At 71.6% G+C, this 109,717-nt stretch carries 111 protein-coding genes (1 of these 111 cut by a window edge); 57 read left to right on the forward strand and 54 right to left on the reverse strand.

Translation table 11 applies throughout. The features are described from left to right. Window positions 1–335: 335 nt before the first annotated feature. Window positions 336–593, forward strand: a complete 258-nt coding sequence (locus tag AB0H84_RS07545; RefSeq protein WP_357599698.1) for a UBP-type zinc finger domain-containing protein — start codon at window positions 336–338, stop codon at window positions 591–593. Here AB0H84_RS07545 and AB0H84_RS07550 read toward each other — a convergent pair. Beyond that, window positions 590–2,167 (reverse strand): Na+/H+ antiporter, encoded by a 1,578-nt coding sequence (locus AB0H84_RS07550; RefSeq protein WP_357599701.1) that lies wholly within the window; start codon window positions 2,165–2,167, stop codon window positions 590–592. The two genes, AB0H84_RS07545 and AB0H84_RS07550, sit on opposite strands and share 4 nt — an antisense overlap. Before the next feature lie 66 nt (window positions 2,168–2,233). Further along, on the reverse strand, window positions 2,234–3,274 hold the full coding sequence (locus tag AB0H84_RS07555) for a hypothetical protein (protein WP_357599703.1): 1,041 nt from the start codon (window positions 3,272–3,274) through the stop codon (window positions 2,234–2,236). 383 nt (window positions 3,275–3,657) lie between these two features. Between AB0H84_RS07555 and AB0H84_RS07560 the strand changes: the two genes are divergently transcribed. Beyond that, on the forward strand, window positions 3,658–5,658 hold the full coding sequence (locus AB0H84_RS07560) for an ATP-dependent DNA helicase (RefSeq protein WP_357599704.1): 2,001 nt from the start codon (window positions 3,658–3,660) through the stop codon (window positions 5,656–5,658). 459 nt (window positions 5,659–6,117) lie between these two features. Here AB0H84_RS07560 and AB0H84_RS07565 read toward each other — a convergent pair whose 3' ends face one another. From AB0H84_RS07565 to AB0H84_RS07610, 10 genes are all read right to left on the reverse strand, one after another. Continuing rightward, window positions 6,118–6,870, reverse strand: coding sequence for an SGNH/GDSL hydrolase family protein (locus AB0H84_RS07565; RefSeq protein WP_357599706.1), 753 nt, complete (start codon window positions 6,868–6,870; stop codon window positions 6,118–6,120). Continuing rightward, a complete protein-coding gene (aroQ, locus tag AB0H84_RS07570) occupies window positions 6,867–7,301 on the reverse strand; it encodes a type II 3-dehydroquinate dehydratase (RefSeq protein WP_357599709.1) in 435 nt (144 codons plus the stop codon). The genes AB0H84_RS07565 and aroQ overlap by 4 nt, the downstream gene beginning before the upstream one ends. After that, window positions 7,298–8,368 (reverse strand): 3-dehydroquinate synthase, encoded by a 1,071-nt coding sequence (gene aroB, locus AB0H84_RS07575; protein WP_357599712.1) that lies wholly within the window; start codon window positions 8,366–8,368, stop codon window positions 7,298–7,300. The genes aroQ and aroB overlap by 4 nt, the downstream gene beginning before the upstream one ends. Next, window positions 8,365–8,865 (reverse strand): shikimate kinase, encoded by a 501-nt coding sequence (locus AB0H84_RS07580; protein ID WP_357599714.1) that lies wholly within the window; start codon window positions 8,863–8,865, stop codon window positions 8,365–8,367. Before AB0H84_RS07580 ends, aroB begins: the two co-directional genes overlap by 4 nt. 85 nt (window positions 8,866–8,950) lie before the next feature. After that, complete coding sequence (gene aroC, locus AB0H84_RS07585) at window positions 8,951–10,132, reverse strand: chorismate synthase (RefSeq protein ID WP_357599717.1); 1,182 nt, start codon at window positions 10,130–10,132, stop codon at window positions 8,951–8,953. A gap of 43 nt (window positions 10,133–10,175) precedes the next feature. Beyond that, entirely contained in the window at window positions 10,176–10,784 is a 609-nt protein-coding gene (locus tag AB0H84_RS07590) for an A24 family peptidase (RefSeq protein WP_357599719.1), read from the reverse strand. 50 nt (window positions 10,785–10,834) lie between these two features. After that, on the reverse strand, window positions 10,835–11,368 hold the full coding sequence (locus tag AB0H84_RS07595) for an SseB family protein (RefSeq protein WP_357599722.1): 534 nt from the start codon (window positions 11,366–11,368) through the stop codon (window positions 10,835–10,837). A 10-nt stretch (window positions 11,369–11,378) separates the two neighbouring features. Beyond that, entirely contained in the window at window positions 11,379–12,362 is a 984-nt protein-coding gene (locus tag AB0H84_RS07600) for an HD domain-containing protein (protein WP_357599724.1), read from the reverse strand. After that, complete coding sequence (locus tag AB0H84_RS07605) at window positions 12,359–12,706, reverse strand: helix-turn-helix transcriptional regulator (protein ID WP_357599727.1); 348 nt, start codon at window positions 12,704–12,706, stop codon at window positions 12,359–12,361. The genes AB0H84_RS07600 and AB0H84_RS07605 overlap by 4 nt, the downstream gene beginning before the upstream one ends. An 85-nt stretch (window positions 12,707–12,791) precedes the next feature. Further along, window positions 12,792–13,883 carry a ring-opening amidohydrolase gene (locus AB0H84_RS07610; protein WP_357599730.1) on the reverse strand — a complete coding sequence of 364 codons (1,092 nt, stop codon included), beginning with the start codon at window positions 13,881–13,883 and terminating at the stop codon, window positions 12,792–12,794. A 125-nt stretch (window positions 13,884–14,008) separates the two neighbouring features. On the opposite strand from AB0H84_RS07610, the gene AB0H84_RS07615 reads away from it, so the two are divergent. The 3 genes from AB0H84_RS07615 to AB0H84_RS07625 all read left to right on the forward strand — a co-directional run bounded on the left by AB0H84_RS07615 (window position 14,009) and on the right by AB0H84_RS07625 (window position 16,995). Beyond that, the gene (locus AB0H84_RS07615) at window positions 14,009–14,677 is read left to right on the forward strand and encodes an alpha/beta hydrolase (protein ID WP_357599733.1); all 669 of its coding nucleotides are present in this window, start codon (window positions 14,009–14,011) and stop codon (window positions 14,675–14,677) included. A 104-nt stretch (window positions 14,678–14,781) separates the two neighbouring features. Further along, the gene (locus tag AB0H84_RS07620) at window positions 14,782–15,852 is read left to right on the forward strand and encodes an FUSC family protein (RefSeq protein WP_357599735.1); all 1,071 of its coding nucleotides are present in this window, start codon (window positions 14,782–14,784) and stop codon (window positions 15,850–15,852) included. Between the two features lie 45 nt (window positions 15,853–15,897). Further along, a complete protein-coding gene (locus tag AB0H84_RS07625; RefSeq protein ID WP_357599738.1) occupies window positions 15,898–16,995 on the forward strand; it encodes an FUSC family protein in 1,098 nt (365 codons plus the stop codon). Window positions 16,996–17,011: 16 nt separating this feature from the next. Here the strand turns inward: AB0H84_RS07625 and AB0H84_RS07630 are convergent, their stop codons facing one another. From AB0H84_RS07630 to AB0H84_RS07640, 3 genes are read right to left on the reverse strand one after another with little or no spacing between them, the layout of a single operon-like run. Further along, a complete protein-coding gene (locus AB0H84_RS07630) occupies window positions 17,012–18,229 on the reverse strand; it encodes a hypothetical protein (RefSeq protein ID WP_357599741.1) in 1,218 nt (405 codons plus the stop codon). 34 nt (window positions 18,230–18,263) lie between these two features. After that, on the reverse strand, window positions 18,264–18,449 hold the full coding sequence (locus AB0H84_RS07635; protein ID WP_357599744.1) for a hypothetical protein: 186 nt from the start codon (window positions 18,447–18,449) through the stop codon (window positions 18,264–18,266). Between the two features lie 13 nt (window positions 18,450–18,462). Then, entirely contained in the window at window positions 18,463–19,635 is a 1,173-nt protein-coding gene (locus tag AB0H84_RS07640; protein WP_357599747.1) for a pyridoxal phosphate-dependent aminotransferase, read from the reverse strand. Window positions 19,636–19,660: 25 nt separating this feature from the next. Here AB0H84_RS07640 and AB0H84_RS07645 point away from each other — a divergent pair, with 25 nt between their 5' ends. Genes AB0H84_RS07645 through AB0H84_RS07675 form a run of 7 tightly spaced genes read left to right on the forward strand, consistent with a single transcriptional unit; the run spans window position 19,661 to window position 26,473 of the window. Continuing rightward, complete coding sequence (locus AB0H84_RS07645; protein ID WP_357599750.1) at window positions 19,661–21,367, forward strand: alpha/beta hydrolase; 1,707 nt, start codon at window positions 19,661–19,663, stop codon at window positions 21,365–21,367. Continuing rightward, window positions 21,364–22,362 carry a DUF418 domain-containing protein gene (locus AB0H84_RS07650; protein WP_357599752.1) on the forward strand — a complete coding sequence of 333 codons (999 nt, stop codon included), beginning with the start codon at window positions 21,364–21,366 and terminating at the stop codon, window positions 22,360–22,362. Before AB0H84_RS07645 ends, AB0H84_RS07650 begins: the two co-directional genes overlap by 4 nt. Then, the gene (locus AB0H84_RS07655) at window positions 22,322–23,098 is read left to right on the forward strand and encodes a carbon-nitrogen hydrolase family protein (RefSeq protein WP_357599755.1); all 777 of its coding nucleotides are present in this window, start codon (window positions 22,322–22,324) and stop codon (window positions 23,096–23,098) included. Before AB0H84_RS07650 ends, AB0H84_RS07655 begins: the two co-directional genes overlap by 41 nt. A gap of 26 nt (window positions 23,099–23,124) precedes the next feature. Beyond that, window positions 23,125–23,571: a hypothetical protein gene (locus AB0H84_RS07660; RefSeq protein WP_357599758.1), complete on the forward strand. Its 447-nt coding sequence runs from the start codon at window positions 23,125–23,127 to the stop codon at window positions 23,569–23,571. Further along, entirely contained in the window at window positions 23,568–23,963 is a 396-nt protein-coding gene (locus AB0H84_RS07665) for a hypothetical protein (RefSeq protein WP_357599761.1), read from the forward strand. Before AB0H84_RS07660 ends, AB0H84_RS07665 begins: the two co-directional genes overlap by 4 nt. A 33-nt stretch (window positions 23,964–23,996) precedes the next feature. Next, a complete protein-coding gene (locus AB0H84_RS07670) occupies window positions 23,997–24,494 on the forward strand; it encodes a sigma-70 family RNA polymerase sigma factor (RefSeq protein WP_357599764.1) in 498 nt (165 codons plus the stop codon). Next, window positions 24,491–26,473, forward strand: coding sequence for a hypothetical protein (locus AB0H84_RS07675; protein WP_357599767.1), 1,983 nt, complete (start codon window positions 24,491–24,493; stop codon window positions 26,471–26,473). The genes AB0H84_RS07670 and AB0H84_RS07675 overlap by 4 nt, the downstream gene beginning before the upstream one ends. On the opposite strand, the gene AB0H84_RS07680 is transcribed toward AB0H84_RS07675, so the two are convergent. Together AB0H84_RS07680 and AB0H84_RS07685 are read right to left on the reverse strand one after the other, a co-directional pair. Next, entirely contained in the window at window positions 26,446–27,957 is a 1,512-nt protein-coding gene (locus tag AB0H84_RS07680; RefSeq protein WP_357599770.1) for a carboxyl transferase domain-containing protein, read from the reverse strand. The two genes, AB0H84_RS07675 and AB0H84_RS07680, sit on opposite strands and share 28 nt — an antisense overlap. A 74-nt stretch (window positions 27,958–28,031) precedes the next feature. After that, window positions 28,032–28,160 (reverse strand): hypothetical protein, encoded by a 129-nt coding sequence (locus AB0H84_RS07685; RefSeq protein ID WP_357599773.1) that lies wholly within the window; start codon window positions 28,158–28,160, stop codon window positions 28,032–28,034. A gap of 77 nt (window positions 28,161–28,237) precedes the next feature. Here AB0H84_RS07685 and AB0H84_RS07690 point away from each other — a divergent pair, with 77 nt between their 5' ends. Then, window positions 28,238–28,771: a hypothetical protein gene (locus AB0H84_RS07690; RefSeq protein WP_357599775.1), complete on the forward strand. Its 534-nt coding sequence runs from the start codon at window positions 28,238–28,240 to the stop codon at window positions 28,769–28,771. Here the strand turns inward: AB0H84_RS07690 and AB0H84_RS07695 are convergent. After that, window positions 28,768–29,427: a histidine phosphatase family protein gene (locus AB0H84_RS07695; RefSeq protein ID WP_357599778.1), complete on the reverse strand. Its 660-nt coding sequence runs from the start codon at window positions 29,425–29,427 to the stop codon at window positions 28,768–28,770. The genes AB0H84_RS07690 and AB0H84_RS07695 overlap by 4 nt on opposite strands. Before the next feature lie 450 nt (window positions 29,428–29,877). Here AB0H84_RS07695 and AB0H84_RS07700 point away from each other — a divergent pair, with 450 nt between their 5' ends. Further along, on the forward strand, window positions 29,878–30,747 hold the full coding sequence (locus AB0H84_RS07700) for an NAD(P)-dependent oxidoreductase (RefSeq protein ID WP_357599780.1): 870 nt from the start codon (window positions 29,878–29,880) through the stop codon (window positions 30,745–30,747). A 119-nt stretch (window positions 30,748–30,866) separates the two neighbouring features. Here AB0H84_RS07700 and AB0H84_RS07705 read toward each other — a convergent pair whose 3' ends face one another. Next, window positions 30,867–31,232 carry a DegT/DnrJ/EryC1/StrS family aminotransferase gene (locus AB0H84_RS07705; protein ID WP_357599782.1) on the reverse strand — a complete coding sequence of 122 codons (366 nt, stop codon included), beginning with the start codon at window positions 31,230–31,232 and terminating at the stop codon, window positions 30,867–30,869. Between the two features lie 75 nt (window positions 31,233–31,307). Here AB0H84_RS07705 and AB0H84_RS07710 point away from each other — a divergent pair, with 75 nt between their 5' ends. Further along, window positions 31,308–32,513, forward strand: coding sequence for a hypothetical protein (locus AB0H84_RS07710; RefSeq protein WP_357599785.1), 1,206 nt, complete (start codon window positions 31,308–31,310; stop codon window positions 32,511–32,513). On the opposite strand, the gene AB0H84_RS07715 is transcribed toward AB0H84_RS07710, so the two are convergent. The 3 genes from AB0H84_RS07715 to AB0H84_RS07725 are packed head-to-tail and all read right to left on the reverse strand — an operon-like array spanning window position 32,495 to window position 36,442. Continuing rightward, a complete protein-coding gene (locus AB0H84_RS07715) occupies window positions 32,495–32,626 on the reverse strand; it encodes a hypothetical protein (protein WP_357599788.1) in 132 nt (43 codons plus the stop codon). The genes AB0H84_RS07710 and AB0H84_RS07715 overlap by 19 nt on opposite strands. A 14-nt stretch (window positions 32,627–32,640) precedes the next feature. Then, window positions 32,641–34,449 (reverse strand): hydantoinase B/oxoprolinase family protein, encoded by a 1,809-nt coding sequence (locus AB0H84_RS07720; RefSeq protein WP_357599791.1) that lies wholly within the window; start codon window positions 34,447–34,449, stop codon window positions 32,641–32,643. After that, a complete protein-coding gene (locus AB0H84_RS07725) occupies window positions 34,442–36,442 on the reverse strand; it encodes a hydantoinase/oxoprolinase family protein (RefSeq protein WP_357599793.1) in 2,001 nt (666 codons plus the stop codon). Before AB0H84_RS07725 ends, AB0H84_RS07720 begins: the two co-directional genes overlap by 8 nt. 152 nt (window positions 36,443–36,594) lie before the next feature. On the opposite strand from AB0H84_RS07725, the gene AB0H84_RS07730 reads away from it, so the two are divergent. Beyond that, the gene (locus tag AB0H84_RS07730) at window positions 36,595–37,206 is read left to right on the forward strand and encodes a thymidine kinase (RefSeq protein WP_357599795.1); all 612 of its coding nucleotides are present in this window, start codon (window positions 36,595–36,597) and stop codon (window positions 37,204–37,206) included. Window positions 37,207–37,362: 156 nt separating this feature from the next. Here AB0H84_RS07730 and AB0H84_RS07735 read toward each other — a convergent pair whose 3' ends face one another. The 4 genes from AB0H84_RS07735 to AB0H84_RS07750 all read right to left on the reverse strand — a co-directional run bounded on the left by AB0H84_RS07735 (window position 37,363) and on the right by AB0H84_RS07750 (window position 40,250). Then, window positions 37,363–37,770: a MarR family transcriptional regulator gene (locus AB0H84_RS07735; protein WP_357599797.1), complete on the reverse strand. Its 408-nt coding sequence runs from the start codon at window positions 37,768–37,770 to the stop codon at window positions 37,363–37,365. A gap of 10 nt (window positions 37,771–37,780) precedes the next feature. Further along, entirely contained in the window at window positions 37,781–38,452 is a 672-nt protein-coding gene (locus AB0H84_RS07740) for a DsbA family oxidoreductase (protein ID WP_357599800.1), read from the reverse strand. A 35-nt stretch (window positions 38,453–38,487) separates the two neighbouring features. After that, on the reverse strand, window positions 38,488–39,384 hold the full coding sequence (locus tag AB0H84_RS07745; protein WP_357599802.1) for a hypothetical protein: 897 nt from the start codon (window positions 39,382–39,384) through the stop codon (window positions 38,488–38,490). A gap of 113 nt (window positions 39,385–39,497) precedes the next feature. Beyond that, complete coding sequence (locus tag AB0H84_RS07750; protein ID WP_357599804.1) at window positions 39,498–40,250, reverse strand: carbon monoxide dehydrogenase subunit G; 753 nt, start codon at window positions 40,248–40,250, stop codon at window positions 39,498–39,500. A gap of 325 nt (window positions 40,251–40,575) precedes the next feature. Here AB0H84_RS07750 and AB0H84_RS07755 point away from each other — a divergent pair, with 325 nt between their 5' ends. From AB0H84_RS07755 to cydB, 3 genes are all read left to right on the forward strand, one after another. Next, window positions 40,576–41,247, forward strand: coding sequence for a polysaccharide deacetylase family protein (locus AB0H84_RS07755; RefSeq protein WP_357599807.1), 672 nt, complete (start codon window positions 40,576–40,578; stop codon window positions 41,245–41,247). A 219-nt stretch (window positions 41,248–41,466) separates the two neighbouring features. After that, complete coding sequence (locus AB0H84_RS07760) at window positions 41,467–42,810, forward strand: cytochrome ubiquinol oxidase subunit I (protein WP_357599810.1); 1,344 nt, start codon at window positions 41,467–41,469, stop codon at window positions 42,808–42,810. Window positions 42,811–42,834: 24 nt separating this feature from the next. Further along, the gene (gene cydB, locus AB0H84_RS07765; RefSeq protein WP_357599813.1) at window positions 42,835–43,752 is read left to right on the forward strand and encodes a cytochrome d ubiquinol oxidase subunit II; all 918 of its coding nucleotides are present in this window, start codon (window positions 42,835–42,837) and stop codon (window positions 43,750–43,752) included. Between the two features lie 51 nt (window positions 43,753–43,803). Here cydB and AB0H84_RS07770 read toward each other — a convergent pair whose 3' ends face one another. From AB0H84_RS07770 to AB0H84_RS07810, 9 genes are all read right to left on the reverse strand, one after another. Further along, window positions 43,804–44,223 (reverse strand): hypothetical protein, encoded by a 420-nt coding sequence (locus AB0H84_RS07770; protein ID WP_357599816.1) that lies wholly within the window; start codon window positions 44,221–44,223, stop codon window positions 43,804–43,806. Window positions 44,224–44,273: 50 nt separating this feature from the next. After that, entirely contained in the window at window positions 44,274–44,696 is a 423-nt protein-coding gene (locus AB0H84_RS07775; protein WP_357599819.1) for a hypothetical protein, read from the reverse strand. A gap of 32 nt (window positions 44,697–44,728) precedes the next feature. Next, complete coding sequence (locus AB0H84_RS07780) at window positions 44,729–45,736, reverse strand: leucine-rich repeat domain-containing protein (protein ID WP_357599822.1); 1,008 nt, start codon at window positions 45,734–45,736, stop codon at window positions 44,729–44,731. Between the two features lie 9 nt (window positions 45,737–45,745). Continuing rightward, window positions 45,746–48,103 carry an aerobic carbon-monoxide dehydrogenase large subunit gene (gene cutA, locus AB0H84_RS07785; protein WP_357599825.1) on the reverse strand — a complete coding sequence of 786 codons (2,358 nt, stop codon included), beginning with the start codon at window positions 48,101–48,103 and terminating at the stop codon, window positions 45,746–45,748. Continuing rightward, window positions 48,100–48,576 carry a (2Fe-2S)-binding protein gene (locus AB0H84_RS07790; protein ID WP_357599828.1) on the reverse strand — a complete coding sequence of 159 codons (477 nt, stop codon included), beginning with the start codon at window positions 48,574–48,576 and terminating at the stop codon, window positions 48,100–48,102. The genes cutA and AB0H84_RS07790 overlap by 4 nt, the downstream gene beginning before the upstream one ends. Further along, the gene (locus AB0H84_RS07795; RefSeq protein ID WP_357599831.1) at window positions 48,566–49,396 is read right to left on the reverse strand and encodes an FAD binding domain-containing protein; all 831 of its coding nucleotides are present in this window, start codon (window positions 49,394–49,396) and stop codon (window positions 48,566–48,568) included. Before AB0H84_RS07795 ends, AB0H84_RS07790 begins: the two co-directional genes overlap by 11 nt. Continuing rightward, window positions 49,393–50,805 carry a solute carrier family 23 protein gene (locus AB0H84_RS07800; RefSeq protein WP_357599834.1) on the reverse strand — a complete coding sequence of 471 codons (1,413 nt, stop codon included), beginning with the start codon at window positions 50,803–50,805 and terminating at the stop codon, window positions 49,393–49,395. The genes AB0H84_RS07795 and AB0H84_RS07800 overlap by 4 nt, the downstream gene beginning before the upstream one ends. A 142-nt stretch (window positions 50,806–50,947) precedes the next feature. Then, window positions 50,948–51,157, reverse strand: coding sequence for an RNA-binding S4 domain-containing protein (locus tag AB0H84_RS07805; protein WP_357599837.1), 210 nt, complete (start codon window positions 51,155–51,157; stop codon window positions 50,948–50,950). Window positions 51,158–51,167: 10 nt separating this feature from the next. Beyond that, a complete protein-coding gene (locus AB0H84_RS07810; RefSeq protein ID WP_357599840.1) occupies window positions 51,168–52,769 on the reverse strand; it encodes a PucR family transcriptional regulator ligand-binding domain-containing protein in 1,602 nt (533 codons plus the stop codon). A gap of 131 nt (window positions 52,770–52,900) precedes the next feature. Here AB0H84_RS07810 and AB0H84_RS07815 point away from each other — a divergent pair, with 131 nt between their 5' ends. The 8 genes from AB0H84_RS07815 (at window position 52,901) to AB0H84_RS07850 (ending at window position 62,594) form a co-directional block, all read left to right on the forward strand. After that, window positions 52,901–53,764 carry a DUF2877 domain-containing protein gene (locus AB0H84_RS07815; RefSeq protein ID WP_357599843.1) on the forward strand — a complete coding sequence of 288 codons (864 nt, stop codon included), beginning with the start codon at window positions 52,901–52,903 and terminating at the stop codon, window positions 53,762–53,764. Next, on the forward strand, window positions 53,761–55,101 hold the full coding sequence (locus AB0H84_RS07820; protein ID WP_357599846.1) for an FdrA family protein: 1,341 nt from the start codon (window positions 53,761–53,763) through the stop codon (window positions 55,099–55,101). Before AB0H84_RS07815 ends, AB0H84_RS07820 begins: the two co-directional genes overlap by 4 nt. Further along, window positions 55,098–56,474: a DUF1116 domain-containing protein gene (locus AB0H84_RS07825; protein WP_357599849.1), complete on the forward strand. Its 1,377-nt coding sequence runs from the start codon at window positions 55,098–55,100 to the stop codon at window positions 56,472–56,474. The genes AB0H84_RS07820 and AB0H84_RS07825 overlap by 4 nt, the downstream gene beginning before the upstream one ends. 120 nt (window positions 56,475–56,594) lie before the next feature. Beyond that, entirely contained in the window at window positions 56,595–58,619 is a 2,025-nt protein-coding gene (locus AB0H84_RS07830; RefSeq protein ID WP_357599851.1) for a protein kinase, read from the forward strand. A 42-nt stretch (window positions 58,620–58,661) separates the two neighbouring features. After that, the gene (locus tag AB0H84_RS07835) at window positions 58,662–59,234 is read left to right on the forward strand and encodes a TetR/AcrR family transcriptional regulator (protein WP_357599854.1); all 573 of its coding nucleotides are present in this window, start codon (window positions 58,662–58,664) and stop codon (window positions 59,232–59,234) included. Between the two features lie 50 nt (window positions 59,235–59,284). Then, on the forward strand, window positions 59,285–60,466 hold the full coding sequence (locus AB0H84_RS07840) for a Cmx/CmrA family chloramphenicol efflux MFS transporter (protein ID WP_357599857.1): 1,182 nt from the start codon (window positions 59,285–59,287) through the stop codon (window positions 60,464–60,466). Continuing rightward, window positions 60,463–61,278 carry an MOSC N-terminal beta barrel domain-containing protein gene (locus tag AB0H84_RS07845; protein ID WP_357599860.1) on the forward strand — a complete coding sequence of 272 codons (816 nt, stop codon included), beginning with the start codon at window positions 60,463–60,465 and terminating at the stop codon, window positions 61,276–61,278. The genes AB0H84_RS07840 and AB0H84_RS07845 overlap by 4 nt, the downstream gene beginning before the upstream one ends. A 47-nt stretch (window positions 61,279–61,325) precedes the next feature. Continuing rightward, window positions 61,326–62,594 (forward strand): MFS transporter, encoded by a 1,269-nt coding sequence (locus AB0H84_RS07850; protein ID WP_357599863.1) that lies wholly within the window; start codon window positions 61,326–61,328, stop codon window positions 62,592–62,594. Window positions 62,595–62,608: 14 nt separating this feature from the next. On the opposite strand, the gene AB0H84_RS07855 is transcribed toward AB0H84_RS07850, so the two are convergent. Together AB0H84_RS07855 and AB0H84_RS07860 are read right to left on the reverse strand one after the other, a co-directional pair. Continuing rightward, window positions 62,609–64,177 carry a bifunctional 3'-5' exonuclease/DNA polymerase gene (locus tag AB0H84_RS07855; protein WP_357599866.1) on the reverse strand — a complete coding sequence of 523 codons (1,569 nt, stop codon included), beginning with the start codon at window positions 64,175–64,177 and terminating at the stop codon, window positions 62,609–62,611. Window positions 64,178–64,212: 35 nt separating this feature from the next. After that, window positions 64,213–65,619, reverse strand: a complete 1,407-nt coding sequence (locus AB0H84_RS07860; RefSeq protein ID WP_357600953.1) for a metallophosphoesterase — start codon at window positions 65,617–65,619, stop codon at window positions 64,213–64,215. A 211-nt stretch (window positions 65,620–65,830) separates the two neighbouring features. On the opposite strand from AB0H84_RS07860, the gene AB0H84_RS07865 reads away from it, so the two are divergent. After that, a complete protein-coding gene (locus tag AB0H84_RS07865) occupies window positions 65,831–66,244 on the forward strand; it encodes a hypothetical protein (protein WP_357599868.1) in 414 nt (137 codons plus the stop codon). A gap of 89 nt (window positions 66,245–66,333) precedes the next feature. Here AB0H84_RS07865 and AB0H84_RS07870 read toward each other — a convergent pair whose 3' ends face one another. Then, complete coding sequence (locus AB0H84_RS07870) at window positions 66,334–67,911, reverse strand: FAD-binding oxidoreductase (protein WP_357599871.1); 1,578 nt, start codon at window positions 67,909–67,911, stop codon at window positions 66,334–66,336. Between the two features lie 16 nt (window positions 67,912–67,927). On the opposite strand from AB0H84_RS07870, the gene AB0H84_RS07875 reads away from it, so the two are divergent. The 9 genes from AB0H84_RS07875 (at window position 67,928) to glyA (ending at window position 76,780) form a co-directional block, all read left to right on the forward strand. Continuing rightward, window positions 67,928–68,437, forward strand: coding sequence for a helix-turn-helix domain-containing protein (locus AB0H84_RS07875; RefSeq protein ID WP_357599873.1), 510 nt, complete (start codon window positions 67,928–67,930; stop codon window positions 68,435–68,437). 42 nt (window positions 68,438–68,479) lie between these two features. After that, on the forward strand, window positions 68,480–70,000 hold the full coding sequence (locus tag AB0H84_RS07880) for a glycerol-3-phosphate dehydrogenase/oxidase (RefSeq protein WP_357599875.1): 1,521 nt from the start codon (window positions 68,480–68,482) through the stop codon (window positions 69,998–70,000). 113 nt (window positions 70,001–70,113) lie between these two features. Further along, window positions 70,114–70,974 carry a sucrase ferredoxin gene (locus tag AB0H84_RS07885; protein ID WP_357599878.1) on the forward strand — a complete coding sequence of 287 codons (861 nt, stop codon included), beginning with the start codon at window positions 70,114–70,116 and terminating at the stop codon, window positions 70,972–70,974. Between the two features lie 100 nt (window positions 70,975–71,074). Next, window positions 71,075–71,386 (forward strand): WhiB family transcriptional regulator, encoded by a 312-nt coding sequence (locus AB0H84_RS07890; RefSeq protein WP_080036407.1) that lies wholly within the window; start codon window positions 71,075–71,077, stop codon window positions 71,384–71,386. Between the two features lie 406 nt (window positions 71,387–71,792). After that, a complete protein-coding gene (locus tag AB0H84_RS07895) occupies window positions 71,793–72,557 on the forward strand; it encodes a TIGR03084 family metal-binding protein (RefSeq protein WP_357600956.1) in 765 nt (254 codons plus the stop codon). A gap of 54 nt (window positions 72,558–72,611) precedes the next feature. Beyond that, the gene (locus tag AB0H84_RS07900) at window positions 72,612–72,986 is read left to right on the forward strand and encodes a YccF domain-containing protein (RefSeq protein ID WP_357599881.1); all 375 of its coding nucleotides are present in this window, start codon (window positions 72,612–72,614) and stop codon (window positions 72,984–72,986) included. Window positions 72,987–73,042: 56 nt separating this feature from the next. Further along, a complete protein-coding gene (locus tag AB0H84_RS07905; RefSeq protein WP_357599884.1) occupies window positions 73,043–73,975 on the forward strand; it encodes a YihY/virulence factor BrkB family protein in 933 nt (310 codons plus the stop codon). An 11-nt stretch (window positions 73,976–73,986) separates the two neighbouring features. Next, entirely contained in the window at window positions 73,987–75,372 is a 1,386-nt protein-coding gene (locus AB0H84_RS07910; protein WP_357599887.1) for a serine/threonine-protein kinase, read from the forward strand. 157 nt (window positions 75,373–75,529) lie between these two features. Beyond that, window positions 75,530–76,780 (forward strand): serine hydroxymethyltransferase, encoded by a 1,251-nt coding sequence (gene glyA / locus AB0H84_RS07915; RefSeq protein ID WP_357599889.1) that lies wholly within the window; start codon window positions 75,530–75,532, stop codon window positions 76,778–76,780. A 272-nt stretch (window positions 76,781–77,052) separates the two neighbouring features. Here the strand turns inward: glyA and AB0H84_RS07920 are convergent, their stop codons facing one another. From AB0H84_RS07920 to AB0H84_RS07930, 3 genes are all read right to left on the reverse strand, one after another. Further along, a complete protein-coding gene (locus tag AB0H84_RS07920; RefSeq protein WP_357599892.1) occupies window positions 77,053–78,336 on the reverse strand; it encodes a CHRD domain-containing protein in 1,284 nt (427 codons plus the stop codon). Window positions 78,337–78,498: 162 nt separating this feature from the next. Next, window positions 78,499–79,209 carry a zf-HC2 domain-containing protein gene (locus tag AB0H84_RS07925; RefSeq protein WP_357599895.1) on the reverse strand — a complete coding sequence of 237 codons (711 nt, stop codon included), beginning with the start codon at window positions 79,207–79,209 and terminating at the stop codon, window positions 78,499–78,501. Then, entirely contained in the window at window positions 79,206–79,769 is a 564-nt protein-coding gene (locus AB0H84_RS07930) for a sigma-70 family RNA polymerase sigma factor (RefSeq protein WP_357599898.1), read from the reverse strand. The genes AB0H84_RS07925 and AB0H84_RS07930 overlap by 4 nt, the downstream gene beginning before the upstream one ends. 284 nt (window positions 79,770–80,053) lie before the next feature. On the opposite strand from AB0H84_RS07930, the gene rsgA reads away from it, so the two are divergent. Together rsgA and AB0H84_RS07940 are read left to right on the forward strand one after the other, a co-directional pair. After that, window positions 80,054–81,151: a ribosome small subunit-dependent GTPase A gene (gene rsgA, locus AB0H84_RS07935; protein WP_357599900.1), complete on the forward strand. Its 1,098-nt coding sequence runs from the start codon at window positions 80,054–80,056 to the stop codon at window positions 81,149–81,151. Window positions 81,152–81,223: 72 nt separating this feature from the next. Then, window positions 81,224–81,856 (forward strand): phosphoribosyltransferase family protein, encoded by a 633-nt coding sequence (locus tag AB0H84_RS07940; RefSeq protein WP_357599903.1) that lies wholly within the window; start codon window positions 81,224–81,226, stop codon window positions 81,854–81,856. 25 nt (window positions 81,857–81,881) lie between these two features. Here AB0H84_RS07940 and AB0H84_RS07945 read toward each other — a convergent pair whose 3' ends face one another. Then, window positions 81,882–82,253, reverse strand: coding sequence for an ATP-binding protein (locus AB0H84_RS07945; protein WP_357599905.1), 372 nt, complete (start codon window positions 82,251–82,253; stop codon window positions 81,882–81,884). Between the two features lie 231 nt (window positions 82,254–82,484). Here AB0H84_RS07945 and AB0H84_RS07950 point away from each other — a divergent pair, with 231 nt between their 5' ends. Together AB0H84_RS07950 and AB0H84_RS07955 are read left to right on the forward strand one after the other, a co-directional pair. Further along, on the forward strand, window positions 82,485–83,366 hold the full coding sequence (locus AB0H84_RS07950) for a helix-turn-helix transcriptional regulator (RefSeq protein ID WP_357599908.1): 882 nt from the start codon (window positions 82,485–82,487) through the stop codon (window positions 83,364–83,366). A 133-nt stretch (window positions 83,367–83,499) separates the two neighbouring features. Continuing rightward, window positions 83,500–83,733 (forward strand): DUF397 domain-containing protein, encoded by a 234-nt coding sequence (locus AB0H84_RS07955; RefSeq protein WP_127935054.1) that lies wholly within the window; start codon window positions 83,500–83,502, stop codon window positions 83,731–83,733. Between the two features lie 20 nt (window positions 83,734–83,753). Here the strand turns inward: AB0H84_RS07955 and AB0H84_RS07960 are convergent, their stop codons facing one another. Beyond that, window positions 83,754–84,395, reverse strand: coding sequence for a maleylpyruvate isomerase N-terminal domain-containing protein (locus AB0H84_RS07960; RefSeq protein WP_357599911.1), 642 nt, complete (start codon window positions 84,393–84,395; stop codon window positions 83,754–83,756). 117 nt (window positions 84,396–84,512) lie between these two features. Between AB0H84_RS07960 and AB0H84_RS07965 the strand changes: the two genes are divergently transcribed. The 5 genes from AB0H84_RS07965 to AB0H84_RS07985 all read left to right on the forward strand — a co-directional run bounded on the left by AB0H84_RS07965 (window position 84,513) and on the right by AB0H84_RS07985 (window position 88,035). Next, window positions 84,513–84,599, forward strand: coding sequence for a putative leader peptide (locus tag AB0H84_RS07965; RefSeq protein WP_357600959.1), 87 nt, complete (start codon window positions 84,513–84,515; stop codon window positions 84,597–84,599). 109 nt (window positions 84,600–84,708) lie between these two features. Further along, complete coding sequence (locus tag AB0H84_RS07970) at window positions 84,709–86,397, forward strand: nitrite/sulfite reductase (protein WP_357599914.1); 1,689 nt, start codon at window positions 84,709–84,711, stop codon at window positions 86,395–86,397. Beyond that, complete coding sequence (locus tag AB0H84_RS07975; RefSeq protein ID WP_185077756.1) at window positions 86,394–86,537, forward strand: Insertion element protein; 144 nt, start codon at window positions 86,394–86,396, stop codon at window positions 86,535–86,537. Before AB0H84_RS07970 ends, AB0H84_RS07975 begins: the two co-directional genes overlap by 4 nt. Then, entirely contained in the window at window positions 86,534–87,262 is a 729-nt protein-coding gene (locus AB0H84_RS07980) for a phosphoadenylyl-sulfate reductase (protein WP_357599917.1), read from the forward strand. Before AB0H84_RS07975 ends, AB0H84_RS07980 begins: the two co-directional genes overlap by 4 nt. Before the next feature lie 59 nt (window positions 87,263–87,321). After that, window positions 87,322–88,035, forward strand: coding sequence for a sirohydrochlorin chelatase (locus tag AB0H84_RS07985; RefSeq protein ID WP_357600961.1), 714 nt, complete (start codon window positions 87,322–87,324; stop codon window positions 88,033–88,035). Between the two features lie 6 nt (window positions 88,036–88,041). On the opposite strand, the gene AB0H84_RS07990 is transcribed toward AB0H84_RS07985, so the two are convergent. After that, window positions 88,042–88,767 carry a DUF1707 domain-containing protein gene (locus AB0H84_RS07990; protein ID WP_357599919.1) on the reverse strand — a complete coding sequence of 242 codons (726 nt, stop codon included), beginning with the start codon at window positions 88,765–88,767 and terminating at the stop codon, window positions 88,042–88,044. Window positions 88,768–88,935: 168 nt separating this feature from the next. Here AB0H84_RS07990 and AB0H84_RS07995 point away from each other — a divergent pair, with 168 nt between their 5' ends. Continuing rightward, window positions 88,936–90,273 (forward strand): ankyrin repeat domain-containing protein, encoded by a 1,338-nt coding sequence (locus AB0H84_RS07995; protein WP_357599922.1) that lies wholly within the window; start codon window positions 88,936–88,938, stop codon window positions 90,271–90,273. Between the two features lie 57 nt (window positions 90,274–90,330). Here AB0H84_RS07995 and AB0H84_RS08000 read toward each other — a convergent pair whose 3' ends face one another. The 4 genes from AB0H84_RS08000 to AB0H84_RS08015 form a co-directional block, all read right to left on the reverse strand. Beyond that, the gene (locus AB0H84_RS08000) at window positions 90,331–90,933 is read right to left on the reverse strand and encodes an HD domain-containing protein (RefSeq protein WP_357599925.1); all 603 of its coding nucleotides are present in this window, start codon (window positions 90,931–90,933) and stop codon (window positions 90,331–90,333) included. A gap of 388 nt (window positions 90,934–91,321) precedes the next feature. Continuing rightward, complete coding sequence (locus tag AB0H84_RS08005) at window positions 91,322–92,524, reverse strand: serine hydrolase domain-containing protein (protein ID WP_357599928.1); 1,203 nt, start codon at window positions 92,522–92,524, stop codon at window positions 91,322–91,324. A gap of 72 nt (window positions 92,525–92,596) precedes the next feature. Continuing rightward, window positions 92,597–93,487 carry a maleylpyruvate isomerase family mycothiol-dependent enzyme gene (locus AB0H84_RS08010; RefSeq protein WP_357599931.1) on the reverse strand — a complete coding sequence of 297 codons (891 nt, stop codon included), beginning with the start codon at window positions 93,485–93,487 and terminating at the stop codon, window positions 92,597–92,599. Beyond that, window positions 93,487–94,044 (reverse strand): sigma-70 family RNA polymerase sigma factor, encoded by a 558-nt coding sequence (locus AB0H84_RS08015; protein WP_357599934.1) that lies wholly within the window; start codon window positions 94,042–94,044, stop codon window positions 93,487–93,489. The genes AB0H84_RS08010 and AB0H84_RS08015 overlap by 1 nt, the downstream gene beginning before the upstream one ends. A gap of 151 nt (window positions 94,045–94,195) precedes the next feature. Between AB0H84_RS08015 and AB0H84_RS08020 the strand changes: the two genes are divergently transcribed. Both AB0H84_RS08020 and glgX read left to right on the forward strand, forming a co-directional pair. Beyond that, window positions 94,196–94,621 carry an OsmC family protein gene (locus AB0H84_RS08020; protein WP_357599936.1) on the forward strand — a complete coding sequence of 142 codons (426 nt, stop codon included), beginning with the start codon at window positions 94,196–94,198 and terminating at the stop codon, window positions 94,619–94,621. 125 nt (window positions 94,622–94,746) lie between these two features. Next, window positions 94,747–96,882, forward strand: coding sequence for a glycogen debranching protein GlgX (gene glgX, locus AB0H84_RS08025; RefSeq protein WP_357599939.1), 2,136 nt, complete (start codon window positions 94,747–94,749; stop codon window positions 96,880–96,882). A gap of 16 nt (window positions 96,883–96,898) precedes the next feature. On the opposite strand, the gene AB0H84_RS08030 is transcribed toward glgX, so the two are convergent. Beyond that, window positions 96,899–97,294 (reverse strand): hypothetical protein, encoded by a 396-nt coding sequence (locus AB0H84_RS08030; protein ID WP_357599942.1) that lies wholly within the window; start codon window positions 97,292–97,294, stop codon window positions 96,899–96,901. 105 nt (window positions 97,295–97,399) lie between these two features. After that, complete coding sequence (locus tag AB0H84_RS08035; protein WP_357599945.1) at window positions 97,400–97,786, reverse strand: helix-turn-helix domain-containing protein; 387 nt, start codon at window positions 97,784–97,786, stop codon at window positions 97,400–97,402. A 64-nt stretch (window positions 97,787–97,850) separates the two neighbouring features. Here AB0H84_RS08035 and AB0H84_RS08040 point away from each other — a divergent pair, with 64 nt between their 5' ends. The 3 genes from AB0H84_RS08040 (at window position 97,851) to AB0H84_RS08050 (ending at window position 100,315) form a co-directional block, all read left to right on the forward strand. Continuing rightward, entirely contained in the window at window positions 97,851–98,240 is a 390-nt protein-coding gene (locus AB0H84_RS08040; protein ID WP_357599948.1) for a DUF4440 domain-containing protein, read from the forward strand. 157 nt (window positions 98,241–98,397) lie between these two features. Next, window positions 98,398–99,132, forward strand: a complete 735-nt coding sequence (locus tag AB0H84_RS08045; RefSeq protein ID WP_357599951.1) for a pyrimidine reductase family protein — start codon at window positions 98,398–98,400, stop codon at window positions 99,130–99,132. Further along, window positions 99,116–100,315, forward strand: a complete 1,200-nt coding sequence (locus AB0H84_RS08050) for an ATP-dependent DNA ligase (RefSeq protein ID WP_357599953.1) — start codon at window positions 99,116–99,118, stop codon at window positions 100,313–100,315. The genes AB0H84_RS08045 and AB0H84_RS08050 overlap by 17 nt, the downstream gene beginning before the upstream one ends. A 77-nt stretch (window positions 100,316–100,392) precedes the next feature. Here the strand turns inward: AB0H84_RS08050 and pgeF are convergent, their stop codons facing one another. After that, a complete protein-coding gene (gene pgeF, locus AB0H84_RS08055; protein ID WP_357599956.1) occupies window positions 100,393–101,100 on the reverse strand; it encodes a peptidoglycan editing factor PgeF in 708 nt (235 codons plus the stop codon). A 130-nt stretch (window positions 101,101–101,230) separates the two neighbouring features. Between pgeF and AB0H84_RS08060 the strand changes: the two genes are divergently transcribed. Together AB0H84_RS08060 and AB0H84_RS08065 are read left to right on the forward strand one after the other, a co-directional pair. Next, the gene (locus tag AB0H84_RS08060; RefSeq protein WP_357599959.1) at window positions 101,231–102,058 is read left to right on the forward strand and encodes an oxidoreductase; all 828 of its coding nucleotides are present in this window, start codon (window positions 101,231–101,233) and stop codon (window positions 102,056–102,058) included. A 96-nt stretch (window positions 102,059–102,154) separates the two neighbouring features. Then, on the forward strand, window positions 102,155–103,090 hold the full coding sequence (locus AB0H84_RS08065) for a hypothetical protein (protein WP_357599962.1): 936 nt from the start codon (window positions 102,155–102,157) through the stop codon (window positions 103,088–103,090). Here the strand turns inward: AB0H84_RS08065 and AB0H84_RS08070 are convergent. Beyond that, the gene (locus tag AB0H84_RS08070; RefSeq protein WP_357599964.1) at window positions 103,087–104,157 is read right to left on the reverse strand and encodes a class I SAM-dependent methyltransferase; all 1,071 of its coding nucleotides are present in this window, start codon (window positions 104,155–104,157) and stop codon (window positions 103,087–103,089) included. The two genes, AB0H84_RS08065 and AB0H84_RS08070, sit on opposite strands and share 4 nt — an antisense overlap. A gap of 104 nt (window positions 104,158–104,261) precedes the next feature. Between AB0H84_RS08070 and AB0H84_RS08075 the strand changes: the two genes are divergently transcribed. The 3 genes from AB0H84_RS08075 (at window position 104,262) to AB0H84_RS08085 (ending at window position 107,620) form a co-directional block, all read left to right on the forward strand. Further along, window positions 104,262–105,701: an aldehyde dehydrogenase family protein gene (locus AB0H84_RS08075; protein WP_357599967.1), complete on the forward strand. Its 1,440-nt coding sequence runs from the start codon at window positions 104,262–104,264 to the stop codon at window positions 105,699–105,701. Between the two features lie 19 nt (window positions 105,702–105,720). Continuing rightward, window positions 105,721–106,596: a tetratricopeptide repeat protein gene (locus AB0H84_RS08080; protein ID WP_357599970.1), complete on the forward strand. Its 876-nt coding sequence runs from the start codon at window positions 105,721–105,723 to the stop codon at window positions 106,594–106,596. Between the two features lie 70 nt (window positions 106,597–106,666). Beyond that, entirely contained in the window at window positions 106,667–107,620 is a 954-nt protein-coding gene (locus AB0H84_RS08085; RefSeq protein ID WP_357599972.1) for a hypothetical protein, read from the forward strand. Between the two features lie 123 nt (window positions 107,621–107,743). Here AB0H84_RS08085 and AB0H84_RS08090 read toward each other — a convergent pair whose 3' ends face one another. Continuing rightward, complete coding sequence (locus AB0H84_RS08090) at window positions 107,744–108,937, reverse strand: cytochrome P450 (RefSeq protein ID WP_357599974.1); 1,194 nt, start codon at window positions 108,935–108,937, stop codon at window positions 107,744–107,746. A 73-nt stretch (window positions 108,938–109,010) separates the two neighbouring features. Then, window positions 109,011–109,717: the 3' portion of an ABC transporter permease gene (locus tag AB0H84_RS08095; RefSeq protein WP_357599977.1), read on the reverse strand. It continues 55 nt past the right edge of the window; only the last 707 of its 762 coding nucleotides appear in the window; its start codon lies beyond the right edge, outside the window; it ends in the stop codon at window positions 109,011–109,013.

Raw genomic sequence — 109,717 nt, forward strand, 5'->3', positions numbered from 1 at the left:
GCCGGGCTGCGCATCACCGACATCTGATCCGGAAAGTCACAGCCAGCCCGCGTCCTCGGCGATGCGGATGGCGTCGATCTTGTTGCGGGCTCCCGCGCATGAGCAGCCCGTCGGGGACGGCCCGCCCGCCCGTTGTGGGACAGACCGGCCTCGGTGATGAGCTTGCCGGCCAAAAAGCTCTTCGGCGATGCGGGTGATGGTGGGCCAGGTCAGGCCGGTGAGCGTGGCGAGCTCGGTGCGGGAGATGGGACCCGCGCACAAATAGGGAGACGCCTCTGGCCGCCCCGGCGAGGGGCCGCCACGACCGCCGTGGCTCTGGTCCTAGGATTTCTGGTATGGCAATTTGCGAACATCTTTCCGAGACGGGCGACCCGGCGCCGAAGACGCCAGAGGGCTGCGAGGAGTGCCTGGCGATCGGCGGCCGCTGGGTGCACCTGCGGCGCTGCCTGGAGTGCGGCCACATCGGCTGCTGCGACTCCTCGCCGGGCAAGCACGCCACCAAGCACTTCCACGACACGAGCCACCCGGTGGTCCAGTCGTACGAACGCGGCGAGGACTGGCGGTGGTGCTTCGTCGACAGCCAGATGGGCTAACGCTCCAGGATCGCCTCTTCGAAGTCGAGCTCGCTCATCACGTCGCGGAGCACCTCGTCGTCGAGGCGGCGCTCGTCGCGCAGGCGCACGAACACCTGCCGCTCCGCCTGGAGCATGTCACGGCGCAGGCGGCGGTAGAGCGCGCTGGGGGTCTCCGCGCCGCCCGGCCCGCTACCGCCGCCCAGGCGCTCCCAGGCGGTCAGCGAGCGGCGCCATGACTTCTCCCTGAGCTGGTCGATGACCTGCTTCTGGATTTCGTCGGGCTCGCCTGCCTCGCGCACCAGCCGGTCCAGCTCCGCGAGGCCCGCCTCCAGCGCGGCCTGCTGGGCCGCCGCCTCGGCCAGGCGGTCCTCGTACTGCTCCCGCGCGCTCGACACGCCCAGCCGCCTGATCAGCGGGGGGAACGTGGTGCCCTGGATGAGCAGGGTGCCGATCACGGTCGTGAACGTCAGGAAGAGCAGCATCGCGCGGTCCTGCTCGGCGACCCTCGGATCGATGGCGAACGCCGCCGCCAGCGACACCACGCCCCGCATGCCGGCCCAGCCGAGAATCACCGTCTGCTGCGCGGTCGGCTGCGCATGGCCCTTGCGCACCAGCTTGATCAGGTACGTCACCGCGAACACCCAGACGAACCTGCTGGCGATCGTCACCGCCAGCACGACGGCCGCGTACCCGGCGACGGCCCACGGGCTGTAGCCGGAGATGCCCTGGACCACGGTCGCGAGCTGCAGCCCGATCAGGGCGAAGACGATCGTCTCGAGGAAGAAGTCGGTGACCTTCCACACCGCGTCGGACACCAGCCGCGTCCCGAACCCCTGCAGGTGCATGCGGTTGCCCAGGTAGAGGCCCACGATCACCACGGCGATCACACCGGAGGCGTGCACCGACTCCGCCGCGAGGTAGGCGGCGAACGGGATGAGCAGCATCAGCGTGTTCTCGACCAGCGAGTCGCGCGTGTGCCGGAAGAGCCAGGCCAGCACGAACGCCAGCACCAGCCCGATCGCCACGCCGACCGCCGCGGAGTACAGGAACTGGCCGACGCTGTGCCACAGGTCCACGGTCCCGCCGACGGCGGCCCCGATGGCCACCCGGTACGCCGTCAGCGCCGTGGCGTCGTTGAACAGGCTCTCCCCCACCAGGATCGTCAGCGTCCTGCGCGGCAGGCCCAGCCGCCGGCCGACCGCGACGGCGGCCACGGCGTCGGGCGGCGCGATGATGGCGCCCAGCGCGAACGCCAGCGCCAGCGGCAGGGCGGGGAGCATCAGGTGGACGACCATCCCGACGACGGCCGTGGTGAACAGCACGAGCCCGATCGACAGCAGCCCCACGGCCCGCTTGACCTCGCGCAGGCTCAGGTAGGAGCTGTCGAGCGCGGCGGAGTAGAGCAGCGGGGGCAGGAAGACGTACAGCACCAGCTCCGGCTGCAGCGGCACCGACGGCACCAGCGGCGAGACCAGCAGCCCCGCCGCCACCAGCAGCAACGGGGCCGGCCAGCCCTTGCGCCGCGCCACCGCCGCGACGCCGATGGCGCCACCGGCCAGCAGCAGCAGTTGCAGGCCCATGCTCGGATTCACCGGCGCTCCTTCTGCCTCGGCCCGATCGCCTCGCCAGGAGCGTACCTGCCGGTGCTCAGGAGTGTGTCACCACTCCCTGCGGTCGCTCCGCTCGTGGTAGTCCGGCTGCTGCTCGGGACGCAGGCGCTCGCCCGTGGAGAACATGGGGTCCCCGACGTAGGGGCGGGACAGCGGGTCGCCCTGCGAGGGCTCCGGCCGCCCCATGGCGAGCAGCGGGTCCACGGGGTTCGGCTGGCTCTGCTGCTGGTAGGAGGCGTAGTCGTCGCGGACGGGCTGCGGCGCGGAGCGGCGCCTGCCCGCGCCGGGGATGCCGTGCATGGGGGTGCCCAGTCCCGCGGCGCCCGGGACCTGCTGCGGCTGCTGGTACGCCTCGGGCCGCCGGGCGTAGGGGTCGGAGGGGTACGGGTCGTTCGCGAACGGGTCGGCGCGGTGCTGGGCCGCCTGGTGGGGAGCGGCGGCCTGGGAGGGGAAGCCGAGCGGGTCGGTGCTCAGCGGCGACGGGCCGCGCTGCTCGCCGGGCATCTGGTAGACGGGGCCGGTGTCGGAGTACTGCGGGCCGGCGAAGGGCTCGGGCTGGGCGGCGTACTGGGGCGGGTCGGCGGTGTACTGCGGGCCGCTGAACGGATCGCCGGTGTACTGGGGACCGCTGAAGGGGTCGCCGGTGTACCGCTGCTGGGGGCCGGTGCTGTCGACGTACTGGGGCCCGGTGAAGGGGTTGCGCTCGCCGTAGGCCGGATTCTCCCGGGAGGGCTCGCCGTAGGCCGGAGCCGCCTCCCTGGGCGGTTCGCCGTACGCCGGGGGCATGCTGTCCCGGGGCGCCGTGGTCTCGCTGTACGAGGCCACCAGCTTGTCCTGGTGGGCGGAGGGAGCGCCCCTGGCCACGAGGACGTCGTTGGGCGAAAGAGCGGCCGTGGGCCGGTCGTCGGGCTGGTGCTGCGGCTGGTGCTGCTGCGGCGGCGGCGAGGCCTGCTGGGGCGGCCGGTGGTACTGGCCGGTGCCCGGGATGACCTCGGTGCCCGGGTCGTGCGCGGGCACGGCGGGCTGCTCGCCCGTGGCCTCCGCGAACCCCTCGTCGAGCGTGTCGAGCAGGCGGCCGACGTCCTCCATCGGCATACGGAAGCTCGCTGTGCACATCTCGCCGCGCCAGAGGCTGAGAACCAGCGTGCCCTCATGCCACGTGACACGGAGACACCGCTCCTGACCTCGTGCATCGAAGAACACTTCGCCGAACGACGGCAACGGGACAACTTCCGACATGGCAGACATACTGCTTTAACCAGCCTTTATCCGTCCACTCAACCCCGGAAAACCCTCTGGAAACCGGCCTTCCCTTCTACACCGGGAACCCCACTGGTCACAGACCGTGAAGAACTTTCTTCACCCAGCCGGAGTCCCGGTCGCCCAGTGTGCCATGGGAGCCGCCGGGAACGTCCGGGGAACGCCGGGATGCGTCTGGCCGATCACAGCGCGTTCGGCACGGCGACCCCGGAATGCGGGTAGCGTTTACTGCCGTGCCGGACTCCCATCTCCCGTCAGTGGACGAACTGCTCAAGGTCGCGGTAAACGCTCTCGGAGGGAGCGAACGGCAGGGCCAGCTCACCATGGTCCACGCCGTCCAGCAGGCCATCGACGACGAGAAGCACCTGGCGGTCCAGGCCGGCACGGGCACCGGGAAGTCGCTGGCCTACCTGGTGCCGTCGATCCGCCACGCGATGGAGAGCGACTCCCCCGTCGTGGTCTCCACGGCCACGATCGCGCTGCAGCGCCAGCTCGTCGACCGCGACCTGCCCCGGCTGGCCGAGACGCTGGGCAAGGAGCTGCCGCACGAGCCGACGTTCGCCATCCTCAAGGGCCGGCGCAACTACCTGTGCCGCTACAAGGCCACGGCGGGCTGGCCCGAGGAGGACGAGCAGGACCAGCTCTTCGACCCGCGCGAGGTGAGCGCGACCGGCCGCATGGTGCAGCGCATCCAGGAGTGGGCCGAGGAGACCGAGACCGGCGACCGCGACGAGCTGGTGCCGGGGGTGAGCGAGCAGGCCTGGCGGCAGTTCTCGGTGAGCGCGCAGGAGTGCCTGGGCGCCCAGCGCTGCCCGAGCGGCGCCGAGTGCTTCGCCGAGCTGGCCCGCGCCCGCGCGGGCGAGGTGGACGTCGTGGTGACCAACCACGCGCTGCTGGCCATCGACGCCATGGGCGACCTGCCGGTGCTGCCCGAGCACGAGGTCGTGGTCGTGGACGAGGCCCACGAGCTGGTCGACCGGGTGACGTCGGTGGTGACCGGCGAGCTGTCGGATCTCACCGTGTCGCTGGCGGTGCGCCGGGTGGGGCGGCTGATCGAGCAGGCGATCGCCGACCAGCTCCAGGAGGCGGGCGAGGACCTCAAGGCGCTGCTGGCCGCCGCGCCACCCGGGCGCATCGACGACCTGCCGCAGGTGCTCGCTCTCACGCTGGCCCTCGTACGCGACACCGCCTGGCGCTGCATCACGGCCCTGGGGCCGCGCGGCGCCGACAAGGACGACCCCGACAAGGCGGGGCAGCGCAAGGCCGCGTTCTCGACCCTGGACGAGGTGCACGACACGGCCGTGCGCATGCTGGAGGCGTACGGCCACGACTCGGAGGCCGACCGGGCCGAGGTGGTCTGGCTCGACGCCGGCACCGACCGTCGCCCGCCCACGCTGCGGGTCGCGCCCCTGACGGTCAGCGGGATGCTGCGCGACAAGCTGTTCGGCGAGCGCACGGTGATCCTCACCTCCGCCACGCTGGCCCTGGGCGGCACGTTCGACGGCCTCGCCGCGCAGTGGGGGCTGGGCGAGGGCAAGGGCTGGCAGGGCATCGACGTGGGCTCGCCGTTCGACCACCCGCGCGCGGGCATCCTGTACGTCGCCAAGCACCTGCCCCAGCCCGGCCGCGACGGACTTCCCGAGCAGTACCTGGACGAGATCGTCGAGCTGATCGAGGCGGCCGGCGGGCGCACGCTGGGCCTCTTCTCGTCGATGCGCGCGGCCAAGGCGGCCACGGAGGCGCTGCGCGAGCGGCTGGACGTGCCACTGCTGTGCCAGGGGGACGACTCGACGATGCTGCTGGTCAAGCAGTTCGCCGAGGACGAGCCGACGTGCCTGTTCGGCACGCTGTCGCTCTGGCAGGGCGTGGACGTGCCGGGGCCCTCGCTGCGCCTGGTCATCATCGACCGGGTGCCGTTCCCCCGCCCCGACGACCCGCTCACCTCGGCCCGTCAGCGCCACGTGGCGGCCAGGGGCGGCAACGGCTTCATGGCGGTCGCCGCCAACCACGCCGCCCTCCTCCTGGCCCAGGGGGCGGGGCGGCTGCTGCGGGCACAGAACGACAAGGGCGTCATCGCCGTCCTGGACCCCCGGCTCGCCACGGCCCGCTACAGCGGCTTCCTCCTGGGCTCCCTCCCCCCGTTCTGGCGCACCACGGACCCGGCCATCCCCAGGGCCGCCTTGAAGCGCCTGGCGGCAGAGTCGGCAGACTGACCTCACCCACCGCTCGGCATCGAGGGGCGGGATCACCGCGCTTCGGGGGCGCGTTGCGACGCGGGCCCGCCTCAAGGGCAGGCGGGGTGCGGCTCGCGCACGCCTCAAGGGCAGGCGGGGTGCGGCTCGCATCGAAGGCAGTGGCGAGCGCCTCACAGCGGAAACGTCGGTGGTGCGGGCGCGTCGCTGTGCGCCGTCGCTGTGCGGGCGCGTCACGAACGCGGGGTTCCCGGGCGCCGGTGCGGTGAGGAGGTGTGCGGTGGAGCTCGGCGCAACGCGTGCGGCGGGCAAGCCGGACGCACCACCCAGCCGGTCAAGAAGGCGCTCCGTAACGGCGCTGAGCCGGTGAAGGGTCAGAGGCCGTTTCCTGGAGGGCCATCAGCCGAAGTACGGCGGGTGGCCTGCCCGTGCGCAGCCGTACAAGATGAAAGGCGGCAACCCCGCACGAAGCCGCAGAGATCAGAACGGATTAAGGTCGGGGCGCTTGGGAGAGAGACCATCGCCCGAGGAGACGCCGCGGAGTCGGCGGGACATCCACGGCACCAGGTGCTCGCGGATCCACTGGGCGTCCTCGCGCCGCCGAGCCCGGGGATCCACGGCCTGCGGCGGCCAGTCCATGCGCCAGTCCTCGAACGGCACCCCCAGCACATCCAGCACCCGCGCCGCCACCAGCCGGTGCCCGTCCGCGTTCATGTGCAGCCGGTCCGCGCTCCACGCGCGCCAGTCGCGCAGCCCCTGCATCGACCACTGGTCCACCAGCCGGCACCCGTACAGGTCGGCGATGGAGCGGATGTGCAGGTAGAAGATTGCGAAGCGGCCGCGCAGCCGGCGCATCAGCGGCGTGTCGCGCGGGTCCACCCCCGTGAACAGCACCACGTCGGCGCCGCCGGCCCGCAGGTCGCGGACGGCGCGCGCGAGCTTCTTGGCCATCTCGTCGGGGTCGCTGCCCGGCCTGAGCAGGTCGTTGCCCCCGGCGCAGAAGCTGACCAGATCGGGCGCCATCTCGACCGCCAGCGGCACCTGCTCGGTGACGATCTGGTCGAGCAGCTTGCCGCGCACGGCCAGGTTGGCGTAGCGGAAGCCGGGCTCGTCGGCGGCGAGCCGTTCGGCCACCCGGTCCGCCCAGCCACGGTAGTGACCGTTCTGGCCGGGATCGTTCAGTCCTTCCGTGAAGCTGTCGCCGACGGCGACGAAGGACTTGTAGTGCCTCATGAGGTGGTGTTCATCTCCGCGATAGCGTGCAGCGCAAGAACGTATGACTGTAGTCCGAAGCCCGCGATCGTGCCCGTCGCCACCCCGGCGACGACCGAGTTATGGCGGAATTCTTCCCTGGCGGCGGGGTTGCTGATGTGCACCTCGACGAGCGGGGCCGTGCGCTGCTTGATGGCGTCGCGCAGGGCGTAGGAGTAGTGGGTGAACGCGGCCGGGTTGAGCACCACGGGGATGCGGCCGTCGGCCGCCTCGTGGATCCAGCCGATCAGCTCGGCCTCGTCGTCGGTCTGGCGCACCTCGACGTGCTCGCCGAGCTTCCTGCCCGTCTCGCGGCAGAGGGCGGCGAGGTCGTCGAACGTCTCCGCCCCGTACACGTCGGGCTCGCGGGTGCCGAGCCGGCGCAGGTTGGGCCCGTTGAGCACCAGGATCATGCCGAGATCTCCTTGTAGGCGGCTTCGAGCAGCTCTTCCGCGGGGCCTTCGAGCCGGCCCGGCCTGGCCAGGCCGTCGAGCACGACGAACCGCTGCTTGGCGCCGCGGTTCTTCTTGTCCAGCCGCATGTGGTCGCGCAGGGACCGCCAGGCGCCGGCGCGGTAGGTGATGGGCAGGCCGACGCCGGTGAGGATGGACCGGGTGCGCTCGACGAGGTCGGCGCGGCCGGAGAGCCTGGAGAGCTCGGCGGCGTAGACCATGCCGATGGCGACGGCCTCGCCGTGGCGGATGGCGTAGTGCTCCTCGCGTTCGATGGCGTGAGCGAGGGTGTGGCCGTAGTTGAGGATCTCGCGCAGGCCCGCCTCGCGCAGGTCGGCGCCCACGACGTCGGCCTTGACCTGGATCTTGCGCTCGATCAGCTCGCGGGTGTGCGGGCCGTCGGGCCTGGTGGCCGCCTCCGGGTCGGACTCGATCAGGCGGAGAATCTCCGGGTCGGCGATGAAGCCGCCCTTGATGATCTCGGCCAGGCCGGCCACGTAGTCGCGCTTCGGCATGCTCGCCAGCGTGGACAGCTCGCACAGCACCCCGGCGGGCGGCAGGAACGTGCCCACGAGGTTCTTGCCCTCGGGGGTGTCGATGCCGTTCTTGCCGCCGACCGCCGCGTCGACCATGGCCAGCAGCGTCGTCGGCACGAGCACGACCTGCACGCCGCGCAGCCACGTGCCCGCCACGAACCCGGCCAGGTCGGTCGTCGCGCCCCCGCCCACGCCCACCACGGCGTCGGAGCGGGTCACGCCGTGGCGGCCGAGTGCCGACCAGAGCCCGGCGGCCACCTCGACGGTCTTGGCCTGCTCGCCGTCGGGCACGGGCAGCTCGACCACCTCGTAGCCGGCCTCGCGCAGCGCCGCGAGGACCGGGCCGGAGATCTCCGGCAGGGTCTCGGGACGGATGACGGCGACGGTGCGCACGCCGGGCTTGAGCAGCGTGGTCAGCTCGGCCTGCACGCCGGTGCCGACCACCACGTCGTACGGGCTGTCACCGCGTACGGTGATCCGCGTGGCACTCATGACGGCAGCCCCTTGATGATCTCGTCGGCGAGCTCCTCGGGCTCACGCTTGTCGGTCACCACGGTGACCGCCGCCAGCCGCTCGTAGACCGGCCGCCGCTCCTCCATCAGCTTCTTCAGCTGGCTGCGCGGGTTGAGCACGAGCAGCGGCCTGGCGGAGGCGAGGCCGACCCGCTGGACCGCGTCCGAGAGCCCCACCTGCAGGTAGACCACGTGGTGGCCGTCGAGCAGGGCCTGCGTCTCCTCGTTGAGCACGGCGCCGCCGCCGAGCGAGAGGATGCCGTCGTGCTCGGCCAGCGCCCGGCGCACGGCCTCGTGCTCCAGCTCGCGGAAGCGGGCCTCGCCGTCCTCGACGAAGATGTCGGAGACGGGCTTGCCCGCCACGGCCTCCACGTCGGCGTCGGTGTCGCGGAACCCGACCCCGAGCCGCTCGGCGAGCAGCTGCCCGACTGTGGTCTTACCGGACCCAGGGGGACCGATCAGCACGGCCCTGCTCATTGTCGCTCACCACTCCTCATTCGCTCCGCGGAGTCCCTCCTTCGTGGGGCCTCCACTCCGCTCACTGCGTCGGGTTCGCTCCCGGTCATTTGATCACCATCGAAGACAGGTAGCCGGACAGGTTGCGGGCGACCTCCTCGACGGAGTCGCCGCCGAACTTCTCGAGCGCCGTGTCGGCCAGCACCAGCGCGACCATGGCCTCGGCCACGATGCCGGCGGCCGGGACGGCGCACACGTCGGAGCGCTCGTGGTGGGCCTTGGCCGCCTCACCGGTCTTGACGTCGATGGTGGCCAGCGCCCTGGGGACGGTGGAGATCGGCTTCATGGCGGCGCTGACGCGCAGGATCTCGCCGTTGGTCATGCCGCCCTCGACGCCGCCCGCGCGGTTGGTGATGCGTCGTACGCCGTCTTCCGTGGTGTACTCGATCTCGTCGTGAGCCTGGGAGCCGGGCCTGCGCGCGGTCTCGAAGCCGTCGCCGACCGCGACGCCCTTGATCGCCTGGATGCCCATGAGGGCGCCGGCGAGGCGGGAGTCGAGCCTGCGGTCCCAGTGCGTGTAGCTGCCCAGGCCGGGCGGGAGGCCGTATGCGAGGACCTCGACGACGCCGCCGAGCGTGTCGCCGTCCTTGTGGGCCTTGTCGATCACGGCGACCATCGCGGCGCTGCCGTCGGGGTCGGAGCACCGCACCGGGTCCTCGTCGATCCTGGCCAGGTCGCCGGGCCCCGGCAGCGTCTCGGACGGGCTCTTCGCGCCGCCGATCTCGGTGACGTGGCTGACGATGTCGACGCCCAGCGCCTGCTTGAGGAAGCGCCTGGCGACCTCGCCGAGCGCGACCCGGGCGGCCGTCTCGCGGGCACTGGCCCGGTCGAGCACCTGCCTGGCGTCGTCGAACCCGTACTTCTGCATGCCCGCCAGGTCGGCGTGGCCCGGGCGCGGGCGGGACCTGGGCGCGTTGCGCGCGAGGCCCTCCAGCTCGGCCGGGTCGACCGGGTCGGCCGCCATGACCTTCTCCCACTTGGGCCACTCGGTGTTGCCGATGCGGATGGCGACGGGGCTGCCCATCGTGCGGCCGTGGCGGACGCCGCCCACGATCGTGACCTCGTCCTGCTCGAACTTCATCCGCGCGCCTCGGCCGTAACCGAGCCTCCGGCGGCGCAGGGCCTCGTCGATGGCGGCCGTGGTCACCTCCACCCCGGCCGGGAGGCCTTCGAGGATGGCGACGAGTTCGGGGCCGTGGGACTCTCCGGCGGTCAACCAGCGCAACATGCGTACAAGTCTTCCACGTGCTGCCTAGTGAGATGTCCCGCGTTCACCAGCCGAGACAGAGTGTGGTGAACGCGCCCAGCAGCATGAAGGGCCCGAAGGGGAACTGGGTGTGCCTGGTGCCGCGCCTGGTCAGGAGGATCGCCAGGCCGTAGAGGGCGCCGAGCAGCTGCCCGCAGAAGGCCGCCACGATCCACGCCTGCCAGCCGAGCGCCCCGGCGGCCAGGCCGATGAGCCCGGCCAGCTTGACGTCCCCCAGCCCCATCGCCTCCGGCCTGATGAACCAGAGCACCCCGTACACCGCCGTCAGGGCCGCCGCGCCGGCCAGCGCCCTGGGCAGCTCTCCCGTCGGCGCCAGCGACAGGGCCATGACGGGGTACGCCGGGAGCGTGATCGCGTCGGGCAGCAGGAAGGTACGCCAGTCGATGACCGCCAGGGCGACGCCGATGAGGGCTCCCGTCACGTACGGCAGCCCGAACCGCCAGGCGACGAGCGCGGTCACGGCGGCGGTCACCACCTCCACGCCAGGAAACCACCCGGACAGGCGCGCCGGACCGTGGTCGTCGTAGTGGAGCGGGCTGTCGTCGTAGGAGTCGGCCAGCGCCCGAATGTAGCGTCCGCAGATCAGCCCGGCGAGCGCCATGAGTGCGACCACGAGCCGACCTTAATGCGCCGCTCCCGCGACCGGCGGCCGTATGGGAAGAGTCAGCGGGCCTTCTTGGAGAACCACCGGCGGCGCGGGGCGGGCTCGACCCGGGCCACGGTCACGCCGTCGAGCCGGTCGACGGTCCCCGACTCGACGGCCGCCAGCGCCTCCAGCACCGCTCCCTCGATCACGAACTGCACCGGCCCCGCCACGTCCACCACGACCGCCGCCGCCTGCTCCTGCACGGCCGCCTGGCACACCTGCAGCGCCGTGGCCTGGATCGGCCGGGCGTCGGGCCGCCACCTGGCCAGCGCGTCCGCGCCGGTGAAGGCGAGCACCGCCTGCCTGCCGTCCGCCCCGACGAGCTTGGGCAGCGCCATCTCGCTCTCCTTCTCCTGCCGCAGCCCGTGCGCGCCGACCTCGCTCTCGGTCAGCAACGCCACCACGGGCACCAGCAGCCTGGCCCCGCTGAGGGCGGTCAGCACGTCGGCGGCGTCGGCCGTGCCCGCCTGGTAGGAGGCGAGCGCGGCCGCGACGGCGGGCGCGGCGCTGCCGTCGTCGCTGGGATCGAGAGGTCGCGGGATGCTCGGCACGGCCCCGAGACTACCCGCGCCCGTCGCGGTCTCGGAGCCAGGCCCGGAGCGCCCGCACCCCCGCGGCGAGCACCGGAGGCACGGTGATCAGGATGGTCACCGCGTCACCGAGCCGCTCCCCCGCCGTGTCGAGCACCAGCCAGGCGACCAGCGGCATGAGCAGGCTCCAGGTCCGCACGTCGGACGCCAGCACCCATCGCAGGCAACGGAGGCCGGCTCGCCGCCCACCGCCCGCACCTGGCCGGTGGCGGCCGTCCGGCCGCCGCAGGGTCATCGCCAGCCGCGGCATCCCGCTGACCAGCTGCACGGCGAACCGTATCCTGGGCCACCTGCCCGGCAGCGTGTGCAGCTCTCCGAGCCACTCCTCCAGCCAGCGGGCCCGCCATTCGCGCGGCAGCAGGACGGCGCCCGCGGAGATGACGCCGAAGGAGGCCTGCATGCCGTCCCCGCCGGGGAGGTTGGCGATGGCCAGCCGTTCCAGCTCCTGTTCGAGCTGGCCCAGACCGAGCCGGCCGGCGACCGGCGCGAGAGTCTCCAGCGTCTGCCGGGCCGCGCGCCGGCGCTTCGGCTCGGGCAGCCAGCGCGCCGTCCGCAGGTTGTGCAGCCGGTCCGCCAGTTTGAGCATCAGGGCGCGCTCGCCCGTCTCGCTCGCCCAGATCACGGGCACCTGCCGGGGATCCCGCAACGCGGACATATCGCGTACCAGGCGCACGACGGGCTCGCCGAATTCACGCACCAGCTCCTGCTCCGGGCAGTCGGTGTCCTCCAGCACGTCGTGCAGCAGGGCCGCGCAGAGCACCTCGTGATCCATGCCCAGCTCGGCCAGGATCGCGGCGACGGCGACCGGGTGGGTGATGTAGGGCTCGCCGCTGCGCCGCCGCTGCCCGCGATGCCAGCGGGCGGCCGTCAGGTAGGCCCGCTCGACCATGCGCAGCCGCTCGCCGGTCAGCGTGTCGCCGGCGGCCTCCAGCAGCGGCTGGAGCGAGCCGTTCACAGCCGGCCCCCGGCCGGGTCCGGACGGTTCAGCCAGCCGGGCGCCTGCTGCCTGCGCGAGCGGTACGCCCGCGCGACGGCGTCACGCGCCTGCTCGGCCCCGTCCGCGGTGATGCGGTAGTAGCGACGGCGCGGACGTCCTTCCGCCACGTGCGTCTCCGGATCCTCCCACCGGCTCTCCACCCAGCCGACCTGCTCCAGTCGGGCCAGGATCGGGTAGACCGTCCCGCTCGGCAGCCCGGCCAGCTCGCACACCTCGAGCCCGTAGCGATCGTGCCCGGGGTCGTGGAGCAGGGCCCGCAGGACGGCCTGCGTCGGCATGGTCATCCGCAGGCTTCTCTTCATGTCTCGTACTCTACATAGCTAGGACAAGCCGAGTCCCTTGCGCTTCGGCGACATGCCCGTAGCCCGCTGATGCTGCCGGACCCGGCTATCCCAGGTCGGAGATGGCCGCCACCGGGCCGCCGCCCGAGGGGCCCTGGTGGACGGCGGCCACCGAGACGAAGACCGCCGGATCGCCCGTGACCGAGGCCGCCACCCCGCCGACCGCGGCCTTGATCTGCCGGTGCCAGTGCACGTCGGAGTCGTCCAGCATGATGTTGCGCCGTCCGCGTACCCGTCCTGACGGGTCGGCCTCGCACTTCATGAACACGTTCACCAGCCGCCCCCCGAGGTCCGAGGGGTGCGGGCGCTCCGGCAGCGGCAGGCCGGAGTCCCTGATGGCCGCCCAGATGCCGTCGGCGTCGAGGGCGTCCTTCATGACGCTGTGGCCGATCCGGTAGCGGCCGCCGATGCCGCGTACGTTGCCCACCAGCACGATCTGCGCCCGGTCCAGCTCCACCCCCGACGAGCACGAGGCCACGGACGAGTACAGCGACAGGTCCTTGTGGATCTGGTCGGCGCGCGGCATGTCGATCTCGCCCAGGGCGACGGCGATGCCGAGGGCGGTGGTCGAGTTGGACAGGTCCATGGAGGGGCCGGTCTCCTCGATGGCGGTGTCCTGGCCGCGGCTCCTGGCGTCGGTGATGGTGGCCAGGGTGAGCAGCGGCGTCTTGGTCTGTACGTAGTGGACGTCGCGCGGGTCGTCGATGCCCGCGATCTTCATGGCCTCGCGTACGCCTGCCGCGACCTTCTCCACCATGGCGGGCCTGCCGATGTCCTCGGGCAGGATCACCTCGCTCATCGCCACGCCCACCGACAGCCGCGGCTCGTCGGAGGCGGGAGCGTCGGCCGTGGTGGCGAAGACGGTGGCGTGCGGGCTGAGGATGCCGTCGGTGCCGCCGGACCACACCAGGGGCACGCTCTCCGGGGACGGATGTCCGTGCTCGGCCAGCACCTCGCGGAAGGCGCGGTCGGCGAGGATGCGGGTGTAGTCGTTCACGCCGCCGTTGCCCTCGGTCTTGCCGATGACGGCGAGCACCCGGTGCGCCTCGATCACCCCGTCGGCGATGAGCCGTGACAGGCCGGAGGCGTCGGTGACGCTCTCGATCGGCACCTTGCGCACTTCGATCGGGTCCGGCATGTGACGCCCCCTTCTCCGCTACCCGTCCCGCTGGGCGACGCTAGCCGAGGTGGCCGGCGGGACACATGGTCAATGTCTGCCCACGAACGCCGCCGACGATGTCAAGGGGGGCTATGGTCCTGTTTGTGATTCGCGAAGCACACGTCAACGGGATCAAGCTCGTATATCGCGAGGAAGGCGACCCCACCTCTCCCCCACTCCTTCTGATCCACGGCCGGACCGCCGATCACAACGACTGGAACGGCATCACCCAGCACTTCGCGGCCCGCTACCGCGTGCTCGCCCTCGACCTGCGCGGGCACGGAGCGAGCGACCATCCCGGTTCGTACGAGCTGGCCGAGATGGCGGCGGACGTCGTCGCGCTCCTCGACCACCTGGGCCTCGAGCGGGCCACGGTGATCGGGCACTCGCTGGGCGGCGTGGTGGCCTACCGGATGGCGATGGACCATCCGGAGCGCGTCGAGCGGCTGGTGCTCGAGGACGCGCCGCCGCCGCTGCCGTTCAAGAACCGCCCGCCGATCGTGGAGGACGACTCCGCCGGGTTCGACTGGCGCATGATGCACCAGACCGAGCGGCAGCTGGTCGACCCCGACCCCGCCGTACTGGAGAGGCTCGGGCAGATCACGGTGCCCACACTGGTGCTGTCGGGCGGGAAGCTGAGCCACGTCGGCACGGAGGCGGTGGCGGAACGGATCCCGGGGGCGCGGCTGGTCACGATCGAGGTCGGCCACCTCATCCACGTGAGCGCCCGGGCGCCGTTCCTGGAGGCCGTGGACGCCTTCCTGAACGGCTGAGCCGCCCTGTCTCATCGGGCCGTAACCCCGGTGTCACGTTCCTGGGCCAGGGTAGAGGCGTGGTTGACATGCACGTACACCAGCGCCTCAGCAGGCTGAGGCTGATGACCCCCTCCATCGCCCAGTGCGCCGTCGGCGCCGCGATCGCCTGGCTGGTGGCCAAGGATCTGCTCGGTCACAGCCGCCCGTTCTTCGCGCCCATCGCCGTCGTCGTCTGCATCGGCGTGGGGCTGGGCCAGCGGCTGCGGCGGGTGGTGGAGCTGGTCGCCGGGGTCAGCGTCGGCATCGGCGTCGGCGACCTGCTGGTGTCGTGGATCGGCTCGGGCGCGTGGCAGATCGCACTCGTGGTGGCGATCGCGATGGCCACGGCGGTGCTGCTGGACCGCGGCTCGGTGATCGTCCTGCAGGCGGGCTCCTCGGCCGTGCTCGTCGCGACGCTCCTGCCGCCGAGCGGCGCCGGCGGGTTCGCCAGGATGGTCGACGCGCTGGTCGGCGGCCTCGTGGGGCTCGCGGCGGTGGCCCTGCTGCCCGCCAGCCCGTCCGCGCTCGCCAGGCGGCACGCGAAGGGGATGTTCAGCACACTGGCCGACTCGCTCCGGCAGATCGCCGAGGCCATCGAGCAGCGCGACGTGCGCCTGGCCGGCGAGGCGCTGGAGGAGGCGCGGAGCAGCCAGGCGAAGGTGGAGGAGTTCCTGCAGGCGCTGGAGACGAGCAAGGAGATCGCCACCATCTCGCCGCTGCACCGCCACCGCCGCCCCAGCCTCGAGGGGTACGAGAAAGCGGCCGTGCCGCTCGATCACGCGCTCAGGAACACCAGGGTGCTGGCCAGGCGGGCCATCGTGGCACTCGACGGCGGCAGCCCGCTCCCGCCGTGGCTGCCCGGCGCGCTCCGCGATCTGGCGGACGCCGGTCTCATGCTGCGGGACGAGCTGGCCGCCGAACGCTCGCCGGACCAGGTCACCAAGGCGATCCTGAAGGTGGCCTCCCGCCAGGGATCGGAGCGGTGGGGCTTCTCGGCGGACGTGATGATCGCCCAGCTCCGGTCCATCATCGTGGACCTGCTCCAGGCGACGGGGACCGAGCGCGAGGAGGCGCTGGCGGCCCTGCCGCCGCTCGACGTCCACGAGATGGACGGGTCGCGTGACGGGGAAGAGACGCCAAAAGGCCCTAGATAGGGCGAACGTGACCTCAATGTCATAAAGATCCGCCAAGGTAGAAGGGTGCGAACCAGGCTCAGCGATCATGTGAAGGAACGACTGGGCACGTTCGGCCTCATGGCACCCTCCATCGCGCAGTGCGCGATCGGCGCCGCACTGGCCTGGATCATCGCCATCGAGCTGCTCGGCCACCCACGCCCGCTCTTCGCCCCGATCTCCGTGCTGATCTGCGTGGGGGTCGGGCTCGGACAGCGGCTGCGCAGGGTGGCCGAACTGGTGGTCGGCGTCAGCCTCGGGGTGGGCATCGGCGACCTGCTGGTGTCGTGGATCGGCTCGGGAGCGTGGCAGCTCGCGCTCGTGGTGGCGCTGGCGATGACCGTGGCGGTGCTGCTGAACAGCGGGGCGCTGTTCGTCGCGCAGGCCGGGTCGTCGGCCGTGCTGGTGGCCACCCTGGTGCCCGGCGACGGGGCCGGGGGCCTGGACCGGATGGTCGACGCGCTCACCGGGGGCGTCATCGGGATCCTGGCGGTGGCCCTGCTGCCCGCCAGCCCGTTCACGATCGCGGCCAAACACCTGTCGGGAGTGCTCGACGCGCTCTCCACGGTGCTCGAGCGGGCCGCGGAGGCGATCGAGAAGCGGGACGTGGACCTGGCGGCCGAGGCACTGGAGGAGGCGCGCAGCACGCAGGACGCGGTCCACGAGTACGAGCAGGCCCTGGAGACCGCCAAGGAGATCACGCTGATCTCGCCGCTGCACTGGCACCGCAAGGCCAGCCTGGCACGTTACGAGACCGCGGCCGTGCCGGTGGACCTGGCGATGCGGAACGCGCGGGTCCTGTCCAGGCGCACCCTCGCGGCGCTCGGCGAGGCCAGCCCGCCGCCGCCCGCCCTGGCGGAGGCGCTGCGCGAGGTCTCGGAGGCGGCGCTGCTGCTGCAACTCGAGCTCGGGGCGGGCCGCGAACCGACGCTGGCCCGGCAGGCGCTGCTCGCCGTCGCGGCCCGGGAACGGCCGGAAGGGCTCGGCTTCTCGGCGCACGTGATCATCGCGCAGCTGCGTTCGGTGGTCGTGGACCTGCTGCAGGCGACGGGGATGGAGCACGAGGCCGCCACGGACACGCTGACACCGCTGGACGAGGCGACCAACGAGGGCTCCCGCAGCTGAGGTGCGCGCTTACCCGCTACTTTCCGTTGGTGTTGAACTCGGCGATGGCGGCCCGGGACCAGGCGCGTGCGCTCAGCCTGCCGACCGCGAGGACCGTGGAGGTGCCGGGGATGCGGGTCATGGCCTCGATGGACCCGTACTGCTTGCGTGACGCCTTCGGATCCACCTTCATCCGCGGCAGGCGGGTCGCGGCGCCGTCGGGGGCCAGGCGCCAGGTGTTGCCGAGGCCAGGACCGCTCGAGCCGAGCAGGACGCCGCCGGAGCCGTCCGGGGCGAGTTTCGGGCAGCAGATCGGCGGGGTGGGGACCGGATGGCGGCTCCAGGTGGAGCCGTTCCAGCGCAGCACGATCGGCGGCGGGTCGGCGGGGTCGGGGCCGCCCTCCCCGTGGTTGAACGTGTGCTCGCCCACCGCCCACGCCTCCTTCGCCGACAGGGCCACGACGCCGGTGAGGAAGGCGTCCTCCTCGGGCGGCGCGGGGTCGGGGAAGCGGTAGGCCGGGGTGGGGACCAGGCGCCAGGCGCGGCCGTTCCAGTGCATGGCGGCCGGCTGGGTGAGCGGCCCCGGCGTCGCGCTCGATGCCCGGTGACCGACCGCCCACATGTCGTCCGGCGCGGCGGCGTCCAGGGCGCCGGCCTGGGCGGGGAGCGTGACGGTCCGCCAGCGGGCGCCGTCCCAGTGGCCCGCCCTGCGCTCCTCGGCGATGACCCAGACGTCGTCGGGCGCGAACACCTGCGCGTCGCCCACGTGCCACTGGTACGGCGGCAGCCGCCGCCAGCCCGTGCCGTCCCGGCGGAACACGCGCGTGCCCTGGTCGTCCGACCGGAACAACCACAGGCCGCCCTGACCGGACGCGCCAAGGCGGAGATCCCCGATCACCTCGATGTCGCCGAGCCCGTCGGGCAGCGGGGCCGGTCGCCAGGCGCTGCCGTCGTAGCCGAGCAGGAACGCCTTGCCGTCCCGCACCCCGACCGCCCAGGCCTCGCGGGGGCCGGTGGCGACGACGTCCCAGAACTCGCCGCCGAGCTCCTCGCCGACGTAGACGTAACGCCAGCCGCCGGGCGCCGGGGGCGGGACGGCGGGGCTCTCCCCGGTCGCGGGCGTGGGGGCGGCCTGGGTGGTGGTCGGTACGGCCGGCGGCTGGGGCCCGTGGTCGCGCGCCGGGGCCTGGCAGGCGGCGGCGAGCCCGAGCAGGAGGGCCATCGCGACATGCCGGCGCTTCACCCAGCCAGACATACCACGATTCAACGGGCAGCACTCGTGCGCCTGCTCAGCGCGGGACGAGATGGAAGAACGACCCGTCCATCGGCCCGAGCCCGACACGCGAGATCCCGTCCAGCCTGACCACCGCCTCCTCGGACGGTGCGGCGCCGAGCCCGGCCGCAACCTCGACCAGTCCTGCGGCGATGTCCAGGTCGCCGGGTGCATGGCGCCCTGGGTGGCCGGCACGACCCACTCGCGCCTGCCCTTCAGCGCGCGGTCGAGAGGTGTTTGAGCCGAGTCACCGCCTCGTCGATGACCTCGTCCTTCTTGCAGAAGGCGAACCGGACGAAGTGGCGGCCGCGTTCGGCGTGGTCGTAGAAGACCTGGGTCGGGATGGCCACCACCCCGGCGAGCTCGGGGAGGCGGCGCGTGAGCTCGAGGCCGTCCGAGAAGCCCAGGGGGCGGATGTCCGTCTGGACGAAGTACGTGCCGGAGGGCCGCAGGACGGAGAAGCCGGCGGCCGCCAGGCCCTCCATGAGGCGGTCGCGCTTGTCCTGCAGGCCCGCGCGCAGGGCGGAGACCCACTCCAGCTCGTTACGCAGCCCGTACGCCACCGCCAGCTGCCACGGCGCGCTCGCCGTGAACGTGAGGAACTGCTTGACCGTCTGCACCGCCGTGACCAGGGCGGGAGGGGCGCAGACCCAGCCGGTCTTCCAGCCGGTGACCGAGAACGTCTTGCCCGCGGAGGAGATCATCACCGTGCGCTCGCGCATGCCGGGCAGCGTGGCCAGCGGGATGTGCTCGACCCCGTCGAACGTCAGGTGCTCGTACACCTCGTCCGTCACCGCGACCAGGTCGCGTTCCTGGCAGAGCGTGGCGATGACCTCCAGCTCGGCCCGGGTGAACACGGTCCCCGTGGGGTTGTGCGGCGAGTTGACGAGGATGGCGCGGGTGCGGGGCGTGACCGCGGCGCGCAGCTCGTCCGGGTCGAACGTGAAGCGGCCCTCCACCGGCCGCATCGTCACCGCCACCAGGCGCGCCTGGGCGAGCGCGATCGACGCCGCGTAGGAGTCGTAGTACGGCTCGAAGGCGATCACCTCGTCCCCCGGCTCGCACAGGGCGAGCACGGCCGCCGCGATGGCCTCCGTGGCCCCCACCGTGATCAGGATCTCGCCCGCCGGATCGTAGGAGAGGCCGTAGTGGGCGGCGCGGTGCTCCGAGACGGCCCGGCGCAGCTCCGGCGTGCCCGGCCCCGGCGGGTACTGGTTCGCACCCGAGGTGATCGCCTGGACCGCGCGGTCGAGCATCGCCGCGGGCCCGTCGGTGTCGGGGAAGCCCTGACCGAGGTTGATCGATCCGGTCTCGACGGCGAGCGCGCTCATCTCCGCGAAAATCGTCGTGCCGAAGGCACGCATCCTGGCAACAAGTGGTTCGGTCACGAGGCCACACTATTAGTCTCATCCCATGATCACTCGGGTCATGCTCGCCCTCGCCCTGACCGCTCCCCCTGTCATGGCCCCCAGCGACGTCGGCGCGCCCCCTTGTCCGGTCGCCGTCCCGGCGCGGACGACCTGCGGTTTCCTCGAGGTCCCCGAGCGCAGGGACGCGCCCGGACGGACGATCAAGGTGGGGTACGCGGTCCACACCTCGACCGCCAAGGAGCGCAGACCGGACCCCGTCGTGTACATGAGCGGCGGGCCGGGCTCGGCGTCCATGCAGCTCACCGGGTTCCTGAGCCAGATGTTCCCCGACCGCGACGTGGTGACGGTCGAGCAGCGCGGCAGCAGGTACTCCCAGCCGGTCCTGGGCTGTGCCGAGACGGCCGAGGCGCTGCTCGGGCAGCTCAGGCGGCCGCCCGCCGACGCCGCGGCGGCCGCCGGCCGGTGCCGGGCAAGGCTGCAGGAGCAGGGCATCGACCTGCGGGGATACAACACGAAGGAGATCGCGGCCGACGTAGTCGCGTTACGCCGGAAGCTCGGGTACGAGTCCTGGAACCTGTTCGGCGTCAGCTACTCCACCAGGGTCATGATTGACGTGGCCGCCGCCGACCCCGAGGGGGTGCGCTCGGTGGTGCTGGACTCGTACCTGCCGGAGAGCGTCCCCTGGTACGACGACGCCGCCACGAACCTGGCGGACGCGGCCACCAGGCTCGGCATGAAGGACGCGTTCGACGCCGCGACCGCCCGGCTGAACGCGGCACCCGCCCGGGTGACCACCACCGACCCGATCCTCGGCAGGGCGTTCCAGGCCCGGATCAGCGGCGACGACCTGGCCACGATCATGGCCGAGGCGCTGCACGAGGCGGACGTCGCGGCCATCGCGCCCGCGATGATCGGCGCGCTCGCCGAGGGCCACGACGAGCTGCTGCAGCCGCTGGCCGACGCCGTGGGCGGGGGGCTGGTGTCGCACGAGTTCGGGCTGTATCACGCGGTGCAGTGCCAGGACGAGGTGCCGTTCAACACCTTCGCCGCAAAGCCACGGCTTTTCACCGTAAATGTGGATAAGGCGGTGTGCGATGCCTGGCAGCTCCCCAAGGCCAAGCCCGTCAACGCCACCACCAAGGCCCCGGTGTACGTGGTGGGCGGGCAGTACGACCCCACCACCCCGACCAGAACCAGCAAGCCCGCCGCGGCGGCCCTCCCCGGCGCCCGCTTCGAGGAGTTCCCCAGCGCCTCCCACGCCGTCTTCCTGACCAGCGCCTGCGCCCGGCGCAAGATCCTCGAGTTCGTGACCGACCCGGCCGTGCGCACGGCCTCCCCCTGCCGGGACGGCGACACCGCCGTGCGGCCGGGTGACCTGCACGTGACCGCGGCCCCGTACCAGATCACGAAGACCCCGTGGCTGGCCGCGCCCTTCGCCCTGTTCGCGCTCGTCTCCCTGATCCAGCTGGTCGCGGGCGCGCTCAAGGGCAGGGCGCTGAGCGCCTTCGGCGGGCTGTCCGGCGTGGCGTTCGCCGGGCTGGTCGGCCAGTCCGTCTACGCCCTGGCCGGCCGGAACGAGACCGCGCTCGCCGTCGGCGTGCCCGACACGGTCCTCGCCTGCACCTGGATCGCCGCCGCCTCGGCCGTGCTGACCGCCGCGGCGCTCCTTCGCCACCGCCGGTGGCCGCAGATCGCGGCGGCCGTCATCGGCGCCGGATTCCTCGTATGGTGGTTCACCTGGTTCCTGTGACGCGCATCCGTGAGCTCGACGCCCTACGCGGCTTCGCGGTGGGCGGGATCATGCTGGTCAACACCTGGCAGCACACCGACAAGGGCGCGCGCAACGCGGTCGACTGGACCGTCGACGCCCTGTTCCAGAGCCGGTTCTACCCGATCTTCTCGCTGCTGTTCGGCATCAGCTTCGTGCTGTTCCTGCGCGGCAACAGCCGCTGGGCGCTGCTGAGCAGGCTGTTCTGGCTGTTCTGCCTCGGGATGGCGCAGCACCTGTTCTACGAGGGCGAGGTGCTGACCGACTACGCCGTCTGCGGGGCGGCGGTGCTGCTGCCCGCCTCCTTCCTGTCCGGCGGTCTGCCGGTGCTGCTGCTGGGGCTGGCGGCGATGGTCTGGGGGCTGCAGGTGGGCGCCGGGCCGTACCTGATCCCCGGCCTGTTCCTGGTCGGCATGGGGCTGTGCCGGCTGCGTCCGCCCAGGTGGCTGCTGCTGCCCTCGTTCGCGGTGACGGCGCTGGCCACCGTGCTGCTGACGGCCGCCTGGGCGAGCGTGCGCGGCCAGGCGGGCGGGCACGCGAGCGCGCTGGCCTGGACGCTCTACAGCGTGGCCGCGCTGGCGGGCGCGGCGGCGTACTCGCTGGGGCTGCTGCTCGTCCTGCGGCCCCAGCTGTCGGCACGGCTGCCGGCACGGCTGTCGACACGGCTGTCGGCATGGCTGTCGGCGGTGCTGGAGCCGCTGGGCAGGATGGCGCTGACCAACTACGTCTCGGGCACCGCGGTGATCGTCCTGGCCCTGCCGCTGCTGAACGCCGACCCGACCCGCTGGTCGGTGGTGGCGCTGGCGGTGCTGACGGTGGCCGCGCAGGTGCTGTTCAGCAGGTGGTGGCTGAGCAGGTTCAGGTACGGCCCCCTCGAATGGATCTGGCGCTGCCTGACCTGGTTTCGACCGGTGCCCAACCGGCTAGAGTCGGTCCGTGACCACAATCGCCCTCTGCCAGATCCCGGTCTCACCTGATCCCGCCACCAACCTCATGCGTGCCACAGAGGCGCTCGCCCGGGCCGAGGGGGCCGACTTGGCGATCTTCCCCGAGGCCACGCTCACCCGCTACGGCCGGCGCATCACGGACCTGGCCGAGCCGCTGGACGGCCCGTTCGTGTCGGGGCTGGCCCAGGCCGCCAAGGAGCACGGGCTCTCGGTGATCGCCGGGGTCTTCGAGCCGGGCGAGGGCCGGGTCCACAACACGGCCGTGGCCATCGACGCCCAGGGCGCGGTGCGGGCGGCGTACCGGAAGATCCACCTGTTCGACTCGTTCGGCGCGAAGGAGTCCGACCTGGTCGCGCCCGGCGCGGAGCCGACCGTGGTCGAGCTCGCCGGGCTCAAGGTCGGCATCGTCACCTGCTACGACGTGCGCTTCCCAGAGCTGACGAGGGCACTGGTGGACAAGGGCGCCGAGCTGTTCGCGGTGATCGCCGCCTGGGGCTCGGGGCCGCTCAAGGAGGACCACTGGGTCACCCTGGTCAGGGCCCGGGCGCTGGAGAACACCATGTGGACCGCGGCCGTCGGCCAGGCGCCCAACCCGGCCGAGTCGTCCGACGGCTACGGCGTGGGCCGCAGCATGCTGGTCGATCCGCTGGGCGTGGTCCGCGCCGATCTGGGCACCGCACCGGGCGTCCAGGTCGTACGGGTGGATCACGAATGGACGTCCACCGCCAGAACAACGCTGCCGTGCCTCGAACACCGGGTCCTCTGACGTTCAACCGATCGTAAAGTAGTACCGTGAGCGGAACGCAGATGCAGAAGGTTGTCCCGCCGCGTCTGCTCGTGCCATACCTGTCGGGCAAGCGCACCGTCATCTCGGGTTACGTCTACCGCGTGCAGGACTGCGTCAGGCTGACCACGCCCGAGTCGCTCTATTTCGGGCTCGACCTGTCGTTCGATGGGTCTGAGCTGTTCGCCGAGGTGCCCGAGCTCTACGTCATGCGCTGGTACGCGCGCGACGTCGACACGTACGCGGTGCCGTACGGGCCGCACATGGGTGGCGACTGGAGCGACGCGCCGCCGTTCGCGGGCAACGGGTTCACGACGTCGTCGGATCACGTGGTGCCGCAGTTCCACACCGTCCCGATGCCGATCCCGGCCGGGGCGGAGATCGTGCACGTCACCGCCGACGGCGAACGGCCCTTCGCCGAGTACGACGGCCTGACCTGGCGGCGGGCCTCATGAGTGAGACGATTGCGCCGGTGGCTTCCGGCTTCGTGGCCCGCTTCGGCGATCGCACGCTGCCCGCCGCCCTGGGCCCCGACAGCGACCAGGTGGTGCTGTTCAGCGAGACCGAGCTGGAGGGGTTCGAGCCGGCGTCGGGCTACTGGCGGCGGGTGGTGGCCAGGTCGCAGGTCGAGTGGCTGGTGCTGATCCGCACGGTGGGGGCGTTCGGCGGCGAGCCCTGCATCGTGCTGGACGAGGACGAGGACGGGCTGCACATCGCCTATACGGGCCACAGCGGGATGAAGGCGGAGGCCCTGGGCTACTGGATGGTCGACCACGGCGCCTACGAGGTCGTGGTGCCCCGCGAGGAGGTCTTCTCGATCCGCGTCGAACGGATTCCGGTCCCGTAGTCAACCGGCCGCCGTTCCGGGTGTCTCTATGGCGTGACCGAAACAGCGACCATGGCGCAGCCGTCGTTCGCCGACCTGTTCGCGGCCCAGTACCAGTCCCTGGTACGCCTGGCCGGGCTGCTCGGCGCGGACGACCCCGAGGACATCGCCCAGGAGGCGTTCGCCCGGCTGCACACCAGGCGCCTGCGCGACGACGGGGCCGCCCTGTCCTACCTGCGCGCGACCGTCTGCAACCTCACCCGTAACCGCCTGCGGCATCTCAGGCTCGTACGACTGCGCCGCCCCGACCCGCCCGAACCGGCCCGCAGCAGCGAACACGCGGTCATCCTCTCCGAGGAGCACCGCGAACTGCTGGCCGCCGTGGACCGCCTGCCGCGCCGCCAGCGGGAGGCCCTCGTCCTGCGTTACTGGCTGGACCTGTCGGAACGCGAGATCGCCGAGGCCATGGGCGTGTCGCCCGGCTCGGTGAAGACCCACGCGAGCAGAGGGCTGGCGGCCCTGGGCAGGGCGCTGAAGGAGGAGGACGCGTGAACGACCTGGAAGAGCACCTGCGATCCGCGCTCGACGCCCGCGCCCGGACCTTCGAGGCCAGTCCGCACGCCTGGGCCCGCGTCATGGAGCGCACCCCGCGCCGTCCCCGGGCACGGTGGCTGCTGGCCGCGCTGCCGGCGGCGCTGCTGGCCGCGTTCGTTCCCGTCCTGCTCAACGGGGGCCTGGGCAGGAACACCGCGACCGATCCCGACGAGGTCTACCGGCAGCTCATGCGCGACAGGACGCCCGCCGGCGAGCAGGTGACGGTGGACGACCCGGCCGAGGGCAGGCCGCTGCGGCTCTGGTTCGCCAAGGGCGGCATGGGCCAGCCCGAGCTGTGCTACATCACCGAACGTGCGGACGCGAATCCGTACGGGTCCTGCGGCGGGATGCTGAGCGCGAGCATCTCGCGGGGAGGCTGGTTCGAGGGCAGCACGGCGAAGGACGGCGCGGCCAGGGCCATGGACTACGGCGTGGCCCGCCAGGACGTCACGGCCGTCGGCGCGGTGACCAAGAGCGGCGCGAAGATCCCGGCCACGCTGCTGCGCCCTGAGGGTGCGCCGTTCCAGATCTGGACGGTCACGTACGCCGCCCAGGACCCCGTCTCCAAGGTGGTGTTCAGCAAGCCGGGCCGCGCGGACTACGAGATGCCGCGCTCGGCCCTGACCCACGGGCGGCTCGACGCCGATCAGCAGGAAGGCAAGGCCGTCGAGCTGGAAGGCGGCATCACCGTCGCGCCCTACAAGACCAAGACCGGCCGGCAGCTGGTCTGGCTGCGCCAGGGAGAGACCATCTCCAGGACGAGCTTGGAGCCCAAGTATCTGTTCCAGAACGGGCCGGTGACCTATTCCGGCACGGACGACCTGTTCGCGGGCGTCGCGAGAAAGGACGTCGCCAAGCTGCGGATGGTGGTCTCCGGGCAGAGCGAGGTCACCGTGGACACCAGACCCGACCCGTGGAACCTCGGCCTCAGGCTGTTCACCATCAGCACGCGAAAGAGCGCGGACACGGCTTACACCCTGGTCGCTTACGACGCGGCGGGGAAGGAGATCTGGCGCACGGAAGGGACACCGCGAGCCGATGAGCCGAATTACGGGGATAAGGTCGGCGGCACGATCGTCCTTCCCGGCACGGAGGACTTCGGCTACGGCCCTGTCCGCTTCTGGTTCGTCAGGTCGAAGGGCGAGCCGGCCGGACAGTTCATGCTCTGCCACTCCGGCGGGGTCAACTACGACGGGCGCAGGGGCGGCGGCTGCGGCAGCGCCTCCTTCAACGACCCGAACAGCTTCAGCCACAGTTCCGTGGACAGTTTCCGGCCCGAACCGGGGGCGACCGTCTCCTACGGCACGGCCCCGCCCGACTGGGAGTCGGTCGACGCGGTGCTCAGGGACGGGCGGCGCATTCACGGCGGCTTCGTGTCCGCCCCCGGCGCCCCCGCCCGGGTCTGGTACGTCAAGTACCCGTACGGCACCGACGTCGCCGCCCACGTCGTCAAGGTCAAGGGCAGGCAGCTGGAAAGCGTCTACCTCACCTCGCACGACTGCTGGGAGGCCAAGGCTCCGCAAGGGCGCGGCCACCCCCTGACCAGGGGCATCACCGCCGCGCTCGTCATGGACAACTGCGTCCGGTTCTGGAAGGGGGCCAAGGAGCTGCCCGGCGCGTACGAGCCCATCCCCGGCGGGAAGCTGAGCTCCATGCTCGCGCCGGAGCGGCCGCTGCAGTGGGGCCAGGAGAAGACCGACTGGTACGGCTTCACGCTCCCCGGCACGGCCAAGGTCACCGTCACGCTGAAGGGCGGCGGCACCGCCACCGCCGAGACCGTCCCGGACCCGTGGGGGCAGGGCGTGATGCTGTTCAGCGGGGCCGTCCCCGAGAAGGCGGGCAGGCCTGGGATCACCTGGCCGGGCATGCGGTTCACCGGGTACGACGCCGGCGGCCGCGTGGTGTGGACCTACCGGCCGGGGCCGTCCCCCTTCTGAGCGCCGAGGTTGCGGAAGCGGACCTGGCGGGCCGCGAAACGGTCCGCCGGGCCCGCCTCCAGCAGCCGCGCGGTCTCGTACTCCAGCGCCCGCCCCACCCGCTCGCAGAACTGCCTCGGCTCGTAGGCGGCATCGGGCAGCTCCGGGACGACCCGGTCCACGATGCCGTCCTGCCGCAGGTCGGTGGCGCGGATGCGCTGGGCCTGGGCGATTTCGGGCGCGAAGTCCACCGAGCGGTAGAGGATGGCCGAGGCGCCCTCCGGCGGCAGCGGCGACAGCCAGGCGTGCTGCGCGCAGAGCACCCGGTCGGCGGGCAGCAGCGCCAGGGCCGCGCCGCCGGCGCCCTCACCGAGCAGCAGGCACACGGTGGGCGCGTCGAGCATGACCAGCTCCGCCAGGCAGCGGGCGATCTCGGCGGCCAGCCCGCCCTCCTCGGCCGCCTTCGACAGGTCGGCGCCGGCCGTGTCGATCACCGTGATGAGCGGCAGGCCCAGCTCGGCCGCCAGCCGCATGCCGCGCCTGGCCACCCTGAGCCCGGCCGGGCCGAGCGGCGAGTTGGCCCGCTGGACCCGCCGGTCCTGGCCGAGCACCACCGCCGGCACCGTGCCGAACCTGGCCAGCGCCAGCAGCAGCCCCGGCTCGTTCTCGCCCTCCCCGCTGCCGCTGAGCGGGGTCACGTCGGTGGCGGCGAGCTTGAGCAGCGCGCGCACGCCGGGCCGGTCGTCGCGGCGGGAGCGGGTGATCGCCTCCCATGCCTCGACGGGCCGCAGATCCTCCTCCGGAGGGTTCCCGGCCACGACGCCCGACCTGTCGTCGGCGAGCACGCCGAGCGCCTTGATCGCGATCTGCCGCGCCTCCTCGGCCGGCACCACCGCGTCGAGCAGCCCCTTGCGGTGCAGGTTCTCGGCGACCTGCACGCCCTCCGGGAACGGGTAGCCGTGCAGCGACTCGAACACCCGCGGCCCCAGGAACCCGATCAGCGCGCCCGGCTCGGCCAGCGTGACGTGCCCGAGCGAGCCCCACGACGCGAACACCCCGCCCGTCGTCGGATGCCGCAGGTAGACCAGGTAGGGCAGGCCCTCGGCCCGGTGCGCCTGGATCGCGGCGGCGATCTTCACCATCTGGACGAACGCGAGCGCGCCCTCCTGCATGCGGGTGCCGCCCGACGCAGGCGCGGCCAGCAGCGGCAGCCGCTCGCGGGTGGCCCGCTCGATCGCCGCCGTGAGCCGCTCGGCCGCCGCCACCCCGATCGAGCCCGCCATGAACGAGAACTCGCAGGCCGCGATGGCCACCCTGCGGCCGCCGAGCAGCCCTTCGCCGGTGATGACCGCCTCGTCGTAGCCGGACTTGGCGCGGGCCGCGGCCAGCTCGTCGGCATAGGAGGAGCCGGGTTGCGCCGGGTCGGCGGGCGGCGCGTCCCACGATTTCCACGACCCCCGGTCGAGGATCGTTTCGATCAGTGTGCGCGCGTCCGGACGGCTCACTATCGCTCCCTAGATGTCAGCCAACGTTGCAATGTTGACGCATGAAAGCGCCGTCCGGTGCCGCCGAATGCGGATCATCGTTCGCGCTCTTCCAGCCGGGCGAGCACCGCGTCGCCGTCCTGGCCGAGCGCGGGGGGCGCGGGGGGCGCGGCGTGCGGCCCGGACAGGCCGGGCACGACGATGTCGCCGAGGGGTCCGAGCACAGTCAACCTCCCGCTCGCGTTCGGGGCGAAAGAACATTCTCTCAGTTGCGGGTACCCGATGGCCTACCCTGGGTCCGGTGAATCACCTGGCCGAGCGCATCATGAGCCGGCGCCCTTCGTGCGGCCCCGTGCGGCTGGTGGCGGTGGACGGGCCGGCGGGGGCGGGCAAGACGACGTTCGCCCTCCGGCTGGGGGCGGCGCTGGGCTGCCAGGTGATCCACAGCGACGACTTCCCGGTGCCGTGGGAGGAGGGCCCCGGCGGCTGGTTCCACGCGCTGGAGTCGCAGGTGCTCGACCCGCTGCGGGACGGCCTGCCGGGAGGTTTTCGCAGGTACGACTGGGTGCTTGGCGAATACGCCGAGCACGTTCCCGTCCCGGTCGCGCCGGCTCTGGTCATCGAGGGCGTCGGCACGGCCCGCGCCTCCATCGCCCGTTCGCTGGCGTTCACCGTCTGGCTGGAGGCTCCTCGGGAGCTGCGGTTCGCCCGGGTCATGGAGCGGGACGGGGCCGGGCTGGAGCCGCGGTGGCGGGAGTGGTTCGCGGCGGAGGAGGAGTGGTTCGCCGATGACCGGACCCGGGAGCGGGCCGACGTGGTCGTCTCCACCGCCTAGAGGTGCGCGACGTCGTTGAAGCGGACGAGCCCGGAGCGGTCCCAGACGGACACGGAGCCGTTCAGCACCGGCGCGTGGTCCAGCACGGCGGCCAGCTCCGCGTCGGTGCCGCCCGCGATGACGTGGCGCAGCCCCAGCACCACCGAGTCGTGGGCGACGATCAGCACTCGCCGCCCCGCCGCGTGCTCGCGCAGGTCGGCGAGGAGCTCGCGGAGCCTGGCCACGACATCGGCCAGGGACTCGCCGCCCGGCGGCCGGAAGGCGTAGGGCCCCTCGGCCTCCCGCCGCGCCAGCTCCTCGGGGAACCTCTCCCTGATCGCCGCCAGGTTGTAGTGCGCGAACGCCCCCGCCTCCTGGTCCCTGAGCCGCTCGTCCACGGTCACCGGGAGCGGCCCGGCGCCCCACGCCTCCAGGGCCACCCGCCACGTGTCGAGCGCCCGCAGGTACGGCGAGCACCACACCACCTCGGGGCTCTCGGCCGCGGGCATGCCCGCCAGTAACCGCCCGAGCGCCGCGGCCTGCCGCCTGCCCAGCTCCGTCAGCGTGACCTCGTGGTCGCCCGGCTCGTAGAACAGCGGCCGGTCACCGGCCTGCTGGTGGGCGAGGTTCGCCGAACTCTGTCCGTGTCGCACCGCGATGATACGCTCCGGGGCCATTCCGCCATCTTGTCACGGTCCTGCGACTCGGCACCCTCCCGCGGGGAGAACCAGGCGGAGAGCACCTTCGCGAGAGCCTCGGCGACGTCCGCGGCGGCCTCCGGGGCGGCCATCAGCATCGCCCGCCGGACCCACACGACGGTCCTGGCGGCCTCCTCGGCGGCCGGGCAGGGCTCGGCGCGGGCCCCTCGGCGGTGACGGCGGCCCTGCACGCCAGGGCCGGCAGCCCGGATCTTCTACAGCTCTGCTGACTGGTCGGCGTACCGGATACAGATTTCGGAGATTTCGGCTCGCGCGTACGCGGCACGGCGGTGCTCCAGAGCCGCGTCGTACAGCTGACGGTGATCCTCCAGGCACGCGCGGCCGCGGGGCCGTCCGATCGGCCATCGCCGGTCGTTGACGCGCCCCCGGTCACGAGCGGCCCGGCCGGAGCGTCGTAGGGTTGATCGCATGGCTGAAGTCGCAGTGCTGGGCGCCGGGCTCATGGGTGCGCCCATGGCCCGCAACCTGGCCAGATCCGGTAACAACGTCAGGGTATGGAACCGCTCGGAGGAAAAGGCCCGGCCGTTGGCGGCCGACGGCGCGACCGTGGCGGGCTCGCCCGCCGAGGCGGTCGAGGGCGCCGACGTGGTGATCACGATGCTGCTCGACGGCGACGCCGTACGCGCCGCGATGACCGCCGCTGCTCCCGGCCTGCGGGAGGGGCAGGTGTGGGCGCAGATGAGCACGGTGGGCCTGGAAGCGATCGGGCCGCTGGCCGCGCTGGCCGCTGAGCACGGGCTGACGTTCGTGGACGCTCCCGTCCAGGGCACCAGACAGCCGGCCGAACAGGGCAAACTGGTCATCCTGGCCGCCGGGCCGCAGGACGCCAGGCAGGCACTCGATCCGCTCTTCGACGTGCTCGGCCAGCGTACGCTCTGGCTCGGCGACGACGGCGCTGACGGCGCCGCGACCAAGCTCAAGATGGCCGCGGTCAGCTACGGCATCTCGATGACGGCCGCCGTCGCCGAGGCGCTGGCGCTGGCCACGGGGCTCGGCCTGGACCCCGACCTGGTGCGCCAGGTCGTGACCGGCGGGCCGATGGACAACGTGTACTTCCAGACGAAGTCCAAGGCCATCCTGGAGGGCGAGTTCGAGCCCAGCTTCACCGTCAGCAACGCGAAGAAGGACACCCGCCTGATCGCCCAGGCGGGCGAGTCGGCCGGCGTCCGGCTCGACGTGATCCGGGCGGCGGGCGAGCGGATGCGCCGCGCCGAGGCGCAGGGCCACGGCGACGAGGACATGGCCGCCAACTACTACGCCAGCTTCACCGAGAACTAGCGACCACCCCGGCCCGCTCCTCCTCCGGCAGGGGCGGGCCGTACGGGTCGAAGGCGTGGGAGCCGGGCACGCGGCCCTCGGCGGCAGCGAGTCCGACAGCAGAGCGGTCTTGCGCCCCGTCACGCCGGGGTACGCCCCCAGCTCGGCCGCGACGCCCGCCTACTCCGCCGGATCGGACGCATCCACGTCCGCGAAGACAGGAACGGCGTTCTGCGCCAAGATGGGGCCACGGTCCCGAAGTCCGTGATCGGTGTCGTGATGATCTCGTCCGCTGGGTCCGGCGCCGCCGCGACGACCGACAGATGGAGGGCCGTGGTGCCGGAGCTGCAGGCGACCGCGTGGCGGGTGCCGTACACGCGGGCGATCTCGCGCTCCAGCGCCCGCGCCTCGGTCTCCCTGACGGAATTGAGCATGCCGGAGCGGATCACCCACTCGGCGGCGGCCACCTCTTCGTCGCCGAGCGTGCGGCCGTCCGCCTCTGCCATGGACGGGAACTCCGCGGGGGCACCTCACACATCACAGTTTCGGTCCCGACCGAAATGAGCGAGAGGGAGGCGTGGGTGGGAATCGTCATCGGGGTCGTCGGACCGCATGACCTGGTCGACGACGTCGCTGCCGTCTGCGAGGAGCAGCCCGGCGTCAGCACGCTGCGCCTCGACTACGACCACGAGTCGCAGGCGCCCGCGATCGTCGAGGCGCACGCCTCCGCCGTCGAGGGGTGGCTGTTCACCGGCATAGTGCCCTACATGCTCTCCCGCGACGCCGAGGCGCTCACCCGTCCGGCCGCGTTCGTCGACTACTCCGGCGCGACGCTGCTCAGCGCCCTGGTACGCCTGCAGCACGAGGGCCAGGACGTCACCCGGCTGTCGATCGACACGCTGTCGGCCGCCGACGTCAACGCCACGTTCGCCGAGGCCGGACTGCCCACCGCCGAGCTGCGCACGCTCCCGTACCGGCCGGAGATGACCTCCAAGAAGGCCGTCGCCTTCCACCGCAAGGGCCCCGCGCACGCGGTGATCACCTGCCTGAGCTCCGTGCACGAGGCCCTCCGCGACGAGCTGCACGTGCTGCGCCTGGTCCCGTCGGTCCATTCGGTACGGGTGGCGCTGCGCCAGCTCATGCTGACCGCCGAGGGGCAGGCGCAGGAGGACGCCCAGATCGCGCTCGGGCTGATCGAGGTGGCCAACGAGGAGGGCCTGCTGCGCGAGGCCACGGCGCTCGGCGGCACCCTGGCCGCGGTCCGCGGCGGCACGCACCTGCTGGTGACCACCCGCGGCCCGCTCCACGACGCCACGGGCGGCTTCACGGGACTGCCGATGCTGGGACGGCTCGCCGCCCAGAACGACGCGGTACGGGTCGGTTTCGGCCTGGGGCGCAGCGCGGCGGAGGCCGAGAGCCTGGCCCGCCGCGCCCTGGCCAGGGCCCGCCGGATCGGCGAGGTGGCCGCGGTGCTGTCGCTGCGGGCGGACACGGACATCGTCCTGGAGTCGGTCACCTCGGCCCCGGCCGGCGCGCAGAACCTCTCGGTCATCGCCCGGCGCGTCGGCCTGTCGGTGTCCACCCTGGAGAAGCTCCTGGAGGCGCGGGCGGCGGCCGGGGAGGAGCCGCTGACGACCCGCGAGATCGCCGACCGCCTGGGCGTCCAGCAGCGCACGGCCCGGCGCATGCTCCACCGGCTGGAGCTGGCGGGCCTGGCCGAACGCACGGGCTACCTCACCAGCGGCTCCAGCGGCCGCCCCCTGACCCTCTACCGCCTCACCCTCTGACCCTCCGGCCCACTGGGGTCCGGCTCCCACACCACCAGCTCGGCGTGGCGGGTCAGGGTGCGGGCGTCGGTGTACGGATGGCTGGTGGCCAGCCCAGCGAGGACGATACGCACGGTCCGGACTCCTTCTACAGCTCGTCCACCTCGGCGAACGCCCGTCCGCCCGAGAGCTTCGCGTACCCCGGCCCCCGGTCGAAGAAGCGGTCGGCCGGCGGGCGCAGGCGGGCGCGGAGCTCGGCGGTGGCCTGCTCGTCGATGCGGTCCCCGTCGAGGACCACGCCGTAGTCGCCCAGCGCGCCCGCGATCGACACCTTGCCGTCCCGCACATCGGCCGCCACCGCCCGGGGGTCCCGGTCGTAGGGGGAGCCCCAGCCTCCGCCTCCGGTCGTACGGATCCGGATCAGCTCACCGGCCTGCACCGGATGGTCGTCGACCAGGCCCTCCATCTCCTTGCCCGCGATCTCCACCCGGAAGGGCCGCCCCGCGAGGCCGCCGTTGACGCCCCAGCACGACAGGATCGAGCGGTCGGCGATGGACATGTACGAGGCGTCCCTCAGCATCCTGATGTGCTTGTCGTAGCCGAGCCCGCCCCTGAACATCCCCGGCCCGCCGGAGTCACAGGCCAGCGCCAGCCGCTCCACCCGGAACGGCCAGCGCGCCTCGGCGAACTCCACCGGGATGTTGCGCGAGTCGGGCACGACGTGGATGGTGTCCTCGCCGTCGGCGTACCAGCGCCCGCCGGAGCCGCCGCCCAGGACCTCGCGCATCAGGTACGGCTGGTCGCCCGCGTCCGTGCCGTACACGCCGGTGTAGCGGATGGTCTCCTGGTCGGCCGGCATGCGCCCGCCCGTGGCCTTGGCCAGCACGCCGGCGAGCACGCCGAGCAGGCGCAGGATGACGAACGTGCGGGCGTTCGTGGGGGCCGGGAAGACCGGGGTGAGCAGGGTGCCCTTCTCCGGGAAGATCATCTTGATGAGGGGCACGACGCCCTCGTTGACGTCCAGCTCGGCCATGCGCTCCGGCGTGTCGGCCAGGTTGCGCAGCACCGGGGCCAGCCACTTCTTCAGGAAGACGCCGTCGGCGTAGTCGCCCGCGTGGTTGATCGGCCCCTTGGCCTGCGGCGACGTGCCGGTGAAGTCGATGGTGAGCGGGGATTCCGCCGCGTGGTCGACCGTGAGGGTGATGCGCTGGGCGTGCAGGCGGGGCTCGTCCACGCCGTCGTGCTCGGCGTAGTCCTCCCACACGTACGTGCCCTCGGGGATCTTGGCCAGCAGCTCCCTGCGGAACGTCTCGGTGGTGCTGGAGATGATCGCGTCGAAGCACTCCTCGACGGCCTGCCTGCCGTACCGGTCGAACAGCTCGCCCAGCCGCCGCGCCCCCATCAGGCAGGCCGAGCACTCGGCGTCGAGGTCGCCCGCGAGCGAGTCGGGCATGCGGGAGTTGCGCGTCATGATGCGCAGCGCCGCCTCGTTCGGCACGCCCTGGTCCCACAGCTTGATCGGCGGCACCATCAGGCCCTCCTCGAACACCGACCTGGCGTGCGAGGGCATGGAGCCCGGCACGGACCCGCCGATGTCGTCGTGGTGGCCGAACGCCTGCACGAACGCGACCACGGAGCCCCCGTGGAAGACGGGCACGGTCACGCACAGGTCCGGCAGGTGGCCGATGCCGCCCTCGGAGAGGTAGACGTCGTTGTGGAAGTAGACGTCGCCGCGCCGCATCGTCTCGATCGGGAAGTCGCGCACGACCGGCTGGACGAGCGCGCTGTAGGAGCGGCCGGTGAGCTTGCGCAGGCGCACGTCGTGGATGCCCGCGCGGAAGTCGTGCGCGTCGCGGATCATCGGCGAGCGGGCGGTACGCGCGATGGCCGTCTCCACCTCTTTCTCGACGGACGCCAGCGTGCCCTCGACGATCTCCACCAAGATGGGATCAGCCACGCCTTACCTCCACATTTCCGTACTCGTCCACCTTGGCGGTGAAGCCGGGGTGGATGGGGAGCGTCGAGCCGTACTCCTCGATCACGGCCGGGCCCCTGACCACGGCGCCGGGGCCGAGCGCGGAGCGCTGGTGGATCGGGGTGTCGCGGGTCTCGTCGAAATGCACCGGACGTACCGAGGTGGCGCCCGTGCCGGCCTGCTCCAGGCGCCGGATGGTCGGGCGGGTGATGGGGCCGATGCCGGAGACGCGCAGGTTCACCCATTCGACGCCGTGGCGGGGATCCTCCCGGTACGCGTACCCGTACAGCTTCTCGTGGGCCTCGTGGAAGCGGTCGACCACCTCGGCCTGCCAGTCGTCGTCGATCTCGCCCGCCGGGGCCGGCACGCTGACCTCGTAGGCCTGGCCGTAATACCGCAGGTCGGCGCTGCGCAGGTAGACCGGGTCGTCGAAGCCCTCCCGGTCGAGGGCCTCGCCCGCCTGGTGCTCCAGGTCGTGGAAGATCTCGACCGCCTTGCCGAGCGAGAGGTCGCGGGTGACGTACGTGCGGACGTAGTCGTTCTTGACGTCCACGGTGAGCAGCCCGAACGCCGAGACGTTGCCGGGGTCGCGCGGGATGACGACGGCCGGCAGGCCGAGGATGTCGATCAGCCGGCACGCCAGCAGCGGCCCGGAGCCGCCGAACGTCACCAGGGGGAAGTCCCGCACGTCGAGCCCGCGCCTGACGGTGAGCTGCCTGATCGCGTTGCTCTGGTTGAACGCGCTGATCTCCAGGATGCCGGTCGCCGTGCGCTCGGGGGTCAGGCCGAGCTTGTCCGCCAGCGCCTCGATCGCCCCGCGCGCGGCGTCGGCGTCCAGCGGGATCTCGCCGCCGAGCAGGTGGGGCGGGATCCGGCCGAGGAACACGTGCGCGTCCGTGACCGTCACCTCCGTGCCGCCCCTGCCGTAGCAGATGGGCCCCGGGTCGGCGCCCGCGGACCTGGGGCCGACCTTGAGCGTGCCCTCGGGCGAGATCCACGCGATCGAGCCGCCGCCCGCGCCGACGGTGATGATGTCGATCATCGGGATCTTGCAGGGATAGCGGCCGACGGAGCCCTCGGTGGTGACGGAGGGCTCGCCGTCGATCACCACGGCCACGTCGGTCGAGGTGCCGCCGCCGTCCAGCGTGATCACCGAATCGTGCCCCGCCGTGGAGGCGATGAGCGCTGCGCCGAGCGCACCCGCCGCCGGGCCCGACAGGACGGTGGTGATCGGCTGGTTGACGACCTCGCGGGCGGACAGGATGCCGCCGTTGGACTTCATGACCGAGAACGGCTTGCCGAGGCGGTTGGACAGGTTGGCGATGTAGCCGCGCATGGCGGGCTTGACGGCGGCGTCCACGAGGGTGGTGACCGAGCGCTCGTACTCGCGGTATTCGCGCAGCACGTCGCTCGACAGCGAGATCACCGCCTCCGGGTGCTCGCGCCAGAGCACCTCGCGCATGCGGCGCTCGTGCTCGGGATTGGCGTAGGAGTGCAGGAAGCAGACCCCGATCGCGGTGACGCCCCTGGCCCTGAACCAGCGGGCCACCTCGACGGCCTGCTCCTCCGCGAACGGCCACACCTCCTCGCCCCGGTGGTCGAGCCGCCCGCCGACGGTCTTGACCAGGTGCACGGGGACGATGCGGGGCGGTTTGACCCAGAAGTAGGAGTTGCCGTAGCCGTCGGGAACGCTCTGCCTGGCGATCTCCAGGACGAACTCGAACCCCTCGGTCGTGATGAACCCGAGGTTGGAGATCCGGTCTTCGAGGAGCTGGTTCGTCGCCACAGTGGTGCCGTGCACGATCGAGCCGATGTCGAGCGCGCCGAGCTTCGCGATGCCCGCGACGAACCCGTCCGCCGGGTTGGCGGGCGTCGAAGGGGTCTTGGTGCTGAGGATCTCGCCGGTCTCCTCGTCCACCGCCACCACGTCGGTGAACGTTCCCCCGGTGTCGACTCCGATACGGACGTTACGCATGGCTCCTCGGTTGGCCGGTGACCACTGTTCCTCCTGCGAACTCCAGAGGAGAAATGTCCCACGAGGTCATGGAACAAGCCAAGCCACTAAGCTGGCCCCCCGTGACCGAACTGTCTGCGTTGTCTGCCGTGCCCTCTGGCGCCAGGGATGCCGTGCTCAAGTTTTATTTCGGCCCCATGGACTGCGGAAAGTCCACGCTGGCGCTCCAGATGAACTACAACCACGGACGTCAGGGCAGGCGCGGCCTCGTGCTGACCAAGCACGACCGCTCCGGCGGCCCGAAGGTCACCAGCCGGATCGGGCTCGGTCTCGAGGCGATCGAGGTGGAGGACTCGCTCGACCTCGTGCGGCTGGTCACCTCCCGCGACCGCATCGATTATCTCATCTGCGACGAGGCCTGCTTCTACACCGTCCAGCAGATCGAGCAGCTCGCCGACCTGGTGGACGAGCACGGCGTGGACGTCTACGCGTTCGGGCTGGCCTCGGACTTCAGGTCGGTGATGTTCCCGGCGGCGCAGCGGCTGTTCGAGCTGGCGGACGAGGTGTGCCGGCTGCAGGTCGAGGTGCTGTGCTGGTGCGGGCGTCCCGGGCAGCTCAACGCCAGGGTGGTGGGCGGGGTGATGGCACGCACGGGCGAGCAGGTCGTGATCGGCGACACCGACGCCTCGCACGTGCGTTACCAGGTGCTCTGCCGCCGCCACCACCGCTCCGGCCTGCTCGGCGAGGGCACGGACCAGGCGGCCCAACAGATCCCTGAGGCTTAGCCGAGGCGGCACATCAGATCCCAGAGGCTTAGCCGAGATGGCCCAACAGATCCCAGAGGCTTAGCCGAGGCGGCACATCAGATCCCAGAGGCTTAGCCGAGATGGCCCAACAGATCCCAGAGGCTTAGCCGAGGCGGCCCAGAAGATCCCTGCAGCCTAGACGAGACGCTCCAGCAGCTGCCTGAACAGCCGCGCGTCCTCGCCCGGCAGGGCGGCGAGGAACACCTCCTCGGCCGCCTCCACGGCGCGCGTGGCCCCCTCGAGGACCTCGCGCCCCTGCTCGGTCAGCTCGACCATGTTCTTGCGCCGGTCACCCGGATGCGGCCGGCGCCCGACCAGCTTCTTCCGCTCCAGCCCGTCCAGCAGCGCGACCATCGTCGTCCTGTCGATGCCCAGCCGCTGCGCGGCCTCCAGCTGGGAGAGCGGCTCCGGCGTGCGGAGCACCGACAGCACCGCGAGCTCGCGCCCGTCGATCCCGTACGGCTCCAGCGCCGGGCCCGTCAGCTCCCCCAGGCGCAGGTTGGCGTGCTTGAGCAGGTAACCGAGGCGGCGAGATCGCGACACGTCACGATTCTCACACGGCGCAGTACCCGTCGTCGTCGCAGCTGTCGGCCGGGGCCGCCAGCTGGGTGATCGGCGTCTGGCCGGTGCGCTCCGCCACCTCGTCGATCGCCGCCGCGAAGGTCTCCTCAGGCTGGGCGCCCGACACCGCGTACTTGCCCTCGAACAGGAAGAGCGGCACCCCGCTGATCCCGAGCGCCCGCGCTCGGCCGAGCTGCTCGCGCACCTGCTCGGCGCCCTCGCCGCGGTCCTCGACCCCGACCTCGGCCGCGAGCTTGGCCAGGACGTCCGCGTCGGCCACGTTCAGCCCTTCGCTGAAGTACGCGCGGAACAGCCGCTCGGTCATCTCCTTGCCGCGCCCCTGCCGCTGGGCGACCTCGATCAGCCGGTGCGCCTCGAACGTGCTGGCGCTGACGGCGCGGTCCTGGTCCATCTCCAGCCCCTCGCCGGCGGCGACCTCGGTGACCCGCTCGACCATCTGGCGCGCGTTCGGCCCGAACTTCCGCTCCAGCGCGGGGATCAGCGGCTCACCCTCCACGGAGGCGTCGGGATTGAGCTCGTACGGGCGCATCGTCACATCGATCGTGCCGCCCTTGGCGCGGAACTGTTCGGCGGCCTTGAGGAACCTGGCGTGCCCGATGTAGCACCAAGGGCACACGACGTCGGAGAAAATCTCAACCTTCACGCCTATGCGCAACCGCTTGGCGGCTCCGCTGATTCCTATCCCGCGGCCAGCTCCTCCAGCCGGTACGGAAGGTAGGCCGAGTCGTCCACCAGCGCCGACGCGCCGCGCCACCACCCGAACCACTCCCCGCTGCGCCACATCCAGTCCACGCGCTCGATGGCGGCCACCACGTCGCCGACCGTCTCCCACCGCTCGCCGAGCTGCTCGCGGGTGGCGCCGTGCCGCAACGCCCAGGCACGCAGGACTCCCACGGCGGCGGCGGGCACCTCCCGGGTGTACGGGTCGGGGTCCTCGCCGGGCAGCCGGTGCGGCCCGAGCCCGGCCGCCACTCCCCAGCTCCACTGGGCCTCGGCGGGCCGGGAGTAGCGCAGGGAGTGGAAGTCGAGGTTGGACCCCAGCTCGTCGTCGGGCCGCCGGGTGACGACCGCGTCGAGCCGCCCGCCGGCGTCGAAGTGGACGACCAGCCGCTGCCCCGGCTTCACGCCCGCCGGCAGCTCGAACCGGTCCTCGGCCTGCCACGAGTTGAGGTCGACCTCGGCGACCGGCCGGCCCCACATCTGGTCGGCGGCGTCGTCGGAGATCCAGGCGGCCAGCATCTCGAGCGCGGTCAGATCGGTCCACGGCTCGATCGCGACCGCCGTGCGCACCACCTCGTCCGGGGCAGGCAACTTGCCGCCCCTCGGCCGGCTCCACCACTCCTCACCCAGCTCGCGGGTGCCGACGAGCAGCGCCGCGATGGCGGCCAGCTCGGCCGACCGCCGGGTGAGCGAGGCGCCCAGGGCCAGCTCGAGACCGCGAGCGGTCCGCTCCTCCCCGAGCACCGGGCGCACGTCCGCGATCAGGGTCTCGGCTGTGGGGCGCTCGTCGCCCAGCAGGTTGCGTACGATTCGCCTGGCTTCGGTCCGTGCGTCTTCCGCGTGTTCCTGCCGCATACAGCCACGCTACGCCTGGAGATCCTTTTCCGCGAGAGCTCCCGGCCCCGACCCCGTTGCAACGGCACACGCACGTGACCGTGCCACCTGCCGCACAGCGGACGGCCTGCGGGTCAGGGGCGCGCGCGTCGAGAGGCGCGTCCGAGCAGCCAGCCCACCGCGACCCCCGTGAGCGCGATGCCCGCCCCCATCCCGAACGACGCCAGCATCACCCACGGCCGCGTCTCCGTGTGCCGCTTGGCGGGCCGCTCGTAAACCACACCTCCCGCCCGGCTCACCGCACCCGCTCGATCCGCCATATCCGCCTGGGGCGCCACCGGCGCACCAACCTCCGCCACGTCCGCCTGGGCGGCAACCGGCGCGCCAGCCTCCGCCACCCCAGCCGGGACGCCCGCACCCGGACCCGCACCCGCGCCCACGCAGGTAGCCGCCGCACGCAGGTGATCCTCGACCGCCGAGAAGAACTCCCCCGCCGTCCTCCTGGCCACCGACCCGAGCATGCGCTGCCCGACCCCGCCGATCATCCCGCCGATCACCGCGTCGGCGTCGTAGTCCACCCGGGTCCCGTCCTCGACCTCGCTCAGCCGTACCAGCACGGTGGCGTCCACCGTCCCCGGCGCGCCCTGCCCCCGCGCCTTGAGTGTGAAGCTCTCGGGCGCCAGCGGATCGGCCAGCGCCACCTCCCCCTGGTAGACGCCCTTGATGGACGCCACCCCCGCGTTGACCGTCATCCGGTACGTGTCAGGCCCCGTCTCCTCCAGGCGCTCGCACCCCGGAATGGTGCGCACCAGCACCGCGGGATCCTGGAGCGCCGCCCACACCCGGTCTCTCTGCACGCCGATCACGGCACTACCCGCCACCTTCATGCGGCCACTCTAAGCAGCAGTGACGTCACGGATAAGGGCAACACCTGACAGAGGAACGGCGCGTCTTAAGGGATCAAGCCTGGCAGGATGGTGCCCCATGCGCACGGGGCTACCTACATCACCGGCCAGAGAACGCTCCACGAGGGGAGCCGTCCGGCCGGCCGGCGTCGCGTGCGCGCTGGCCCTGGCCACCGCGTGCAGCCCCGCCGGGACCGCCGGGACCGCCCCTTCCGAGACATCATCCGCGGGCCCGTCCGCGAAGCCGTCGGAATTACGCACCGCCGTCCCCCAGGCCCCGCCAGGCGCGCGCCCGCGCAAGGGTGAGGTGCGCCCGGTCGAGCACACCGGCGACCTCCCGCCCGTGATCAGCTCCATCCCCACCAAGCGCAAGGTCGTCTTCCTGACCATCGACGACGGCTGGGAGCAGGACCCGGGCTTCGTCAAGGAGGTACGCGACCGGCACGTCCCCATCACCGCCTTCGCCATGCGCGACGCCGTGGAGGCCAAGGGCACCCCGGACCCGGCAGGCGGCCCCGGAAAATACGTAGGCGCCGGGAAATGGGGATATTTCCGGCAGCTCCGCGACGCCCACGTCCCCATCGAGAACCACACCCTCACCCACCCCAACCTCCGCCTGCTCGCCCACGACGCCCAGCGCCGCGAGATCTGCGGCGCCACCCGGGTCATCAGGAGGGAGCTGGGCGACAGTCCCACGCTGTTCAGGCCGCCGTTCGGCAACTACAACACCGACACGCTCAGGGCCGCCAAGAGCTGCGGCATCCAGGCCGTCCTGCTCTGGACCGCCACCGTCCAGCCCGGGGGCAAGATCGCCTACCAGGTGCCCGACAAGAGGCTGCGGCCGGGCGACATCCTGCTCCTCCACTTCCGCCCCAACCTGGCCAGGGACTTCCGCATCCTGGTCGACAAGATCAAGCGCCGCGGGTACGAGCTGGGCAACCTCCAGGCGTACCTGGACGCCACGCTCCCCCGCCGTTGAGGGTCCACCCGGGGACGTACGGATGAATCAACCCGTCGGCTGACGCGCCGGACCGGCCCGGCACGGGATCCTCGGTACGCAGCGACAACCAGCAGCGACAACCAGGGAACGGCGATGTGACCAAGCTCGCATCACATCGCCGTCCCATTGCTCTACGAGTTGTAGTACTACTTCAAGTAGATGTACTACAGCTTGTAGAGCTCGCAGTGGACGGGGATGATGGACGCACTTGACCTGGCGCGGTGGCAGTTCGGGGTGACCACCGTGTACCACTTTCTGTTCGTGCCCCTGACCATCGGTCTTGGGATCTTCGTGGCGGGCCTGCAGACGGCCTGGCACCGCACGGGCAAGGAGCAGTACCTGAAGCTCACGAAGTTCTTCGGGAAGCTGTTCCTGATCAACTTCGCCATGGGCGTGGTCACCGGCATCGTGCAGGAGTTCCAGTTCGGGATGAACTGGAGCGAATACTCCACGTTCGTCGGCGACGTCTTCGGGGCGCCGCTGGCCATGGAGGCGTTGCTGGCCTTCTTCATGGAGTCCACGTTCCTGGGGCTGTGGATCTTCGGCTGGGAGCGGTTGCCGAAGAAGGTGCATCTGGCCTGCATCTGGGCGGCCGCCATCGGATCCAACTTGTCGGCCTATTTCATCCTCGCGGCCAACGCCTGGATGAAGCACCCCGTCGGCTACGAGGTCGTGGACGGCAAGGCCAGGATGACCGACCTGTGGGCCGTGCTCACCAACTCCACGGCACTGGCGCAGGTGCCCCACGTGATCGGGGCGGCATTCGTCGTGGCGGGCGGGTTCGTGCTGGCCGTGAGCGGCTACTGGCTGCTCAGGACGCGCGCCCCGATGTGGCGCAGCGCCGCCAGGGCCGCGCTGGTGATGACGGCGATCGCGGGGGCCGTCGTCGCGGGCACCGGCGACATGTCCGCCAGGCTGATGTACGAGCAGCAGCCCATGAAGCTGGCCTCCGCCGAGGGCCTGGAGCGTGACACGGCGGGCGCGGCGTTCTCCGTGGTGCCCGGCGTCGAGATCCCCGGCCTGCTGAGCCTCCTGTCCGACCACGACCCCGACGCCACCGTCCAGGGCACCGAGGACCTGCAGCGCCGCTTCGAGCAGCAGTTCGGCCCGGCCGACTACCGGCCCAACCAGCCAGTCGTGTTCTGGTCGTTCCGGGTGATGATGGGCTTCGGGATGGCCACGGTGGGCCTGTCGGTGCTCGGCCTCTGGCTCACCCGGCGCAGGCGCGAGTTCCCGAGGTGGCTGTCGCGGGCGATGCTGCTGGCCCTGCCGCTGCCGCTGGTCGCGGTGATCTCCGGGTGGCTGCTGAGCGAGATCGGCCGCCAGCCGTGGACGGTCGCGGGCGAGCTGCTCACCGCCTCCAGCGTGTCGCCCGGCGTGAGCCTGGCCGAGGTGGCCACCTCGCTGGCGATCTTCACGCTCCTGTACGGCGCGCTCGCGGTGGCCGAAGTCGTGCTGCTGACCAGGCATGTCCGCAAGGGCGTCGAGGAGCGGGAGCCCGCGCCGGCGGCCGAGCGGCTCGAGCCGTCGCTGATGTACTGAGCTGACGTACTGAGGAGTACGACAATGATCGAGTTGTGGTTCGTCATCATCGCCTTCCTCTGGACGGGCTACTTCGTGCTGGAGGGCTTCGACTTCGGCGTCGGCATGCTGACGCCGATCGTGAGCCGGAGCGCCGCGGAGCGGCGGCAGAGCCTGCAGACCATCGGCCCGGTGTGGGACGGCAACGAGGTGTGGCTGATCACCGCCGTCGGCGCCATGTTCGCCGCCTTCCCCGCCTGGTACGCGGGCGTGTTCAGCGCGTTCTACCTGCCGATGACGCTCATCCTGGTGGGGCTGATCGTGCGCGGCGTCGGCCTGGAGTGGCGGGGCAAGGTGACCGACCCGCGCTGGTGCGACCTCGGCATCGTGGTCGGCAGCGCGCTCCCGGCGTTCCTGTGGGGCGCGATCTTCGCCGACCTGCTCTACGACGGCCTGCCCGCCGCCCTGCTCGGGGGCGCGTTCACGCTGGCGGTGTGCGCCCTGCACGGCGCCGTCTTCCTGGCGCTCAGGACCACGGGCCCGGTACGCCGCCGTGCCCGCGTCGCCGCCCTGATCGCAAGCGGGGTGACCATCCCGGTGGCCGTGGCGGCGCTGTCGAGCCTGGGTTCGATGCCGGCGCTGGCCGCCATGGCGTTCCTGGCCGCGGCCACGGCGCTCATCTGGCGCCGCCGCGAGGGCTGGGCCTTCGCGGCCACGGCGGGCGCCGTCGTCCTGACCGTCCTTGCGGTCTTCATGGAGCTCCGCCTGCAGCCGCTCCCCGGCCTGACGCTGACCGAGGCGGCCTCGGGCCCGTACACGCTGACGATGCTGAGCTGGATCGGACTGATCGCGCTGCCGTTCGTGCTGGTGTACCAAGGGTGGACGTACTGGGTGTTCAGGAAGCGCGTCCGCCCGGAAGCGACGCCACCCAGAGAAGTCGTCCAGGTGGCCCGTTCCCGTTAGTCAGTGGGTGCCGCGCTCGGGCCGCGCGACCCTGGAGGACGGACCGGCTCACTAGCCGATGGTCTGCATCTTCTTCGTCCGGTGATCGGTCAGGTGGAGGTCGCCGCCGAGCCGCTCCTTGAGCAGGTCGAGCACCTTGCGGCTGGACAGCACCGTCCAGAGCTTGCCGACCAGGTGCGGGTTGTACTCGGGGGCGGCGTCCATCCAGGCGTCCTTGCCCGCCTGGCTCTTGAACGTCGTGACGAAGAACTCTCCGTCGGGGGTCTTGCAGAAGCCGGTACGGATCTCCGCCGCATCGACCTGCATCTTCGGCTTGCAGCCGACCTTGGCGGCGAGCTGCTCGACGGTGAGGGGGGCGGCGGCGCCCTGCTGTCCGGCTGCTGCGACGTAGCCGCCTCCGCTCCCGGAGGAGCAGCCGGCGACGAGTCCGGCCAGCAGCGCGAAAGCGGCCAGACGTGGAAGTGTCGTCATGTGCGGAGGTACGCAGGCCCCCGACCCCCGGTTCATCCCATACCGGATGGTTACTTCGGTGGCGCCGGCGTCTGGGAGACCCTGTGGTCCATCAGGTGCAGGTCGCCGCTGAGCGGCTCCTTCAGCTGCTCCAGCACCTCGAGCGGCCCCAGCACCGTCCAGCGGGGGCCGACCAGGTGCGGGTTGTACTCGGGGGCGCGGTCCATCCACTCGTCCTTGAGCTTCTCACTCGCGAACGTGTTGACGAAGAACTGCCCGACCTTGGTCTTGCAGTAGCCGGTACGCAAGTCGGCGGCCTGAACCTGCATCTTCGGCTTGCAGCCGACCTTGGCGGACAGCTGCTCCACGGTCAGGGGGGCGGCGGCCTTCTGGCTGTCGCCTGCTGCGGCGTAGTCGCCCCAGCCCCCTGAGGAGCAGCCGGCGACCAGCCCGGCCAGCAGCGCGAAAGCGGCCAGACGTGGAAATGTCGTCATGTGCGGAGGTACGCACCGAAAATCGCCCCGGTTCAGCGCAGGATGACGCAACCCTGATCGCGGAGCCGGCGCAGCACCTCGGGCTCGCCGTCCAGCTTGTTCCAGCGCAGGTCCAGCTTCTCCAGCGGGGGCAGCGTCGCAGGCAGCTCACGCAGCCGGTTGTTCCGCAGGTCGAGGTGCCTGAGACCGGGCGGCAGCGCGTCCGGCAGCTCGCGCAGCCGGTTGTTCCGCAGGTCCAGCACGCGCAGCTCGCCCAGCTCGGCGATCGACGCGGGCAGCCGGGTCAGCCGGTTGCCCTGCGCGTGCAGCTCGCGCAGCCGCCGCAGCCCGCCGATGGACTCGGGCAGCGACTCCAGCCGGTTGCCGTACAGCCGCAGCTCCACCAGTGAGGCCATCCGCCCGATGGACTCGGGCAGCCGGGTCAGCTGGTTGTCGGTGAGGTTCAGGTACGCGAGCCGCCCCAGCCGCCCGATCGCCTCCGGCACCTCGGTGAGCAGGTTGTCGCTGAGGTACAGGTAGTCGGTGAGGTCCAGCTCCCCGATCTCGGGCGGGACGGAGGCGAGCCGGTTGTGTCCCAGGTCGAGCATGCGCAGCCGGGTCAGCCCGCCGATCGCCGCCGGGACCTCGGTGAGCGCGTTCTCGGCCAGGTTGAGCGACTCCAGCGCGGTCAGCTGCCACAGGGGTGCCGGCACGCCGGTCAGCCCGTTGCCGCCGACCGCGAGGTGCCGCAGGCGGGGGCTCAGCCGGTCGGGGATCGCGCCGACGCGGTTGCCGTACAGGAAGAGGACCTCCAGGTACGGCGGGCAGCGCGGGAACGACGTCAGCTCGTTGCCGTCGAGGTGCAGCGCGCGCAGCGCGGTCAGCCCGGAGAGGTCGGGCAGCGAGCGCAGGCGGTTGCCGTCGAGCCTGAGCTCCTCCAGCGCGCCCAGCCCGGCGACCCGGTCGGGGACCTCGGAGAGGTCGTTCCAGGCCAGGTCGATCAGCCGGACGTCGTCGGGGACGGCGGGAAAGGCGGTCAGACCGGCGTCGGGAGCGCGCATAGCGTCAGATCATCGCATACGGGAGCGCAAATCGAAGAGGTCGGACGGGGAGATGGGCATGCGGTCGACGGGAATGCCCTCGGCGTCCTCGACGGCCGAGGCGATGACCGCGGAGACAGGGATCACGCCGGCCTCGCCCGCGCCCTTGATGCCGAGCGGGTTGAGCGGCGAGGGCGTCTCCAGGTGGGCGGTCTCGATGTGCGGGATCTCGGTGGCGTACGGCATGAGGAAGTCCATGAAGGAGGCGTTGACGAGCTGGCCGTGCGGGTCGTACACCATGCGCTCGTAGAGGGCGCCGCCGATGCCCTGCGCCACTCCGCCGTGGATCTGGCCCTCCACGATCATGGGGTTGATCAGCCGGCCGCAGTCGTGCACGACCGCGTATCGAGCCACCTTGATCTCGGCGGTCTCCGGGTCGGTCTCGACGATCGCCGCGTGCATGCCGGACGCGAACGTGGACCTGATCGGCGAGTAGTAGTCGCGCCCCTCCAGCCCCGGCTCGTCGCCCTCGGCGACCGGCGGCCGGTCGGGGGAGGTGGCGCCGGAGAACTGGGTCGCCTTCGCGGTCTCGTCGTCGAAGGCGTACCGCAGCGGGTTGGCCAGCACCGCCACCGTGGAGAGCGGGATGGACGCGGTCGGGGTGCCCACGACGTGCACCATCCCGTCGGTGATCTCCAGGTCGGCCGGGGCGGCCTCCAGCGCGTCGGCGGCGATCCGCAGCGCCTTCTCGCGGACCTTCCGGCAGGCCAGCGCGATGGCGTTGCCGCTGACGACGGCCGCGCGCGAGGCGAACGTGCCGACCGCGTACCCGAACCTGCGGGTGTCGCCCGTCACCACGCTCACCCGCTCGATCGGCACCCCCAGCTCGGTGGCGGCGATCTGCGCGAACACCGTCTCGTGCCCCTGGCCCTGCGAGGTGAGCCCGGTGGACACGTGCACGCGCCCGTCGGAGGTCACCTGCACGTGGCCGCCCTCGTACGGCCCCACGCCGGTGCCCTCGACGTAGCAGCCGATGCCGATGCCCCTGCCGGGGCGTCTTTCGAAGGAGTCCCAGCCGATCAGCTCCTTGACCATGCGGAGCATCTCCGGGTAGTCGCCGCTGTCGTAGATCAGCGGCCGCCCGTCCTGGAACGTCATCCCCTGGTCGTACGGGAACTCGTCGGGCCCGATGAAGTTGACCGCGCGCACCTCGGTCCGGTCCTTGCCGAGGTAGCGGGCGATCTTGTCCATGGTCCGCTCCATGCAGAACACGCCCTGCGGCCTGCCGGCTCCCCGGTAGGGCGTGACCTGCACGGTGTTGGTGTAGACGGCGGTGAACTCGACCCGGTAGGCCCCGATCTTGTAAGGGCCGAGGAGCTGCGTGGAGGTGATGATCGGCACGATGATGCCGTAGGGCGTGTAGGCGCCGTGGTCATGCAGGATCGTCACGTCCAGGCCGAGGACGCGGCCGTCGTCGTCGAAGCCGACCCGTACGTACTGCACCTGGCCGCGCTCGTGGGCCGAGGAGACGAAGTGCTCCCTGCGGTCCTCCGTCCACTTGATCTCGCGCCCGAGCGTCATGGCCGCCCACGGCACCAGCACCTCCTCGGGCCACGGGTGCACGATCTTCACCCCGAAGCCGCCGCCCACGTCGGGCGCGATCACCTCGACCTGCGGCAGCGGCAGCTCGAGCGCGGCGGCCACGGCCATGCGGACGCTGGTGGAGGTCTGGGTGCTGGAGTAGACGCGCAGGTCGCGGCCGTCCCAGCGGGCGTACACGCCGCGCCCCTCCAGGGGCATGCTGGCGCTGCGCTCGATGTCGAGCCGGAAGGCGAGCGTGTGCGGCGCGGTCTCGATGGCCTCCCGCGCGCCGCGCCCGTCGGCCGCCGCGACCTCCTGGACGAGGTGCGCTCCCACGTTGCCCGGTACGTCCTCGTGCACGAGCTGGGCGCCCTGCACCGCCTCCTCCAGGCCGACGACCGGTTTGAGCAGCTCGTAGTGGACCTCGATGAGCGCGCAGGCGTCCTCGGCCGCGTACCTGTCGGTGGCCACCACCATGACCACCGGCTCGCCGACGTGCCGGACGACCTCCCTGGCCAGCGGGTACGCGGTGCGCCCGTGCGTGAGCGCCGGGTGCGGGATCAGCAGCGGCAGCGGCCTGCCGACCCGCTCGGGCAGGTCCTCCCAGGTGTAGACGGCGACGAGCCCCTCCACGTCGAGCGCGGCGGCCACGTCGATGTCGCGGATGCGGGCGTGCGCGTGCGGCGAGCGCACGAACGCGGCGGCCAGCGCCTCCCCGCCGAGGTCGTCGAGGAAGCGGCCCTGGCCGGTGAGCAGCCTCGGGTCCTCCCGCCGCGGCACGGGCTCCCCGAACAGCCTCGTCGTCATGCTTCCTCCGCGAGCAGCTCGGCGGCCCGGTGAACGGCCTTGACGATGTTCTGGTAGCCCGTGCACCGGCACAGGTTGCCCGAGATGCCCTCGAGCACCTCCTCATCGGTGGGTGCCGGGTTCTCCCGCAGCATGGCGGTCACCGTGCACAGGAACCCCGGCGTGCAGAACCCGCACTGCAGGCCATGGCACTCGGCGAACCCCCGCTGCACGGGCGACAGGCCGTCCTTGGCGGCCAGCCCCTCCACGGTGGTGATCTCGGAGCCGTCCACGCTGACCGCGAACGTCAGGCACGACCGTACCGGCTGCCCGTCGAGCAGCACGGTGCAGCAGCCGCAGACGCCGTGCTCGCAGCCGACGTGGGTGCCGGTCAGGCCGAGGTCCTGGCGCAGGCAGTCGGACAGCAGGCGGCGGGCGGGCACGCTGACCCGTCTCGCGGTGCCGTTCACGACGAGCGTGATCTCATGCTCCACGAACCCCTGCCTCCCTGGTCGCGTTCCGCAGTGCCCGCTCGGCCAGCACGCCCGCGAGGTGCCGTCGGTAGTCGGCCGACGCGTGGATGTCGCCCTCCGGTTCGACCCGGTCCCGTACGGCCCGCGCCGCCTCCGCGGGGCTCCCGGTCACGTCCACGACGACCGGCACGGGGCCGACGCCGATGCAGGCGAGCGTGGCGGCTTCGACGTGGCCGTCCTCGCCGAGTGTCACGACGGCGCAGACTCCGGCCAGCGCGTAGTCGCCGTGCCGCCTGGCCACCTCCTCGAATGCTGCCCCGGTACGCGGCCCCAATGCCGGGAAAAATGCCGACACGGCCAGCTCGCCCGGCCGGACCGCCGACTCCATCGGCCCGACGAAGAACTCCTGCGCGCCCACGTCGCGCACCGGCCCGCCCCAGCGGGCCACCCGTACCGAACCGCCCAGAACGGCCAGCACCGCGGGCAGCTCGGCGGCCGGATCGGCGTGCACGAGGCTGCCCACCACGGTCCCCCGGTTCCTGATCACGGGATGCGCGACCAGCTTGAGCGCCCGGGTGAGCAGCGGATGCGCCCCGGCCCGCTCCACCTGCGTGTGCGTCACCGCCGCCCCCACCCGGACACCGTCCTCCGTCGCCTCCATGACCCGCAGCTCCTCCAGGCGGCTGATGTCGACGAGATGTGCCGGGGCCGCCAGCCGCATGTTCAGCATGGGGATGAGGCTCTGCCCTCCGGCCAGCACCTTCCCGTCCACCTCGGCGAGCGTCCGGAGCGCCGCGCCGAGGTCGCGGGGGGCGTGGTACTCGAACGGCGGCGGCTTCACCCGGCCTCGCTCCCGGCCGGCTCGGCGGGGCGGCCGGCGATGGCCCGGAGCAGGTGGTAGCCGCCCAGCACCACGATGGTGCCGAGCGCGATCCCCTCCAGGGTGAAGTCGCCGCCGATGTAGTGGCTCACGGGTCCGATGGCCAGAATGATGCCCGCGCCGATCGGAACCATGTTCACGGGATCGGCGAAGTCCACCCTGTTCTCGATCCAGATCTTCGCGCCGAGCAGGCCGATCATCCCGTACAGGATGACGGTGACGCCGCCGAGCACGCCGCCCGGCGTGGCCGCGACGAGCGCGCCGAACTTGGGGCAGAGGCCGAAGAGGATGGCGATGACGGCGGCGATGTAGTAGGCGGCGGTCGAGTAGACCTTGGTGGCGGCCATGACGCCGATGTTCTCGGCGTAGGTGGTGGTGGGCGACCCGCCGACCGCGCTGGCGACCATGGTGCCGACTCCGTCGGCCACCACGGCCCGGCCCACGTACGGGTCGACGTCGGTCCCGGTCATCTCGCCGACGGCCTTGACGTGCCCGATGTTCTCGGCGATGAGCGCGATGACGGCGGGCAGCACCAGCAGCACGGCCGAGGTCTTGAAGTCGGGGGCGTGGAAGTCCGGCACCCCGAACCACGGCGCCTTCTCCAGGGCGGCGAAGTTCACCCGGTCGTGCGGGAAGGCCGTGGCCACGCAGTACGTCCCCTCGACCGGGCAACTGGCCCCGGCGGCGTCCCGCAGGTTCGCCCCGGGCAGCACGGACGTGATCGGCCCGGCGCTCTTGTCCAGCACCCACGAGAGCACGAACCCGAAGACCAGGCCGACCAGGATGGCGATCCGCCCGACGAACCCCTTGAAGAGCACGATCACCAGGAACGTGACCAGCATCGTGATGAGCGCGACCCAGTGGTCCTGCGGCCAGTAGACGTCCGCCACCACGTACGCCAGCCCGAACCCGATCAGCATCACGACCGCGCCGGTGACCACGGGTGGGAAGACCCGGTGGATGATCTGCACGCCGAGGAAGTGGATCGCCAGCCCGGCCAGCGCCAGCACGAACCCGGCGACCAGAATGGCACCGGTCACGATCGCGTCCGCGCCCGCCGTGTCACCCCCGGCCGCCGCCCTGATGGCGAGCACCCCGCCCACGAAGGACGCGCTGGTGCCGAGGTAGGACGGTATCCTCCCCTTCACGATCAGCAGGAACAGGATCGTCGCGACGCCTGACATCATCACGGCGACGTTCGGATCCAGCCCCATCACCAGGGGGAAGACGAAGGTCGCGCCGAACATCGCGATCACGTGCTGTGCCCCGAACCCCACCATCCTGGGCCAGCTCAGCCGCTCGTCCGGCCTGACCACCTCCCCGGGAGCCAGGTGCTTGCCGTCACCGTGTTTTGTCCATCCCAAAACCATGAGAGCCCCTCTTGTACTGGGCGTTTCGCTGGCGACACGTTCCGGTGCGGGCACATTAGGCCCGCCGGGACGGCGCTACACGGGCATGATCTGCCAAATCTACGCCCAGGACCAGTGAAAAGCTCGCGCACCCGAGATCGGGCTACTCCACCCGGATCGAGAAGCCCTCGCCGCTGACGACCTGGCCCGCCCGGATCTTGGCTCGCTTGCGCAGCTCCACCTCACCGTCCACCAGCACGAACCCCTCGGCGATCAGCTGCTTGGCCATCCCGCCCGTCTCCGTGATCCCGCAGTACTTCAGCAGGTCACACAGCGGGATGTACTCGGAGCGCAGTTCGAAGTCCAGATCCACAGCCCCAACCCTAGATCCCCCGCATCCGCAGCACGTGCAGGGCCAGGGTGAGGTTGAGGCGCAGGTGGGGGTCGTCGGTGAAGTTGCCGAGCAGGCGTTCCAGCTTGCCGATGCGGTAGCGCAGCGTGTTGTAGTGGAAGTGCAGCCGCCGCGCCGTCTCCGCCACGTTGAGGTTGGTCTCCAGGAGCACCTGCAGGGTGCGCCGGAGGTCGGCGTTCTCGGCGTCGTCGTCGAAGGCCAGCGGTCCGAGCGTCTCGCGGACGAACGCGTGCAGCTCCTCCGTGTCGTTCACCAGGGACAGCAGGCGGTAGACGCCGAGCTGGTCGAAGTGGGCGACCGCGCCGGGGCCGTGCAGCTGGCGGCCCACGCGCGCCGCCTTCAGCGCCTGCGAGTACGCCTCGGGCAGCGTCTCCGCCCCCGGGCTCGGCCGGGAGGTGCCGGTGGAGAACGTCGCGGGCGGCACGTCTGCGAAGGCGGAGGCGGCGTCCTTGGCCACCCGGGTGGCGTCGATCGAGGCGTCCACCACGGCCACCACCTCGTGCGAGAACCCGGCGACCGCCCCGCGCGGGTCGTGCCGCCGCATCGCCGCCGTCCAGCAGGCCACCAGCCGGTCCTGCGCGCTGCGCTCGTCGCCGACCGGGTCCAGCTCGGCCACCAGCACGGTCACCGGTCGCGCCAGGTCCCAGCCGAACGCCCGCGCCCTGGCGGTGACCCGCTCCGCCGTGCCCGCCCGGCCGGTGAGCACATCGCGCAGGAAGTCGGCGCGGTACTTGCTCTCGACGGCGTTGACCGCCTCCTGCCGTGTCACGACGAGCGCGGCGACGGTGGCGGCGCGTTCGAGGATGCCGACGTCGCTGTCCCTGATCGCCCCCGACGGGCTGTAGGCGACGATCCTCCCGTGGTGGTGGCCGCCGGCGAGCACGGGCACCGAGGCGAACGACCGAGCCCTCCCCGGGGCGGCCGAAAGGGGCGGGCCCTCCAGAGAGATCGACTCGCGCAGGACCGCCACGTGATCGGCGGCGCCCGCGGTGGCCAGGACGCGGCCCGAGCCGTCCACGGCCGCCACCGACACGTCGAGCAGCTGCGCCACCTCGGCGGTCACCTCGTTGAGCCCGCCGCCCGCCAGCACGACCTGCACGAGCGCCCGGTGCGCCTCCTCGGCGCGGGCGAGCACGGCGGCCTGGCGGTTCAGGATGTCCGTCAGCACCTGGTTGAGGATGTCGTCGAACCCGACGTCGTTCGGCAGCATGATGAGCGGGAAGCCGAGCCGGTCGGCCTGCTCGACCATCTCGTCGGGCAGCTCGTCCACGTACCGCCCGAGCTTGATCGCCAGCGCCGACAGCCCGCGCTCGTCCAGGTCGGCCACCAGCCGCCCGAGTGACTGCGGGGTGTTGCGCAGCGGATAGCCCGTGGTGAGCAGCAGCTCGTGCGGCTTGACCCAGGCCAGGATGTCGGGCACTTCCATGACGTTCAGCCGCTGCACGATGCGGCCCAGCCCGCTCTCCCCCGCGATCAGCCTGGCGTCGGCGAGCGTCGAGACGCCGAGCACCTCTCCTACGGAAACACCGTGAATGATCGTTCCGGTGCTGGCGAGCCGGACGGGGGGTTCCATGTGGACGATTGTGACTCCAGAAGCGGTCTGTCAGGAAGAGCCAACCTTCCCGCTGACTGTTGGCAAATTTCTCCGTACGGAGGGTTCCGCGCCCGTTCTACGGTCAGGTCCAGGGTCGGATGGGAGGCCAGGTGACCGTCAGTACTCATGTGAGACGTGCCCGCGTCCATGTGACGGGGGCGGCCAGCACGGCGGTGCGTCCGCTCCTGGAGTCGCCGCGCCGCCCCGCCCGCGTGCTCGCCGTCTTCCCGGTGGGGGTGTATCTCGAGGTCAGAACCGACCTGGAGCCTTCCGTGATCGCCGTCATCACGGGCGCGGCCACGCGACTGCCCAACTCCGTGCTGCTGGCCGCCCAGCTGCCGCACGTCACGGTGGGTGATGACGCCTGGGTCGGCGAGCGCGCCGTCGAGCTGGGCCCGCTGAGCCTGAGCGTCCGCCGCTGGTGGGACCCCGCCCCGCCGCTGGGCCGGATCGATCGGGCACGTCTCGAGCACGCCGCCGCCCGCCTGAGCCGACCGCCGGATCCCCCGCTGCCGGGCCTGATCGGCAACGAGGCCGTCGAGTCGCTGGCCGGCAGCTGTGCGAAGGGCTGGCTCCTGGGGGCGGTGACGGCGGCCGAACAGCTCGTGGGCCTGGGTCCCGGGCTCACGCCGAGCGGGGACGACATCCTGGCGGGCCTGCTGGTGACGTTGCGCCGGCTGGGGGCGGCGGCCGGGGCGGACCGGGCGGTCCGGCTGGCCGAGTGGCTGGCGGCGACCGTGACGTTCGACGCGCGCACCCGTACCACGCCCATCTCGGCCACGCTCCTGCACTGCGCCGCCAGGGGCGAGGCCAGCCCCGAGGTGACCGCCGTGCTGCGCGGCATCGCCGGCGGGCAGCCGCTCGAGCCGGCGCTGCGCGATCTCCACCGCATCGGCCACACCTCGGGCGCCGACCTCGCCCAGGGCATCGCCATCGGCACGGCCGCCGTCCTCGCCCTGAGCGGGCCCCGATGAGCGGCGACGCGGTGCTGGTACGGAAAGGCACGTACCACGACTCCGTCGCCCTCATGCGCATAAGTCGTGCGCTGACTGAAATGTCGGGCGTGGAGGTGGCCATGGTCGCCATGGCCACCGAGCTGAACCTCGGCATCCTCCGCGACCTGGGCTTCGCCGTCCCGGCCGCCGACCCGGGCGACCTGCTCATAGCCGTACGCGCACACGACACCAGGGCGGCCGTCGAGGAGGCCGACCGCCGGCTGACCGCTGTGCAACCCTCGGAGAGCGCCCCCACCGACCAGCCCCCGCTCACCACCCGCTCGGCCGCCAGGACCGGCGCCGACCTGGTCCTCGTCTCGACCCCGGGCGAGTACGCCTTCGCCGAGGCCCAGGACGCCGTCCAGGCCGGACTCCCCGTCATGATCTTCAGCGACGGCGTCCCCGTGGCCCAGGAGCGCCGCCTGAAGGAGCTCGCGGAGACCCGGGACGTCCTCGTGATGGGCCCCGACTGCGGCACCGCCGTGATCGGCGGCGTCGGCCTGGGCTTCGCGAACGTGCTCGGCCCCGGCCCCGTCGGCGTGGTGGCGGCCTCCGGCACCGGCGCCCAGCAGGTGACGTGCCTGCTCGACTGGGCGGGGACCGGCGTCAGCCACGTGCTCGGCGTGGGCGGCAGAGACCTGTCGGCCGAGGTGGGCGGCCTGTCCACGCTGCGCGCCCTGCGCATGCTGGACGAGGATCCGGCCACCGAGCTGATCGTGCTCATCTCCAAGCCGCCCTCCCCCGAGGTGGCGCGGACCGTACAGGACTCCGTGGCGCGGCTGCGCACGCCGGTGCTGCTCGCGCTGCTCCCGGAGATCGACCTCACGGAGGCGGCCGAACGGGCCCTGCGCGCGCTCGGCAGGCCCGTGCCCGAGTGGCCGTCCTGGCCCGCGTGGTCGGGCAAGCGGAGCCGGGTCAAGACGATCAAGGGCGTCTACTCCGGCGGGACGCTCAGCGCGGAGGCCGCGCTGGTCGCGCGCCAGGGTGACTTCGTCGACTACGGCGACGACGCCTACACCAGGGGCCGGGCCCACCCCATGATCGACCCGACGCTCCGCGTCGAGGCGCTCTCCCGCGCTCATGAGAGCGACCTGGTGCTCATGGACGTCGTGCTCGGCCACGGCGCCGACCCCGATCCCGCCGCCTCGCTCGCGCACGCCGTCGCGCGCACCCCCGCCACCGTCGTGATCGCTCTCATCGGCACCGAGGGCGACCCGCAGGACCTGCACCGGCAGGCCGCCGCCTTCAGGGGGGCGGGCGCGGCCGTGTTCACGTCCAACGCCCAGGCCGCCAGGCACGCCAGGAGCCTCCTATGAGCCTGCTGTCCACCTCTCCCCGTGTCGTCACGGTCGGCGCGGGCCTGCTCGACGAGGCGCTCAGGGCGCAGGCCGTCCGGACCGTCCCCGTCAGCTGGCGCCCGCCGCTGCCCGGGACCGCCGAGGCCCTGGCGAAGGTGCTCGCCGACCCGCGCCGGCAGGCCGCCAATGAGCTGGCCGTGAGCAGGCTGACCTCCGCGCGCCCGCACCTGGTAGGGGTGCGGCGGGCGTCGGAGGTGCTGGAGGCGGGGACGTTCCTGCACGCGGGCCCGCCCATCACCTGGGAGCGCGCGTCGGGCCCGATGCGGGGCGCGCTGATCGGCGCGATGCTGCTCGAGGGGCTGGCCGGCGACGAGCACGACGCCGGGCGCCGGCTGGCGGCCGGCGAGATCGCGCTGCGGCCGTGCCACGAGCACGCCGCCGTGGGCCCGATGGCGGGCGTGGTGAGCCCGTCCATGTGGCTGTTCGAGGTACGCGACGACGAGCACGGCGGCACCGCGTACTGCTCGCTGAACGAGGGCCTGGGCAAGGTCCTCAGGTACGGCGCCTACGGACCGGAGGTGCTGGAGCGCCTGCGCTGGATGGACGCGGTGCTCGGCCCGGCGCTGCGGGCGACGCTGGAGCGCACCGGGCCACTCGATCTGCGCTCGCTGATCGCGCAGGCCCTGCAGATGGGCGACGAGCTGCACAACCGCAACCGCGCCGCCACCTCGCTCCTGCTGCGCGAGCTGGCCCCCGCCGTGGTCGAGGCCGTCCCCGGCCACGCCGCGGAGGTCCTGCGCTTCGTCAACGGCAACGACCACTTCTTCCTCAACCTCGCCATGGCCGCCGCCAAGGTCAGCACCGACGCGGCCCGCGACGTGCCGGGCTCGTCCCTGGTCGTGGCCATGGCCAGGAACGGCGCCGACTTCGGCGTCCAGCTCTCCGGGCTGGGCGGGCGCTGGTTCACCGGTCCCGCGGGCGTGCCCGACGGGCTCTATCTGGGCACGTACGGGCCGGACGACGCCAACCCGGACATCGGCGACTCCACGATCACCGAGACGTCGGGGCTGGGCGGGTTCGCGATGGCGGCCTCGCCGGCCATCGTGCGGTTCGTGGGCGGCGAGGTGTCGGACGCGGTGCGGGCCACCCGCTCCATGTACGAGATCACGCTCGCCGAGCATCCCGCCTACCAGATCCCGGGGCTCGGCTTCCGTGGCACGCCCGTCGGCATCGACGTGACGCTCGTCGCCAGGACCGGCCTGCTGCCCGTGGTCAACACCGGCATAGCGGGCCGCATCCCCGGAACCGGACAGGTGGGTGCGGGCCTAGTCAAACCGCCTGCGGAGGCCTTTACCGCCGCCCTGTTGGCGCTGGCCGGACAGGCCATGTGACGGGCGACATAACCCCAGGTAATAACCCTTGTCAGGGTTGATCAGCTTCCCTTGGGCATGACCCGCCGATATCGTAACGAACCACTTTGTTGACGTTCAGTGCGGGATGGGGGCGGGAAGATGGCAGCCGACCGCTTGCTCAGCGGCCCCGGCCCGGAGGGAGGCGCCCCCAGCGGGGCCCCGCAGGGGCAGGGACGCCTGATCGGCCGGCGGTACCGCCTCATGTCGCCGGTCGGCAGGGGCGGCATGGGCATGGTGTGGCACGCCCACGACGTCCTGCTCGACCGTGACGTGGCGGTCAAGGAGCTGATCCTCCCGTACGGGCTCGACCGCGCGGGCATGCAGGTGGCGCACCGGCGCGTGCTGCGCGAGGCCAGGTCGGCCGCGCGGCTGACGCATCCCGGCATCGTGACCGTGCACGACGTCGTCGAGGAGGACGGCCGCCCCTGGATCGTGATGGAGCTGGTCCGCGCGTGGTCACTGGAGCAGGCCGTACGCCAGAGCGGGCCGCTGCCGGTGATCCAGGCCGCCGAGATCGGCATCCGGGTGCTCGACGCGCTCAGGCACGCGCACGCCGCCGGGATCCTGCACCGGGACATCAAGCCCGGCAACGTGCTGCTGACCTCGGACCGGGTGGTGCTGACCGACTTCGGCATCGCGGCCATCGAGGGCGACGTGACCATCACGCAGACCGGGCTGCTCATGGGGTCGCCCGCGTACATCCCGCCGGAGCGCCTGTCCGGGCAGGCGATCACGCAGGCGGCCGACCTGTGGTCGTACGGCGCGACGCTGTACGCCGCCGTCGAGGGGCGGCCGCCGTACGAGGGGCCCGACCCCGTGGCGGTGCTCGGCTCGGTGCTCACGCAGGACCCGATCAGCCCGCAGCGGGCCGGCTCGCTGCAGCCGGTGATCGAGGGCCTGCTGCGCAAGAACCCGGCGGAGCGGCTCACCTCCGACCAGGTCATCGAGATGCTGGAGGCGGTGCTGCGCGCGCACGGCTCGGTCCGGCCGCGCCCGGCCGAGTCGCTGCCCTCGCAGGAGAGCCTGCCGCCGCTGGACCACCCGTCGGGGCCGATGCCCTCGCGGATCGTGGAGACCCCCTCAGGTCCGGTACGGGTGCCGTACGACCCGCTGAACAGCCCGTCGGGCGGCCATGCGATGCCGTACGACGCGCTGCAGAGCCCGTCGGGCAGCCGCAGGACCGACCAGCTGTCGGCGCCGTCCGGCGGGTTCGACGCGTTCGGCGGCCCCTCGGGGGGCCGGCCTTTCAGCACACCGTCCGGGCCGCACCGGATCGCCGGGGACCTCGACGACGACTCCGGCCCGCAGCCCGCGCCGATCCTGCCGCTGACCACGGACAGCCGCGCGTCCACCTCCGGCGCCACGCCGTGGCCGCTGGCCTCGGCGGACGACCTGCGCGAGCAGTCGCGCGACCTGTCCCGCGACCTCACCCACAACCGCCTGGCGACGCTGCCCGGCGCGGCGCCGCGCACGGGCAAGAGCAGGCGCAGGCCCGAAGAGGACGACGGCTTCTGGAGTCGTGGCGGCCGCCCGTCCCCGCTCATGATCGTCAGCGTCCTCGTGGGCATCGCCGTGGTCGTCGGCGCCGTGCTCGTCATCCTGTCGGGCGGCTCGACGCCCACGGTCGCGCCGCCGCCCCAGGCCGCGACCTCCTCGCCCGGCACGGCCCAGAACGGCGAGCCCTCGGTGATACCCGCCGGCTACAGCGAGCACGGCATGGCCGGGTTCGCCGTCGCCGTGCCCGAGGGCTGGAAGGCCGGGACGTCGGGCGGCGTGACCACGTTCAGCGGGCCGAAGGACTCCGGCATCCGGATCATGGTGCGGAAGGCCGCCCCGCAGGCCGACGGGGGCCTGGCCGAGCTGGGCAAGCAGGAGGCCAAGGGCGGCGTGGACGGCTACATCCAGGTGCAGCTCCAGGCCGTCGACTACCGCGGCTGGCGGGCCGCCGACTGGGAGTACACCTACACCACCTCCAGCGGCGTCCCCATGCACGCGCTGACCAGGTACGTCACGATCGACGACAAGGACGCGTTCACGATCACGTTCGACATGCCCGAGCTCAAGTGGGACGAGCAGGCGGAGGCCCGCCAGGTGGTCCTGGACACCTTCCGGCAGGCCGACTGACGTATTGCACTGTTCGTTCCAGAACGTGCTAACGTGCGGAGCATGGGGCGACCGAGGAAGTTCGAGGAGGAGCGCGCCATCGAGGCGGCCATGCGCGCGTTCTGGACCGCGGGCTACGAGGCCACCTCGACACAGGACCTGTGCGCGGCCACCGGCCTCGGCCGCAGCAGCATCTACAACACCTTCGCGAGCAAGCACGACCTGTTCCGGAGGGCGCTGCGCCACTACATGGACGAGCGCAACGCCACGCTCGCCGAGCTGCTCGAGTCCGGCCTGCCGATCAAGGAGAAGATCAGGACCGTGCTGTGGTGGGCCGTCGACCCCGACCCCGGCGAGCCACCCGGCTGCCTGGTGGTCAACTCGATGACGGAGCTCGCCCCGCACGACCCGGAGATCGCCGAGCTGCTGCGGCGCGACAACGACAGGCGCCGGGAGCTGCTGCGGGCCGCCATCGAGGCCGGCCGCGCCCGGGGCGAGATCGCCCCGGACAAGGACCCGCTCGCCCTGGCGCACTTCGTCTTCGCCACCGTCAGCGGCCTGCGCGTGGCCGCCCGGGGCGGGACGGACCGGGACGGGCTCGAGTCGATCGCGAGAACCGCGCTGAGCGCCTTCTGACTTTTCCGCGCCCTCGTTTTGAACCGATCAATACAAAAAGGAGTGTGACCATGCCGTTGGCCGTCTACATACTGGGACTCGCGATCTTCGCTCAGGGCACTTCTGAGCTCATGCTGGCGGGGCTGCTGCCCGAGATGGCCGCCGACCTGCACGTGTCCGTGCCCGGCGCCGGGCTGCTGATCTCGGCGTTCGCCATGGGGATGCTGGTGGGGGCTCCGGTGCTGGCCGTCGCCACGCTGCGCTGGCCCCGGCGGACGGCGCTGCTGACGTTCATGGCGGTCTTCGTGCTGACGCACGTCGTGGGCGCCCTGACGTCCAGCTACGGCGTGGTCTTCGCCACCCGCGTCGTGGGCGCCTTCGTGTACGCCGGATTCTGGGCCGTGGCCGCGAGCACCGCGGTCGGCCTGGTGCCCGCGGGCGCCCGCGGCAAGGCCATGAGCGTGCTCGCCGGCGGGCTGACGGTCGCCACCATCATCGGCCTGTCCCTCGGCACGGTCATCGGCCAGCACCTCGGCTGGCGCGCGGCCTTCTGGGCCGTCGCGGCGCTGTCGGCCCTGGCCGGTCTGGGCGTGCTCGCCACCATCCCCGGCGGCCGCCCCTCCGGTGCCGCGCCGCGCGTCTCCGACGAGCTGCGCGCCATGGCCGGCCCCAGGCTCTGGCTCTCGTACGCGACCACCGCGCTGACCACGGGAGCCCTGCTGGCCTCCTTCAGCTACCTGAGCGTGCTGCTGGTCGACACCACGGGCCTGGCACCGGCCTGGGTGCCCGCGGTCCTGGCCCTCTACGGCGTCGGCTCCCTGATCGGGATCACCATCGGCGGCAGGATCGCCGACGCCCGCCCGTTCCCCACCCTGTACGTCGGCGTGACCGGCCTCGTCGTCACGTCGGTGGCGCTGGCCCTGGGCGCGTCGGCCACGGTGCCGGCCATCGCGCTGATCTTCCTGCTCGGCGCGTTCGGCTTCGGCACCAACCCCGCGCTGAACACCCGCGTCTTCTCCCTGGCCAAGGACGCCCCCACGCTGGCCGCCGCGGTGAACGTCTCCTCCTTCAACGTCGGCATCACCGTCGGACCCTGGCTCGGCGGGCTGGCCATCGAGGCGGGCCTCGGCTATCCCTCCGTGGCCTGGATCGGCGCCGCCATCGGCGTGCTAGCGCTCGCGACCGTGGCCCTCTCGGCAGCCCTGCACCGGTCCACGGCCCCGGCGGCGAGTAAGGTACTTTCTCGCTCATGAAGCTGGCGAGCATCCACTTTTACCCCGTCAAGTCCACCGCCGGGCACGAGGTCCACGAGGCCGAGGTGCAGCCGTGGGGGCTGGCCGGCGACCGCCGCTACCTCATCACCGACGAGCGCGGCGACGTCCTCACCGCCCGCGAGGAGCCCCGCCTGCTGGCCATCGTCGCCCGGCTCGACGGCGACGAACTCACGCTGACCGGCCCGCACGCCGCCCCCCTGCGGGTCACGCCGGCCGAGTCGATGTCGACGGTCACGGTCGGGCGCACTCCCGTGGAGGTCACCGACTGCGGCGACGACGCGGCGCGCTGGCTGTCCGGGCTGGTGGGGCGGCCGCTGAGGCTCAAGTGGCTCGACGACCCCACCCGCCGTCCGGTCAACCCGGAGTACGGGCGGCCCGGCGACCGCGTGAGCCTGGCCGACGGCTACCCGCTGCTGCTCACGTCCAGCGCCTCGCTCGCGCGGCTCAACGACTGGATCGTGGAGACCGCGCTGGAGCGCGGCGAGGAGGCGCCCGAGCCGCTGCCCATGCACCGGTTCCGGCCGAACGTGGTGGTCGACGGGGTGGACACGCCGTTCGCCGAGGACAAGTGGGAGCGGGTACGCATCGGCGCGGTCGACTTCCGGGTCAGCAAGGGGTGCGACCGGTGCGTGCTGACCACGATCGACACGGCCACGTACACGAAGGGCAAGGAGCCCATCAGGACGCTCTCCCGGCATCGCCGGTGGGACGGGAAGGTGTGGTTCGGCATCAACCTGATCCCGGACGCGCCGGGGCGCATCACTCAAGGGGATTCAGTCACCGTTCTCTGATATTTCGGCCTTTTGGGTGATGTTGGGGGCTATGCGAGACTTCACAGGTGACCAGTGCCCCCACCACACCTGCCGTCTCCTCCGCTGACCGCGTCCAGACCGTCCAGCGCCGGACCCTGGCTGTCCTGTCGGCCACGCAGATCGTGGGCGGCGTGGGGGTCGCCGTCGGGCTCGCCCTCAGCTCGGTGGTCGTGGACGAGCTGTCGGGATCCACGGTCATCAGCGGGTTCGCGGGCACGGCCACCGTGCTCGGCGCGGCTCTGCTGGCCCTGCCGGCGGCCAAGGCATCCGGCCGCGGCGGCCGCCGGGCGGGCCTGTCGGTGGCGTACCTGGCGGCGCTGGCGGGCTGCGCCATCTCGGTCCTCGCGATCAGCCTGCGTACCTGGCCGCTGCTGCTGGCCGGGCTGGTGCTGGTGGGCGGCGGGAGCGCGGGCAACCTGGCCGCGCGTTACTCGGCGACGGACCTGTCGCCGCAGGGCCGCTCGGCCAGGCACCTGTCGCTGGTCGTCTGGGCCTCCACGATCGGGTCCGTCGCCGGCCCGAACCTCGCCAAGCCCGCCGACCAGATCGGCATGCGGCTGGGCCTGGTGCAGCAGGCGGGGCCGTTCGCGTTCGCGGCGCTGGCGTTCGCGCTGGCCCTGACCGTCATCCTCGTCCTCCTGCGCCCCGATCCGCTCAAGCTGGCCCGCTCGCTCACCGGCACCCGGAGCACCGGCCGCGCGCCCAAAGGCACGATCCGCACCGCCTGGCAGACCCTCCGCACCACCCCGGCCGCCCGCCGCGCCCTCGTCATGATCGCGGTCAGTCACACGGCGATGGTGTCGGTCATGTCCATGACGCCGGTCAAGCTCCATCACGACGGCTCGAACCTGGACGTCATCGGCCTCGTGATCAGCCTGCACATCGCGGGCATGTACGTGCTGTCGCCGGTGGTGGGCTGGCTGGCCGACAAGGCCGGCAAGGTGCCCGTCCTGGTGCTCGGCATGGCCCTCCTGCTGGCCGCCGCCGCCCTCGCCGGCACGTCCGGCCACCGGGTGTGGCAGGTGACGACCGCGCTGGTGCTGCTGGGGCTCGGCTGGTCGTGCGGCCTGGTGGCGGGCTCCGCCCTGGTCTCCGAGTCCGTCCCGCTCGAGGGCCGCCCGGCCGTCCAGGGGCTCTCGGACCTGCTGATGAACGTCTGCGGCGCCACGGGCACGATCGTCGCGGGCGCCATCGTGGGGCTGCTCGGGTACGGCGTGCTCGGCCTGGTCGTGGGCGTCATGGTCACCGTCGCCGGCGTCTGGCTCACCGCCGTCTGGCGCACCACCGACGCCTGATCCGCCCACACCCGTCACTTGGCGTCGGCGTACGACGAGACCGCCACGGCCTCCATCGGGAAGCGCACCGGCGTCGCCCCGAACAGCAGCCGGGTGGCCTCCGAGGCGGCCGCCGCGACGGCGGCGATCACCTCCTCGGCCTGCGCGATCGGGCAGTGCACCATCACCTCGTCGTGCTGGAAGAACACCAGCCGGGCCGGCTCGGGCAGCAGCCCGCGCAGCACCGCCATCAGCGCCAGGGCCCACTCGGCCGCGGTGCCCTGCACCACGAAGTTGCGCGTGAACCGCCCACGGTCGCGGGCCGCGCGGGCGCCCTCGGGCCCCGACACGAGCTCCTTCCAGCGGGACGAGGGAGGCGGGCTGGTGCGCCCGAGCCACGAGCGCACCAGCCGCCCCTCCTCCCCCGCCTTGGCCGCGTCCTCCACGAACTGGTACGCCTTGGGGAAGCGCTGCCGCATCACCGCCAGCAGCTTGGGCGCGTCGCCGCTGGTGCCGCCGTACATGGCGGAGAGCATGGCGATCTTGGCGTTGGCCCGCTCGCCCCCGAACGACTGCGCCAGCGCCGAATAGAGGTCGATCTCCCCCGCGGCCCTGGCCAGCCCCACGTCGCCGGCCATCGCGGCGAGCACCCGCGGTTCGAGCTGGGCGGCGTCGGCGACGATCAGCACCCACCCGTCGTCGGCCACCACCACCCGCCGCATCACCTTCGGGATCTGCAGCGCCCCGCCGCCGCTGGTCGCCCACCGCCCGGACACGACGCCGCCCACCACGTACTCGGGCCGGAACCGGCCGCCCCGCACCCACTGGTCGGCCCACACCCACCCGTGGAAGCTGAACAGGCGGGCCAGCTCCTTGTAGGCCAGCAGCGGCGCCACGGCGGGGTGGTCGATCTGCTTGAGCTCCCACGACCGGGTGGTCTTCAGCGCCACCCCGGCCCCCTTGAACGCCTTGACGAGCTGCTGCACCGAGTCCGGATTGACCGGATGGCCGAAGGCCGCGGCCACCTCGTCGGCCAGTGCCTGCAGCTTGGCCGGCCGCATGCCGTGCACGGGCCGCGGCCCCAGGAGGTCGGTCAGCAGCGCGTCGTGCACGTCGCGCCGCCAGGGCATGCCGTCGTACGACATCTCGGCCGCGATGAGCGCCCCGGCCGACTCGGCCGCCACCAGCAGCCTGAACCTGCCGGGCTCCGGCAGCGCCTCGATCCGCCGCAGCTGGTCGGCCAGCACCTCGGCCACCGCCTCGGCCGCGAGCGGCTCGGGCGCGAACAGCGTGTCGGGCGCGCTCGGCTGGTCCTCGGGCACCGGCAGCCCGTGCAGCCTGGCGTGGGCGGCCCGCGCCGAGCGGGGCTCGCCGTAGCGGCCCTCGTACGCGAGCAGCAGCCCTTCGGTGAGCGCGAGGTCATGGCAGCGGGAGACCCGCACGCCCGCGCTCAGCAGGCCGGGATAGACCTCCCGGGCATCGGCCCACACCCACCGCGGGCGCTCGGCCGCCTCCAGCTCGCGCACGGCCCCCGCCAGGTCGGCGGTACGGCGTGCCGAGCCGCCGACCGGAAGCACCGTCTCTCCGGCGACCACGACATACACGTGGTCAAGGGTGCCAAACGCCGCAGACAAAAAAGCTACGACAGAGCGATGCGCACCTCGTCCTCGAGCGGCGGATCGAGCTCCTGCTCCAGGCACCCGGTGGCGGCGAAGCAGCGCAGGTTCAGCTCCTCAGGGGTGACCGAGACGTGCAGGAACTGCTTGAAGAACGGCGGTGTGTCCCAGTCGGACAGCTCCGACAGGTAGCGGTGGAACACCTTGTCCACCGGCAGCCTGAAGGGCCACGGCCAGGCCCCGAGCAGCCGCGCCGCCCACCGCATCCTGCGGGTGATCGTCACCGGCCCCTCGGGAGCCCGGACCGGCCGGTTCTTGATCTGATCCGACATGATGCACAGGGCCTCGGAGGGCGTGAGGTAGATCCACTTCATCCGCAGGCGGCGCGCGTACAGCTGGCTGTAGAAGGAGAGCGAGTCGCCGCGCAGCGGGTAGCACTTGAACTCGTCCTCGTCCACGCCCGCGACGTCGACCCTGCCGATGGTGTGCGTGGCGTGCATGAACGCGCCGCCGCCGCCGGACACGATGTACTGGATCACCCGGTCGCCCACCTTGACCGGATAGCGCTGGTAGTTATGCACGTCTCCGCCGATGGCCGCGACGTACCGGTGTGCCGGGTCGCGCACGATGTCGTCGATCGTGCCGCCTTCCTCCAGCGGCGACGGCTTGTAGGCGTTGCCGGTGTAGATGGGCTTGCCCGTCACGAGGATCTTCGGCCGCGGATCGAGCGAGACGCGCCGCAGCCACGCGGTCTGCCCCTTGTCTATGACGTTCCTGATGCCGGTGTCGACGCCGACGATCAGCAGGCTGTCGGTCTCGATCGCCCAGTACGGCGCCGGCTGCGCGGCCTGCTGGGATGGCTGGCCCCTGAGCTCGCGCGCCTTGGCCAGCCGCTCCTCGTCGATCGTCTCCGGCTTGCGCCACAGCAGCCCGCGCAGCCCCCGGTCGGGCTTCGGCTTGAGGGGCGGCGCGTCGCAGAAGACCCGCATGAAGCCGCCGAGCCCGTCGTACCAGTCGTGGTTGCCGGGGACGGCGTAGATCGGGGCGTCATAGTCCTTGTACGGACGGAAGAACTTGTCGCAGTACTCGTTTCCCGATCCGGTCGGATAGATCACATCACTGGCTATGACGGCGAATGCCGTGTCCTCCCCCAGTTTCAGCATCCCCGGAACAACGGCGTACTGCGACGCATCTCCCTCTCCTGTATCACCGAGCAGAAGGAAACTGAAATTTCGCCCAACGGATAGCTTGATGCGAAATTCCGGGTCAATCCCGCGCGCTTCCTGAGCCGCCACCCACCGCGCCCGAACCTGACCCGACGGATCCCCGAACAACGCGGCGAGGATGTCGTTGCGCGAACGCCACAAGGTCGCCACATTCAACCAGGTAAATCCCTGATCATTGGGTCTGAGCTGCGCGAACGTCCCCACCTGCGTACAGGCCCACCCCGCGCCCCGCTCCGACACCCGTGACGAAAGATGCTTTCCGCGTTCAGCCGCGACTTCCACCATGTCATCATCTATACCGCGATCTTCACCTCCCGCACCCTGAACGCTCCGTACCGCAAGGAACACAGAAGGTTCGCAATGGTGTAGCCTCACCCCCCAAGCAAGCGGTTGGGACCGCCGTGGGGAGGCTCCCATGACCCGTAACAGCCCGGACGACGCGACCCGAAGAGGCACCTCCGACGCGGAGGCTATTGAGGGTCTGCTGGCATATGCGCAGACCGGCTCCCGGTGGGGCGGCGTGGCGCTGCGCAGGGCCCGGGAGGCGGTGGCGCGCAGCAGGGCGCTCGCCACGGAGTTCCCGGAGCACACGGTGCTGCTGGCGCGCAGCCTCCGCTTGACCGCGAGGCTGCTGCTGAAGCGGGGCCGGGCCGTGGAGGCGCTGCCGATGGCGCAGGAGGCGGCGGCGCTCACCCGCGCGATGGGCGGCGCGCCGCTGGTGACCTCGCTGATGCGCCTGGCCGAGGTGTACGAGGCCCTGCACCGCTACAGCGAGGCCGCGGCCACGATGGCGGAGGCCGACCGGATCTCCCCGCCCGAGGACACCTGACCCCGCGCGCCGTCACAGGCGTCCTCCACCACCCTCACCCGACCTCTCGAAAGGACCTCGGCCGTGGTGCGCAGGAGCGCGGGTGGCCGTCAAGCAGGCGGGACGAGGACGCCGGGGTTGAGAATCCCGGCCGGGTCGAGCTCGCGCTTGACCGCCTGCAGCACGCTCACCCCCACGGGCCCCAGCTCGGCCGCGTAGGCGTCCCGGTGGTCGCGCCCGACCCCGTGGTGGTGCGTGATCGTGCCCCCCGCCTCGACGACGGCCGCGTTCGCCGCCGCCTTGGCCCGCTCCCACTGCGCCACGGGGTCGCCCTCCTGCGCGGTGACGACGGTGAAGTAGAGCGACGCGCCGGTCTCGTACACGTGGGAGATGTGACACATGACCAGCGGGGAGCCGAGCGCGCCCGCCAGGGCCGTCCGGACCGCGTCGTAGAGCCGCGGCAGGTTCGCCCAGAACCCGGCGGTCTCCAGCGTCTCGACCGTGGCCCCGGCGGCGAGCAGCGAGTCACGCAGGTAAGGGGCGGAGTAGCGGCCGTGCTCCCACGCCTCGCCCGGCTCCGCGCCCAGGGGCTCGCCGCCCGCCCGCTCCAGGACGGCCGAGGCCGCCGCCTGCCGCTCCGCCACAAAAGCGCCTTCGTAGCCCGCGATCAGCAGGCAGCCCGAGCCGCCGGAGCCGATCGCCTCCGGCTCGGCCAGGCCGATCATGGTCTCGGTCTCGTCCGACAGCCGCAGCACGGTGGGGAGCGGTCCTTCCTGGGCGAGCGCGCGCACGGCCGCCGATCCCTCCGCGAACGTCCCGAACCGCCATCCTTCGTACCGGCGCTCGGCGGGAGCCCGCCGCACGCGCAGCCTGAGCGACGTGATCACGCCGAAGGCGCCCTCGGAGCCGAGCACGAGCTGCCGCAGATCGGGGCCGGCCGCCGACTTGGGGGCGCGCCCGAGGTCCAGGGTGCCGGACGGCGTGGCCACCGTGAGGCCGACGACCATGTCGTCGAAGCGCCCGTACCCGGCCGAGGCCTGGCCGCTGGAGCGGGCCGCGGCGAAGCCGCCGAGGGTGGCGTACTCGAAGGACTGGGGGAAGTGCCCCAGCGTCAGGCCGTGTCCGGCGAGCAGCCGCTCGGCCTCGGGCGCCCGTACGCCCGGCTCGAACGTGGCCACGAGCGACTCCAGGTCCACCGCGCGCAGCCGGTCGAGCCGCCCCAGGTCGAGCGCGATCACCCCGGCGAAGCCGGAGCGGGCGGCCGCCAGCCCGCCCACCACCGAGGTGCCGCCGCCGAAGGGCACCACGGCGACGCGCTCGGCGGAGCAGACCCGCAGCAGCTCGGCCACCTCGTCGTGCGAGCCGGGCAGCACCACCGCGTCGGGGGCGTCGGAGCCGTCCCCCGTGCGCATCCGCAGCAGGTCGGGGGTGGACTTGCCGCGGGTGTGGCGGACGCGGGCCTCGTGGGAGGTCAGCACGTGCGCGGGGCCGACGATCCCGGCCAGCGCGCCGAGCAGCGACCCGGACAGGGCCACCGGCGGCAGGCGCACCGACTCCAGGGCCACGGCGGGAGTGTCGGGCGCGCGCACGCCGAGGAAGTCGCGCAGCAGCCGGCGAACCTGCTCGGGCAGCTCGCGCGCCTTGGCGGGGTCGCCCCAGCCGGACCACAGCATCGGTTCTCCACTCATGGTTACACTGTGACATATGACGTCGAATCGTCACAATGACGGCGTGCTGGACGCGGCGCGCGACTGCTTGCTGGCGTACGGGGTGCGGAGGACGACGCTCACGGACGTGGCACGCAGGGCCGGGGTGTCGCGGATGACGATCTACCGCCGCTGGCCCGACGTGCGCACGCTGGTCGCGGAGCTGATGACCAGGGAGTGGGTACGGGTGGTCGAGGGGCTCGACCTGTCCGACCCGGTGCGCGCGGTCGTCGCCGGGGTCCGCGGGCTGCGCGCGCACCCGTTGTGGCGGAAGATCGTGGAGGCCGATCCCGAGCTGCTCGTGCAGTACCTGATCGACCGGCGGGGCGCCAGCCAGGAGGCCGCGCTCGGCGTCCTGGAGCGGGCGGTCGGCGATGCGCGCAAGGCGCGGGCGGTGCTGCTGGTGGCGCAGTCGTTCCTGCTGTCGGCGCCCACGATGCTCGACCCCGTGACCCTCGACGAGCTCGACGACGAGCTCGCCGCCATGCTGGAGGCCTACCTTGGGTAGCCCGGGTGAAGGCACGTCGGACAGCTCGCGTGGAGGCGCACTTTGGACAGCTCGCTGAACGCCCGCAGACGCTCCCGTGAGCTCCGCCAGGTCGCGGAGGAACGGCTGGACGTGCTGGTGGTGGGGCTCGGCGCGACCGGCGCGGGCGCCGCGCTCGACGCCGCGTCCCGTGGGTTGAGCGTAGCGGCGATCGACGCGCACGACCTGGCTTTCGGGACGTCCAGGTGGAGCTCCAAGATGATCCACGGCGGCCTGCGCTACCTGGCCAAGGGGCAGGTGGACGTGGCCTACGAGAGCGCGGTCGAGCGCGGCATCCTGCTCCGCACGACGGCTCCGCACCTGGTCGCGGCGCACCCGTACCTGCTGCCGCTCACCAAGGCGGTCTCGCGGCAACAGGCGGCGCTGGTGATGAGCGGCTACCGGCTCGGCGACAGCCTGCGGGCCGCCGCGCGCACGCCGCGCCGGCTGCTGCCGGGGCCCACGCGGCTCAGCGCGGCCCGCGCCCGCACGCTGGCGCCCGTGCTCGACGGCGACGGCCTGCGCGGCGCGCTGCTGTCGTGGGACGGCCGGCTGCTCGACGACGCCCGCCTGGTGGTGGCCGTCGCGCGGACGGCCGCCGCGCACGGCGCCCGCGTGCTGACCCGCTGCCGCGCGCTGCGGCTGACGGAGCGGGGCGCGCTGGTACGCGACGAGCTGACCGGCGAGGAGTTCGACGTCCGCGCCACGACGGTGATCAACGCGACCGGGGTGTGGGCGGGCACGCTGGACCCCGAGGTGAAGCTCCGGCCGTCCCGCGGCACCCACCTCGTGCTGGCGCCCGGCACGCTCCCCGGGCTGATCGCCGGCATGCACGTGCCCATTCCTGGAGAGACCAGCCGATTCGCGCTCGTACTCCCCCAGCGCGACGGCCGCGTCCACGTCGGCCTCACGGACGAGCCGGTGGACGGGCCGGTGCCCGACGTTCCCGAAGCGCCCGAGGAGGACGTCAGAACGCTCCTGGAGGTGCTGAACGGCGTTCTTGAGACTCCGGTGACCAGAGAGGCGGTCGCGGGCGCGTACGCGGGCCTCAGGCCCCTCCTGGCGGGCGACGGGCGCACCGACGGGCGCACCGACGGGCGCACGGCGGACATCTCCCGCAGGCACGCGGTCCTGTCGCATGACGGGGTCGTCACGGTCGTCGGGGGCAAGCTGACGACATATCGGCGCATGGCGGAGGACGCGGTGGATCGAGCGGTCTCGTCCGCGAAGCTGCCGGCCGGACGGTGCCGTACGAGGAAGATCCCGCTCGTCGGGGCCGGACCGCGGCCGTCGGGAGTGCCCCACCGGCTGGCCGAGCGGTACGGCAGCGAGGCCGAGGCCGTGCACGAGCTCGTCAAGGCGCATCCGGAGGAGGTCGGGCTCGGCGTCACCGAGGGCGAGCTGATCTGGTCGGTCAGGCACGAGGGCGCGCTCGACGAAGGCGACCTGCTGGACAGGAGGACCAGGATCGGCCTGGTCGAGCAGGACCGGGAGCGCGCACTGGCGGCGGCACGGGCGGCTCTGGACCGGATGGGCCGCCTCTGACCCCTCCGATCCGTTAGGTTAGTCTTACCTAATTCGGATCGCGGAGGGAGATGCGGGCGTTGGCGCGGGGCTGCGAGCATCCGACGGGGTGCCACACCGGACGGGTTCCCACTTTGGCGAGCGCCACCGTGGGGGCCAGGCTCTGGCTGCTCGTCGAGTACACCGGCGCCTGGCCGTCACACCTGGAAAGCTTCGAACTTCCTGAAAAAATCTCAGAACTCGTCCGCCGGGCGCTCGAACGCGGTATCAGGCCCCAGTTGATCCGCCGCCCGGGCAAGCGGACCCGCCCGGGAGAGCAGGGCATCCGTGTGCTATTGGCGTACGCGGTTGGAGAGCGCCCCTGGTTGGCGAGCGGTGTCGTCGCAGGTCCTGACGATCTTGACCTGGACTCGTTCGTGGCGGGAGTGGTCCCGGAGTCCTGCATACTTGAAGTCGAGCCGGTATTTCTGGTCTGCACGCACGCCAAGCGCAATGCGTGCTGCGCCCGCATTGGACTACCCCTCGCTCGGTCACTGGCCGATTCGCTGCCGGACAGAGTGTGGGAAACGTCACACGTTGGCGGCGATCGCTACGCCGCCAACCTCGTGTGCTTGCCACACGGAATTTTCTACGGCAGCATGTCTCAGGCTGCTGCACTGGCAGCGGCTAACGCGTACCGGTCGGGCGAGGTCATCCTCGACCGCTACCGGGGACGCGCAGGCATCCCTGAGCCATTGCAAGCCGTGGAGCACTTCGCCCGAGCCCATACGGGAGAGTGCGCCGTCGGCGCGGTGGCCGTGGAATCCTCCAGGTCGGACGGCGACGTCACCGAAGCCATCGTGCGCTGCGGCGACGTCCGGCTCCAGGTTGTGGTTGAGCCATCGGCGTTCACAGCGCCGTGTGGTACGGCTTGCGCCGAGACGATCACCACCTACCGGCTGGTTTCGCTGGACAGGCTCGCGCCTGTGCGGTACGCCACGCCCGCTCTTGCCTGAACAGGGAACATCGCGGCCCTACCTTGCGTTGGAACAGTGACGCCAAAAGCGTCCAATGCGGCTCAATTACCGAAATACCTCTCACGAAGGTGGTTTTCTCATGTCTCAGGTACGTCGGCAGCTCGCCCGCCCGCGCCCCAGCTGGGGTTGGCAGGATGATGCCGCGTGCCGGGGTGAGGACCTCGTGCTCTTCTTCGGCCCCGACGGGGAGCGGCAGCCCGAGCGTGACGTACGTGAGCGGAAGGCCAAGGCGATCTGCGCCCAGTGCCCCGTCCGCAACGAGTGCCTTGACTACGCGCTGTCCCGGCCCGAGAAGTACGGCACGTGGGGCGGTCTCAACGAAGACGAGCGCGCCTCCGAGCGTCGTCGTCGCATGCGCCGCGCGGCCAGCGCCGGCATCTCCGCCGCCTGACACACCCGGCAGCGTCACCATCATCGCGTGATCAAGCAGTTGTCCCGATGAACCAGAGCCTGGCCCTCCATGTCCAGGCTCTGGCGAACCCGGTCGGGGCAACTGCGTGATCAGGCGTCACATCCTCACCCCGGAAACCGCGAGCCCGGACGCTCGTCTCCTGCACTACGAGCGTCCGAGCGGCAGTCAACCCTGCCGGAGCCAGTTCACCGTCGGCTCCGGCTTCTCTGTCTCTACCTCTACCTCTGCCTCGTCCGGCTCTCTGCGCGCGTCCGTCTGGTGCTGGCAGTCGCACCAGGAGCCGCCACGGCAGTCCTCGTGACGTTTCTCCTTGCAGCTTTCGCAGATCACGCCTGCATTATTCTCCTAGAACGTTGTTCGGGTTACGCTGGCGCGCGTGGACCTCATGGCCGAGTTGCTCGACGATCTGCGTGCCGAGACCGCGTCCTTCGAAGCGCTGCTCCAGCCCCTGCGGGACGAGGACTGGGAGCGGCCCACGCCCGCCGAGGGGTGGGCGATCCGCGACCAGGTGAGCCATCTGGCCTGGTTCGACGGCGCCGCCGTGCTGGCGGCCACCGACCCTGACGCTTATGAGGCGTCGCTGAAGGACTTCCGGTCCGTGGACGACGTCGCCCTCGAGTCCCGCGGGATGTCGCCGGGCGAGCTGCGCGAGTGGTTCCGAGCGGCGCGCTCCCGGAGTTTGGAGGTCTTCGCCACACTAGACGCCCGCGAACGGGTGCCGTGGTTCGGGCCCGCGATGTCGGCCGCGTCGTTCGTGACCGCGCGGCTGATGGAGACGTGGGCGCACGGCCAGGACGTGGCCGACGCCCTCGGCGTCGTCAGGGAGCCCACGGCCCGGCTGCGGCACGTGGCCATGATGGGATTCCGCGCCCGCCCCTACAGCTTCGCCGTACGCGGCCTTCCCGTGCCCGCCGAGCCCGTACGCGCCGAGCTGACCATGCCCGACGGGACCCTGTGGACGGCGGGGCCGGACGACGCGGACAGCGCCGTACGCGGCCCGATCCTCGACTTCTGCCTGGCCGTCACCCAGCGCGTCCACCTGTCCGACACCGCGCTCGAGCTGACGGGCGGGCCCGCGCGGGCCTGGATGGAGATCGCCCAGGCGTTCGCCGGGCCCCCTGGGAAGGGCAGGGAGCCCAGGTCAGGGTGAAGTCAGGGAGTTGCCGGATGACGCCTGCCACGCACCCGGTGACATGCTGTGAACATGCGCACAATCCTGAACGTCATCTGGCTGGTCTTCGCGGGGCTCTGGCTGGCCATCGGATACGCGGTGGCCGGGATCATCTGCTGCATCCTGATCGTCACGATCCCGTTCGGCATCGCGTCGTTCAGGATCGCCGCGTACGCGCTCTGGCCCTTCGGCAGGACCGTGGTGCGCGATCCGCACGCGGGCGCGTTCTCCTTGATCGGCAACATCATCTGGTGCGTGGTCGCCGGCATCTGGCTGGCCATCGGTCACGTCGTCACCTCGATCCCGCTCTTCCTGTCGATCATCGGCATCCCGATGGGCGTCGCGAACCTCAAACTCGTCCCGGTCTCCCTGCTCCCGCTGGGTGCGCGCATCGTCGATAACGACTAGGGCAGTTCCCCGACGTAAGCTGTGCCGAAGAGTCACTGCGAATACCGTTGGGTGCCATGACGTCCACCGATGCGCCTTCCCGGCCGAAAAGGGGACTCGTCTCCAACGCCCGCGCTCGGCTGAGCTGGGTGCTCGACACCAAGTCGTGGGCGATCGTCCGCGCGGCCACGAACGCCGGCGTCGCCTACCGGGTGACCGGCCTGGCGGGTGAGGCGGCGTTCTTCGCGCTGCTGTCGCTGCCGCCGTTCGTGCTGGGCCTGATCGGCGTGCTGGCCAAGCTCGGCACCTGGCTGGGCTCCACCGTGGTCGGGCAGGTCAAGACGTGGGTGATCCAGCAGGCGGGGCTGCTCTTCACCGACGAGGCCGTCAACAAGGTGATCAACCCCCTCATCACCGACGTGCTCAGCGACGACGCGGGCAAGGTGTCGATCATCTCGCTGGGCTTCCTGCTGTCGCTCTGGTCCGGCTCCAGGGCGCTCTACGTGTACGTGGACCTCATCTCCGTGGCCTACGGGCTGGGCGAGGAGCGCGGCATCATCCGCACCAGGCTGATGTCCTTCGGCCTCTACATCATCGGCCTGATCATCGGCATCATCGTCATGCCGATCCTGGTCATCGGCCCGACCCTGCTCAAGGATGCCCTGCCGGGCCAGTACGGCGTCCTCATCGACATCCTCTACTGGCCGGTCGTGATCATCGGCTCGGTGCTCTTCCTGACCGTGCTCTACCACGTCAGCGTGCCGGTGCGGACCAAGTGGTACCGGGAGCTGCCCGGCGCGATCCTGGCGCTGATCCTGTGGATCGCGTGCGCCGCGGTGCTGCGGGCCGTGCTGGCCGCGTGGTTCTCCCCCGTCTCCGTCTACGGCTCGCTGGCCGCGCCCATCGCCCTGCTGCTCTGGCTCTACATCACCGCGCTGGCCGTGCTCATCGGGGCGATCCTGAACGCCGAAGTCGACCGGCTCTGGCCGGGTGTGAGCCGTACCAAATAGATTTGCCCGACATGGAGGTGCAGCAGAGAGTCGGGCCCTACACGCTCGTGCGCAAGCTCGGCGAGGGCGGCATGGGCTTCGTCCACCTCGCGCACGACGGCGCGGGCCGGCGGGTCGCGCTCAAGACGATGCGGCCCGAGCTGGCCGCGCGCGAGGAGTTCAGGCGGAGGTTCGGCAAGGAGGCCGAGGCCGCCAGGCGGGTCGCGCGGTTCTGCACCGCGCCCGTGCTGGACGCCGGGTTCGACGGCGGCACCGCGTACCTCGTCACCGAATATGTCGAGGGTCCCGATCTGTCCGCCGTGGTCAAGGTGGCGCCGCTGTCCGGCTCGAACCTGGAGGCGCTCGCCGTCGGGGTGGCGACCGCGCTGGCCGCCATCCACCAGGCCGGGGTCGTCCACCGCGATCTCAAGCCGTCGAACGTGCTGCTCAGCCCGGTCGGGCCGCGGGTCATCGACTTCGGCATCGCCCAGCTCGCCGACGCCGCGGGCGGGCTCCCCACGGTCGCGCAGACCATGGGCACGCCTGCCTACATGTCGCCCGAGCAGGCCAAGGGCGAGCAGGTGACGCCGGCCAGTGACATCTTCTCGTGGGGCGCGCTGGTGGCGTACGCGGGCACGGGCCGGCCGCCGTTCGGCACCGGCGGGGTCGCGGAGGTGGTCTACCGGGTGATCAACCACGCGCCCGTGCTGGACGGCCTCGACGAGGGGATCCGGCCGCTGGTGGAGCGGGCGCTGGACAAGGACCCGGCCCGGCGGCCGACCGCGCAGCAGCTCATGGACCGGCTGCTCGGCCGCACCGAGGTGGCGGTGGCCGCGGCCACCAAAGTGGTCTCCGACACCTGGACCCCGGTCGTCCCCGCGCCCGCCGCGTCCCCTCCTGCGAAGCCGGTGAAGCGGAGCTTGTGGCTGCCCGTCGTCGTGGGGGTGCTGGCCGCGGTGCTCGGTGCCGCCGCCACGCTCGCCGTGGTGCGACCGTGGGAGTCCTCCGCGTACGAGGCGGGCACGCCGTCCGCGCGCGCCACGGTCGAGTCCGGCGGCAGCACGATGAGCGTCCAGGTCGACTCCCTGACCCGGCAGGGCGACACGGTTCGCCTGCAGTGGACGGTCAAGAACACCGGCAACAAGAACGCGCCCGTCTACAACAAGTTCGGCGGCGCCGCCCTCGACTTCACCGTGTCACGGGTGAACCTCATCCCGCCCGGTGTGGGCAAGCCCATCTACCCCGCATGGAAGAACGGTGCCTGTCAGTGCACCAACCTGCCGGCCGCGCCGTTCGACGGGGGCGACCAGATCCGGATGTACGCGATCTTCGAGGGCGTGCCGCAGGACGTCGACCGGGTCGACGTCGATCTCGTGCTGCTCGGCGTCATCAGGAACGTCGCCGTCTCCTCGTCGTGACACGGCTGCTCAGCGGGGGAACGGGCCGCTGGCACATCCGCTATCGTCTAGGACGAGACGCGACTGGCGCATTGGGTGGGATCGACCACCAGGGAGCGAAAGGAGCGGAGGCCGTGCGCCTGGGTCTTCGCACATCGTCAACGATGACAGGAGAGTCATGAGTTCTCTCGCTAGCGTCGACCCGCAGATCGCCGAGCTCGTCAAAGCGGAGGAGCGGCGCCAGGCCGACACCGTCAAGCTCATCCCGTCAGAGAACTACGTGTCCAAGGCCGTGCTGGAGGCCACCGGCACCGTCCTGACGAACAAGTACTCCGAAGGCTACGCGAACAAGCGTTACTACGAGGGCCAGCAGGTCATCGACCAGATCGAGGTCCTGGCCATCGAGCGGGCCAAGTCGCTGTTCGGCGTCAACCACGCCAACGTCCAGCCCTACTCCGGCTCGCCCGCCAACCTCGCCATCTACCTGGCCTTCATGCAGCCGGGCGACACCTTCATGGGCATGAACCTGCCCTCCGGCGGCCACCTGACCCACGGCTCGCCCGTGTCGATCACCGGCAAGTGGTTCAAGCCCGTCTCCTACAACGTGCGCAAGGAGACCGGCCGCGTCGACATGGACCAGGTGCGCGAGCTCGCCCTGGAGCACCGGCCCAAGGTGATCTTCTGCGGCGGCACCGCGATCCCGCGCACCATCGACTTCCCCGCCTTCGCCGAGATCGCCCGCGAGGTCGGCGCGATCCTGGCGGCCGACATCGCCCACATCGCGGGCCTGGTCGCGGGTGGCGCCCACCCCTCGCCCGCCGGCCACGCCGACGTCATCTCCACCACCACGCACAAGACGCTGCGCGGGCCCCGGGGCGCGATGCTCATGGCCGACGACGACGAGAAGGCCACCGCGCTCAACAAGGCCGTCTTCCCCGGCCTGCAGGGCGGCCCGCACAACCACACCACCGCCGCTATCGCGGTGGCGCTGCACGAGGCCGCGCAGCCCGAGTTCAAGGCCTACGCCCACCAGGTGGTCGCCAACGCCAAGGCGCTGGCCGAAGAGCTCAACAGCCGCGGCTTCGACCTGGTCTCCGGCGGCACCGACAACCACCTGATCCTCATCGACCTGACCTCCAAGGGGGTCGCGGGCAAGCCCGCCGCCAAGGCGCTCGACCGGGCCGGTCTGGAGACCAACTACAACACGGTCCCGTTCGACCCGCGCAAGCCCTTCGACCCGTCCGGCATCCGCATCGGCACGCCGTCCGTCACCTCTCGCGGCATGGGCGAGGCGGAGATGCGGCAGATCGGCGCCTGGATGGACGAGGTCGTCAGCGCCCTCGCCAAGGGCGACGCCGAGGACGTCATCGCTCGGGTCCACCGCGAGGTCAGCGAGCTCACGGCCCAGTTCCCGGCCCCGGGCCTGTAGGTCTCCTGGTGCCGAGTGGGCGCCACCCGTGGCGGGGGCTCACGGCCTCCAGGGTGACGCCCGCTTGACCCGCGCCAGAGTCGGCCGCCGTCACGTGGCCGGGGGCAAGGGAAACGCCGCCCCGCACGGGCTCCGGACGCACGAGAACGCCCCGCCACACCAGCTCCGGACCCACGGGAACGCCGCCCACGCGTGCTCCGGACACACGAACGCCCCGCCACATCAACTCCAGGTGCGGCGGGGCGTTCGCGCGAGCGGACGGGCCGGAAGGCTCAGCCGAGGAAGAGGTAGTCGGCCTCGTACGGGACCTTGGCCTCCGAGCCCGGCGAGCAGGAGCCGGTCGGGGCGACGCCGCCCGTGGTGTTGAGGCGCAGGATCTGCGTGGCGTGCGCGAGCAGCCCGCTCTCCTTGCCCGCCTGGGTGGCGTCGAGCACGAGCTCGGGGATGTTGCCGTCGCCGTTGGGCGTCTTGGTGACGACCGAGCCGCGTACCGCGCTGCCGTCTGGAGCGACCCACTGCGGCGGGCCGGCGGCGGGCGTCACGAAGGAGTGGTCGATCCCGCGCCGCAGCTTGGCCGACACGCCGAGCTGGGTGAAGGCGTACCCGCCCGGCGGCTGTGCCGTGCAGGAGTAGAGCTGCGCGCCGCGCAGCACCTCGGCGGTGAGCGCGCGCGGGTGGGTGAACGGCCGGTCGGACAGCTGGCCGCGTACGGCACCGCCGTCGAAGTCGAGCGTGTGCAGGTTCGCGTAGTAGCGGTCGGGGTGCGCGGCGATGCGCTTGACCACTGCGGCGGCGAGCGGCGTCTCCCCCGCGACGCCCGTCACGTTCTCGGGCAGGGCGCCCGCGAACAGGTCGGCCACCACCGGGCCGTTCCTGCCGGTCACGCCCTTGTGCAGGTGGCCGTTGGTCACCTGGCCGAGGCCCGACCAGAAGGCGGTGTAGGCGAGGGACGAGCCGTTCGGCCGCAGCCACCAGACGGCCTGGCCGTCCTGGTCGCCGCGCTGCTTGCCGTCGTTCGCCGGCACCTCCTGCGCCCCGTCGGCGCGGGCGGAGAGCGTGGCCTGGTTGCTGCCCTGCAGGACGCCGTTGAGGTCGATCGCCCTGTTCAGCCGGTGGAACTGGCCGCGTACGGCGCCCTTGGGGTGCTCGGCGTCGTGCAGGTTGGCGTAGAAGCCGCCGGGGTTGTCGATGAGCGACCTGACGAGCTCGTTGTCGGCCTTGACGGTGCCGGTGACGCCGAGCACGGTCGCGGGCAGCGGCTTGGTGAAGAACTCGAGCTTGACGTCGCCGTTGGCGCCCTTGGCGCCCAGGTGGACGTGGCCGGCGGTGGGCGGGTGGATCCTGTTCCAGCGGATCGCGTACGTGACCTCGTTCCCGCTGATCCTGAGCACGACCGTCGAGCGGCCGTCGGCGTCACCCTTGACCCCCACCTCGTTCGCGCCGCGCAGGCCCGCCGCGAGATAGACGTCGTCACCGGAGGCGTGGGCGGGCGCGGGAGCGGCGAACAGGGCGGCGGCGAGCAGGGTGCCGGGAATCCCGAACTTTCGGACGAACATGGCTAAACCTCTTAAACGGTTTGATATTCCGGTCGGTACGGCAGGCAGTACGCGGCCCCGACCCGCGGAGGTTCAACCCAGGAATCCGTAAATTTACACATAAGGGCGGAGGTGCGAAAAAGCCCTCCCACCAGCGGCGGGAGGGCTTGGCACGCCTGACGGTCAGACGTTGACGGTGAGCAGCTTCTTACCTGTCGAGGTGACCACCTCGAAGTGGTCGATGTCCTTCAGCGGCGTCGCGCTGCCGCCGTGCATGTAGAGCGGATCGGGCGAACCCGGCACTCCGTACCCGGCTGGAGGTACGGACCACCCGGTCATGACCCGCCGCTCGCCCGACTTGCCGACCGAGACCAGCTCGCACTCGAGCGGCCCTTTCACCCCGGCCAGCTTGAGCGCCGCGTGCGTGCCCCAGGCCTTGGACTCGACCACCAGCCCGCCGGTCACCCCGTCGACGCCCTTCCCCTCGACGGGGACGCCGTCGGCGTAGAACTGCTCGGCGGGCCCCATATGGTTGGCGTGGCCCTGCGCGATCTGCGGCGCGGCCTCCCCGTTGAGCTGCGTGCCGACCGTCAGCCCGCCGGCCACCAGCGTGACCGCCGCCGCCATCCCGATCACGAACGTCCCCCTGCGCGTCCGCCGGTCGGCCGCCTTCTTGCGCTGGAGCAGGTCGATCACCGGCTCGGGGGACGGCACGTCGTACTCCTCAACCGGGCCGATCCCGCTCAGCACGCTCGCCATGCCGGACAGATCGGACAGCTCGGAGCGGCAGGGGGCGCAGCCGAGGAGGTGGGCCTCGAAGGCCTGCCTGTCGTCCTCCTCCAGCAGGCCGAGCGCGTACGCGCCCACGTCCGTGTGCTCGACTCTCGAAGTCACGCCGTCACCCCCCTCTCCTCCAGTGCGATCCGCAGCGCGCGGACGGCGTAGTAGACCCGGGATTTCACGGTGCCGACCGGGATGCCGAGAGCCTCGGCGGCGTCGTTCACGGACCGGTCCCGCAGGATCGTCTCGTTGAGGATCTCGCGATGAGCCGGTGACAACGCCTTCAGCGCCTCTGACACGACCACCTGGTGCAGCAGTCCCTCCATCTCGTCAGGCACGGACAGGCTCTCCAGCGGCCCGTCGCCCGACTCCTGAGGGCGGGCGTCCCGGCGCCGCCGGTCATCGATCACGATACGTCGGGCGACCGTCGCCAGCCAGGGCATCAGCGAGACCGACTCGGGATCGAGCTGCTCCGCACTGCGCCAGGCCCGGATCATGGTCTCCTGCACGACGTCTTCCGCCCACTGCCGATCGCCCGCCGTCAACCTGATCACGAAGGCCAGGAGCGGCCTGTGATATTCCCGGTAGAGCGCGGACACCGCCGCCTCGTCATTCGGCACCCCGTCATCCGGCCGCACGCGGCGGATCCAGTGGCGAAAGCGCGCTTTGCCCATGGGGGCGGCTCCCTCGGCCGAGGGCGGGGGATACGTGCTGGTGTGCATCATTCCCCTTTCTCGTGTCCGTCGGCAGGTGGTACGGCCAGGCGCCCTGGCACGGTTCAACAGATCGCGATACTTAATCTCATTGCGTCCTCGAGGACAGGGTGCGTAGAGTCGCTCCCGAAACTGATCGAGGAGGTGAGGACCATGCGGGTCGTCCCGTTCACCGTGCCGTCCACTCATCTCCGGGGGCTCAGCTGAGCCGCCCGGCTCCTTCTCGACCAAAGGGTTTCACTCCGTTGTCTTACGATCTTTCCCTGCTCGGCTGGACCGACCTGCGCGCCGCCGAGCTTCCCGCTGACACCGTCCCCGCCCGCGTGGCCCGCGTCGACCGCGGCGCCGCCGAGGTGATCGCGGCGGACGGTCAGCATCACGTCAAGTACGGCGCCCGCGTCCGCAGGGCGTCGGCCGCCGACCCCGTCGCGCTGCCCTGCGTCGGCGACTGGGCCGCGCTCCGGTGGCTGCCCGAGGGCCGCTACGAGCTCGACGAGGTTCTGCCGCGAACGACCGCGTTCATCAGGGGCGGCGTGAGCCGCGACTCGGTGGGCGGCCTGTCGGGCGACGGCCAGGGTCAGGTGCTCGCCGCTAACGTCGACATCGTCTTCGTGGCCGAGCCGTCCATGCACTCCACGGACTTCGCCGACCTCGGCCGCATCGAGCGCCTGGTCGCGCTGGCCTGGGAGTCCGGCGGCACGCCCGTCGTGCTCGTCACCAAGTCCGACCTGTTCGAGAACGGCCTCGACGACCTCCTCGCCGACGTCCGGGTGGCCGCGCCGGGGGTCGACGTGCACGCGGTCTCGTCCCTGCACGGGGACGGGGTGCCGCTGGTCGCCGACTACCTCGGCGGCTCCCGTACGGCCGTCATCCTCGGCCCGTCGGGCGCCGGCAAGTCCACCCTGGTCAACGCGCTCGCCGGCGACCAGGTCATGGAGACCCAGCAGGTACGCGCCGCCGACGGGCGCGGCCGGCACACCACGGTGCACCGGGAGCTCATCCCGCTGCCCGGGGGCGGGCTGATCATCGACACGCCCGGGATCCGGCGCATCGGCCTCTACGACATCGGCGACGGGGTCGACCTGGTCTTCTCCGACATCGAGGCGCTGGCGTCGCGGTGCCGCTTCGCCGACTGCGGGCACTCCAGCGAGCCCGGGTGCGCGGTGCTGGCCGCCCTGGAGAGCGGGGAACTGCCGGAGCGGCGGCTGGAGAGCTGGCGCAAGCTGCAGCGGGAGGCGGCGTGGATGGCTTCCCGCACGGACGCGCGGCTGCGCAAGGAGCAGCAGAGCCGGTGGAAGCTCATCACCAAGGAGATGCGCCGCTCGGGCCGCAACCGCCCCTGACGCCCTCCGCCCGGCCGGCGGCGCGGTGAGGTGAAGAGGCGAGGAGCGCGTGTGAGCGGGTAGTCACAGGTCATGGAGCGCTTCCGAGACCGGGCCGAGGCAGGGGAGTTGCTCGCCGAGCGGCTGCGGGACGCGCACGACCCCGTCGTGCTCGCCCTGCCCCGCGGTGGTGTCGCGGTGGCCGAGCCCATCGCGCGCCGGCTCGACGTGCCCCTCGAGGTCCTCGTGACCAGGAAGATCGGCTATCCGCCCACCCCGGAGCTGGGCGTGGGTGCGATAGCCGAGGGCGGTGAGCCGGTGTTCGACCACACGCTGCTGCGCCGCCTGGGCATGACGCCCGAGTCCGTCGTGGACGTGGTCGAGAGGGAGCGGCGCGAGCTGGCCCGCAGGGTGCACGCCTACCGGGGCGACCGGCCGCTGCCCCCGCTCGAAGGGCGAGAGGTGATCGTGGTGGACGACGGCCTGGCCACCGGCGGCACCGCACGGGCCGCGCTCAGGGCGGTGCGCACGGCCGAGCCCGCCAAGGTGACGCTGGCCGTTCCGGTGGGGGCCCGCGAGACCGTCAGCTCCCTGCGGCGGGAGGCCGACGAGGTGGTCGTGCTGCGCACGCCGGTCGACTTCAGGGCGGTCGGCCAGTGGTACGAGCACTTCGACCAGCTGAGCGACGCCGACGTACTCGGACTCCTGGACAAGGCGAGGAGATGAGCGAGGCGGCGCCCCGCGCGGCCACTCAGCCGGCGAGCACGGCCCAGACCAGCTTGCGGGCGTCGTCCGGGGAGAGCCAGCCCCAGGCGGTGCAGAGGGCGTCCACCAGCCGCAGCCCCCGCCCGAACTCCGAGAACACGTCGGGCGCCGTCGCCACCGGCACCGTGCGGCTGTGGTCGGTCACCACGCACGCCAGCTCGGCCCCGTGCGACAGGAGCCGGAGCTGCGCTGCCCCGCCGCCGTGCCGCATCGCGTTGGTCACCAGCTCCGACACCACGAGCTGAGCGTCGAAGGCCAGCCCGAGCGCGCCCCACGCGGCCAGTGTCTGATCGACGAACCGCCGGGCCGTCGCCACGCAGGCCGGCTCCAGCGCGACGCGCTGATGGAAGGGAAACACCGCATCGCACTCCCAAGCACGCCCCTCCACGAGGATGGAGAAGAGCCATCCTGGTGGCCGGGAACCGATGGCGGCTTGCGGCCGAGCGTCGAAAGTCGTCATTCTGGCCCCCGAAGCGCGGTCTGGTGATCCAATGCCCATCTTTACGGGGAGTGCTTACCGATGCAAGACTTTTCGTCGTTTACGGATGCGGATCGCATCTGCACGTGCAGATGATCTAGGAGCGTTGCGGTGACCGCAGAGCGCGCGGAGGGAAAACTTCTCAGCCATTCGCCGGGAAGCCCGACGGTGCTGCGGATCCTGCTCGGAACACAACTGCGCAGGCTCCGCACGGAGAAGGGTATCTCGCGCGAGGACGCGGGATATTCGATTCGCGCATCTCACGCGAAGATCAGCCGGCTGGAGCTCGGTCAGGTGAGCTTCAAGCAGCGGGACGTGGCCGACCTGCTCACCCTGTACGGCGTCACCGACCCCGCCGAGCGCGACCCGCTGCTCGCGCTGGCCAAGCAGGCCAACGCCCCGGGCTGGTGGCACAAGTACAGCGACGTGCTGCCGTCCTGGTTCGAGGTCTACATCGGGCTCGAGGGCGCCGCCTCCAGCATGCGCACGTACGAGAACCAGTTCGTGCCCGGCCTGCTCCAGACGCCCGCCTATGCCAGGGCGGTCATCGAGCTGGCCCACGAGAGGGCCCCGAAGGCCGAGCTCGACCGGCGCGTGGCGGTGCGCACCACGAGACAGAAGCGGCTGGAGAGCGGGCTCACGGTCTGGGCCGTGATCGACGAGGCCGTCGTGCGCCGCACGCTGGGCGGCCCCGAGATCATGCGCGGGCAGATCGCCCATCTCCTCGACCTCACCGCGGAGCGCAACGTCACCGTCCAGATCATGCCGTTCGACCGCGGCGGCCACGCGGCGGCGGGCGGGCCGTTCAGCATCCTGCGCTTCCCCGAGCCCGAGCTGCCCGACGTCGTCTACATGGAGCAGCTCACCAGCGCCCTCTATCTGGACAAGCCCGCCGACTCCGACCACTACATGGAGGTCATGGACCGGCTCAGCATCCAGGCCGAGGAGCCGAAGGAGACCAGGCGCTTCCTGGAAAGCCTGCTTTCCCGATGAGCCGCCGTTTCCTGTGAGCCACCCCATACAGGGATTTTTGGCCATCCGCTATATGGAGATCCACGCGTTACCGTATTGTCTCCTCGCAAACGCGGATGCACGTGCATCCGTAAGATCGCGAGGAGCTGCCCCCATGCATGAGTTCCGGAACGGAACGCCCGCCGGTCGCCTTCCCGTCGTCTGGCGCAAGAGCAAGCGGAGCAACCCCAACGGCAACTGCGTCGAAGTCGCGAACTTGCCCACAGGGGAGATAGCCATGCGCAATTCACGTTTTCCCGAAGGTCCCGCACTGGTCTACACGCAGGCGGAGATCACCGCGTTCGTCCTCGGGGCCAAGGACGGCGAGTTCGACGACCTGATCGTCTGAGGCGCGCGCGGCCGTGACCCCTACGGCCGCGGCGCGCTGTACCAGCGCCACTTGGTGAGGCGCGGGCGGCCGGGAAGCTCGGCGCGCCCGGTGGCCCAGAGCAGGGCCGTCCACGGATCCGCGTCGCGCGGGGCGTCGGGGAACAGCCGGGCCAGCACCCGCGCGCACATGCCCGCCGGTGGAGCCCAGGCGAGACCAAGGCCCTCGGCCAGGTCATAGGTGTGCACGAGCGTCTCCACGATGCCCATCGCGGCCGAGCCCTCCGCGTCGGCCGCGCCGAAGCCGTGGTGCGCCAGAACCTGCGGCGGCGTCGTGCGTACCATCGCGACCAGCAGCGCGCCGCACGCCTCCAGCACCTGCAGCAGCCCGGTGGGACCGGCCTCGCGCTCGGCCTGGATGGTGTTCCCGGGGCCTTCCGGCCTGCGGCGTTCGAGGACGAACGGGAGGTAGGTGTCCAGCGGTGGCGTCCTGAGCCCGAGCTGGGCGGCGTAGGCGAACAGGTCGTCCGCGAGGTGCTCGACCGTCTCCCAGCACGTCCACTCCAGCGATCCGGCCCTGCCGTCCCAGGCGCTGTCGGGCACCTGCCGCAGGGTGGCGACGGCCAGCCGTACGGCCTCGTCGAGGTCTTCGGCGGTCACGGGGAGCGGCGCGGTTTCGGACATGCCCGGCACTCTACCGGCGGCCGGAGGCGAGGAGACACGCCGCGCCGCGGCTCTGGACAGTCCCACACTCTGGACCCCGTCTTGGACATACGGGACGGCCCGAGTATCTTCTTAGGTATGCCAGCGGACCCCATGCTCGTCGGTCGACGCCACGTCGACCTCCAGCGTGTCCGCAGTGCCATCTGTTGCGACGCCCGCATGTAACCCCATCCTTTTTTCACCGCTGAGCGCGTCGCACCCCTCCTCTCCACCCCTGCCCTCGATGACGAGGCAGGAGGAAGCCTGCGCGCGCCCAAGAACCGAAGGACGCGCAATGAGCACCCCTGCCAGCCGCACACCTGCCAGCCGGCACCACAAACGCCCGCGCGGCGAAGGTCAGTGGGCTCTCGGTTACCGTGAGCCGCTCAACAAGAACGAAGAGAACAAGAAGAACGACGACGGCCTCAACGTCCGACAGCGCATCATCGACATCTACTCCAAGCGGGGCTTCGACTCGATCGACCCGGCCGACCTGCGTGGCCGCATGCGCTGGTACGGCCTCTACACCCAGCGCAAGCCCGGCATCGACGGCGGCAAGACCGCCGTCCTGGAGCCGGAGGAGCTCGACGACCGCTACTTCATGCTCCGCGTGCGGATCGACGGCGGCCAGCTCGACCTCGCCCAGCTGCGCGCGATCGCGGACATCTCCAACGAGTACGCCCGCGGCACCGCCGACGTGACCGACCGCCAGAACATCCAGCTGCACTGGATCGAGATCGAGTCGGTGCCGGACATCTGGGAGCGCCTGGAGTCCGTGGGCCTGTCCACCACCGAGGCGTGCGGCGACACCCCGCGCGTCATCCTGGGCTGCCCGCTGGCCGGGATCGACGCCGACGAGGTGCTCGACGCGACCCCGGCGATCCACGAGCTCCAGGAGCGGGTCGTGGGCAACCCGGCGTACTCCAACCTGCCGCGGAAGTTCAAGTCGGCGCTGAGCGGCTGCCCGGCGCACTGCACGGTGCACGAGATCAACGACGTGGCGTTCGTCGGCGTGGTGAACGAGCGGGGCGAGGCCGGCTACGACCTGTGGGTCGGCGGCGGCCTGTCGACCAACCCGATGCTGGCCAAGCGGCTCGGCGTGTTCGTCCGGCCGGAGCAGGTGGGCGACGTCCATGAGGGCGTGGTCGGGATCTTCCGTGACTACGGCTACCGGCGGCTGCGGCACCGCGCCCGCCTCAAGTTCCTGGTCAACGACTGGGGAGTCGAGAAGTTCCGCGAGGTTCTCGAGCAGGAATACCTCAAGGCGCCGCTGCCCGACGGGCCCGCCCCCGAGCAGCCGCGCGGCAGCCGCCGCGACCACGTCGGCGTCTTCCCGCAGAAGGACGGCAACTTCTACGTCGGCTTCGCGCCCAAGGTGGGCCGGCTCGACGGCGACAAGCTGCACCTGATCGCCGACATCGCCGAGCGGCACGGCTCCGGCCGGGTCCGCACGACGGTCGAGCAGAAGATGGTCATCCTCGACGTCGCGCCGGAGCAGGTCGACTCGATCGTGGCCGAACTGGAGGCCAACGACCTGCGGGTCAGGCCGTCCACGTTCCGCCGCCAGACGATGGCCTGCACCGGCATCGAGTACTGCAAGCTGGCCATCGTCGAGACCAAGGTCACGGCCGCCGACCTGATCGACGAGCTCGAGCGCCGGCTGCCCACGTTCGACGAGCCGCTGACCATCAACGTCAACGGCTGCCCCAACTCCTGCGCCCGCATCCAGGTCGCCGACATCGGCCTGAAGGGCCAGCTCGTGGTGGACGAGAACGGCGACCAGGTCGAGGGCTTCCAGATCCACCTGGGCGGCGCGCTCGGCGTCAACGCCGGCTTCGGGCGCAAGGTCCGCGGCCTCAAGACCACCGCCAAGGCGCTGCCCGACTACGTGGAGCGCGTCGTCAAGCACTACGACGCCCAGAAGAAGGAGGGCGAGTCGTTCGCCGACTGGGTGCAGCGGGCCGACGAGGCGGACCTCAAATGAGCGAGCGAGCGGTCCCGTTCCACTGCCCCTACTGCGGCGACGAGGACCTCGAACCGTACGAGGGTGACGGCGGCTGGTACTGCCGCGCCTGCGCCCGCGCCTTCAAGCTCAAGTTTCTCGGAATCGGAGTGAAGATATGACGCTCGTGGACATCGAGGTCGGTCTGAGACAGCAGCGCGGCGCCCTCGACCTGCAGGACATCGTCGAATCCGCCGCGACCTTCCTGGAGGGCGCCCCCGCCCGCGAGATCATCCGCTGGGCGGCGGCGACGTTCGGCGACCGGCTGTGCCTGACCTCCTCGATGAGCGACGCCCTGCTGATCGACCTGGTGAGCCGGGTCAAGCCCGGCGTGGACGTGCTCTTCATCGACACCGGCTACCACTTCGCCGAGACGATCGGCACGCGTGACGCGGTGCGCCAGGTCTATGACGTCAACGTGATCGACATCAAGCCGTCACGGACGGTCGAGGAGCAGGAGCGCGACCTCGGCCCCCGCCTGTTCGGCCGCAACCCCGACCTGTGCTGCTACCTGCGCAAGGTCGAGCCGCTCAACCGGGCGCTGGAGCCGTACCTGGCGTGGATCTCCGGTATCCGCCGCGACGAGTCGCCCAGCCGCGCCGGCTCCAAGGTCGTCGAGTGGGACGCCAAGCGGCAGATGGTCAAGGTCAACCCGATCGCGGCCTGGACCCAGGAGGACGTCGACAACTACATCGCCGACAACGGGGTGCTGATCAACCCGTTGCACTACGACAACTACCCCTCGATCGGCTGCGCGCCCTGCACGCGGCAGGTCGCGGAGGGCGAGGATCCGCGCAGCGGACGCTGGGCGGGCCTGGGGAAGGTCGAATGCGGCATTCACCTGTGATCCCCAGCAGGGGACCTGTCCCGTTGGCAGGCGGGAGGGCCCCCGGCCGCGTGCCACTGGTGGCGGTGGCGCACGGGTCGCGAGATCCGCGCGCCGCCGCCACCGTGGCCGCGCTGCTCGACCAGGTGCCTCTTGACGTGCGCGTGGCGTACCTCGATCACTGCGCGCCCACGCTCGCGCAGGCCCTGAGCGGTCTGGAAGAGGCGGTCGTGCTGCCCCTGCTGCTCACCGAGGCCTACCACAGCCGGGTGGACCTGCCGGCGGCGCTGAACGAGGTCCTGGCACGCGAGCCGCGCCTGCGGGTGCACTACGGCGCCACCCTGGGGCCCCACCCGCTGCTGCTGACGGCGCTGGAGCGGCGCCTGGCCGAGGCGGGCGTGCCGGCCGGCGATCCGGACACGGCGGTGGTGCTGGTGTCGGCGGGTTCGAGCGACGCCCGGGCCAACGCGGTGATCACGGACCTGGCGCGCGCCTGGCGGCGTTCGGGCTGGTGGACGGTGTCGGCCGCCTACGCCTCGGCCGCCGGCCCCTCCCCCGCCGAGGCGGTCGCCGCGCTCAGGCGGGCGGGCGCCCCTAGGGTGGCCGTCGCGCCCTACCTGCTGGCGCCCGGCTATTTCGCGGACAAGGTACGGCGGAGCACGCTGGAAGCGGGCGCCGCGGTGGTGTCGGACGTGCTGGGACCGGCGCCTGAACTGGTGGACGTGCTCCTGGAACGTTACGCGCAGGCCCAGGAGTGGACGCGGCAGCGGCAGCCTGCCTCGCTGGTCGGCTGAGGCCGCTCAGTAACCCCTTCTGAGGTTGCGACGCTCCTCGCGGAGCTGCCTGCCGAGCTCGCGGCCGTCCTGGCGCATCTGCCTGCCGAGGGCGCGCCAGTCCTCGCCGTGCAGGCGCCGCCAGTGCTCGCGCCAGGCGGCGAACCCGCGCTGCAGCGGCTGCGCCCGCGAGTCGCCGACCACCTTGACGTCGCCCATCACCGCGTACGCGCGCACGCGCACCACGGGGACGTTCATGCCGGGGGCCGCCTCCAGGACGTCCACCTTCTTGTCGCCCATGACGGCCACGCCGTCGAGGTCCACGTTCACGCCGTCGGGCACGATGATCTTCACGTCCCCCATCACGGAGACGGCGGTGATGTCCACCATGTCCGTGCGCACCTCCGCCTCGCGCAGGTCGAGCAGCACGTCGCCCATCACGGCGACCGCGCCCAGCTCCTGGTCGATCCGCCAGGTGCCGCGGCGCTTGGTGTCGCCCATGATGCCCACGAACCACCGCCGCTTCCTGCCCTCGTGCCGCACGGGGGCGGGGGCGGGCGCGGGCATGGCTCCTGACGGCAGGTCCTGGGTGAGGAGGGCCAGCTCCGCGTGCGTGGTCGCGGAATAGGCGGCCTCCGTGCGGTCGGTCAGCTCGGCGAGCGTGAGCCTGCCCTCGACCGAGGCGACACGGAGCTGCTCGACGACGGCCTCGCGCTCGGCGTCCGACGCGCGGAGCTCCCCGGGATCAGTCATACTCGCAACATATCGCGTTTGCCGGATATTGACGCTCCTCCCACGGGAGGAAAACATGTCATCCCTTGTGGGTGTTTGAACCTGGACAGGGCTTTGGCGCGTACCAAGCGATGACACGGGGTCCTGGCTTGGTCCGGGGCGCGGCCGGACCAGGCTAGGGTCCCTGTCATGCATGAGGAACAGCTCTACCGCGCGGCGTTGAACGGCGACTCGGAGACCGTGGGCAAGCTGCTGGCCGGCGGCGCCGATCCCAACAGTGCGAGCGAAGAGGGACTGCCGCTGTGCGCGGCCGCCGCGTGGGACCGCGTCGAGGTGGCCGACGTGCTGCTGACGGCCGGCGCCGACGTGAACGGCCGGGAGTCCGGCGGCTGGACGGCGCTGCTCTGGGCCGCCGCCAACGGCCACGCGGCCACCACCAAGGCGCTGATCGAGGCGGGCGCCGAGGTCGACGCGGCCAACGACGACGGTGACATCCCGCTCTCGCTGGCCGCCAGGCGCGGCGCGCTGGGCGTGGTCCAGGTGCTGCTGGAGGCCGGTGCCGACGCGGGCAAGTACGACGGCGACGGCGACACGCCGCTCGAGATCGCCACCTCCTGGGTGGGCGTGCACCTGGAGAGCGCGCTGCTCGACCAGATCCAGCAGGAGGGCTGGGAGTACGTCGTGGCCCGCCAGTACGCCAAGGACGGCACCGAGCTGGTCACGGTGGCCGGGCGCTCGGCCGACGGATCCGAGACCGAGGAGGTGCAGGCCCAGCGCGGCCACGCCGCCGTCGCGACGCTGCTCGAGGAGGCCCAGGGCACGTACACGCCGGTGGACGAGCTGGTGGCGCGGGCCGTGGCGCACCGCGACGTCGACGAGGACGCCGAGACCTGGTGGGTCGTGGCCGACACGCTGGGCAAGCGGGCCGACGAGGAGACGTACGAGGCGCTGACCCGGCTGTGCGCGAGCGAGGACGCCAGGGAGCGGGAGTTCGGGGTGGACGCGATCGCCCAGTTCGGGTTCGCGGAGGGGGACAAGCCGTACCTCGAGACGACTCTGCCGCTGCTGCAGAAGATGGTCACCACGGAGGGCAACCCGCAGGTGCTCCGGTCCGTGCTGGCGGCGCTCGGCCACCAGGGCGACCCGAGGGCGCTGCCGTACGTGCTGGACATCATCGGGCGCCCCGGGCACAAGCGCACGATGACGGACGCGATCGCGCTGGCCGACGTGCTGCCGCCGGACCACGAGGAGGGGCTGGCGCTGCTGATCGAGATGACGGAGGACGAGGACGCCGAGGTCCGTGACTGGGCCACCGCCGGTCTCGCCGGGCTCTCGGCCGACACGCCCGGGATCCGGGAGGCGCTGGCCGCCCGCCTCGCCGACCAGGATCTCCGCACGGTGGCCGAGGCCACGCGCGGGCTCCTGACCCGAGGCGACGAGCGCGCCTCGCGCGGGGTCGAGCGGGTGCTGGCGGAGAGCGACGACGAGTACGCCAGGGACCTCGTCACCCAGCCGGCCACCGACTGACCGCATCGCCTGCGGCCGCCCTGCCCGGCTCTCGAGAGGTCAGGGCGGCGGGTGGGCTCAGTCGCCGTTGAGCACGCGAGTCACCCATTCCAGGGTGCCCGTGCGCAGGGCCTCCTCGGCGAGGCGCTTGCCGGTCGGGGTCGTGATCGCGGCCAGCGAGCTGTCGATCCACCCCTGGACGTTCTGGTGTCCCTGCTCCCGGTATTCGACCGCCTGGAGCAGGCATTCCAGTTTGTCGGCGTCACGGGCGCAGACGGCTTCGAGGCTGGCCTTCTCCTCGTACTCCCCCACCGCGTCGGCCACCATGTCCGCCACTTCGGCGGAGACACCCCGCACCTGGTCGGCGGTGACGTCCTCGTTGCGGGCCGCTTTGAGGTAGCGCTTGCCGATGTACGGGATGTCGGTGATGCGGGTCTCCTGCGTGTCGTGGAAGAGGCTCATGAACGCGGCCCGCTCCGGGTTGCCGCCCTCCAGCTTGGCGATCATGCCGGCGATGACGGCCGCGCGGAAGGAGTGGTCGGCGATGCTCTCCGGGTCGCGCACGCCCGCGACCAGCCACCCGGTCCTCTTGTAGCGCTTGAGCAGCCCGAACTCGTACAGCAACCCCGCCAGCCCCGTCGCCTCGTCCTCCACGGGGACCCCCTTTCCTCCATACGACATTCGTGGTGCCGGTCCAGCGGCGAATGCCGTGACCGAACAGACTGGTCACGGCATTCACCCGCCGCCGCCGTCGAAATGGCTCAAACGATGTCCCGCCCGGTCACGGCGTCAACCGGCTTTCGCGTGCGAGACGTAACCGACGCCCGCCCGGCCGGGGGAGCAGACTTCGCTCGTGCCGCCCACGCCCTGGTCCGTGCGGTCGTACAGGCAGGTGCCGACTTTCAGGGTTCACGCGCATTCGTTTCTGTCCATCGGTGGATCGGCCAGAAATCCGGCGCCCGCCGTCCCGGCGGAGGCTCGGACAGAACAAGGCGTACCCACGCGCCTATTCTCGGCTACCTCCCCGAAGCCAAACAACGCGTCAAGTCCTCCGGGCGCCCTTCGGCCCTCAATCGTCGAGCGCCGCGTACGCCGTCGTCCAGAAGTCCAGGAACGCAGTCGGCGGCCGCGGCGCGCCCAGGGCCCGCTGGGTGAGCAGGATGCCCACCACGTCCTCGGTGGGATCGACGGCCATCGTGGTGCCCAGGCCGCCGCTCCAGCCGAACCGTCCCGGCTTGCCGGCGAGGTCCTCCCGGCGGTTCTCGATCCCGACCCCGAAGCCCCAGCCGCCACCCGAGGCGAAGAAGATCTCGCTGCCCGCCTTGTGCTCCGGCCTGAGGTGGTCGGTGGTCATGAGCTCGACCGACGCCCGCGACAGGAGCCGGCCACCGTCGTAGCGGCCCTTGGCGAGCAGCATGCGGCAGAAGGCCAGGTAGTCGTCGGCGGTCGAGAGGAGGCCGGGCGCGCCGCCGCCGGACGGGAAGGCCGGTGGACGGTCCCAGGCCCCCTCCCGAGGGCCGTTCCTGCGCACCAGCTTCCCCGTCGCGGGGTCGGCGACGTACGACCCCGCGAGCCGGCCGAGCTTCGCGGCCGGCAGGTGGAAGCCGGTGTCCCGCATGCCGAGCGGCTCGAAGACCCGCTCGCGCAGGAACTCGTCGAGCGGCTGCCCCGCGGCACGCGCGATCAGCACGCCGAGCACGTCCATCGAGGTGTGGTACATCCACACGGCTCCCGGCTGGTGGACCAGCGGCAACGTGGCGAGCCGCTTGATCCACTCATCGGGCTCGACCGTCGGCCCGTCCACCCCGACCCCGAGCCCGGCCTCCTCGATCGCCCGCTGGATGGGGTAGCTGCCGGGAGGCGCGATGATCGCCCCCAGGCCGAGGCGGGAGGTCAGCAGGTCGCGCAGGGTGATCGAGCGCTCGGCCGGCACGGTGTCGTCGACCGGCCCGTCGATCCGCCGCAGCACGCGCCGCCCGGCCAGCTCGGGGATCAGGTCGTCCACCGGGTCGTCCAGCCGCAGCCGGCACTCCTCGACGAGGATCATCGCGGCCACGGCGGTGATCGGCTTGCCCATCGACGCGAGGCGGAAAAGGGTGTCCCGCCGCATGGGCGCGTTGCCGCCGACCTCCGTCGTGCCGTGCTCGGTCACGTACGTCTCCCCGTGCCGATGCACGAGCGCCACCAGCCCCGGCGCTTCACCGCGCGTGACAGCGCCGTCGAGCACCTTCCGCATGCGCCTGAGGCCGGCCTGGGACAGCCCACCGCTCATCGTGACTCCCTGTGTCGATCCGGTTCCCATTCTCGAAGGACAGACCGGCGGGCGTCCCGGAAATCATCGCAGTCAGGGGCCGGAAAGCGCGGGCGCCGTGGTGAGGACGTCCCTGGCGAGCGAGAGGTCGCCGGCCAGCTCGGCGGGGAACCCGGCCGGGTCTCCCCTGCCGCCCAGCAGGAAGCAGAAGTCCACCACGTCCGCCGTGATGTGCGCGTCCGGCGTGCCGGGCCCCGCGTCCGCCACGCCCAGCGGGACCCGCCACTCGCCCCCGCCGTCGCCGGTCAGGGTGAGACGGAGGGTACGGCCGGAGCCGTTCAGACCCGACAGGAGCATCGTCCAGGGCAGCAGGCGGGCGCACAGGTCGGCGGTCGGATGGATGTGCTCCGCGATGGGGTCGGGCAGCCGGATCCGGGCGGTCCGGGCGGCGTCGTCGGTGTGGATCCAGGTCTCCAGGCACCGCGCCAGGATCTGGTCGCGTACCGGCACCTCCATGCCGTCCAGCGTCGCGGGGGTCGTGGGCGGCAGGTCCGCCAGGTGGCGGCAGAGGGCGTCGGCCTGGGCCCGCCAGTCCCTTCTCGTCTGCTCGGGGCTGCGGGTGCGCTCGTACGCCTGCACGTCGCTCGTACGTCCCAGCGAGTCCGTCGCCCCCATGGGCGGGCCCAGCACGGGAGCCCCCACGGAGGCGGCCAGCAGGCCGTCCTTGGCGGCCAGGTGGGCGACGAGCTCCTGGAGGGTCCAGCCCTCGACGATCACGCGGGACCAGTCGTCGTCCTCGGCCGAGGCGAGCAGCGCGTCCATCGCGGCCACCCGGCCGGCGTACGGCTCCGCCCAGGGCGCGGTGGGAGCCGCGGGCCTGCGCCGGGCCCTGGCCCCGGCCAGGAGCTGGGGCCGCAGCGAGCGGGCCGGCACCCCGGGGTCCTCCATCATCGCGTCCAGGTAGAGGCGCTCGACGGGGTCCATTACACCTCTTCCTCCGCAAGCGCGTCCGCCAGGCGTCTCAGCGCCAGCCGGATGCGCGATTTGGCCGTGCCCTCGGGCACGCCCAGTTCCTCTCCCACCTGCCGGTAGGTCCTGCCGCCGAAATAGGCCAGCTCCACCGCCTCCCGGAGGCCGTCGGGCAGCGACGTCACCGCCTGCCGCACCCGCTCGGCCTCGTCGGCGGCGAGCACGGCGTCCTCCAGCCTGGCGGGTTCGCGCTCGAACAGCCTCGGCCCCAGCGCCGACACCCGGCGGCGCTCCTCGGCGCGTACATGGTCGACCGCCCGGCGGTGCGCGATCGTCGCCAGCCACGCGCGTAAGGTGCCACGCTCGGGGTCGTAGGCGAGCGGCCGCTCCCAGAAGACCAGAAAGACCTCCTGAGTGATGTCCTCGGCGATCACCCGGTCCCTGGTGACCCGCAGGGCGAGCCCGAAGATCAGCGGGGAGAGCCGATCGTAGACCTCGCCCAGCGCGGCCTCGTCGCCGCCGACCACCCGCCGGTGCAACAGGCGGTCGTCGTACGGTGCCTCCACTGGCACCACACTCCCGTGTAATCCGGACCAAGGCGGCGGGTGCGCCGCGACCCGAGCATGTCATTATTCGCCGGAAATGTAGAGCCGGATGACCGGCGGACCGCACTTTGCCCGCTCGCGATAAGGTCGGAGGACCACCACGGAGGGAGCAAACGTCATGGCCACCACCCGCACCGCCACCACCGAGTGGAAGGGCGCCCTGATGAACGGCTCGGGCACGGTCTCGCTGAACACGTCCGGCGTGGGCATGTTCGAGGTCTCCTGGGCGTCCAGGTCCCAGGAGGCCAATGGCAAGACCTCCCCTGAGGAGCTCATCGCCGCGGCCCACTCGTCCTGCTTCTCGATGGCGCTCTCGCACGCGCTGGCCGGCGCCGGCACCCCGCCGGAGTCGCTGGAGACGAGCGCCGACGTGACGTTCCAGCCGGGTGAGGGCATCACGGGCATCGTGCTCACGGTGAAGGGTCAGGTGCCGGGCATCTCGGCCGAGCAGTTCCAGGAGGCCGCCGAGACGGCCAAGGCCAACTGCCCGGTCAGCAAGGCCCTGGCGGGCACCACGATCACGCTCGAGGCTGAGCTGCTCTGACTGTCCGACACTTGCCGACACGCCCGGGGGCGCCCGTCGCGGCACGTTGGGGTGCCCCCCCTACATGAAGGGCGATCGGGTTATTGAGAGACCAAGAGCGCGTTCGCATGCGACAATACGGTCACATGCGTGAGGTCTGGCCGGGCGAGCCCTACCCCCTCGGCGCTACCTGGGATGGCGTGGGCACCAGCTTTTCGGTGTTCTCGGAGGTCGCCGAGCGGGTCGAGCTGTGCCTTTTTCACGATGACGGCACCGAGGAGCGGGTCGATCTGCCCGAGGTCGACGGGTTCGTCTGGCATGGCTATCTGCCGGGCATCCAGCCGGGGCAGCGGTACGGCTTCCGCGTCCACGGGCCGTACGAGCCGTCCCAGGGTCATCGGAGCAATCCCGCCAAGCTGCTGCTCGACCCCTATGCCAAGGCCATCGACGGCGAGCTGACCTGGAACCAGGCGCTGTTCCCCTACTACTTCACCGACCCCTCCAGGCGCAACACCGAGGACAGCGCCCCCTACATGCCGAAGAACGTGGTCATCAACCCGTTCTTCGAGTGGGGCAACGACCGGCCGCCGCGCATCCCGTACCACCAGACCGTGATCTACGAGGCCCACGTGCGGGGCCTCACCATGCGCCACCCCGACGTGCCGGCCGACCTGCGCGGCACGTACGCGGGCATGGGGCACCCCGCGGTCATCGAGCACCTGCTGTCGATCGGGGTGACGGCGGTCGAGCTGATGCCGGTGCACCACTACATCCCCGAGCACTTCCTGGTGGCCCGCGGGCTGACCAACTACTGGGGCTACAACACCATGGCCTACCTGGCGCCCCACGGCGGCTACTCCAGCGCGGGGACGCGGGGGCAGCAGGTGCTGGAGTTCAAGGCGATGGTGCGGGCGCTGCACGAGGCGGGCATCGAGGTCATCCTCGACGTGGTCTACAACCACACGGCCGAGGGCGACCACATGGGGCCCACGCTGGGGTTCAGGGGGATCGACAACGCCGCCTACTACCGGCTGCACGACGGTGACCGGCGCTACTACCTCGACTACACCGGCTGCGGCAACTCCCTCAACGTGCGCTCGCCGCACGCGCTGCAGCTGATCATGGACTCGCTCCGTTACTGGGTGCTCGAGATGCACGTCGACGGGTTCCGGTTCGACCTGGCGTCGGCGCTGGCCAGGGAGCTGCACGACGTCGACCGGCTGAGCGCGTTCTTCGACCTGATCCAGCAGGACCCGGTGATCTCGCAGGTCAAGCTGATCGCCGAGCCGTGGGACGTGGGTCCCGGCGGCTACCAGGTCGGAAATTTCCCGCCCTTGTGGACGGAATGGAACGGGAAATACCGCGACATCGTGCGAGATTTCTGGAGGGGTACGCATTCCGCCCTCCCCGAGTTCGCCTCCCGCCTGACCGGCTCCGCCGACCTCTACGAGTCCTCCGGCCGCCGCCCGGTCGCCTCGATCAACTTCGTGACCTGTCACGACGGGTTCACCCTCGCCGACCTGGTCTCGTACGACCACAAGCACAACGAGGCCAACGCCGAGGACAACCGCGACGGCACCAACGACAACCGCTCCTGGAACTGCGGCGCTGAGGGCCCCGTCGAGGACCCCGAGATCGTCCGGCTCCGCCGCCGCCAGCGGCGCAACTTCCTGGCCACGCTGTTCCTGTCACAGGGCGTGCCCATGCTCTCCCACGGCGACGAGCTCGGGCGCACCCAGCGCGGCAACAACAACGCCTACTGCCAGGACAACGAGCTGGCCTGGGTCGACTGGTCGATGGTGCACACGGAGCAGGAGCTGCTCGAGTTCGTCAGGGCACTGTCGAAGCTGCGCCGCGAGCACCCGGTCTTCCAGCGCCGCCGCTTCTTCCACGGCCGCCATCCCGCGGACGGCAAGCGCGACCTGGTCTGGCTCACCCCGGGCGGCAAGGAGATGACGGCGGGCGACTGGCACACCGGGTACGCCAAGTCGCTCATGGTCTACCTGAACGGCGAGGCCATCACCGAGCCGGGGCCGAGGGGCGAGCGGATCGTGGACGACTCGTTCCTGCTGCTCATCAACGCGCACCACGAGAACATGCCGTTCACGCTGCCGGGCGAGGAGTGCGGCACCGGGTGGGTGCCCGTGCTCGACACCAGCCACGACACGATGGAGGAGGCGTTCGGGGACGAGGGCTGGCAGGCGGGCGACGTGGTGGCCGTCACCTCCCGTTCCCTCCAGGTCCTCCGCCAGCCCCGCCGCACGCAGGGCAACGCCCGATAGGCGGTGGCGCCCGGGCTCAGAAGAAGCGCGGCGCGCTGGCGGTGAGGAGCACCAGCGCGAACGTCGCCACCCCCGCCAGCCCGTGCAACGTCACCGCCAGCACCGGGAACCCCCGGCCGCGCACCTTGTGCCGCCCGGCCCCGAGCCACCGCGTGAACATCGCGAACCCCAGCAGCGCCGCCGCCGCCAACGCCCCGAACGCCGTCCACGCCAGCACCCGGCTCCCCGTGACCAGTCCGGCGATCCAGCACACCAGCGCCGACACGGACAGCGCCGGGTGGGCGAAGACCAGCGCGGCCGGGAACCGGGTGACCTTGGCCCGGCGCAGGCCGCCCCCGGACAGCCAGTAGTAGAGCAGGTACACCCCGGCGAGTGCGGCGATCGTCCACGCGGCAGCGGTGACCAGACCCACTGGGCCTCCCTCCCCATCCCTGCCGTCACGGTAAGCACAGGAACGCCCGTACGTCCTCGGAATACACAAAAGCGCTATATGTCCTGAAACCATCCCCCTTGGCGGTCACTCCGGGGAGGGTGGGCGGTGCTCGGCTCCCCAGTCCCACATGGCCTGCAGCACGGGCCCGAGGCCGCGCCCCTGCGGGGTCAGCCGGTAGTGGGTGCGGGGCGGCCAGCCGGTCCGGCGGTGCCGGATGACGACGCCGGCCTCCGTCAGCTGCGCCAGCCGGTCGGACAGGACCTTGTCCGACAGTGCGGGCAGGGCGTCCCGGAGTTCGCTGAACGTACGCCCGCCCCGCAGGAGCTCGCGTACCACCAAGGTCGTCCAGCGGCCGCGCAGCACGGCGAGGGTGATCTCCACCGGGCACGCCGGATCGGGTTCGGTGACGGCGGCCGACGGGTCGTCGGGCAGCCCCGGCCGGGCCGCATGACCAACCATTTGGTGAGCCACGATGGCGCCTCCTAGCGTTCCGCATCTCAGGTGTTTCTACCTTGCGGAAGGACGTGGACGGACGATGCGGGAGCTTGCGGAGCGGGCGGAGGACGTGCCGGCGGTGTTCGCCGAGCGGTTCAACAGCGGCGACCTGGCGGCGCTGGCCGAGGTGTACGAGAGCGAGGCGGCGTTCGTGCCCGAACCGGGCATGCCCCTGACCGGCGCGGAGGCGCAGGCGGCCAATGCCGCGTTCGCCGGCCTCGGGGTGCCGATCGACGTCCGCCCGCGGCACGTCTACACGACCGGCGACCTCGCGCTGCTGATCGTGGACTGGACGATCGACGGGACGGACAGGCACGGCGAGCACGTCCACATCGAGGGCACCGCCACCGACGACGCCCGGCGCGGCACGGACGGGCGCTGGAGGTACGCGATCGACAATCCGTTCGGCGTGCTGCGCGGTGCTCGGTGAGCGAAGGCGCTGACGCGGAGGATGTGCGGCTGGACCCGCCGGTACTTCGGTCAGATCCCAGGCCGGCCGCCGTCGCTTCGAGGCCCGACTTCCCCGGCCGACCGGCCGGAACGGGTCGCGGGCGTGGGTTGTCGGTAGGGTGTGCCAAGGTAGAGGAGTGCGGCGCATCTATCCCGACATACAGGACAATCCGGACATCGTTCAGGCGTACGCCTACCCCGACGACCGGCCGTGGCTGCGGCTCAACATGGTGGCCAGCGCCGACGGCGCGGCGTGGCTGAAGGGCCGATCGGGCGGCCTGTCCAGCGGGGGCGACAAGCGGATCTTCCAGATCCTGCGCGGCCTGGCCGACGTCATCGTCGCCGGGGCCGCGACCGTGCGCAAGGAGGGCTACGGCCCGGTCGAGCCGCGCGATGCGTGGACCGGCATCCGCGCGGGCAGGCCCGAGGTGCCGCCCATCGCGGTCATCAGCCGCAGCCTGGACTTCGACCTCGACGGCGAGCTGTTCACCGACGCCCCCAGCAGGACGATTGTGATCACCTGCGAGGCCGCCCCGCGCGAGCGGCGCAAGGCGGCGGCCCAGGGCTCCGACGTCGTCGTGGCCGGAGAGGAGGGGGTCGACATGCGGCGGGCCGTGGCCGCGCTGCACGAGCGCGGCCTGACCAGGATCCTGTGCGAGGGCGGGCCCAGGATCAACGCCCAGCTCTCGGCGGACGACCTGGTCGACGAGCTCTGCCTGTCGATCAGCCCGCTGCTGGTCGGCGGCGGCGCGGCGCGCATCGTCAACGGGGAGCCCGCGCAGGTCACACTGGGCCTCAGCCAGGTGCTGGAAGAGGAGGGGGTCCTCTTCTGCAAATACACGAGGGAGCAGAGCGATGAGCGAGCCGACTGACCAGACTGCCTCCGTCGAGGAGCCGGCGCCGGTCGAAGGGCCGGTCGAAGGGCCCGTCGAGGAGCAAGAGCCGGAGCCGGTGCCCAACCTGCCGGTGCGCCCGCCCGTGCCGCCCATGCTGGCCAAGCCGGTCAAGGCCATGCCCAAGCAGGACGGCACGCTGTTCTACGAGCCGAAGTGGGACGGCTTTCGCTGCATCGTCTTCCGCGACGGCGACGAGGTCTACCTGGGCAGCCGTAAGGAGCGGCCGTTCACGCGCTACTTTCCCGAGCTGGTCGAGGCGGTCAGGGCCGAGTTGCCGGACAAGTGCGTGGTGGACGGGGAGATCGTGCTGCCCAGGGGGTCGCAGCTCGACTTCGACGCGCTGCAGCAGCGCATCCATCCGGCGGCCTCGCGGGTGAAGCTCCTGTCGGAGCAGACGCCGGCCCAGTTCGTCGCGTTCGACCTGCTCGCGCTGGGCGATGAGTCGCTGATGGAGGAGCCGTTCTCGGAGCGGCGGGCGCGCCTTGAGGGGATATTTCCGGAAAAGGGCGAGTCCATCCGGCTGACCCCGGTCACGACCAGCGACGAGCAGGCCGCCGAGTGGTTCCAGACGTTCGAGGGGGCGGGGCTCGACGGCATCATCGTCAAGCCGGGCGACCAGCCGTACGTCCCCGACAAGCGCACCATGTTCAAGGTCAAGCACGAGCGCACGGCCGACGTGGTGATCTGCGGCTACCGCGAGCACAAGTCGGGCCCGATCGTGGGATCGCTGCTGCTCGGCCTCTACGGCGCCGACGGCAGGCTGCACCATGTGGGAGTGGCCGCCTCGTTCCCGATGGCGCGCAGGGCCGAGCTGGTGGAGGAGATCAGCCCGTACATCGCGGAGCTGAGCGAGCACCCGTGGGGCCACTGGGCCGAGCAGGCGACGGCCAACATCGGCCAGCCCGCCGCCGGTCCCTCGCGGGGCGGGCAGCGGGTGCCCGGCGCGGTGTCGCGGTGGAACGCCAAGAAGGACCTGTCGTTCATCCCGCTCAGGCCGGAGCTGGTGATCGAGGTGGCCTACGACCAGATGGAAGGCGACCGGTTCCGGCACACCGCCCAGTGGCGGCGGTGGCGGCCCGACCGCACCCCTGAGTCGTGCACGTACGAGCAGCTCGAACGGCCCGTCAGCTACGACCTCGACGACATCCTGGCCCGCTGACGCGACAGCGTGAAGCCCGAAGGTGACGTCGGCCGGGCTCGTCGTTCGCGGCTGGGACGCGTCGGCACCCGTGGGCGCTAAGCGAGCCAGATGAGCCCGGCGAAGCGGCCGCCCGGCTGCTCTCTGCGGTGCGAGTACAGCTCCTCCGACTCGATCGTGCAGCGGGCGTCATGGCGTACGTCCGGCAGGCCCGCCGCGCGCAACTGAGCCTCGATCCCGGCCCGCAGGTCGAGCGCGGGCGTGTCCCACGACGTCGTGGACCACGTCTCAGGAACGCGGGCGGCCACCCGCTCGCGCAGCTCCGCGGGAACCTCGTAGCAGCGGCCGCACGCGCCGGGCCCGATCAGCGCGACCATCCGCCCCGGCTCGGCGCCCTTGGCCGCCATGGCCGCCACCAGCGCGCTCGCGATGCCCGCCTCGGTGCCCGGGCGGCCGGAGTGCGCCGCGCCCACCATGCGCGCCACCGGATCGGCCACCAGCACCGCCGGGCAGTCGGCCCCGAGCGAGGCCAGCGCCAGGCCAGGCTCGGTGGTGAACACCCCGTCGAGCGCCGGCGGGTCGTCCCCGAACGGCTCGCTCACGTAGGCGACGTCCGCGCCGTGGACCTGGCGCATGAACACGATGCCCCGCACGCCCAGCTCGGCCGCCACGCCCGCCCGGTTGGCCCGCACGGCCTCCGGGTCGTCGCCGACCAGCCCGCCGAGGTTGCGCGACCCGTACGGCGGGACGCTGACGCCTCCGTGTCGGTCGGTGATGGCGACATGCACTCCAGGGGCCAGCTGCATGGCTCGATCCTAGACCTGCTGATCCGCCTGTCCGTGCTCCCGCGTGGGCGGCCGCCGACCCTGCTTGATCTAGAGCCGACTCTAGCTTGTAGCGTCCAGACGTCACCGATTGAACGGACGGGGAAAGATCATGAGTGTGTGGTTCGTCACGGGAGCGTCGCGGGGTCTCGGAGCGGAGATCGTGCGCGAAGCACTGTCACGGGGGCACAGTGTCATTGCCACGGCTCGGAACGCGGAGGCGGTGCTCGCGACATATCCGGACAAGCCCGCCGGGCTGCTGGCCGTGACCGCGGATGTCACTTCTCAGGAGCAGTTGCAGGCCGCCGTCGATGCGGGACTGGCCGAGTTCGGCCGGATCGACGTCGTGGTGAACAATGCCGGGTACGGGCTGGTGGGCGCGGTCGAGGAGGTGTCCGACAAGGCGGTACGCGACCTGTTCGACGTCAACGTCTTCGGCGTGCTGAACACCTTGCGCGCGACGCTGCCCACGCTGCGGGCCCAGCGGTCCGGGTGCGTGCTGAACATCGGTTCGGTGGCCGGGTTCGCGACGGCCCCGGGCACGGGCCTGTACGGCGCGACGAAGTTCGCCCTCGAGGGCATCTCCGAAGCGCTGCACGGCGAACTGGCGCCACTCGGTGTGCGGGTCGTCATCGTCGAGCCGGGCGGCTTCCGTACGGACTTCCTCAACAGCGCCAGCCTGGAAGTCCAGCCCGCCTCCATCTCGGATTATGACGCCGGCGCGGGCCCGACCCGCGCGGCCCTGGCCGCCAACGACGGCCGCCAGCCGGGCGACCCGGCGAAGGCCGCCACCGCGATCGTGGACGTCGCGGAGGCCGGCGACCCTCCGCTGCGCCTGCAACTCGGTGCGGACGCGGTCGCACGTGTGGAGGCCAAGCTCGACCTCGTCCGGCGCGAGCTGGACCAGTGGCGGCACGTCGCTCTCTCGACCGGCTTCTGAGCGCCCTGTCACCTTGGCGGGGCGGTTCCCGGCCGCGAAGGGGCGGCGCACTACGCTCGGGCGCGCAGAAGTGAGCTATGACGAGGAGCCTGCCCGATGACGAACCTTGCTGACCTGCACGCCCTGATGGCCCGGCTCGGGCATCCGGTGGCCGGGAACGCCGCCGCCGCCGTGGAGTCGCGCTTCGCGGACGGGGCGCCGTACCGGTTCGAGATCCCCAGCGTCGAGGGGCCGGCCGTGCTCGAGTCGGTGGTCGCCGAGGCCGACCGGCTCGGCGTGCCGATCGCCAGGACGTCGCAGGGCAGCGGCGTGATGATGCTGACGGACGCCGAGATCTCCGACATGGCGCGGATCGGGGCCGAGCGGGGCATCGAGATCAACCTGTTCCTCGGGCCGCGGGCCGCCTGGGACACCGGCGGCCAGGCCAAGCTGACCCAGGCCGTCGGCGCGGCCGCGCGGGGGAACGCGATGGTGGCGGCGTGCGTGGCGGACGCGCTGCGGGCCTGCTCGCTGGGCATCCGCAGCCTCCTCGTCGGCGACGTCGGCACGCTCGAGGTGCTGCGCGCGCTGAAGGAGGACGGCACGCTCCCCGCCAATCTGGTGCTGAAGACGTCCGTGCTGATGCCGCTCACCAACGGCCCGACCGCGGCGGTCTTCGAGCGGCTCGGCGCCACCACCGTGAACGTGGGCACCGACCTGACCGTGCCGCACCTGGCCGAGATCCGGGCCGCGACCAGGCTGCCGATCGACCTCTACCTGGAGGTGCCGGACGACCAGGGCGGGTTCGTACGGTTCTACGAGGCGGTGGAGATCGTACGGGCCGCCGCGCCGGTCTACCTGAAGATGGGGCTGCGCAACGCGCCCAACATCTACCCCTCCGGCTCGCACCTCGGGGCGGTGCCGCGGGAGCTGGGGCGTGAGCGGGTGCGGCGGGCAGCGCTGGTGCAGCGGCTGATCGAGCAGCTCGACCCGGCGCTCGGCGGGCAGGTCGGCGGCGGCCCCGCCCCGGACCTGGGCGTTCCCGAGCTCTAGGCCCTCAGGCGGTGGACCGTCAGCGGGCCGCCGCCCCAGCGTCCGATGGCCTCCTCGTCGGCGAAGGCCAGGACCCGCATCATGTTCCCGCCGTCGCTGAGCTCCACGTTGCGGCGCAGCCTGCGCACCAGGTCGCCGGGCAGGCGGCTCGTGCCCGCCTCGACCGTGTCGCCGTAATGGGGGGCGAAGGCGACGCCCGCGAAGCCGGTACGGGCGAGCAGCGTGCGAACGGTCTGGGACGAGTAGAACATCAGGTGGTTCTTGGTGAACCCGTTCCACGCCGGCCCGTATGCCTTGAGCTGCGTCGACCGCGCGTTCACGGTCAGCATGAGCAGCACCCCGCCGGGCGCCAGCAGGCGTCTGAACACCGCGAAGTCATCCAGCGGCCTGGGCAGGTGCGCCAGCACCGACCAGAGCGTGATCACGTCGAACCCTCCGGCGGCGATCTCCGGCACGTCCTCGGGCGCGCCGAGGTACGTGCGCACGCTGCTCAGCCGTTCGTTGGCCTGGGCGACGGACTCGGGCGACAGCTCCACCCCGCAGGCGTCGAACCCTCGCTGCTCGGCCAGCTCCAGGAAGAGCCCGATCCCGGAGCCGAAGTCGAGCAGCCGCCGCTCCTTGCCCTCGTCGAACACCGGCGAGAACGCCTGCATGGTCAGTTCGTAGCGGCGCTGCCGGTTGGCGGCGTACTTGCCGGTCAGGAAGGTGTTGTAGCCGGTGGCGTACAGGTCGCCGAGGCGCTCGGGACGGACGCCCGGGTTGCGGTAGAGGAAGCCGCAGCCCGGGCAGCGGACGACGTGGTAGCGCCATCCGTTGCCGCCGGGCGAGAAGAGCGGCTGCTGGCGGGTGTCCCCGCACATCATGCAGCTCAGGAACTCCTCGATCGCCTTCAGCGGCCTGAGCTGCTGGTAGTCGGCCAGCCTCAGGACCGGGGCGCGCCTGGTCAGCCATCGCCACTGGGCCTCGCGTACCAGCAGCTCCCCTGGGCGGACGTAGACGCGCTGGCTCCACGGAACGCGGTCATATCGGGAGCCATAGGCCAACCGGCCCAACAGTCGAGGTGCCATGCGAAGCGTCTTCCCCGATCACCTTGACACCCATGCGTAGGTGTTCGCGTACTTTACGTGACCTTAGGTGTTCGAGAAGCTCAAGCAAGCGTATGCTTGGGCACGTGCCTGACTATCGCAATCTCATCGGCGGCGAGCTGGTCCCCGCAAGCGACGGCAGAACCCTCGACTCCATCAACCCGGCCACCGGGGAGGTGTGGGCGCGGATCCCGGCCGGCGGGCCGCGCGACGCCGAGGCGGCCGTGGCGGCGGCCCGCCGCGCGTTTCCCGCCTGGTCGGCGCTGCCCGCCCTGGCCAGAGTGGGCTACCTGCGCAAGGTGTCGGAGGTGTTCGCGGACAACGCCGAGGAGCTGGCCCGGCTGGAGACGCGCGACAACGGCCGGATCCTGCGCGACACCCTCAAGAGGGACCTGCCGGGGATGGCGTACCTGTGGCAGCTGGCCGCCGGGCAGTGCCTGGACGCGGCCAAGGGCGACACGGTCATCCTGGGTCCCGACACGCTCGGGCTGACGCGGCGGGAGCCGTACGGGGTGGCGGTCTGCATCATCCCGTGGAACTCCCCCATCTCGACCTTCTCCGCCAAGGCCGCGTACGCGCTGGCGGCCGGGAACACGGTGATCGTCAAACCGGCCGAGCAGGCGAGCGCGTCGGTGCTGCGGCTGGGCGAGCTGCTGGTGGAGGTGTTCCCGCCCGGCGTGCTCAACATCGTCAGCGGCCTGGGCGAGGAGGTCGGGGACGCGCTCGTACGGCACCGCGACGTGGCAAAGATCAGCCTCACCGGCTCGACGGCCACCGGCCAGGCGATCACGCGGGCGTCGGCGGACGCGCTCAAGCCCCTGACGTTCGAGCTTGGCGGCAAGTCCCCCAATATCGTCTTTCCCGACGCCGACCTGGACGCGGCCACCCGGGGCGTCACGGTGAACTCGATCTACACCGGCAACGCCGGACAGGTGTGCGTGGCAGGCTCCCGCATCCTCATCCACCGGTCGATCTGGGACGAGATGCTGGCCCGCATCGAGCGCGTCTGCGCGGGCCTGATCCTGGACGACCCCCTGGACCTGCGGACGACCATGGGCCCGATAGTGTCGCAGGCGCAGTACGACAACGTGCGGTCGTACCTCGAGCTGGCGGAGAAGGAGGGGGCGAGCCTGGTCTTCGGCGGCCGGACGGGCGCCGACGTGGTGCCCGGCCTCCCGGGCGGCTACTGGGTCGCCCCGACCCTCTACACGACCACGGACAACTCGCTCCGGATCTGCCAGGAGGAGATCTTCGGCCCGGTCGCCGTGGCCATGCCGTTCTCCTCCGACGAGGAGGCGCTGGAGATCGCGAACGACTCCCGCTACGGCCTGGCGGCGGGCGTCTGGACGCGCGACCTGGGCCGGGCGCACCGGTTCGTGCGCGATCTGCAGAGCGGTACGGTGTGGGTGAACACGTTCCGCCAGATGCCGCCCGGGCTGCCGTTCGGCGGCGTCAAGGAGAGCGGGTACGGCCACGATTCGGTCCTCGAGTACACCCGCGAAAAGGCAGCCATAATCCAGATTTAGTCAGATAGATTTACCCCTCATGAGCGAGGGGATCAAGGACCAGCCGGGCCTGTCGGAGGCAGCCGCCCAGTCCCGTGCGTCGGTGCTGCGCAGCCGCGCCGAGTCGTACATCGCCCTGTCGAGACATGACGCCGCGATCGCGGATCTGACGGAGTCGATCGCGCTGGCGCCCGACAACGCCCGCGCCTGGCGGCTGCGCGGCGAGAGCCACCGCGTCATCGAACGCTACGAGGCCGCGCTGGAGGATTTCGACGAGGCGCTCCGGCTGGAGCCGGACAGCGCGTACGCCCTGGGCTCGCGCGGCCAGACGTACGCCGCGATGGGGCGTCTGGATGACGCCATGGCGGACTTCGAGCACGCCCTCACCCTCGCCCCCGACTCCCTGTGGATCCTGGAGGCGAAGGCCGACGCCCTGGTGGACCTGGACCGCCTCGACGAGGCCCTGGAGACGCACGGGAAGATCATCGCCCTGAACGAGGAACTCCCCTACTCCTGGGCGGCCCGCGGCGACCTGTACCAGCGCATGCACCTTTACGCCGAGGCCATCGACGACTACACCAAGGCGCTGGAGGTCAATCCGGAGTACGTACGCGCGCTGAGCCGGAGGGGCGAGGCGCTGCGCATGACAGACCGGTACGAGGAGGCGCTGACGGACCTCAACCACGCCTTGGAGCTGGACCCGGAGAACGACCGCGCCTATGGCAGCCGGGGGGCGGTGCTGAGCGAGCTGGGCGACAACGAGGCGGCCCTGAACGATCTGAACCGGGCGATCGACCTGGACCCCGAGTACATCTGGGCGTTCCGGGTGCGGGGGGAGATCCTTCAGGAGCTGGACCGCCACGAGGAGGCGGTCTCCGACTTCACCCAGGCCCTCCACCTGGAATTCGGCGACTGACGCCGGCAAGGGTAGGCGGGCCGACTTCGCCGATGTCGTCGATGAGGACGCCACGCTCCTCGCGGCATGGATGCGTGACCTCCCGTCGGACCTTCCGGAAGACCCGACCTCTGAGCAGGTCAACGCGTGGGTGGAGCTGGCCGAACTGGTGGGCGATGACAGCTTCCGGCAGACGGTCCGACGGATGGTTCTCAGCGGCGAGGAGGACAACCGCCTCGAGTACGGCCTCAACCTCCGGCCCTTGGTCCTGGAGCACGCGGGCGGCGCTCTGTCACGTGGCATCGCGCCGGAGTCGCCCAGGACGCACCTGATCCTGGAGCGGATCATGCCTGACGACCTTCCTGCCGAGGAGACCGCCGCCCTGATCACATGGCTGGAAATGGTCGCGGAGCCCAGGGTGGAGCGGTACTGGCAGCTCCTGAGCATCCTCAAGGGCCAGGAGTTCTGGAACAAGGTAGGCCAGACCCGAGCGGCCGACGTCTCCTTCGTCCTCGACGAACTGACCGGCGCGCACCCCCTCTGGAAGGGCGCCTCGCTGATTGCCCCGTCCCGGATCGCGATGGCCGGGCACTCCGCAGGAGGCGCGAGCGCCATCGCTGCCATGCTGAACGACACCCGCGTACGCGCTGGGCTCAACATGGACGGCACCACATTCTCCCCCATCCCGAACAGCGGGCTTTCGCGGCCGTTCCTCTTCCTGGGCGCGCAGGCCATGCACAGCCCAGGAGGCAAGGACACCGCATGGGAACGTGACTGGGCACATCTGACCGGATGGAAGCGCTGGCTCGTGGTGACAGGGGCAGAGCATGCCTCCTTCACCGACACCGCGCTGCTGGTGGAGCAACTCGGCATCTACCGCAATCCCGGCCTGTCCGCAGAGCGCGCGGTTGAAATCACCCGCGGCACCGTTCGAGCCTTCCTCGACCTGCATCTGCACCACAAGCCCCACCCGCTGCTGGACAAGCCGTCAACGCGCTACCCCGAGGTCAAACGGTGTGACGTCGTGCAGAAGACCTGCGCCTAGATCGCCCGCTGAGCCATGTACAGACGACGGCGCCGTAGCCCCCAACCAGATCGTCTGGAACGTGCGCTCCTACACGTGCGGTGGCCTGCGGCCGTACGCGACCTCACCCGCTCCGACCGATGATCACACGTCCCAGGTGACCGGGAGGCTCTTGACCCCGTAGATGTCCGCGATCTCTGGGCGCAGGGCGACCTCATCGGCCGGTACGGCCAGGCGCAGCGTGGGGAAGCGGCTGAACAGCGCGGGAAAGGCGACCCGCATCTCGACGCGGGCCAGCTGCTGGCCCAGGCACTGGTGGATGCCGTGACCGAAGGCCACGTGCCCGCCGTCCTGCCTGCTCAGATCGAGCACGTGGGGATCGGCGAAGTGCTCGGGGTCGCGGTTGGCGGTGTTGTACGACAGCATGACCGTCGTACCGGCCCTGATGGTCTGGCCGCCCACCTCGACGTCCTCCAGCGCCGCCCGGAAGGAGGTCTTGACGATGGTCAGATACCGCATCAGCTCCTCCACGGCCTTGTCGGCGAGGGTGGGGTCGGCGCGCAGCGCGGCCAGCTGCTTTGGGTTCTGCAGGAGCGCGAAGGTGCCCAGCGCCAGCATGTTCGTGGTGGTGTCGAGCCCGGCCGCCAGCAGCGTCAGGGCGACACCCTTCAGCTCCTCGTCGGTCAGGTCGCTGTGGGTCAGATCGCTGAGCACGTCGTCGGTGGGATCGGCGCGCTTGGCGACCACCAGGTCCGCGAGGTACTGCTGGGTCGCGGTGTAGGCGGCGATCACCTCCTCGTCGCCGGCCCCGCTCATGAACTTGTCGACGTGCTCCTGGAAGCGCCCCCGGTCTTCGTACGGCACGCCCAGCAGCTCGCAGATCATGATGGCGGGGATGGGTTTGGCGAACGCGGTCACCAGATCCGTCGGCGGACCGGCCTGCTCCATGGCGTCCAGGTGCTCGGCGGTGACCTGCTCGACGCGCTCGGCGAGCAGCCGCATCCGCCGGACGGTGAACTGGCCCACCAGCGGCTTGCGGTAGCGGCTGTGCCGTGGATCGTCCATGAGCAGGAACTCGCCGGGCGGCGCCGGCGGGATCTCCATGCCGGTGACGTCGATCACCGGGTGGCGCATGATCTCCTTGCGGCTGCTGAACCGCGGGTCGGCCAGAACCGACCGGACCAGGTCGTATCCGGTGATCAGCCAGCCCTCGTATCCGCCGGCGAAGGGCATGCGGCTGATGGGGCCGTGCTCGCGGGCCTGGATCAGCTCGGCCGGCGGGTCGAAGGGGCAGCCGGGCTGACGCGTGGTCGGCAGCGTGGTGACGGCATGTTCCATGATCAGGCCTTCTCATTCGAGATATATCGTGTCTGCAGTGCTTTAAAAGCCCCGTTGTGATCCGTCACGCGGCCTAGGAGATTTTGCGGCGGTAGGTGGCCATGGCGAAGAAGTACGCGACGACGAGGATGCCGGCGCACCAGGCCAGGGCGATCCAGAGGTCGGTGCCGACCGGCTGCTGGGTGAACAGGTCGCGCAGGGCGTTGACGATGGAGGTCACCGGCTGGTGCTCGGCGAAGAAGCGCACCGGGCCGGGCATGGTGGCGGTGGGCACGAAGGCCGAGCTGAGGAACGGCAGGAAGATGAGCGGGTAGGAGAACGCGCTCGCGCCTTCCATGGTCTTCGCGGACAGGCCGGGGATGACGGCGATCCACGTCAGCGCCAGGGTGAACAGGATCAGGATGCCGGCGACCGCGAGCCACGCCGGCACCCCCGCCGACGAGCGGAAGCCCATGAGCAGGGCGACGAGCACGACCACCACGAGCGAGATCAGGTTGGCGACCAGCGAGGTCAGCACGTGCGCCCACAGCACCGAGGACCGAGCGGTCGGCATGGACTGGAAGCGCTCGAAAATGCCGCCCTTCATGTCCATGAACAGCCGGTACGCGGTGTAGGCGATGCCCGAGGCGATCGTGATGAGCAGGATGCCGGGCAGCAGGTAGTTCACATACGAATCGGACCCGGTGTTGATCGCGCCGCCGAACACGTAGACGAACATCAGCATCATGGCGATCGGCATGACCGCTGTCGTGATGATGGTGTCCGGGCTGCGCGCGATGT

The organism is Nonomuraea sp. NPDC050786, assembly GCF_040654115.1.
Taxonomy (GTDB): Bacteria; Actinomycetota; Actinomycetes; order Streptosporangiales; family Streptosporangiaceae; genus Nonomuraea.

What these genes read in the sequence shown, in the direction of transcription:
- AB0H84_RS07545 (WP_357599698.1), top strand. Translation starts at nt 336, where the DNA reads ATGGCAATTTGCGAACATCTTTCCGAGACGGGCGACCCGGCGCCGAAG.
- AB0H84_RS07555 (WP_357599703.1), bottom strand. Translation starts at nt 3,274, where the DNA reads ATGGAGGACGTCGGCCGCCTGCTCGACACGCTCGACGAGGGGTTCGCG.
- AB0H84_RS07560 (WP_357599704.1), top strand. Translation starts at nt 3,658, where the DNA reads ATGCGGGTAGCGTTTACTGCCGTGCCGGACTCCCATCTCCCGTCAGTG.
- AB0H84_RS07565 (WP_357599706.1), bottom strand. Translation starts at nt 6,870, where the DNA reads ATGAGGCACTACAAGTCCTTCGTCGCCGTCGGCGACAGCTTCACGGAA.
- aroQ (WP_357599709.1), bottom strand. Translation starts at nt 7,301, where the DNA reads ATGATCCTGGTGCTCAACGGGCCCAACCTGCGCCGGCTCGGCACCCGC.
- aroB (WP_357599712.1), bottom strand. Translation starts at nt 8,368, where the DNA reads ATGAGTGCCACGCGGATCACCGTACGCGGTGACAGCCCGTACGACGTG.
- AB0H84_RS07580 (WP_357599714.1), bottom strand. Translation starts at nt 8,865, where the DNA reads ATGAGCAGGGCCGTGCTGATCGGTCCCCCTGGGTCCGGTAAGACCACA.
- aroC (WP_357599717.1), bottom strand. Translation starts at nt 10,132, where the DNA reads ATGTTGCGCTGGTTGACCGCCGGAGAGTCCCACGGCCCCGAACTCGTC.
- AB0H84_RS07605 (WP_357599727.1), bottom strand. Translation starts at nt 12,706, where the DNA reads ATGAAGAGAAGCCTGCGGATGACCATGCCGACGCAGGCCGTCCTGCGG.
- AB0H84_RS07610 (WP_357599730.1), bottom strand. Translation starts at nt 13,883, where the DNA reads ATGCCGGACCCGATCGAAGTGCGCAAGGTGCCGATCGAGAGCGTCACC.
- AB0H84_RS07620 (WP_357599735.1), top strand. Translation starts at nt 14,782, where the DNA reads ATGACCCCCTCCATCGCCCAGTGCGCCGTCGGCGCCGCGATCGCCTGG.
- AB0H84_RS07630 (WP_357599741.1), bottom strand. Translation starts at nt 18,229, where the DNA reads ATGTCTGGCTGGGTGAAGCGCCGGCATGTCGCGATGGCCCTCCTGCTC.
- AB0H84_RS07645 (WP_357599750.1), top strand. Translation starts at nt 19,661, where the DNA reads ATGATCACTCGGGTCATGCTCGCCCTCGCCCTGACCGCTCCCCCTGTC.
- AB0H84_RS07665 (WP_357599761.1), top strand. Translation starts at nt 23,568, where the DNA reads ATGAGTGAGACGATTGCGCCGGTGGCTTCCGGCTTCGTGGCCCGCTTC.
- AB0H84_RS07695 (WP_357599778.1), bottom strand. Translation starts at nt 29,427, where the DNA reads ATGGCCCCGGAGCGTATCATCGCGGTGCGACACGGACAGAGTTCGGCG.
- AB0H84_RS07700 (WP_357599780.1), top strand. Translation starts at nt 29,878, where the DNA reads ATGGCTGAAGTCGCAGTGCTGGGCGCCGGGCTCATGGGTGCGCCCATG.
- AB0H84_RS07705 (WP_357599782.1), bottom strand. Translation starts at nt 31,232, where the DNA reads ATGGCAGAGGCGGACGGCCGCACGCTCGGCGACGAAGAGGTGGCCGCC.
- AB0H84_RS07725 (WP_357599793.1), bottom strand. Translation starts at nt 36,442, where the DNA reads ATGCGTAACGTCCGTATCGGAGTCGACACCGGGGGAACGTTCACCGAC.
- AB0H84_RS07745 (WP_357599802.1), bottom strand. Translation starts at nt 39,384, where the DNA reads ATGCGGCAGGAACACGCGGAAGACGCACGGACCGAAGCCAGGCGAATC.
- AB0H84_RS07750 (WP_357599804.1), bottom strand. Translation starts at nt 40,250, where the DNA reads ATGAAGGTGGCGGGTAGTGCCGTGATCGGCGTGCAGAGAGACCGGGTG.
- AB0H84_RS07760 (WP_357599810.1), top strand. Translation starts at nt 41,467, where the DNA reads ATGGACGCACTTGACCTGGCGCGGTGGCAGTTCGGGGTGACCACCGTG.
- cydB (WP_357599813.1), top strand. Translation starts at nt 42,835, where the DNA reads ATGATCGAGTTGTGGTTCGTCATCATCGCCTTCCTCTGGACGGGCTAC.
- AB0H84_RS07770 (WP_357599816.1), bottom strand. Translation starts at nt 44,223, where the DNA reads ATGACGACACTTCCACGTCTGGCCGCTTTCGCGCTGCTGGCCGGACTC.
- AB0H84_RS07775 (WP_357599819.1), bottom strand. Translation starts at nt 44,696, where the DNA reads ATGACGACATTTCCACGTCTGGCCGCTTTCGCGCTGCTGGCCGGGCTG.
- AB0H84_RS07780 (WP_357599822.1), bottom strand. Translation starts at nt 45,736, where the DNA reads ATGCGCGCTCCCGACGCCGGTCTGACCGCCTTTCCCGCCGTCCCCGAC.
- cutA (WP_357599825.1), bottom strand. Translation starts at nt 48,103, where the DNA reads ATGACGACGAGGCTGTTCGGGGAGCCCGTGCCGCGGCGGGAGGACCCG.
- AB0H84_RS07800 (WP_357599834.1), bottom strand. Translation starts at nt 50,805, where the DNA reads ATGGTTTTGGGATGGACAAAACACGGTGACGGCAAGCACCTGGCTCCC.
- AB0H84_RS07810 (WP_357599840.1), bottom strand. Translation starts at nt 52,769, where the DNA reads ATGGAACCCCCCGTCCGGCTCGCCAGCACCGGAACGATCATTCACGGT.
- AB0H84_RS07820 (WP_357599846.1), top strand. Translation starts at nt 53,761, where the DNA reads ATGAGCGGCGACGCGGTGCTGGTACGGAAAGGCACGTACCACGACTCC.
- AB0H84_RS07825 (WP_357599849.1), top strand. Translation starts at nt 55,098, where the DNA reads ATGAGCCTGCTGTCCACCTCTCCCCGTGTCGTCACGGTCGGCGCGGGC.
- AB0H84_RS07830 (WP_357599851.1), top strand. Translation starts at nt 56,595, where the DNA reads ATGGCAGCCGACCGCTTGCTCAGCGGCCCCGGCCCGGAGGGAGGCGCC.
- AB0H84_RS07835 (WP_357599854.1), top strand. Translation starts at nt 58,662, where the DNA reads ATGGGGCGACCGAGGAAGTTCGAGGAGGAGCGCGCCATCGAGGCGGCC.
- AB0H84_RS07840 (WP_357599857.1), top strand. Translation starts at nt 59,285, where the DNA reads ATGCCGTTGGCCGTCTACATACTGGGACTCGCGATCTTCGCTCAGGGC.
- AB0H84_RS07845 (WP_357599860.1), top strand. Translation starts at nt 60,463, where the DNA reads ATGAAGCTGGCGAGCATCCACTTTTACCCCGTCAAGTCCACCGCCGGG.
- AB0H84_RS07865 (WP_357599868.1), top strand. Translation starts at nt 65,831, where the DNA reads ATGACCCGTAACAGCCCGGACGACGCGACCCGAAGAGGCACCTCCGAC.
- AB0H84_RS07870 (WP_357599871.1), bottom strand. Translation starts at nt 67,911, where the DNA reads ATGAGTGGAGAACCGATGCTGTGGTCCGGCTGGGGCGACCCCGCCAAG.
- AB0H84_RS07875 (WP_357599873.1), top strand. Translation starts at nt 67,928, where the DNA reads ATGACGTCGAATCGTCACAATGACGGCGTGCTGGACGCGGCGCGCGAC.
- AB0H84_RS07890 (WP_080036407.1), top strand. Translation starts at nt 71,075, where the DNA reads ATGTCTCAGGTACGTCGGCAGCTCGCCCGCCCGCGCCCCAGCTGGGGT.
- AB0H84_RS07895 (WP_357600956.1), top strand. Translation starts at nt 71,793, where the DNA reads ATGGCCGAGTTGCTCGACGATCTGCGTGCCGAGACCGCGTCCTTCGAA.
- AB0H84_RS07900 (WP_357599881.1), top strand. Translation starts at nt 72,612, where the DNA reads ATGCGCACAATCCTGAACGTCATCTGGCTGGTCTTCGCGGGGCTCTGG.
- AB0H84_RS07905 (WP_357599884.1), top strand. Translation starts at nt 73,043, where the DNA reads ATGACGTCCACCGATGCGCCTTCCCGGCCGAAAAGGGGACTCGTCTCC.
- AB0H84_RS07910 (WP_357599887.1), top strand. Translation starts at nt 73,987, where the DNA reads ATGGAGGTGCAGCAGAGAGTCGGGCCCTACACGCTCGTGCGCAAGCTC.
- glyA (WP_357599889.1), top strand. Translation starts at nt 75,530, where the DNA reads ATGAGTTCTCTCGCTAGCGTCGACCCGCAGATCGCCGAGCTCGTCAAA.
- AB0H84_RS07920 (WP_357599892.1), bottom strand. Translation starts at nt 78,336, where the DNA reads ATGTTCGTCCGAAAGTTCGGGATTCCCGGCACCCTGCTCGCCGCCGCC.
- AB0H84_RS07930 (WP_357599898.1), bottom strand. Translation starts at nt 79,769, where the DNA reads ATGGGCAAAGCGCGCTTTCGCCACTGGATCCGCCGCGTGCGGCCGGAT.
- AB0H84_RS07940 (WP_357599903.1), top strand. Translation starts at nt 81,224, where the DNA reads ATGGAGCGCTTCCGAGACCGGGCCGAGGCAGGGGAGTTGCTCGCCGAG.
- AB0H84_RS07955 (WP_127935054.1), top strand. Translation starts at nt 83,500, where the DNA reads ATGCATGAGTTCCGGAACGGAACGCCCGCCGGTCGCCTTCCCGTCGTC.
- AB0H84_RS07960 (WP_357599911.1), bottom strand. Translation starts at nt 84,395, where the DNA reads ATGTCCGAAACCGCGCCGCTCCCCGTGACCGCCGAAGACCTCGACGAG.
- AB0H84_RS07965 (WP_357600959.1), top strand. Translation starts at nt 84,513, where the DNA reads ATGCCAGCGGACCCCATGCTCGTCGGTCGACGCCACGTCGACCTCCAG.
- AB0H84_RS07970 (WP_357599914.1), top strand. Translation starts at nt 84,709, where the DNA reads ATGAGCACCCCTGCCAGCCGCACACCTGCCAGCCGGCACCACAAACGC.
- AB0H84_RS07975 (WP_185077756.1), top strand. Translation starts at nt 86,394, where the DNA reads ATGAGCGAGCGAGCGGTCCCGTTCCACTGCCCCTACTGCGGCGACGAG.
- AB0H84_RS07980 (WP_357599917.1), top strand. Translation starts at nt 86,534, where the DNA reads ATGACGCTCGTGGACATCGAGGTCGGTCTGAGACAGCAGCGCGGCGCC.
- AB0H84_RS07990 (WP_357599919.1), bottom strand. Translation starts at nt 88,767, where the DNA reads ATGACTGATCCCGGGGAGCTCCGCGCGTCGGACGCCGAGCGCGAGGCC.
- AB0H84_RS07995 (WP_357599922.1), top strand. Translation starts at nt 88,936, where the DNA reads ATGCATGAGGAACAGCTCTACCGCGCGGCGTTGAACGGCGACTCGGAG.
- AB0H84_RS08000 (WP_357599925.1), bottom strand. Translation starts at nt 90,933, where the DNA reads ATGTCGTATGGAGGAAAGGGGGTCCCCGTGGAGGACGAGGCGACGGGG.
- AB0H84_RS08005 (WP_357599928.1), bottom strand. Translation starts at nt 92,524, where the DNA reads ATGAGCGGTGGGCTGTCCCAGGCCGGCCTCAGGCGCATGCGGAAGGTG.
- AB0H84_RS08010 (WP_357599931.1), bottom strand. Translation starts at nt 93,487, where the DNA reads ATGGACCCCGTCGAGCGCCTCTACCTGGACGCGATGATGGAGGACCCC.
- AB0H84_RS08020 (WP_357599936.1), top strand. Translation starts at nt 94,196, where the DNA reads ATGGCCACCACCCGCACCGCCACCACCGAGTGGAAGGGCGCCCTGATG.
- glgX (WP_357599939.1), top strand. Translation starts at nt 94,747, where the DNA reads ATGCGTGAGGTCTGGCCGGGCGAGCCCTACCCCCTCGGCGCTACCTGG.
- AB0H84_RS08040 (WP_357599948.1), top strand. Translation starts at nt 97,851, where the DNA reads ATGCGGGAGCTTGCGGAGCGGGCGGAGGACGTGCCGGCGGTGTTCGCC.
- AB0H84_RS08050 (WP_357599953.1), top strand. Translation starts at nt 99,116, where the DNA reads ATGAGCGAGCCGACTGACCAGACTGCCTCCGTCGAGGAGCCGGCGCCG.
- pgeF (WP_357599956.1), bottom strand. Translation starts at nt 101,100, where the DNA reads ATGCAGCTGGCCCCTGGAGTGCATGTCGCCATCACCGACCGACACGGA.
- AB0H84_RS08060 (WP_357599959.1), top strand. Translation starts at nt 101,231, where the DNA reads ATGAGTGTGTGGTTCGTCACGGGAGCGTCGCGGGGTCTCGGAGCGGAG.
- AB0H84_RS08065 (WP_357599962.1), top strand. Translation starts at nt 102,155, where the DNA reads ATGACGAACCTTGCTGACCTGCACGCCCTGATGGCCCGGCTCGGGCAT.
- AB0H84_RS08070 (WP_357599964.1), bottom strand. Translation starts at nt 104,157, where the DNA reads ATGGCACCTCGACTGTTGGGCCGGTTGGCCTATGGCTCCCGATATGAC.
- AB0H84_RS08080 (WP_357599970.1), top strand. Translation starts at nt 105,721, where the DNA reads ATGAGCGAGGGGATCAAGGACCAGCCGGGCCTGTCGGAGGCAGCCGCC.
- AB0H84_RS08085 (WP_357599972.1), top strand. Translation starts at nt 106,667, where the DNA reads ATGCGTGACCTCCCGTCGGACCTTCCGGAAGACCCGACCTCTGAGCAG.
- AB0H84_RS08090 (WP_357599974.1), bottom strand. Translation starts at nt 108,937, where the DNA reads ATGGAACATGCCGTCACCACGCTGCCGACCACGCGTCAGCCCGGCTGC.